This window comes from Kiritimatiellia bacterium, assembly GCA_026417735.1.
Lineage (GTDB): Bacteria > Verrucomicrobiota > Kiritimatiellia > PWTM01 > PWTM01 > CAACVY01.
In genome coordinates this window covers 115,343-230,685 of record JAOACR010000003.1, presented here as the reverse complement: position 1 = coordinate 230,685, position 115,343 = coordinate 115,343, and the positions used below count along the sequence as shown (strand labels likewise).

100 protein-coding genes, 4 tRNA genes, 1 other RNA gene and 2 riboswitches (2 of these 107 running past the window's edge) are annotated in these 115,343 nt (G+C 65.7%); of the genes, 55 read left to right on the top strand and 50 right to left on the bottom strand.

What is annotated here, in order from left to right; all coding sequences use genetic code 11:
• From tilS to N2652_01115, 6 genes are all read left to right on the top strand, one after another.
• On the top strand, window positions 1-300 hold the 3' end of the coding sequence (gene tilS / locus N2652_01140; protein ID MCX7817814.1) for a tRNA lysidine(34) synthetase TilS. 1,185 nt of this gene lie to the left of the window's left edge; 300 of the gene's 1,485 nt are visible here — the last part of the coding sequence; its start codon lies off the left edge, out of view; it ends in the stop codon at window positions 298-300.
• Window positions 297-1,238: an SH3 domain-containing protein gene (locus N2652_01135; GenBank protein MCX7817813.1), complete on the top strand. Its 942-nt coding sequence runs from the start codon at window positions 297-299 to the stop codon at window positions 1,236-1,238. Before tilS ends, N2652_01135 begins: the two co-directional genes overlap by 4 nt.
• Window positions 1,239-1,304: 66 nt before the next feature.
• Complete coding sequence (locus tag N2652_01130; GenBank protein ID MCX7817812.1) at window positions 1,305-2,528, top strand: argininosuccinate synthase; 1,224 nt, start codon at window positions 1,305-1,307, stop codon at window positions 2,526-2,528.
• Between the two features lie 236 nt (window positions 2,529-2,764).
• Window positions 2,765-4,354, top strand: coding sequence for an NAD(P)-binding domain-containing protein (locus N2652_01125; GenBank protein MCX7817811.1), 1,590 nt, complete (start codon window positions 2,765-2,767; stop codon window positions 4,352-4,354).
• Between the two features lie 88 nt (window positions 4,355-4,442).
• Window positions 4,443-5,855: a nucleotide sugar dehydrogenase gene (locus N2652_01120; protein MCX7817810.1), complete on the top strand. Its 1,413-nt coding sequence runs from the start codon at window positions 4,443-4,445 to the stop codon at window positions 5,853-5,855.
• Window positions 5,852-6,745 carry an AsmA family protein gene (locus N2652_01115; protein ID MCX7817809.1) on the top strand — a complete coding sequence of 298 codons (894 nt, stop codon included), beginning with the start codon at window positions 5,852-5,854 and terminating at the stop codon, window positions 6,743-6,745. The genes N2652_01120 and N2652_01115 overlap by 4 nt, the downstream gene beginning before the upstream one ends.
• Before the next feature lie 159 nt (window positions 6,746-6,904).
• On the opposite strand, the gene N2652_01110 is transcribed toward N2652_01115, so the two are convergent.
• Window positions 6,905-8,224 (bottom strand): sulfatase, encoded by a 1,320-nt coding sequence (locus tag N2652_01110; GenBank protein ID MCX7817808.1) that lies wholly within the window; start codon window positions 8,222-8,224, stop codon window positions 6,905-6,907.
• A gap of 105 nt (window positions 8,225-8,329) precedes the next feature.
• On the opposite strand from N2652_01110, the gene msrA reads away from it, so the two are divergent.
• The 3 genes from msrA to N2652_01095 all read left to right on the top strand — a co-directional run bounded on the left by msrA (window position 8,330) and on the right by N2652_01095 (window position 11,307).
• Window positions 8,330-8,947 (top strand): peptide-methionine (S)-S-oxide reductase MsrA, encoded by a 618-nt coding sequence (gene msrA / locus N2652_01105; protein MCX7817807.1) that lies wholly within the window; start codon window positions 8,330-8,332, stop codon window positions 8,945-8,947.
• Window positions 8,948-8,990: 43 nt separating this feature from the next.
• On the top strand, window positions 8,991-10,253 hold the full coding sequence (locus N2652_01100) for a DUF4010 domain-containing protein (protein ID MCX7817806.1): 1,263 nt from the start codon (window positions 8,991-8,993) through the stop codon (window positions 10,251-10,253).
• A gap of 103 nt (window positions 10,254-10,356) precedes the next feature.
• A complete protein-coding gene (locus N2652_01095; protein MCX7817805.1) occupies window positions 10,357-11,307 on the top strand; it encodes an omptin family outer membrane protease in 951 nt (316 codons plus the stop codon).
• A gap of 12 nt (window positions 11,308-11,319) precedes the next feature.
• Here N2652_01095 and N2652_01090 read toward each other — a convergent pair whose 3' ends face one another.
• Both N2652_01090 and N2652_01085 read right to left on the bottom strand, forming a co-directional pair.
• A complete protein-coding gene (locus N2652_01090; GenBank protein ID MCX7817804.1) occupies window positions 11,320-12,210 on the bottom strand; it encodes a CPBP family intramembrane metalloprotease in 891 nt (296 codons plus the stop codon).
• A complete protein-coding gene (locus tag N2652_01085) occupies window positions 12,207-13,208 on the bottom strand; it encodes a glycosyltransferase family 2 protein (GenBank protein ID MCX7817803.1) in 1,002 nt (333 codons plus the stop codon). Before N2652_01085 ends, N2652_01090 begins: the two co-directional genes overlap by 4 nt.
• Before the next feature lie 132 nt (window positions 13,209-13,340).
• On the opposite strand from N2652_01085, the gene N2652_01080 reads away from it, so the two are divergent.
• On the top strand, window positions 13,341-13,856 hold the full coding sequence (locus tag N2652_01080) for a peroxiredoxin (protein MCX7817802.1): 516 nt from the start codon (window positions 13,341-13,343) through the stop codon (window positions 13,854-13,856).
• A gap of 13 nt (window positions 13,857-13,869) precedes the next feature.
• The gene (locus N2652_01075; GenBank protein ID MCX7817801.1) at window positions 13,870-14,259 is read left to right on the top strand and encodes a secondary thiamine-phosphate synthase enzyme YjbQ; all 390 of its coding nucleotides are present in this window, start codon (window positions 13,870-13,872) and stop codon (window positions 14,257-14,259) included.
• Here the strand turns inward: N2652_01075 and N2652_01070 are convergent.
• From N2652_01070 to N2652_01020, 11 genes are all read right to left on the bottom strand, one after another.
• A complete protein-coding gene (locus N2652_01070; protein MCX7817800.1) occupies window positions 14,256-16,289 on the bottom strand; it encodes an ATP-dependent helicase in 2,034 nt (677 codons plus the stop codon). The genes N2652_01075 and N2652_01070 overlap by 4 nt on opposite strands.
• Window positions 16,290-16,305: 16 nt before the next feature.
• The gene (locus N2652_01065) at window positions 16,306-17,568 is read right to left on the bottom strand and encodes a tetratricopeptide repeat protein (protein ID MCX7817799.1); all 1,263 of its coding nucleotides are present in this window, start codon (window positions 17,566-17,568) and stop codon (window positions 16,306-16,308) included.
• Window positions 17,565-18,248: an HAD family phosphatase gene (locus N2652_01060; GenBank protein MCX7817798.1), complete on the bottom strand. Its 684-nt coding sequence runs from the start codon at window positions 18,246-18,248 to the stop codon at window positions 17,565-17,567. The genes N2652_01065 and N2652_01060 overlap by 4 nt, the downstream gene beginning before the upstream one ends.
• Window positions 18,249-18,318: 70 nt before the next feature.
• Window positions 18,319-19,056 (bottom strand): RnfA-Nqr electron transport subunit, encoded by a 738-nt coding sequence (locus N2652_01055; protein MCX7817797.1) that lies wholly within the window; start codon window positions 19,054-19,056, stop codon window positions 18,319-18,321.
• Complete coding sequence (rsxE, locus tag N2652_01050; protein ID MCX7817796.1) at window positions 19,053-19,694, bottom strand: electron transport complex subunit RsxE; 642 nt, start codon at window positions 19,692-19,694, stop codon at window positions 19,053-19,055. Before rsxE ends, N2652_01055 begins: the two co-directional genes overlap by 4 nt.
• Before the next feature lie 9 nt (window positions 19,695-19,703).
• On the bottom strand, window positions 19,704-20,270 hold the full coding sequence (locus N2652_01045) for an FMN-binding protein (protein ID MCX7817795.1): 567 nt from the start codon (window positions 20,268-20,270) through the stop codon (window positions 19,704-19,706).
• A gap of 7 nt (window positions 20,271-20,277) precedes the next feature.
• Window positions 20,278-21,276 (bottom strand): RnfABCDGE type electron transport complex subunit D, encoded by a 999-nt coding sequence (locus tag N2652_01040; protein ID MCX7817794.1) that lies wholly within the window; start codon window positions 21,274-21,276, stop codon window positions 20,278-20,280.
• Between the two features lie 70 nt (window positions 21,277-21,346).
• Entirely contained in the window at window positions 21,347-22,705 is a 1,359-nt protein-coding gene (gene rsxC, locus N2652_01035) for an electron transport complex subunit RsxC (protein ID MCX7817793.1), read from the bottom strand.
• A complete protein-coding gene (locus N2652_01030; GenBank protein MCX7817792.1) occupies window positions 22,702-22,884 on the bottom strand; it encodes a hypothetical protein in 183 nt (60 codons plus the stop codon). The genes rsxC and N2652_01030 overlap by 4 nt, the downstream gene beginning before the upstream one ends.
• A 320-nt stretch (window positions 22,885-23,204) precedes the next feature.
• Window positions 23,205-25,385: a DUF4838 domain-containing protein gene (locus N2652_01025; protein MCX7817791.1), complete on the bottom strand. Its 2,181-nt coding sequence runs from the start codon at window positions 25,383-25,385 to the stop codon at window positions 23,205-23,207.
• 35 nt (window positions 25,386-25,420) lie between these two features.
• The gene (locus N2652_01020; GenBank protein ID MCX7817790.1) at window positions 25,421-28,876 is read right to left on the bottom strand and encodes a DUF2723 domain-containing protein; all 3,456 of its coding nucleotides are present in this window, start codon (window positions 28,874-28,876) and stop codon (window positions 25,421-25,423) included.
• Window positions 28,877-29,011: 135 nt separating this feature from the next.
• On the opposite strand from N2652_01020, the gene N2652_01015 reads away from it, so the two are divergent.
• The 9 genes from N2652_01015 (at window position 29,012) to N2652_00975 (ending at window position 38,414) form a co-directional block, all read left to right on the top strand.
• Window positions 29,012-29,911, top strand: a complete 900-nt coding sequence (locus N2652_01015) for a ParB/RepB/Spo0J family partition protein (GenBank protein MCX7817789.1) — start codon at window positions 29,012-29,014, stop codon at window positions 29,909-29,911.
• A gap of 7 nt (window positions 29,912-29,918) precedes the next feature.
• Window positions 29,919-30,593: a gamma-glutamyl-gamma-aminobutyrate hydrolase family protein gene (locus tag N2652_01010; GenBank protein ID MCX7817788.1), complete on the top strand. Its 675-nt coding sequence runs from the start codon at window positions 29,919-29,921 to the stop codon at window positions 30,591-30,593.
• A gap of 61 nt (window positions 30,594-30,654) precedes the next feature.
• The gene (gene rfbA, locus N2652_01005; protein MCX7817787.1) at window positions 30,655-31,527 is read left to right on the top strand and encodes a glucose-1-phosphate thymidylyltransferase RfbA; all 873 of its coding nucleotides are present in this window, start codon (window positions 30,655-30,657) and stop codon (window positions 31,525-31,527) included.
• A gap of 38 nt (window positions 31,528-31,565) precedes the next feature.
• Window positions 31,566-32,090, top strand: a complete 525-nt coding sequence (rfbC, locus tag N2652_01000) for a dTDP-4-dehydrorhamnose 3,5-epimerase (GenBank protein ID MCX7817786.1) — start codon at window positions 31,566-31,568, stop codon at window positions 32,088-32,090.
• A 274-nt stretch (window positions 32,091-32,364) separates the two neighbouring features.
• Window positions 32,365-32,811, top strand: a complete 447-nt coding sequence (fabZ, locus tag N2652_00995; GenBank protein MCX7817785.1) for a 3-hydroxyacyl-ACP dehydratase FabZ — start codon at window positions 32,365-32,367, stop codon at window positions 32,809-32,811.
• The gene (gene lpxA / locus N2652_00990; protein MCX7817784.1) at window positions 32,808-33,578 is read left to right on the top strand and encodes an acyl-ACP--UDP-N-acetylglucosamine O-acyltransferase; all 771 of its coding nucleotides are present in this window, start codon (window positions 32,808-32,810) and stop codon (window positions 33,576-33,578) included. Before fabZ ends, lpxA begins: the two co-directional genes overlap by 4 nt.
• 15 nt (window positions 33,579-33,593) lie before the next feature.
• The gene (gspD, locus tag N2652_00985) at window positions 33,594-35,528 is read left to right on the top strand and encodes a type II secretion system secretin GspD (protein ID MCX7817783.1); all 1,935 of its coding nucleotides are present in this window, start codon (window positions 33,594-33,596) and stop codon (window positions 35,526-35,528) included.
• Window positions 35,529-35,532: 4 nt separating this feature from the next.
• Window positions 35,533-37,221, top strand: a complete 1,689-nt coding sequence (locus tag N2652_00980) for a GspE/PulE family protein (protein ID MCX7817782.1) — start codon at window positions 35,533-35,535, stop codon at window positions 37,219-37,221.
• Window positions 37,218-38,414 (top strand): type II secretion system F family protein, encoded by a 1,197-nt coding sequence (locus tag N2652_00975; protein ID MCX7817781.1) that lies wholly within the window; start codon window positions 37,218-37,220, stop codon window positions 38,412-38,414. The genes N2652_00980 and N2652_00975 overlap by 4 nt, the downstream gene beginning before the upstream one ends.
• Here N2652_00975 and N2652_00970 read toward each other — a convergent pair.
• From N2652_00970 to N2652_00960, 3 genes are all read right to left on the bottom strand, one after another.
• A complete protein-coding gene (locus tag N2652_00970) occupies window positions 38,402-39,424 on the bottom strand; it encodes a carbohydrate kinase (GenBank protein ID MCX7817780.1) in 1,023 nt (340 codons plus the stop codon). The genes N2652_00975 and N2652_00970 overlap by 13 nt on opposite strands.
• A tRNA-Gly gene (locus tag N2652_00965) sits at window positions 39,392-39,466 on the bottom strand. The genes N2652_00970 and N2652_00965 overlap by 33 nt, the downstream gene beginning before the upstream one ends.
• 99 nt (window positions 39,467-39,565) lie before the next feature.
• A complete protein-coding gene (locus N2652_00960; GenBank protein MCX7817779.1) occupies window positions 39,566-40,774 on the bottom strand; it encodes an alpha/beta hydrolase fold domain-containing protein in 1,209 nt (402 codons plus the stop codon).
• Window positions 40,775-40,950: 176 nt separating this feature from the next.
• Between N2652_00960 and N2652_00955 the strand changes: the two genes are divergently transcribed.
• From N2652_00955 to N2652_00920, 8 genes are all read left to right on the top strand, one after another.
• Complete coding sequence (locus tag N2652_00955) at window positions 40,951-41,826, top strand: sugar phosphate isomerase/epimerase (GenBank protein MCX7817778.1); 876 nt, start codon at window positions 40,951-40,953, stop codon at window positions 41,824-41,826.
• A 16-nt stretch (window positions 41,827-41,842) separates the two neighbouring features.
• Entirely contained in the window at window positions 41,843-42,655 is an 813-nt protein-coding gene (locus tag N2652_00950) for a VIT1/CCC1 transporter family protein (GenBank protein MCX7817777.1), read from the top strand.
• A gap of 77 nt (window positions 42,656-42,732) precedes the next feature.
• Complete coding sequence (locus tag N2652_00945) at window positions 42,733-43,167, top strand: response regulator (GenBank protein MCX7817776.1); 435 nt, start codon at window positions 42,733-42,735, stop codon at window positions 43,165-43,167.
• A 119-nt stretch (window positions 43,168-43,286) separates the two neighbouring features.
• Window positions 43,287-44,228, top strand: a complete 942-nt coding sequence (locus N2652_00940) for a YchF family ATPase (protein MCX7817775.1) — start codon at window positions 43,287-43,289, stop codon at window positions 44,226-44,228.
• A gap of 37 nt (window positions 44,229-44,265) precedes the next feature.
• A complete protein-coding gene (locus tag N2652_00935; protein MCX7817774.1) occupies window positions 44,266-46,077 on the top strand; it encodes a sulfatase in 1,812 nt (603 codons plus the stop codon).
• 267 nt (window positions 46,078-46,344) lie between these two features.
• The gene (gene lepB, locus N2652_00930; protein ID MCX7817773.1) at window positions 46,345-46,875 is read left to right on the top strand and encodes a signal peptidase I; all 531 of its coding nucleotides are present in this window, start codon (window positions 46,345-46,347) and stop codon (window positions 46,873-46,875) included.
• Window positions 46,872-47,363, top strand: coding sequence for a DUF4440 domain-containing protein (locus N2652_00925; GenBank protein MCX7817772.1), 492 nt, complete (start codon window positions 46,872-46,874; stop codon window positions 47,361-47,363). The genes lepB and N2652_00925 overlap by 4 nt, the downstream gene beginning before the upstream one ends.
• Before the next feature lie 43 nt (window positions 47,364-47,406).
• The gene (locus tag N2652_00920; GenBank protein ID MCX7817771.1) at window positions 47,407-48,657 is read left to right on the top strand and encodes an alkaline phosphatase; all 1,251 of its coding nucleotides are present in this window, start codon (window positions 47,407-47,409) and stop codon (window positions 48,655-48,657) included.
• 93 nt (window positions 48,658-48,750) lie between these two features.
• Here N2652_00920 and N2652_00915 read toward each other — a convergent pair whose 3' ends face one another.
• From N2652_00915 to N2652_00905, 3 genes are all read right to left on the bottom strand, one after another.
• On the bottom strand, window positions 48,751-50,046 hold the full coding sequence (locus N2652_00915) for a PhoH family protein (protein MCX7817770.1): 1,296 nt from the start codon (window positions 50,044-50,046) through the stop codon (window positions 48,751-48,753).
• A 52-nt stretch (window positions 50,047-50,098) separates the two neighbouring features.
• Window positions 50,099-50,172, bottom strand: a tRNA-Gly gene (locus N2652_00910).
• A gap of 182 nt (window positions 50,173-50,354) precedes the next feature.
• Complete coding sequence (locus N2652_00905) at window positions 50,355-52,883, bottom strand: hypothetical protein (GenBank protein MCX7817769.1); 2,529 nt, start codon at window positions 52,881-52,883, stop codon at window positions 50,355-50,357.
• Between the two features lie 104 nt (window positions 52,884-52,987).
• Here N2652_00905 and N2652_00900 point away from each other — a divergent pair, with 104 nt between their 5' ends.
• Genes N2652_00900 through N2652_00885 form a run of 4 tightly spaced genes read left to right on the top strand, consistent with a single transcriptional unit; the run spans window position 52,988 to window position 55,420 of the window.
• Entirely contained in the window at window positions 52,988-53,746 is a 759-nt protein-coding gene (locus N2652_00900) for a MotA/TolQ/ExbB proton channel family protein (protein MCX7817768.1), read from the top strand.
• A gap of 2 nt (window positions 53,747-53,748) precedes the next feature.
• Window positions 53,749-54,162: a biopolymer transporter ExbD gene (locus N2652_00895; GenBank protein ID MCX7817767.1), complete on the top strand. Its 414-nt coding sequence runs from the start codon at window positions 53,749-53,751 to the stop codon at window positions 54,160-54,162.
• Entirely contained in the window at window positions 54,162-54,836 is a 675-nt protein-coding gene (locus tag N2652_00890; GenBank protein MCX7817766.1) for a TonB C-terminal domain-containing protein, read from the top strand. Before N2652_00895 ends, N2652_00890 begins: the two co-directional genes overlap by 1 nt.
• Before the next feature lie 26 nt (window positions 54,837-54,862).
• On the top strand, window positions 54,863-55,420 hold the full coding sequence (locus N2652_00885) for an isochorismatase family protein (protein MCX7817765.1): 558 nt from the start codon (window positions 54,863-54,865) through the stop codon (window positions 55,418-55,420).
• A gap of 38 nt (window positions 55,421-55,458) precedes the next feature.
• On the opposite strand, the gene N2652_00880 is transcribed toward N2652_00885, so the two are convergent.
• The 5 genes from N2652_00880 to bioD form a co-directional block, all read right to left on the bottom strand.
• A tRNA-Lys gene (locus tag N2652_00880) sits at window positions 55,459-55,534 on the bottom strand.
• 61 nt (window positions 55,535-55,595) lie between these two features.
• Window positions 55,596-56,375, bottom strand: coding sequence for a hypothetical protein (locus tag N2652_00875; GenBank protein MCX7817764.1), 780 nt, complete (start codon window positions 56,373-56,375; stop codon window positions 55,596-55,598).
• Entirely contained in the window at window positions 56,353-57,192 is an 840-nt protein-coding gene (locus N2652_00870) for a DUF4465 domain-containing protein (protein MCX7817763.1), read from the bottom strand. The genes N2652_00875 and N2652_00870 overlap by 23 nt, the downstream gene beginning before the upstream one ends.
• A 136-nt stretch (window positions 57,193-57,328) precedes the next feature.
• Window positions 57,329-57,467: riboswitch (cobalamin riboswitch) on the bottom strand.
• Window positions 57,468-57,547: 80 nt separating this feature from the next.
• The gene (gene purU, locus N2652_00865; GenBank protein MCX7817762.1) at window positions 57,548-58,438 is read right to left on the bottom strand and encodes a formyltetrahydrofolate deformylase; all 891 of its coding nucleotides are present in this window, start codon (window positions 58,436-58,438) and stop codon (window positions 57,548-57,550) included.
• A 31-nt stretch (window positions 58,439-58,469) separates the two neighbouring features.
• On the bottom strand, window positions 58,470-59,216 hold the full coding sequence (gene bioD, locus N2652_00860; GenBank protein MCX7817761.1) for a dethiobiotin synthase: 747 nt from the start codon (window positions 59,214-59,216) through the stop codon (window positions 58,470-58,472).
• Between the two features lie 30 nt (window positions 59,217-59,246).
• On the opposite strand from bioD, the gene N2652_00855 reads away from it, so the two are divergent.
• Genes N2652_00855 through N2652_00835 form a run of 5 tightly spaced genes read left to right on the top strand, consistent with a single transcriptional unit; the run spans window position 59,247 to window position 63,334 of the window.
• Window positions 59,247-59,711, top strand: coding sequence for an isoprenylcysteine carboxylmethyltransferase family protein (locus N2652_00855; GenBank protein ID MCX7817760.1), 465 nt, complete (start codon window positions 59,247-59,249; stop codon window positions 59,709-59,711).
• 7 nt (window positions 59,712-59,718) lie between these two features.
• Window positions 59,719-60,576, top strand: a complete 858-nt coding sequence (locus tag N2652_00850) for an SAM-dependent chlorinase/fluorinase (protein ID MCX7817759.1) — start codon at window positions 59,719-59,721, stop codon at window positions 60,574-60,576.
• Window positions 60,577-60,602: 26 nt separating this feature from the next.
• The gene (gene pgi, locus N2652_00845; protein ID MCX7817758.1) at window positions 60,603-62,252 is read left to right on the top strand and encodes a glucose-6-phosphate isomerase; all 1,650 of its coding nucleotides are present in this window, start codon (window positions 60,603-60,605) and stop codon (window positions 62,250-62,252) included.
• A complete protein-coding gene (locus N2652_00840; GenBank protein ID MCX7817757.1) occupies window positions 62,249-62,527 on the top strand; it encodes a hypothetical protein in 279 nt (92 codons plus the stop codon). Before pgi ends, N2652_00840 begins: the two co-directional genes overlap by 4 nt.
• Before the next feature lie 3 nt (window positions 62,528-62,530).
• Window positions 62,531-63,334 (top strand): prepilin-type N-terminal cleavage/methylation domain-containing protein, encoded by an 804-nt coding sequence (locus N2652_00835; GenBank protein ID MCX7817756.1) that lies wholly within the window; start codon window positions 62,531-62,533, stop codon window positions 63,332-63,334.
• Between the two features lie 136 nt (window positions 63,335-63,470).
• Here N2652_00835 and N2652_00830 read toward each other — a convergent pair whose 3' ends face one another.
• Both N2652_00830 and N2652_00825 read right to left on the bottom strand, forming a co-directional pair.
• Window positions 63,471-65,261 carry a SurA N-terminal domain-containing protein gene (locus N2652_00830; GenBank protein ID MCX7817755.1) on the bottom strand — a complete coding sequence of 597 codons (1,791 nt, stop codon included), beginning with the start codon at window positions 65,259-65,261 and terminating at the stop codon, window positions 63,471-63,473.
• A gap of 13 nt (window positions 65,262-65,274) precedes the next feature.
• Window positions 65,275-66,876 (bottom strand): glycosyltransferase family 39 protein, encoded by a 1,602-nt coding sequence (locus N2652_00825; protein ID MCX7817754.1) that lies wholly within the window; start codon window positions 66,874-66,876, stop codon window positions 65,275-65,277.
• 92 nt (window positions 66,877-66,968) lie between these two features.
• Here N2652_00825 and N2652_00820 point away from each other — a divergent pair, with 92 nt between their 5' ends.
• From N2652_00820 to N2652_00775, 10 genes are all read left to right on the top strand, one after another.
• The gene (locus N2652_00820; protein MCX7817753.1) at window positions 66,969-67,997 is read left to right on the top strand and encodes a MoxR family ATPase; all 1,029 of its coding nucleotides are present in this window, start codon (window positions 66,969-66,971) and stop codon (window positions 67,995-67,997) included.
• Window positions 67,994-68,905, top strand: coding sequence for a DUF58 domain-containing protein (locus N2652_00815; GenBank protein MCX7817752.1), 912 nt, complete (start codon window positions 67,994-67,996; stop codon window positions 68,903-68,905). Before N2652_00820 ends, N2652_00815 begins: the two co-directional genes overlap by 4 nt.
• A complete protein-coding gene (locus N2652_00810) occupies window positions 68,902-70,869 on the top strand; it encodes a BatA domain-containing protein (protein MCX7817751.1) in 1,968 nt (655 codons plus the stop codon). The genes N2652_00815 and N2652_00810 overlap by 4 nt, the downstream gene beginning before the upstream one ends.
• Window positions 70,866-73,061, top strand: coding sequence for a hypothetical protein (locus N2652_00805; protein MCX7817750.1), 2,196 nt, complete (start codon window positions 70,866-70,868; stop codon window positions 73,059-73,061). Before N2652_00810 ends, N2652_00805 begins: the two co-directional genes overlap by 4 nt.
• A gap of 2 nt (window positions 73,062-73,063) precedes the next feature.
• Window positions 73,064-76,147 (top strand): hypothetical protein, encoded by a 3,084-nt coding sequence (locus N2652_00800; protein ID MCX7817749.1) that lies wholly within the window; start codon window positions 73,064-73,066, stop codon window positions 76,145-76,147.
• A 22-nt stretch (window positions 76,148-76,169) separates the two neighbouring features.
• Window positions 76,170-77,153: a terpene cyclase/mutase family protein gene (locus N2652_00795; protein MCX7817748.1), complete on the top strand. Its 984-nt coding sequence runs from the start codon at window positions 76,170-76,172 to the stop codon at window positions 77,151-77,153.
• Window positions 77,143-78,615 (top strand): hypothetical protein, encoded by a 1,473-nt coding sequence (locus N2652_00790; GenBank protein ID MCX7817747.1) that lies wholly within the window; start codon window positions 77,143-77,145, stop codon window positions 78,613-78,615. The genes N2652_00795 and N2652_00790 overlap by 11 nt, the downstream gene beginning before the upstream one ends.
• Before the next feature lie 7 nt (window positions 78,616-78,622).
• Window positions 78,623-79,393: a hypothetical protein gene (locus tag N2652_00785; protein MCX7817746.1), complete on the top strand. Its 771-nt coding sequence runs from the start codon at window positions 78,623-78,625 to the stop codon at window positions 79,391-79,393.
• Window positions 79,394-79,527: 134 nt separating this feature from the next.
• Entirely contained in the window at window positions 79,528-80,769 is a 1,242-nt protein-coding gene (locus N2652_00780) for a hypothetical protein (GenBank protein MCX7817745.1), read from the top strand.
• 54 nt (window positions 80,770-80,823) lie between these two features.
• Window positions 80,824-81,279 (top strand): hypothetical protein, encoded by a 456-nt coding sequence (locus N2652_00775; protein ID MCX7817744.1) that lies wholly within the window; start codon window positions 80,824-80,826, stop codon window positions 81,277-81,279.
• 69 nt (window positions 81,280-81,348) lie between these two features.
• Here the strand turns inward: N2652_00775 and N2652_00770 are convergent, their stop codons facing one another.
• Together N2652_00770 and glgA are read right to left on the bottom strand one after the other, a co-directional pair.
• Window positions 81,349-82,350 carry a uroporphyrinogen decarboxylase family protein gene (locus N2652_00770; GenBank protein MCX7817743.1) on the bottom strand — a complete coding sequence of 334 codons (1,002 nt, stop codon included), beginning with the start codon at window positions 82,348-82,350 and terminating at the stop codon, window positions 81,349-81,351.
• A 579-nt stretch (window positions 82,351-82,929) separates the two neighbouring features.
• A complete protein-coding gene (glgA, locus tag N2652_00765) occupies window positions 82,930-84,366 on the bottom strand; it encodes a glycogen synthase GlgA (protein ID MCX7817742.1) in 1,437 nt (478 codons plus the stop codon).
• A gap of 76 nt (window positions 84,367-84,442) precedes the next feature.
• On the opposite strand from glgA, the gene N2652_00760 reads away from it, so the two are divergent.
• The gene (locus tag N2652_00760; protein MCX7817741.1) at window positions 84,443-86,581 is read left to right on the top strand and encodes an RNB domain-containing ribonuclease; all 2,139 of its coding nucleotides are present in this window, start codon (window positions 84,443-84,445) and stop codon (window positions 86,579-86,581) included.
• Here N2652_00760 and N2652_00755 read toward each other — a convergent pair.
• The 9 genes from N2652_00755 to N2652_00715 all read right to left on the bottom strand — a co-directional run bounded on the left by N2652_00755 (window position 86,566) and on the right by N2652_00715 (window position 93,650).
• A complete protein-coding gene (locus N2652_00755; GenBank protein ID MCX7817740.1) occupies window positions 86,566-87,339 on the bottom strand; it encodes a hypothetical protein in 774 nt (257 codons plus the stop codon). The two genes, N2652_00760 and N2652_00755, sit on opposite strands and share 16 nt — an antisense overlap.
• Before the next feature lie 191 nt (window positions 87,340-87,530).
• Window positions 87,531-87,885, bottom strand: an RNA gene (rnpB, locus tag N2652_00750) — RNase P RNA component class A.
• Window positions 87,886-87,889: 4 nt separating this feature from the next.
• Window positions 87,890-88,627: a C4-type zinc ribbon domain-containing protein gene (locus N2652_00745; protein ID MCX7817739.1), complete on the bottom strand. Its 738-nt coding sequence runs from the start codon at window positions 88,625-88,627 to the stop codon at window positions 87,890-87,892.
• A 113-nt stretch (window positions 88,628-88,740) separates the two neighbouring features.
• Window positions 88,741-89,418: a riboflavin synthase gene (locus tag N2652_00740; GenBank protein ID MCX7817738.1), complete on the bottom strand. Its 678-nt coding sequence runs from the start codon at window positions 89,416-89,418 to the stop codon at window positions 88,741-88,743.
• Entirely contained in the window at window positions 89,415-90,524 is a 1,110-nt protein-coding gene (ribD, locus tag N2652_00735) for a bifunctional diaminohydroxyphosphoribosylaminopyrimidine deaminase/5-amino-6-(5-phosphoribosylamino)uracil reductase RibD (protein ID MCX7817737.1), read from the bottom strand. The genes N2652_00740 and ribD overlap by 4 nt, the downstream gene beginning before the upstream one ends.
• Entirely contained in the window at window positions 90,514-91,410 is an 897-nt protein-coding gene (locus N2652_00730) for a signal recognition particle-docking protein FtsY (GenBank protein ID MCX7817736.1), read from the bottom strand. The genes ribD and N2652_00730 overlap by 11 nt, the downstream gene beginning before the upstream one ends.
• A 7-nt stretch (window positions 91,411-91,417) precedes the next feature.
• On the bottom strand, window positions 91,418-91,885 hold the full coding sequence (gene nusB, locus N2652_00725; GenBank protein ID MCX7817735.1) for a transcription antitermination factor NusB: 468 nt from the start codon (window positions 91,883-91,885) through the stop codon (window positions 91,418-91,420).
• Entirely contained in the window at window positions 91,882-92,418 is a 537-nt protein-coding gene (ribH, locus tag N2652_00720) for a 6,7-dimethyl-8-ribityllumazine synthase (protein ID MCX7817734.1), read from the bottom strand. The genes nusB and ribH overlap by 4 nt, the downstream gene beginning before the upstream one ends.
• Window positions 92,419-92,426: 8 nt before the next feature.
• Window positions 92,427-93,650 carry a bifunctional 3,4-dihydroxy-2-butanone-4-phosphate synthase/GTP cyclohydrolase II gene (locus N2652_00715; protein MCX7817733.1) on the bottom strand — a complete coding sequence of 408 codons (1,224 nt, stop codon included), beginning with the start codon at window positions 93,648-93,650 and terminating at the stop codon, window positions 92,427-92,429.
• 50 nt (window positions 93,651-93,700) lie between these two features.
• Window positions 93,701-93,862, bottom strand: a riboswitch (FMN riboswitch).
• A gap of 126 nt (window positions 93,863-93,988) precedes the next feature.
• Here N2652_00715 and N2652_00710 point away from each other — a divergent pair.
• Window positions 93,989-94,065, top strand: a tRNA-Arg gene (locus N2652_00710).
• 82 nt (window positions 94,066-94,147) lie between these two features.
• Here the strand turns inward: N2652_00710 and N2652_00705 are convergent.
• The 6 genes from N2652_00705 to gatC all read right to left on the bottom strand — a co-directional run bounded on the left by N2652_00705 (window position 94,148) and on the right by gatC (window position 99,850).
• Window positions 94,148-94,996 carry a sugar phosphate isomerase/epimerase gene (locus N2652_00705; GenBank protein ID MCX7817732.1) on the bottom strand — a complete coding sequence of 283 codons (849 nt, stop codon included), beginning with the start codon at window positions 94,994-94,996 and terminating at the stop codon, window positions 94,148-94,150.
• Window positions 94,993-95,118 (bottom strand): hypothetical protein, encoded by a 126-nt coding sequence (locus N2652_00700; GenBank protein MCX7817731.1) that lies wholly within the window; start codon window positions 95,116-95,118, stop codon window positions 94,993-94,995. The genes N2652_00705 and N2652_00700 overlap by 4 nt, the downstream gene beginning before the upstream one ends.
• Window positions 95,119-95,154: 36 nt before the next feature.
• Window positions 95,155-96,573: an adenosylhomocysteinase gene (gene ahcY / locus N2652_00695; GenBank protein MCX7817730.1), complete on the bottom strand. Its 1,419-nt coding sequence runs from the start codon at window positions 96,571-96,573 to the stop codon at window positions 95,155-95,157.
• An 81-nt stretch (window positions 96,574-96,654) separates the two neighbouring features.
• Window positions 96,655-98,082: an Asp-tRNA(Asn)/Glu-tRNA(Gln) amidotransferase subunit GatB gene (gatB, locus tag N2652_00690; GenBank protein ID MCX7817729.1), complete on the bottom strand. Its 1,428-nt coding sequence runs from the start codon at window positions 98,080-98,082 to the stop codon at window positions 96,655-96,657.
• Window positions 98,079-99,530: an Asp-tRNA(Asn)/Glu-tRNA(Gln) amidotransferase subunit GatA gene (gene gatA, locus N2652_00685; protein ID MCX7817728.1), complete on the bottom strand. Its 1,452-nt coding sequence runs from the start codon at window positions 99,528-99,530 to the stop codon at window positions 98,079-98,081. Before gatA ends, gatB begins: the two co-directional genes overlap by 4 nt.
• Window positions 99,531-99,535: 5 nt before the next feature.
• Window positions 99,536-99,850 (bottom strand): Asp-tRNA(Asn)/Glu-tRNA(Gln) amidotransferase subunit GatC, encoded by a 315-nt coding sequence (gene gatC, locus N2652_00680; protein MCX7817727.1) that lies wholly within the window; start codon window positions 99,848-99,850, stop codon window positions 99,536-99,538.
• A gap of 244 nt (window positions 99,851-100,094) precedes the next feature.
• Here gatC and N2652_00675 point away from each other — a divergent pair, with 244 nt between their 5' ends.
• On the top strand, window positions 100,095-100,766 hold the full coding sequence (locus N2652_00675; protein ID MCX7817726.1) for a DUF1080 domain-containing protein: 672 nt from the start codon (window positions 100,095-100,097) through the stop codon (window positions 100,764-100,766).
• Between the two features lie 46 nt (window positions 100,767-100,812).
• On the opposite strand, the gene N2652_00670 is transcribed toward N2652_00675, so the two are convergent.
• A complete protein-coding gene (locus N2652_00670; protein ID MCX7817725.1) occupies window positions 100,813-102,141 on the bottom strand; it encodes a Gfo/Idh/MocA family oxidoreductase in 1,329 nt (442 codons plus the stop codon).
• A gap of 123 nt (window positions 102,142-102,264) precedes the next feature.
• Window positions 102,265-102,729, bottom strand: a complete 465-nt coding sequence (bcp, locus tag N2652_00665) for a thioredoxin-dependent thiol peroxidase (GenBank protein ID MCX7817724.1) — start codon at window positions 102,727-102,729, stop codon at window positions 102,265-102,267.
• Between the two features lie 133 nt (window positions 102,730-102,862).
• On the opposite strand from bcp, the gene N2652_00660 reads away from it, so the two are divergent.
• Entirely contained in the window at window positions 102,863-103,651 is a 789-nt protein-coding gene (locus N2652_00660; protein MCX7817723.1) for an NIPSNAP family protein, read from the top strand.
• 67 nt (window positions 103,652-103,718) lie between these two features.
• On the opposite strand, the gene xylA is transcribed toward N2652_00660, so the two are convergent.
• Window positions 103,719-105,047, bottom strand: coding sequence for a xylose isomerase (gene xylA / locus N2652_00655; protein MCX7817722.1), 1,329 nt, complete (start codon window positions 105,045-105,047; stop codon window positions 103,719-103,721).
• 222 nt (window positions 105,048-105,269) lie between these two features.
• On the opposite strand from xylA, the gene N2652_00650 reads away from it, so the two are divergent.
• The 3 genes from N2652_00650 to N2652_00640 are packed head-to-tail and all read left to right on the top strand — an operon-like array spanning window position 105,270 to window position 109,966.
• Window positions 105,270-106,484 (top strand): alpha-L-fucosidase, encoded by a 1,215-nt coding sequence (locus N2652_00650; protein MCX7817721.1) that lies wholly within the window; start codon window positions 105,270-105,272, stop codon window positions 106,482-106,484.
• 17 nt (window positions 106,485-106,501) lie between these two features.
• Entirely contained in the window at window positions 106,502-107,866 is a 1,365-nt protein-coding gene (locus N2652_00645) for a Gfo/Idh/MocA family oxidoreductase (protein MCX7817720.1), read from the top strand.
• A 21-nt stretch (window positions 107,867-107,887) separates the two neighbouring features.
• On the top strand, window positions 107,888-109,966 hold the full coding sequence (locus N2652_00640) for a HEAT repeat domain-containing protein (protein ID MCX7817719.1): 2,079 nt from the start codon (window positions 107,888-107,890) through the stop codon (window positions 109,964-109,966).
• A gap of 106 nt (window positions 109,967-110,072) precedes the next feature.
• On the opposite strand, the gene N2652_00635 is transcribed toward N2652_00640, so the two are convergent.
• On the bottom strand, window positions 110,073-111,389 hold the full coding sequence (locus N2652_00635; protein ID MCX7817718.1) for an ATP cone domain-containing protein: 1,317 nt from the start codon (window positions 111,387-111,389) through the stop codon (window positions 110,073-110,075).
• Between the two features lie 38 nt (window positions 111,390-111,427).
• Window positions 111,428-113,158, bottom strand: a complete 1,731-nt coding sequence (rpoD, locus tag N2652_00630) for an RNA polymerase sigma factor RpoD (GenBank protein ID MCX7817717.1) — start codon at window positions 113,156-113,158, stop codon at window positions 111,428-111,430.
• A 306-nt stretch (window positions 113,159-113,464) separates the two neighbouring features.
• Between rpoD and mnmA the strand changes: the two genes are divergently transcribed.
• Complete coding sequence (mnmA, locus tag N2652_00625; protein ID MCX7817716.1) at window positions 113,465-114,634, top strand: tRNA 2-thiouridine(34) synthase MnmA; 1,170 nt, start codon at window positions 113,465-113,467, stop codon at window positions 114,632-114,634.
• Here mnmA and larE read toward each other — a convergent pair.
• Window positions 114,565-115,343 carry the 3' portion of an ATP-dependent sacrificial sulfur transferase LarE gene (gene larE, locus N2652_00620; GenBank protein MCX7817715.1) on the bottom strand. Its footprint extends 97 nt past the window's final position, so the window shows 779 of its 876 coding nt (coding positions 98-876); its start codon lies beyond the right edge, outside the window; the stop codon is at window positions 114,565-114,567. The genes mnmA and larE overlap by 70 nt on opposite strands.

Below are 115,343 nucleotides of genomic sequence, written 5' to 3'. Positions count from 1 at the left end.
GTCCGGCGGTGGCGGCCGGGCGATGCCTATCGGCCGCTGGGTGCGCCGGGCACCGCAAAACTCTCCGATGTGTTTACGAACGAAAAGACGCCTCGCGAGGTGCGGGCCCGATGGCCGGTGGTGCTTCAGGGGCGCGAAATCATCTGGCTACCGGGTTACCGCGTAGCGGAAGCGGCGAAAGTGAAGCATCCGCGCGCGCCGAGCTGGCGTCTCACGCTGCGTCGCCGCTTGGAAAGGCAGGGTGAGGCGACTATAGTTGGCGATTGCGGGCGAAAGTCCGGCCGCGAGAGGAACTCATGAAACGCTGGTGGGTGGTCGCCGGGGTGCTGGCCGGCGGTAGTGTGGTCGCCGGTGCGGAGCCCACGAACGCGACGGTGCGGGGCGAGCGCGTCAACGTGCGGGCGCGACCACATCCTCAGGCGGAGGTGGTCGGGCAGCTGAGCGAGCCGGCGGTGGTGCAGGTGCGCGGCATCAGCAACGATTGGGTCGAGATTGTGCCACCAGCCGAGTTTGATCTGTGGGTGCACCGGGAATTTGTCGAGCAGGGGACGGTCAACGCCTCCAAACTGGTGGTTCGGGCAGGCCCGGGCATCAACTATCCGAAGGTTGGCGAGCTGAAACGGGGTGATACGGTGCAGGTGCGCGGGGAATTCGGGGACTGGCTGAAGATCGCGCCTCCTCCCGGCTCCTCGTTATGGATTGCGAAATCGCTGGTGCGGTTTCCCGAGCCCCCGAAGCCGGCACCGGCGGTGGTGGCACGGACGGAGTCTCCGCCGTCAGGCGCGGGGGCGCCGGCGGTGCCGGCCGATCGGCCGGCGGCGGTGCCGGCAGCTTCGCCGCCACTGGCGAGCAGTCCGAGCGGCTCGACGCCCGTTGCGAGCCGGCCGCCCCCGCCCCCCGTTCCTCCGCCGGCGGTCGCGGTGCCTCCCCCTCCGCCGGTCGCTCCGCAGTACGTGCCCACGGATTTGCGGCTGGCGCCGGTGGATAACCAGGGCGCCGTCGTACAGCGGGAGGGACGGGTGAGGGCGACGATGCTCACACTCGGCCGACCCTCGCGATATCAGCTGGTGGACGAGACTGGTGGCGCCGCGGAGACCAGTTGTTATCTGAGGGGTAACGATGCGCAGTTGCAGTCCTTCCTCGAGCGGCGGCTGCGGATCCGCGGCCGGCAGTACTGGGTGCAGGGCAGCCGCTATCCGGTGGTGGTGGTGGATCAAATTTCGGTGCTGCCCGATTGAAGGCAGACGTAACGCGACGGCGGTCGCCATCGCGCGATCATATTCAAACCAGAGGGATGATCCAGAATGAAAATCGTGCTCGCGTATTCGGGTGGGCTGGACACGTCAGTGCTGCTGAAGTGGCTGCAAACCACCTACCGTGCGGAGGTAATTGCGTTTTGTGCGGACATCGGGCAGGAGGAGGAACTCGGGGGGCTGGAGGAGAAGGCGCGACGCACCGGTGCTGCCGAGGTCGTGATTGAAGATCTTCGCGCCGAGTTTGCGCGGGACTATGTCTTTCCGATGCTTCGCGCCGCGGCGGTGTACGAGTCGGGGTATTTGCTGGGCACCTCGATTGCGCGGCCGCTGATCGCCCGCCGGTTGGTGGAGCTGGCGGAGAAGTACCGCGCCGACGCGATCGCGCACGGCGCGACGGGGAAGGGGAACGACCAGGTACGTTTCGAGCTGACCGCGATGGCGCTGAAGCCCGACATTCGGATCATTGCGCCGTGGCGGGAAGAACGATTTCGCCGGCAGTTTCGGGGGCGGCAGGACATGATCGCGTACTGCCGCCGGCAGCGGATTCCGGTGGAGGCGTCGGTGGAGAAGCCCTACTCGATGGACCGGAATTTGCTCCACATCAGTTACGAGGGGGGCATTCTCGAGGATCCGTGGGCGGAGCCGCCGGCGGACATGTTCAAACTCACGTGTTCGCCGGAAGCCGCTCCAGACGAACCGGAGTATGTGGAGGTGGAGTTCCGACGTGGTGACGCGGTGGCGGTGAACGGTCGGCGAATGAGTCCGATGCAGGTGCTGCAGTGTCTAAACAGGATTGCGGGCCGGCACGGGGTAGGCCGCGTGGACCTTGTGGAGAACCGTTTTGTGGGGATGAAAAGCCGCGGAGTGTACGAGACGCCGGGCGGGACGGTGCTACATCGCGCCCGGGAGGCGGTCGAACAGATCACCATGGATCGCGAAGTCCTTCATTTGCGCAACAGTCTCGTGCCCCGATATGCGGAGATGGTGTACTACGGGTTCTGGTTTTCTCCCGAGCGGGAGATGCTTCAGGCGGCCATGGATGCGGCGGCAGCCGCGGTGACGGGGACTGCGCGCGTGAAGTTGTTCAAGGGCAGTTGTATGGTTGTGGGTCGGAGATCTCCTCAATCGCTGTACAACCCTGGAATCGCGTCCTTTGAGCAGGCCGGGGGCTATGACCAGTCGGACGCGACGGGCTTTATTCGGCTGCAGGCGCTTCGGCTGCGGATGCGGGCGGCGGTGCGCGCGGCGGTTGGGGAGCCGGAAGCCCGTTAGACGCTGGGCCCAACGCCAACGATGGTGCGTGCCGAGAGGGGGTCCAACATACTTGTGTGGAGGGGGTTCGGTGGCTCCGGGATTCGTTCCATATTGTGAATGCATGCGCTCTTCTTGTGATTGTCGTAGCGTATCTTTGCTTGCATGGAACATGTTGTTGTTGATACAACGGTGTCGGTGTGGTGATTGGCAGAAGTGAGTGACCAGGGCAGTTGGTGAAGGAACGGGGGTCGCCGATGAAGAAGGTGTTGATTCCGACGAAGCTCGACAAGATTGCGGCGGAGATTTTGCGCCGGCACGGGAACTATACAGTTGTTCAGGACGATTCCATTGCGTCTGACGAGGCGTTGCTGGCCTTTGCGAAATCGCATCCGGATGCGTATGCGATGATTGTGCGCAGTGAGAAAGTGACCCCCGCAGTGATGGATGCGATACCGGCGTTGAAGGTTATCGTTCGTGCAGGCGCTGGGGTGAACACGATCGATACCCGCTATGCGCGGCGAAAAGGAATCGACGTGATGAACACCCCTGGTGCCAACGCGAACGCGGTGGCGGAGGAAGTGATTGCGATGGTGTTGGCGGACATGCGGCACATCGTGAAGGCCGATGCGTCCTGCCGCGCCGGGCAATGGGAGAAGAAGGCCTTCATGGGCCGGGAGCTGTCGGGCAAAACGGTGGGGATCGTCGGTCTGGGGGCGATCGGCCGCCTGCTGGCTCGCCGGTTGAGCGGCTTCGAGTGCCGGCTGCTCGGCCACGATCCGTTTGTGTCGCCCGATTTGGCCTCCGAGTACGGCGTAACGCTGGTGGATCTGCCGGAGCTGTTCGCGGAGTCGGACGTGATCTCGCTTCATGTGCCGGAGAATGAGAAGACGCGGGGAATGGTGAACCGGGAGCTGCTGTCGCGGATGAAGCCGGGCGCGATCCTAGTGAACTGCGCGCGGGCCGGCATCGTCGTGGAGGAGGACCTTCGGGCAGTGAAGGCGGAACGGCAGATCCGGTTTTTGAACGATGTGTATCCGAAGGACGCAGAAGGGCCGAAGTCCGTTGCGGACATTGCGGATCTGATGCTGCCCCATCTGGGGGCGAGCACCCGGGAGGCGAACGCGAACGCCGCGCGGAGGGCCGCGGAGCAGTTGATCGAGTTCGACGAGAAGGGCATCACCTCTTACATTGTGAACCGCGACATTCCGGAGGGGCTCGACCGCGCGTACGCGGATCTCGCGTTCCGGCTCACGCGGTTTTGCCGCGCGCTGGCCGGTTCGGAGCGGCCGCTGAAGATGATCGAAACCAGCTTTTACGGTGCGCTGAAGCCGTTTGCGAACTACTTGCTGGTGCCGATCGTTGCCGCGCTGGACGAGACCTTCGACCGCTCGATGGATCCGTCCGCGGCGCTGAAGGTGTTGCAAAATCGCGGCATTGAATACACCGATCGGGTCACGGATGACAGCAAGGGGTATCGGAACTCGATCACGATTGATCTGACGGTCGATCACGGGGGCGGCGTGATGCGCCGCACCAGTGTGCGCGGCACGGTCGCGGAGGGGGCGCTGATGGTGTCGCGCGTGGACGATTACCACAAACTGTACATCGAACCGGCGGGGCATTTGGTCGCGTTTTCCTATCGCGACCGGCCCGGGGTCTTGGGACAAATCGGCGCGATGCTCGCCGGCGCCGGCATCAACATTGACGATGTTCGCAATCCGCACGATTCGAAGGGGGAGATGTCGCTGGCGATTCTGCGGGTGAACCAGCCGGTCGCCGCGGACGTCGTGGAGCGGATTGCGCGGCAGATTACCGCCGACATCGCCTGTTCCGTGACGCTGTAGATGCGCCGCGTCATTTGCGCGGCGCGGGCGGCCGGGAGATACTGGCCGGACGGGGGCCGAAGGGCCGGCCACGAGTGAGGTGCACCAAATGGCGATCCGGACAGTCGCGTGCATCGGCGCCGGTTACGTCGGCGGGCCGACGATGGCGGTGATGGCGGACCGGTGTCCCGACATCCACTTTGTGGTGGCGGACCGAGACGAGGGACGGGTGCGGGCATGGAACTCGGGCGTGCCGCCGATCCACGAGCCGGGGCTTGAGCCGCTGTTGCGTTCCCGGCTAGGGCGAAATCTGGAATTCACCACGGACGTGGGCGCAGCGGTGCGACGGGGAGAACTGATCTTCGTCAGCGTGAACACGCCGACGAAGACGTTTGGTGAGGGGGCCGGAATGGCGGCGGACCTGCAGTTTTGGGAGGCGAGCGCGCGCGCGATCCGGTCGCACGCGGACGGACCCCGAATCGTCGTTGAGAAGAGCACGGTGCCGGTGCGTACCGCGGAGGCGATGGAACGGATTCTGAACGACGGGATCGGCCCGCGACGTTTTGAGGTGCTGTCGAATCCGGAGTTTCTGGCGGAAGGCACGGCGGTTCGCGACCTGTTGGAGCCGGATCGGGTGCTGATTGGCGGTCGGGACACGCCGGAGGGTCGGGCGGCGGTGGCCGAGCTGGTGGAGATTTATGCGCGGTGGGTACCGCGCGATCGGATCCTCACCATGAGCGTATGGTCGGCGGAGCTCGCGAAGCTGGCCGCGAACGCGTTTCTCGCGCAGCGGATCAGTTCGATCAACTCGATCGCGGAGCTGTGCGAAGCGACCGGCGCGGACATTCGCGAGGTGGCGCGCGCGATCGGGTTGGACCGCCGCATTGGGCCGCGGTTTCTGGAGGCGGGCATCGGCTTTGGCGGATCCTGCTTTCGAAAGGATTTGCTGAATCTTGCATATCTTTGCCGCGCGGCCGGTCTGGACGCGGTGGCGGACTATTGGATCGGCGTGGTCCGGATGAACGAGCGGCAACAGGGCCGGTTTGTTGCGGGCATGGTGCGGCGAATGTTCAACACGCTGGCGGAAAAACGGATCGCGCTGTTCGGGTTTGCGTTCAAGGCGGACACCGGCGATACGCGCGACAGTCCCGCAATCGCTGTTGCGCGGGCACTGCTGGCGGAGCGCGCCCATCTTGCGGTGACCGACCCGCAGGCGTTGGAGAATGCACGGCGGGACCTCGCGGACGTCGCGGATCGGGTGGAGTTCTATGAGGACCCGTATGCGGCGGCTCGCGGCGCGCACGCGATCGCGGTGCTCACTGCCTGGCGGGAATACCGCGAGCTGGACTGGGCCCGGCTGTACGCGCAGATGGAACGGCCGGCGTTCGTATTTGATGGGCGGAACCTGCTCGACGCGGACGCGCTGCATCGCATTGGGTTCAACGTTGTGCCGGTTGGTTCGCCGCCGCGAATCCACGGCGGGGACCCGGCGGTGTGGACGTCGGGGGTGGGGGTCGCGTGAGAGGCGCGAGCGCACGAGGGATCGCGATCGCGGCGAGCCTGCTGATCGCGCTGTTGATTGCGGGCGGGATCGTTGCGCCGCGGTTGGCGCGAGCTGGAATGGAGGGTGCGCTGCGGGCAGCGACCGGCGCAGACGTCCGGGTGGGGCGAGTCAGCGGCGGACTGTGGCCGCTGCGGGTTCGCCTGGAAGAGGTGCGGGTCGAAAATCCGGATGGTTTTGGCCCCGGTGAGGCGCTGGAAATCCGGGAACTGTTGATCGTTGCGTCGTGGTCAGCTCTCTGGAGACGCGAGCCGCGTCTCGAGCTGGTGCGGCTCGATGTCCCGAGGGTGGTCGTGGTGCGGAGAGCGGACGGGCAAATGAACTGGCAGCGAATCGGTGAGATGGCCGCGTCCAGAGCGTCGGTGCCGGCCGAGCGGCGGCGTCCACCGGTGGAACCCGTCGAGCCATCCGCAGAGCCCGCCGGGTCGGGGCGGCGCGATTCGGAGGGGTCTTCGGGTGCTCCCCCCGCCCCCGTTTCGAAGGCGGCGCCCGCGATGCGGATCGGGCAGCTCAACCTGAAAGTGGGCACCGTTGAGTTGCGAGAGTTTTCTTCGAAGGAACGCGCGCCTCGGATCCGGCGGTTGGACGTCCGGGTGGACCATACTCTGACGAACGTGTGTGACCTGGGGGCGGCCGGGAGTGAACTGGCCGGTGTGATCGCGGTTCGTGCCGCACCGATTTTGATCGCAGAGGCGCTCACCGAGACGGCGACGGAAGCGGCGGGCCGGGCGATGGAGAAGCTTGAACGTGGCGCGATGCGATTGTTGCAGCAGCTTGGCGGGGAGGTGGCGACCAATCTTCCGGGTGTTGGAGGGAACGGCCTGCGCCGCGCGCTGCCGGGTGTCTTCTAGCGTGGTGTCGAGGTTTCTCCCATTCCCAAACAGGAAGAGGCCGAAGGTCGCGCGCGGTTCGGAACAGTGGCTGGCCGGCAATCGGAGATAAAACGCTTGCGCCCTGTGCGGATCGAGTGATGGTGCAGCGCGGCGAAAAACGGGAAAGGGCCCCGTTGGTCAGGGGGTGGGCGGCGCCCACCAAGCGTCCAGAAGGGCCCGCAGTTCCCGGACCCGATCCGGTTCTTGAGCTGCGAGGTTTTGAGTTTCCCGTGGATCGGTTCGAATGCGGTACAGCTCGATTGGCTCCCGCGGCGGATTGCTGTTTTCGCCCGTCGGCATCGTCGCGGCGGGCTGGGCCACCAGCAGCTTCCATTCACCGGCGATCACCCCGCGGCTCAGAAGACTGCGCTCGGGGCGCGCGATGTCGATGATGTCAACCGTGTAGTTTTCGAGGAAGATGGCGCGTCGACGGGCGAGCGCTTCGGCGTCGAGCAGATTGATGCCCGGCAGGCCGGCGGGCGTCGGGATACCACAGGCGTGTGCGATGGTGGGCAGCACATCAACAATGGAGACGAGTGAGTCGTCGTCCCGACGCGGACGGACGCGTGCCGGCCAGCGGACCATCACCGGAGTACGGACGCCGAGGTCGTAGGGCGAGCGCTTCGCGACGCGGCTGTTGTCGCCGAGCTCTGCGTCCCAACCGTTGTCGGCGAGATAGATCACCAGCGTGGACTCGAAGACGCCGTTGGTCTTCAGGATCTCGTCCAGCGCGCCGCACGTTTCGTCCAGCCATTCGACCATCGCATAGTATTTTTGCGCGGCCGGTGGAAGACCGCGTCCGGTGTAGCGTTGCAGCAGTCGCGGGGGGGGATTGTGTGGCGTGTGGGGGAGGAACGGCGCATACCACACGAAGAAGGGGCGCTGTTCTGAGATCGCGGACTGCACGAAACGGGCGATCGGCTCGAGTCCCTCACGGCCGATGGAGAGCCCTTCGCCGCCGTGCCGTCCGCCGGGGCGGGTCATGCCATCGGTAAAGCCGATTTCCGCGTAACCGACATTCCACAGTTTGCCGGTCTGCATGGTGCGGTAGCCGGCAGCGGAGAGAGCCCGGGGCAGAAGAAAGGTGTTTGCGAGCAGTCGGTCGATGAGGGGACGACGGTCGCCGCGCATGCCACCGGCCTCGGGGCGATCCGGAGGCGCACGGAGGTCGTTACCGGTGATACCGTGCTGGTGGGGGTAGAGGCCGGTGAGCAGGCTGGTGAGCGATGGCGCACACAGCGCGGTGGTCACGTAACCGCGCGTGAAGGTCAGCCCGCCGGCGGCGAGACGATCGAGGTTCGGGGTGGAGACGTGCGGATGACCCATGAAGCCGTAATCGGGCCAGCCGTGATCATCCGAGATGATCAGTACCACGTTCGGGCGCGGCTCGGCGGCGATCGAGCACACCGCGCCCAGAGCCCAACCGAGCCATTGCACACACGAAAATCGGGAGCGCATTCGGCACACCTCCATTTCGAGCCGGGGGCATGATAGGTGGGGGGGCGATCGCAAGCAAGCGCGACGACAGCTTGCAACCCGACGGGGGGATCGTAGGGTGGATACATGAACGCAGCCAAGGCGGTTGGGTTGGGGCTGTGGGTCGCCGTGGCGCAGGCGGCGGAGGAGCGTCCGATGAGCGCAGCATCGTCCACGGGGGCGACGGCACGTGCGGAAGTGGCGACATTCGCTGGCGGTTGTTTCTGGTGCATCGAAGAAATTTTCCGTCAGACGCCGGGAGTGTTGCGGGTCGTGTCGGGGTACACTGGCGGGACGACGACGAATCCGACCTATCGGGAGGTCTGCAGTGGCCGCACGGGTCATGCGGAGGCGGTCCAGATCACGTACGATCCGGCGAAAGTGCGATACGAAGATTTGCTGGAGGTTTTCTGGCGTGCACACGATCCCACGCAATTGAATCGCCAGGGCAACGATGTTGGTACGCAGTACCGTTCGGCGATTTTTGTGCATGACGAGCGGCAGCGGGCCGCCGCCGAGGCGTCGAAGGCGGCGCTGCAGGCGTCGGGGCGGTTCGATCGGCCGGTGGTGACGACGATCGAGCCGGCGGGGCCGTTCTATCCGGCAGAGGAGTATCATCAGCAGTACTACCGGCGAAACCGGGATGCGCCCTACTGCCGGTTTGTGATTCGCCCGAAGCTGAACAAGCTGGGTTTGCAAGAATGAGCGAGGGCGGTTGAACGGAGGCCAGGAGGAGGGGCGCGCGGTGATGACTTTTGAACTGATCCGGGATCTGGCGATCGCGATCTTCATTGGAGCGCTGCTTGGTGTCGAGCGGGAGAAGCGGATCGCGGAGAAGGGATACGGGATTGGTGGGATCCGGACGTTCATACTGGTGGCCGAGTCGGGCGGCGTGGCGATGTGGCTGGCTCGTGCGCTGGAGTGGCCCTGGCTGTTTGCGGCGGGGCTCCTGGCGGTGGCGGGGCTGGTGCTGACCGCGATGAGTGCGCAGGCGCGCACTCACGGCGATCACGCGGGTTTGACGACGTCGGCGGCCGCGCTGAGCGCGTATCTGCTCGGCGGGCTAGCAGTGGCGGGTGAAGCGTCGCTGGCGGTCGCGCTGGCGATTCTGAACTCCGCAGTGATGGCGTATCGGACGCCCTTGCACGAGCTGGTGGGCCGGTTGGACCGGGCCGACCTGTACGCGGGGCTGAAACTGCTGATCGCGACGTTCATCGTGCTGCCCTTGCTGCCGAACCGCGCGGTGGATCCGTGGGGGGTGCTGAATCCCTATCGGGCCTGGTGGCTGGTGGTGTTGATTTCGGGGCTGTCGATGGTGGGCTATGTGGCGGCTCGGTGGTTCGGGCCGCAGCGGGGGGTGATGGCGACGGGAGTGTTTGGGGGGTTGGTATCGTCCACTGCTGTCACGCTGTCTCTGGCCCGGCAGAGTCGGGCGGATGGGGAGGCGCTGGCGCCGGCTGCGGCCGCTGGCATTGCGTGGTCTTGGGCGGTGATGTTCGTGCGCATCGGGGTGATTCTGGCGGTGACGGCCCCGGCGTTGTTTCGTTCGCTGTGGGCGGGTTTGGTAGGGGCGGTCGTGGTGTGTGCGCTGGGAGGTGCGGTGCTAGGACGGCGGGCCGCCGCTCGACCCTCTCAGGAAGTGCCGCTGCGCAGCCCGTTCAGTCTCGGTTCGGCGATCAAGTTTGCGGCGATGTTTGTTGGGATTGCGGCGGTGGTGCGGCTTGCGCGGGCGGTGCTGCCGGGTGCGGGGCTGTTGCTGGCGGCCGCGCTGGCCGGATTGACGGATGTGGATGCGATCACGCTCTCCTTGGCGGAAAGCGCACGGCGGGCTGCGGATCCGTGGCTGGCGCCGGCGGTGCTCACTGCGGCTGGCGCGAATACGCTGGTGAAATGCGGCATGGTCGCGGCCGGTGGCGCGCCGGCGGTGCGGCGGGCGATCGGATGGCTGGGGGTGGGGCTGCTGTCGCTGCTGGCCCTCGCGGCGCTGACGACTGCGCCGACGGGAGGCTGAGGCGGACCGCGATGTAACGGTGGGACGAGCGGCGGTGTGGGTCGTCACGGGTCGGAGGCAGGACGGTGTCGGGGTTCATCGGACAAGGGGTGCAAGTGGCGCCATGACACAGAGGAAACTGAAGGCATCGCTCGCGGCCGGGATGATGGCCGCGACGGTGGCGGCGGAAGCCATCGGTGTGGATGCGGGAGTTGGCGCGGCCCACCGAGAGGGAGCGATGCGGTATGAGATTGGCCGGCGGGTTTGGTTCGAGGGGGGCGGCGAGCTGTTGCCGTTTCCGATAAGCCGGCTCGAATTTCCGATTCGCGCGCTTGTGGCAGAGGGCTGGCTGCGCGTGCATGCGGGAGACCATTGGGAGGGGTGGGTGCGGGCCGGCCACACGCTCACAGACGACGCCGGGACGGTGAAGGACTCGGATTGGGAGTATCCTAGCGGGCAACAGATGCTCGCAGTCTATTCGGAGAGCGACGCGCGGTACGAGGGGTGGACGATCGAAGGTGGCGTGCGCTGGTGGCCGTTGCGCCGGGTTCGGCCGGGTGAGCAGGAGTGGGCGCTAGGGGTGGGGGCGGGCTGGGCCCGGCACTCGCATTCATGGGAGGCCCGAGACGGGGTGCAGGTGTACCCGGCGACGCCGGACGTGCCGCCCGACACCTGGTCGGGCGTCGCAATCGAATATGACGTGGAGGCCGACCTGCCGTACGCGGAGCTTGCGCTGAGGCTTCGTCAGCTGAAGGTGGGCCTGGAGATTCGGGGCTATGTTTCGCCGCTCGCCCGCCTACGGGATCGGGACGATCACGTATTGCGGGCAGTGGTCGCGGAGATGGATGCGGAGGGGATAGCGTTGGGCGCGGAGGCCTTGCTTCGCTATGAAGTTTCGAAGCGTTGGTATCTTACGGCCTCGCTGCGATGGTGGGCGTTGAGCGCGGATGGCTATTCGAAGAACCGAGTGTATGCGACTACGGAGGAAATGACGGCCGGCGAGCAATGGACGATCGAGGAGGAGCTGCGGGGCGAGGAGATGTCGCTTGGCTTCGGCGCCGGCTTTACGTGGTGAGCGGCGCGCCGCTCAGCGGGCGAGCCACGACGCGAGCGCCAACGAGACCGCATTGACCGCGGAGTGCATCGCGATCGGGACGGTGAGCGAACCCGTGTAGAGGTAAGCCAGACCGAAGGCAAGGCTCAACACGAAGAGTGGCGCGGCCGCGGCCAGGTTGCAGTGAATGGCCGCGAAGATCAGCGAGGTCGCGCCGAGCGCGGCGACCGGACCGAGCCGTCGGGCGAGCACGGGCAGGCCGATGCCGCGAAAAAGAATTTCCTCCGCCACTGGAGCAATGACGACCGCTAGAAACACCAGATAGGCCCGCAGAGTTCCGCTGCCGTCGTCGATTGTCGCCTCGAGCACCGGCTGCAGAGCAGGCTCCACACCGAGCCAGCGCATCACCGTTTTCGCACCCCAGGTGGTCGCCGAGACGATCGGCAGAGCGGCCAAATAGAGGACGCCTGCCAATAGCACATCGCGCGGCAGCGAACGCCGACACATTCCGAACGCGTCACTGGAGCGGACGCCCAACCGTCGCATGCGCGCCGCCGCAAACGCGAGGATCGGCCAGTGGAACGTGACGCTCTGCATCGACAGGTTCAGTGCGCGCCATTCCTCGGTTGTCCAGCGGTTGCTCCAACGGTGTTCGGCCCAGCAGGTCGCGATTCCGGCCAGCGAGGCGAGCGCCAGCACGATGGAGACCAGACGCAGCAGGTCGCAGTCGGTCCAGGGACGGGCCAGAAGCTCCTTCGCCCGGGGCCGGCGGACCGCGAGCGTCGCGACAACGAGAACGCTCGCCACGAGAGAGGCGACGAAAACCACGTGCAGCGCAAGCGCGCTGAGCGGCCGTTCCAGCAGCCGTCCAAGCGCCCCGATCTCTTCTGCTCCGTCTCGCAACGCGGCCGCGTGGGCGATCATGGGGGGGACTCGATGGTCTCGCGGATGGTGTAGATCGGGCGGTCCTGCGACTCGTGGTAGGTGCGGTTCAACACCTCCGCCAGCAGCCCGATGGCGATGAACTCGACGCCCGTCAGCACCAGTCCACCTGCGGTGAACAGCCAGAATGGCCGCTTGATCAGCTCCGCTCCGAACGTGGTGCCGAACAGACGGTAGGAGAGATGGGCCGCCACCATTCCCGCAAAGAGCAGCAGGCCGGGCACGCCCAGCAGCAGCGCGATCTTGCCGAACATCTGCATCGGCCGGTGGCTGTAGCGGAGTAGGTACTTCACCGTGATCAGGTCCAGCACGACGCGGAGCGTACGGGAAAGGCCGTACTTGGAGCGGCCAAAACGCCGCGGGTGATGACGGACCGGCACTTCGACCACCCGCGCGCCGACCCAGCTGACCAGCGCCGGAATGAAGCGATGCATTTCGCCGTAGAGCCGGACGCCGCGGAGCACCTCCGCGCGATAGGCCTTCAGCGTGCACCCGTAATCGTGCAGCGCGACGCCGGTGATGCGGCTGATCAGGCCATTCGCGATCATGGACGGTAGACGGCGCGTCCAGAAGGGGTCTTTGCGTTCTCGACGCCAGCCGCTGACCACGTCCACGTCGGGGGTCATCGCGGCCAGGAGAGTGGGAATGTCGGCCGGCTCGTTCTGGAGGTCGGCATCCAGCGTGACGATCACCGCGCCGCGGGCGGCATCGATGCCGGCGCTCATCGCGGCGGTCTGGCCGAAGTTGCGGCGCAGCCGAATGCCGCGAAGGTGGGGAAGCTCCGCGATCATGCGGCGAAGCACCTCCCAGGAGCCATCGGTGCTGCCGTCGTCGACGAGGATCACCTCGTAGGGGCGACCGTGTCGCTGCAGCACCTCATGCAGGGCGCGACAGAGCGGCTCCACACTTTCCCGTTCGTTGAACACCGGCACGACGATCGAGACATCGGGTGCCGGTGCAGGGGGTCCCGGCCAGTCCATGCCGACATCCTAGGGACCGGCCGAGCGGCCCACAAGTCCCGGCCCACGACGCTCGAGGCACCATGTGTGTTCGGTGGTACGGACTTGCGGGACGCGAAAAAGTGGGTAGCGTCACAGTCAGGAGGTGTCGCGATGAAACGGATCGTCGCCGCCGTGCTCGCGGTGATGGCGGCCGCTATGGCACGCGGGCAGAGGGCGGGTGAGGAAGCGCCGCCGTTTGAAGCGGAGTCGACGGGCGGGCCGGTGAAGCTCGAGCAGCTGCGGGGAAAGTGGGTGATTCTGATGTTTTACCCGAAGTCGTTCACGCCGGGCTGCACGAAGGAGATGTGTTCGGCGCGGGACGCGTATGCGAAGCTGGTGGCCAGAAACGCGGTCGTGTATGGCGTGAGCCTCGACGATCTTGAGACGCAGAAGAAATTCAAGGCCGCTCATCAACTTCCGTACGAACTGATCTCGGACTCGAAGAAAACGCTTGCCCAGTTGTATGGGGTGTTGGCGCCGATGGGGCTCTTTGCGATGCGGCGCACGTTCATCATTTCGCCGGAGGGCAAGATCGCCGAGGTGATCACGTCCGTCTCCGTCGCGACCCACGGGGACGATCTGGTCGCCGCGCTCGACCGGCTGGGGGCGAAACCATCTGCGCCCTGAGGGCGAAAAAGCGATGCGCGCGTATCCGGTGGTCACGTCGCGGCGGTCGGAATTGGTGCCGGTGACGGATTTGGTACAGGCGGCGGTGCGCGAGCTCGGCGTAAGGGACGGCGTGGTGACCGTCTTCGTGCCGCACACGACGGCGGGGATCACGATCAACGAGAACGCGGATCCGGACGTTGTGAGGGACCTGCTCACCGCGCTCGAGCGGCTGGTGCCGTGGCGCAGCGACTGGGCTCACGAGGAGGGCAACGCGGCCGCACACGTGAAGGCATCGCTGATGGGCTCGTCCGTCCGGGTCCTGGTCGAAGGCGGGCGTCTTCGGCTGGGCACATGGCAGGGAATCTTTTTGTGCGAGTTTGATGGTCCGCGCACCCGCCAGATCTGGGTATCCGCCGGTTAGGTGGCCAGTCGGCTCCAGCGCTGGCGCAAGCGTTCTTGGAGCCCGGGTACAAGGGGGAGGGGGGCGCATTCGGGCGGAGGTTCGCAGGCCGGGGGGTAGGGGGTTTCATCCATGGTGGCGCGAACCGCGGCGGTGAGAAAGCGTGACGGAGGTGCCGTCACGGTGCGCGCATCGCGGGAGGGGCTGCGAACGCGGAACTGGAGGGGCCAACTGATGTACAACACGTCCCGCGCGCGGGTGACGGCCACGTAAAAGAGCCGTCGTTCCTCTTCCAGTTCGCAGGCGGAGCCCGCAGCGAGGTCGGAAGGAAGGCAGCCATCCGCGGCGTGAATCAGAAAGACGACGTCCCACTCGCCCCCTTTCGCGGAGTGAATTGTCGAGAGGACGAGCCAGTCGTCGTTTTTGACCGGCGATCCGGCCTCATCGCCCGCAGCGGCGGGCGGGTCCAGCGCGAGATCGGCGAGGAAATCGGCCAGCCGGTGGTAACCGGCGGCGATGCGCTCGAGGTTTTCGAGATCGCGCATGCGGGCGTCCGCGCGGTCGTGAATCCGTTCACAGATGGGCCGGTAGAACTCGCGAGCGGCGGCGACTGCGGCCGCCGGCGTGGGAGGGCTGCGCCACAGTGCTTCGAGCAGATCGGCGAGCGCGTTGAGTTCGGCGCGGGACGCGGGAGGGACCTGTGCGGCGCGCAGGGCGTCCGGCAGGTGGCCGGCGGCTGCCCAGGAGGCCCAGATCGCTGCGGCGGTGGCCGGGCCGACACCCGCCAGCAGCTGGAAAGTCCGAAATGCCGCAATTTCCGCCCCGGGATTTTGAGCGATCCGCAGGATGGCCAGCACGTCTTTCACGTGCGCGATTTCAAGGAAGCGTAGCCCGCCGTACTTTCGAAATGGAATTTGGCGCCGTGCGAGCTCGATCTCGAGATCGGCGGAGTGGTCTGCCGCGCGCATCAACACCGCGATCCGATGAAGGGGGATGCCCTCTTCTGCGTGGCGCAGAACCGCTTCGGCGACGAACCGCGCCTCAAACCCCTCGCTTCGGCATGGCACCAGTCGCGGGCGGGTGCCGCCGCGGCGCACGGCGCGCAGTTCACGCGGGTAACCCGCTGCGGCGGGGCGTTCTCGGAGGAGGCGGTTGGCGGTGTCGAGAATCGGCTGGACGGAGCGGTAGTTGAGGTCCAGATGGAGAACCGCGGCGTCTGGAAACCGTTGCGGAAAACGGAGCATCTGGTCTGGGACAGCTCCGCGGAACCGATAAATGCTTTGCGCGTCGTCGCCGACGACGGTGAGATTGCGGTGGCGGCGTCGCATCGCCTCCAGCAAGGCAAACTGGATCGCGTTGGTGTCCTGGAACTCGTCGACGAGGATGTGCTCGAAACGCTCGTCGAGTCGGGGGCCGATCTCCTCGCTGCGAGCCAGCTCCAGCCAGTACAGGAGGAGGTCGTCGAAATCCAGTAGATGTCGACGCTGTTTTTCAGCCACATACGCGGCGAAGAGGCGTCGGAGGTCGTCGGCCCGGTCGGCGCACCAGGGATGGTCGGCGGCGAGCACGTCCGTAAGGGGGGAATCGGCGTTCACACATCGGGAGTAGATCGCCCAGCAAAGCGTTTTACGGGGAAATCGCCCGGCACCTCCGCCAAGACCGAGACGCTGCCGGAGCACGTCGAGCAGGTCAGCAGAATCGGAAGGGTCGAGCACCATGAAGTCGGGCGAGAGACCGGCGGCGGGCGCATAGATGCGCAGCAGCCGGTGTGCAATGGAGTGGAAAGTGCCGCCCCACACCGTTTCGGCGGGGTCGGCACCGCCGACGGCCGCGCTGGCGCGGGCGAGCATCTCGGCGGCGGCGCGGCGGGTGAAGGTGAGCAACAGGATACGTTCGGGGGGCACACCGCTGGCGATCAGATGGGCGACACGTGCGGCGAGCGTGCGGGTTTTTCCGGTTCCCGCACCGGCGACGATCAGCAGCGGCCCGCCGGGATGGGTGGCGGCAAGGCGTTGCGCGTCGTTCAGGCCTTCGAGCCAAGGGGCGCTCATCGCGGGAGCGGCAGCATCATTCCAGCTCCGGTGGGATGTCGAGCCGGCGCATGATCGCCCCCTTGTTCGGCATGCGGTCGAGCGCCGCCTCGAAGACGGCGTCGGACTCGAGCCAGCGGCGGAAGTCGGCCGGGCGACGGGAGACCAGCTGTACGTAAACCGGATGCGCCTCGGCCGTGCGACCGGAGAGCGCGAGCGCGCTGGCGAGGAGAAAGTCGACGACCGGTTCGCGGGGCAGAAGCTCCTTCGCACGACGGATTGCGTCCAGTGACTCCTCAAAGCGGCCGTTGCGCAGAAAGACGTGCGCGGCGCTCACCCACGCCTGAGAGGTGTCGGGTTGTTCTGCGAGAATCTGGCGCCACGCAGCGAGCGCACCGGCGCGGTCGCCCGTTTGCTCGAGCAGCTCGGCCAGCAGGGCGGCGACGCCGTAGGCGCGCACTCCCATGGCGTCCACCTCGCGCGCGGCTTGCAAGGCGGCCGTGAGCTTGCCCTGTTCGCGGGCGCGGAGCAGACGGGCGAGCGTTGCGTGCAGGCGGGGCAGCTCGGCGGCGGCGCGCGGTCCGAGAATTAGCTCGCAGAGCCGGACATATCCCGTAGCGCCGAGCACGCGAGAAAGGGCGTCCCGGTCGTCGTGCAGCCACTGCACCAGCTGCACGATGTCTTCGATGGGCCGCTGTTGCCAGAAAGGATCCGCGGCGATGGTGCGATCGGCGATCAGATCTAGGCACAGCCGGTGGAACCGGAACGGCATCAGATGGCCGACCACCGGCGTATAGCGCTGCATCACGGCCTCCGCTTCGGCGATGCGGGACAGCCGGACCAACAGGCCGACGTAGGTCGCGGCGGCACGCACATTGTCGGGTTCAACGTCAAGCCAGCGTCGGTAAAAGCCGGCCGCATCCTCCAGTTTACCCATTTGGATGGACACCGACCCGGCCAGCTCGAGGAGACGGGGGTTGTCGGGGGTGTAAGTTAGGCCGTCGCGCAGTTCGAGCATCGCTTTCCCCACTTCCCCCTGTCGAAGGTACTCCGAGGCGCGCTGGTAGTGTTGGCGCGCCTGCTCGATTTCGGGCGGGGTCGGCGGGGGCGATTGGAGCAACCGGTAGACATATCGGGAAAGGTCTTCGCCGACATTGATTTTCAATGGTGGAGGCACAAAGTTCGTCGCCGCCGCCGGTTGGAGCGGATCGGCATGCCAAACGTCCACCTGAATCGGTTCAACCTTCGCCGACAGCGCGGCGACGATCGTGGCCGCCAACTGAGGAGTCCACAGACTCATGGGAGCTGAGCCAAGGAAGCAAGATATTCGCAATCGATCTCTTCCAGCGAACGCACGACGCAGACCGCCCCGCTCAAGGCGGACGGCGGATGGGTGGTGGCGACCGCCACGACGGGGAGGTCCGCATCACAGGCAGCACGGATCCCCGCCGGTGTGTCTTCGATCGCGACGCCGGGCAGGGCGGACACGCCAGCCAGCTCCGCCGCCCGGCGCTGCGCGAGGCGATATCCTTCGGGGTCGGGCTTGCCGGCGCGCACATCGGCGGCGGTGACGACCACGTCGAAACTATTCAGCAGTCCGGTGCCATCGAGAATCGCATGGAGGTCCGAGGGCATCGCGCCAGTGCAGAGCCCGACGATCGCGCTCGGCCGAAGGCTGTCCAGCAGAGGCCGCACCCCGGGGTAGAGGGGCGGCGGCGCCTCGCGAACGAGACGCTCAAACACGGTGGCTTTTTCTGCAACCCACCGGCGCACTTCGGACTCTTGCACTGGGCGGCCCGCCCGTGCGAAGGCGTGACGGAACACATCCCGGTCGTCGCACCCGATGTAGTCGGTCTGATACTGCGCCCAGCTGAAACCCGCGCCGACGGGTTCCAGAACGCGTTGAAACGCGCGGTAGTGGACGGGTTCGCTGTCGGCGATCACGCCGTCAAAGTCGAAGAAGACCGCGAACTCCGCCATAGCCTCAAACTATCACTGCCGGCGCAGAGCCACAAGGGACCTTTGCAAAAGCAACCCGTTGCTGCGGGCTTCAGGAAGATGGCGTAGTGGTAGCTGACGGCGGCGAGGGGGGGGGCGACAGGAGGCGGGCGAGGTTCGCGTCCATGCCGGTGAAACCGAGAAACGCGAGCGCGAGGATGCCTGCGATCGCCAGCGTTATGCCCGGGCCGCGGAGCGGTGCGGGTACGTCGCAGTGTTCGAGCTCTTCGCGTAGGCCCGCCATGATCACGATGGCGATCATGAAGCCGAGGCCCGCGAAGAATGCATAGATCAGGGCCCTGTCCAGCCCCCAGGGCTCCGGCACCGAACCCGGCAGCGGGCCGACGTGTTTCATGATTTCGAGGCAGGTAAACAGAATCACGCAGTTGGTCGTGATCAGGGGCAAGAAGACGCCGAATGCCTGATACAGCCCGGGGAAAAACTTGCGGACGTACATCTCGACGAGTTGGACCGCCCACGCGATGACGAAGATGTAGACGAGATAGTTGAGGATGCTGAGGTCCACCATCGCGGTGGACCCCGGCCGGGCGAGCCGCCAGATCCAAGTGGTGAGCGGCGCGCCGGGCGCGAGGACGAAGTAAGTGATGGTCCAGCTCAGCATCGCGGCGATGCTGACCACAAAGGTGACGGCGGCGCCCATGCCGAAGGCCATGTCCACCTTGCGGGACACGCCGATGAACGGGCAGCATCCGACGAAGAAATGGAACACCATGTTGTTGATCAGCGCGGTCGCGATCGCGAGCATCAACACGGACGAGAGATAACTCATCGGGGAACCTCCGGCCGCTTCGTGCGTGACGCGGCCCAGTTCACCGCGCCGAGCAGCAGAGCGAGCGTGAGAAACGCGCCGGGCGGGAGGATCATCACCGTCCACGGCGCCCAGATGCGGTCCGACAGACCCGGCGGGATCACTCGAAGGCCGAACCAGGTGCCGAAGCCGAGCGTTTCGCGGACTGTGGCGATTGCGCCCAGCGCCAGCGCGAAGCCAAGGGACTGGCCCACCGCATCGAGAAATGCGGCCGCCACCGACTGTTTGGATCCGCAGACTTCGCATCGGGCGATGATGATGCAGTTCACGATGATGAGGGGGACGTAAGGGCCGAGCTGTTTGCTCATGTCGTACATGAAGGCGGCAAGGAACCGATCCGCGATTGTGACGAACGTCGCAATGGTGAGGGTGAAGACGAGGATGCGCAGGTGGGGTTTCAGCAGTGGCCTCAGGAGGCTTACCAGTACGTTCGCGCAGGTGAGCACGAACAGCACCGCGCCGGCCATCGTCATCGCGCCCTTCATCGTGTTGGTCACCGCGAGCGTCGGGCAGATGCCGAGCACCTGACGAAGCACGGGGTTTTCGGGGAGGATGCCCCGGAGGAAGCGTTCGGCGGGGGTGGGAAGTTCGGCGCTCATCGGACGATCCTAACGAAGGGCACCCGATGCCAGGTGCTCGCGAAGACGACGCACGGCGGCGTTGACGATGGCGGTGACGCTTTCGGAGGAAATTGTCGCGCCCGTGATGGCCTCAATTTCATGTGGAGCGGCCGCTTTGCCTTTGCGGACCTGCAGCGGCAGGTCGGTGGGCTTGCCCACGAACTGCCGGCGCCACGGCTCCGAGGTGACATTGTCACCGAGGCCGGGGGTTTCTTTTTGCTCCAGCACATAGAGCCCGGTGATGCGCGAGGCGGTCGCATCCAGACCGACGAGCAGCTCGATCCGGTCCGCGAAGCCCTGGCCGCTGGCTGGCAGCACCCACCCCACCGGCATGCCGGCGGCGTCCACCGCCCGGTAAAGGGGAGTGTCGCCGAGGAGCTGTCGCTCGCCGCGCGTGGCGCCGGGCACCAGCAGGGGGACCTGGCTCATTGTGTCGCCGAGTTTGTTTGCGTCGATGCGGGGCTTCAGCGCGGCCTGCACCGCGGCGAGCGATGCGCCGAAGACCATTGCCAGCACCAGCACCAGCCAGGCATCTGCGAGCGGATGCGTTTTCATGGTGGTTTCAAGTTCGCGTACCAGGGGTTGGCCCCCCGACGGGCACCGGAATCGTTGCACGGTTGATGAGCGGCACCAGCGCGTTCATGATCAGAATCGCGAACATCACGCCCTCGGGGTAGCCGCTCAGACGGCGGATCAGCACCACCAGCAGGCCGAACCCGATACCGAAGATCCATTTGCCGCGGGGCGTGAGGGGGGTCGTCACCGGGTCCGTCGCGATGAAAAATGCGCCATACAGAAAAGCGCCCGCACACAGTTCGTGTAGCGGTGTCCACGCGGCCAGGCCGCGCCACAGCACCGGCAGACCGGTCGCGGCCAGCAGCGCGATGATCGCGCCCGCCGGGATCTCCCACGAGGCGGTGCGGCGGGCACAGAGGTACGCGCCGCCGAGCAGGGCCGCCAGCGCGCTAGTCTCGCCGATGGAGCCGTTCGTGAGGCCGAGGAAGAGGGGCAGAACCGGGGTCACAGTGCCGCTCATTTTTAGCGCGGTTAGCGGCGTCGCGCCGGAGACCGCATCCAGTTGCACCGCGGGACTCACATAGGCGGAGGCGCCCAGCGCGGCGGGAAACGCGATCATTGCGAAGGCGCGACCGACCATCGCAGGGTTGAACAGATTTTGTCCGAGGCCCCCGAAAATTGCCTTGCCGATGCCGATCGCGACGACGGCGCCCACTGCGCCCGCGTACCACGGCGCGGTCGCCGGCAGCGAAAGCGCGAGGATCAGGCCGGTGACCACTGCTGAAGCGTCCCACAAGGTGGCGGGGCGGCTGCGCATCCGTGCGAACAGCCATTCCGCGATCACCGAGGCGCTGACCGTCACCGCGATCTGAAAGAGGGCGTGGTGCCGGAACTGGGCGAGCGCGACCGCGACCAGCGGCAACAGGCCGAGCAGCACATCCACCATCATGCGTTGGGTGGTCAGGGAGCGGTCGGCGAGGTGAGGACCAGGTGCGACGGTCAGCCCAGCCGTGGGGGCCGGCGAGACGCTGCCAGTGGTGTTCATCGGGACCAGTTCCGCGCCGAAGCTTGGGCGGCGACACCGGGTCGGGCAATGGCGCCCGGGCGGGCCGACTTCACGGCGCGGTCTCCTTCTGCATCTGCACCTTGCCGGTGCGGATCAGTTGCACCAGCGGGATGGCCGCCGGACAGACGTACGCGCAGCAACCGCACTCCATGCAGGCTGTGATATGGAACCGGCGCGCCATCGGCCAGTCCTTGTGGCGCGCCGCCAGTGCGAGGCGAGTCGGGACGAGATTGAGCGGGCACACGTCCACGCAGCGTCCGCAGCGCAGGCACGGCGTTTCCGGAGCCCGCCGGGTCTCGGCGGTCAGGACCACGATGCCGCTGGTGCCCTTCGTGATTGGCGTTTGGAAACTGCCGAGCGAAAATCCCATCATCGGACCACCCGCGATCACTCGCGCGGCCGCCGGCTTCAATCCGCCGCAGGCCGCGATCAGGTCCGCATACAGTGCGCCAATGGGCACGAGAAGGTTTTTGGGCTCCACGATGCCCGGCCCCGTGACCGTGACGACGCGGTGGGTCAGGGGTTTGCCCCTCAACACCGCGCGCGCGATCGCCGCGGCGGTGGAGACGTTGATGACGACCACTCCTACGTCGAGCGGCAGCCCGCCGGTGGGGATCGTTCGGCCCAATGCGGCGCGGACGGTCTGTTTCTCGCCGCCCATCGGGTATTTCGTCTCGAGGGTGAGGATTTCGATGTTGAGCCCGGAGGCTGCGGTAGACAGTGCCCGCGCCGCTTCCGGCTTGTTGTCCTCCAATGCAACGACGATCCGGCTGGCACCGGCCGCCCGGGCGGCCAGTTGGGCACCGAGGAGAATTGGGCGCGGGGCTTCGATCATCAGACGCTCGTCCGCGGTGAGGTACGGCTCGCATTCGCAGCCGTTGACGAGGACCGTGTCGACCGGCTTTTTGGGGTTGCGGGCCAGCTTCACGTGGGTGGGGAAGGCGGCGCCACCCTGGCCGACGATGCCGGCGGCGCGAACGGCGCGGACGATGTCTTCGGGCGTATGGCGATCCAGCGCGTCGGCAGGCCAGTCGCCGCCGAACATATCGTTCCAGATGTCGGCGGCAGCGGGCGGGTTTGGTGCCGTCTGCACGGGGACGACGCGCACGTGGCGGCCGTTCGGCAGCGTCGCGACCGTTTCCCGCTGTACGGTGCCGGCAACGGGCGTGTGCACGGGGGCGGAGACGGGGGCGTCGGAATCGCCGATCCGATCGCCGGCGGCAACCTGTTGGCGGGGCTGAACGACCGCGGTGCAGGGCGTACCGGTGTGCTGGTGCAGCGCGATCTGGACGATCGCGGGGGGCGCCATCACCTCGATGGGCCGCTGGCGGCTCCAATGTTTTTCCTCGGGCGGGTGAACACCGCGCGGGAATCGGCGGGGAGCGTTATGGGCAAGGAGCGGGCTCATCGCTCTGCAAGCCCCGCGCGGATGTGCCGGCCGAGCCGGCGGATCAGCGGGCGCACGGCGGTTGCACCTAGGAGGAGTCCGAGCACCGCGGCGACGAGCTGGCGGCCCGGTTGCGGCCCGGCGCTGCGCGCCGCGACGGCCGCCGCAACCATCGGGAGCAGAAACGCCAGCGCGCTCATGCCGACAAAGGCCCATCCGCCACCCGTCGTTGCGGAGGTGGCGGGAGAACTCTCAGTGCAGCAGGAGCAGCCGGCGCCACACCCGGATACGGCCCTGCCAGCATCCGTTGGGGAAACACGCATGGCGTTCGATAGTGCCAGAATTTCGGTGGCGCTTCAATCCGGAACCTGTCCCCCATGACCGTGTCAGGAGGCGAGGGGTGGAGTCGGCGGGAAGCCGCTCGGGCCGCAGAGAGGGATGGGACTGCTCACCGCGATGCTCGCGAATGTAATCGAGACCGACCGATGGCCCGGTCAGGGCCAGCGCGCCGAGGCCGCCCTCACTGAGAGGGGCCGGCGACCAGATCGAAACGGTCGAGCCAGACCGCGCGGACGGCGTTGGTGTCGCCGGAGGGGGCAAGCCACAAATAGGCGCCGCCTGACCAGCTCACGGGCGCCAGCTCGATCTCGCCGTACGTCTCGGTGCCGAGCTCGTTGGCGCGCCAGACGCGATTGGCGAGCACGCGGCGGGCGGAGGGGTCGTACACACCAAACGACAATGCGGCATTGGTGGGAGTACCGCCGCCTTCGATGCGGACGCGGGCGCGGGCGCGATACGTTTGGCCGGTGACTGCGGCGCGCGGCCTCCACTGGAACAACCATTCTCGGGTTTCGCCCACCGCGCGCACGGCGATGTGGTCATCGGCCGCGGGATCGTGCAGCCGCTGTGCGTACCGATCGAGGAACGCAACTTGAATGAGGTGGTCCTCCCCGCGGAGCACGCCGGGGGGCGGCGCGACGACACGACGAGAGGCTTCGAACTCGATGCGCTCGAGCTCGGACCGAATGTCGCGGGTTTGCTCATGCAGGTGAGTGACACGCTGTCGGCGCGCGGCCTGAGCGAGCCGGCGCGCCGCTTCGGCGCGCCGGTCGGCGCTGGCCATCGAAAGGACCAGCGCATACCAGACCGGCATGCGGAGTCGTTCGATACGCAGCGTCAGTGCCGGGTCGTTCGTGGCGGCACGTTCGGCGCGTTCGAGGGTGGTGTCCCACTCGAGCAGTGCGTCGGGATGCAGATCGGCCCGGTCCGGGCCGTCGAAGATGCGGACATGTTCGCCCGAATCCCGCGCGATGCGGCGTCTGGATTCGAGATAGGCGGCTACTTCGGTCGCGGCGGCGCCGTAGACGCCGTTCACAAACTCGCGCAGCAACGACTCCATGTCCTGGTTCGGGTCCCACAGCAGCTGTGCGAGCAGCCACGAACGGAGTTCAGCGAGCTCTCCCCCGCCGCCGGGGGAATAGTTGCCCTGCTCGAACACGCCTCGCACGCCGTGCGTCGCAAACGTACGGACGTTCGGCGCGAGCACGTCGAGGTTTGGAAACGGCAGCAGGTAATGCGCGAAGTCGGTGGTGTAGTCCCAGATGTACAACCGGGGCGCGACGCGCTGCCATCCGCGGAGGTCTTCCATGAACGAGACGTTGGACGGTTCGCTGCAGCCGTCGAGCGGATGCGAGAAGCAGCACTCGATGCTGCAGAGCCGCACGATCACGTTTGGGCGAGGTCGAATCGTGCGGGGTGGCCGGCGCGAGTACTGATAGGCGAGTGTCTCGAGCCACACCGTGGGATGGTCCTGCGCGATTGCGTCGGCGATGTGGTTGACGAACTGGAGCAACGAGGCGGCGGGGCTGCCCTCGGCGGTGTCCAACGCGGCGCACTCGGGGCACTGGCAGGGGTTGAGCCAGTCATTTTGCGAGACCGAGAAGATCGTCGCGTCCGGTCGCTCGCGGATCCAGCGGCGGACGGTTTCGACCGCGATGCGGCGGACGTCGGGATTGGCGAGACACAGTTGGGTGTGATCGCGAAGGCGCCGTCCATTCACCATCGAGAACCATTCGGGGTGCGCGTCGAAATGTTCAGCGGGGTTCAGGATCTGCGCAAAGGTATGGACAAACCGGCCCCACACGACGCGGCCACCGTGCTCATCACGAAGCGGCGCGCCAGAGGAATTGAGGCGATTGCGCATCGCCCAGTCGGGATCGAGCGCCTCGGTCCAATAGACTTCGCGGTACTCAAAGGCCGGCCGCCCGTGGCGGTTGAGACCGGAGGGCAGCATGGGAGCGGGGTTGGGGGGGATCCGGGCGACCTCGCGGGTATACCATCGGCAACCGAGCTCATGGAGGAGGCCGATCGCGCCGTAGAGGATCCCGCGGGGGCGGCCGCCATCAATCCTCAGCGCATTGCCGGCAGGTGCCCAGCTGAGGCGGTACTCCTCCGGTCCCAGTGCCGGGTCGTGCCGCAACTCGACTGTGCCCAAGCTGTCGTCGTCATGTTCGAGAATTCGAGCTGCTCGACCGGTGAGACTGGACAGTGCGGCGACGAGTTCCGCGGCGGCGCGGCGTTCCGCGGGGATGGGAGCCGAGGGCAGTCGAATGGCGACCGGCAGATCCCCGGGCGGAAGGAGTGGGCGGAGCTCTTCCGCGCCGGCGTGCAACATCAACACCCCGGCGCAGGTGCTCAACATTACTGCAGCGGACCGCTGGTGTGCGCGCGCGGGGCTCATCGCACGAGCGGCGCGAGCGTGCCGGGCAGCACAACCGGCGGCCCGGCCGCAGGGGGAGCGAGCAGCTGTTCGACATCGGATCGCAGCCGGAGCTGCTCGAACCGGGGGTCCTGTCGCACCTGCGCGCGGACCGCCTCCCCGCCGATCTGCACCGCGTTGCGCAGCGCGATGACGGCGTTGTCCGAACGGCCCAGCAGCAGCTGCACCGCGGCCAGTTCGATCCATCCGTTCGGATCGGACGGCTGGGCGGCGACGTAGCGTTGCAGCGCCAGATCCAGCAATATCGGACGCTGTGCCTCGTAGGCCATGCGGCCGAGTTCGAGGTAGACCTGGAACGGCAGACCGGTCTGCGACAGCAGGTTTGCGCAAAGCTGCTCGAACTGCTGCATCCGCCCGTGGCGGCGGTACAGGCCGACGAGCTCCACCGCCTCGCGGATCTCCAGTTTCCCGCTCTGCGCGCGCTGTTCGATTTCGGCGATCCGCTTTACGCCGCTCTCGACCTGGTCAATGAAGCCGAGAAACTCGCGGATCTTGTCATTCTGCGGGTCTCCTTTCAGGAACTCTTGGATAATCGTGCGAGCTTCGGCGAACCGTCCTCGGGCGAGATAGACGTCGGCCATGCGGAAGTTCGCTTCCGGGCTGAGGGGGTAGAGCGCGATGGCCTGGCGGAAGGCGTATTCGGCCTCATCGTAGAGGCCGCGCGCCGCATACAGACCGGCGATTGCGCCACGGAGCTTGGAGAACGTTTTGCGGGCGACCGCGTCGCGGAGGAATCGACGATCACTCAGCAGGCGTTTGCAGTACCAGTCCCAGAACGCACGGTCTTTTGCGACGAGCGAGGGCTCCAGGCGGGACGGCTGCCGGCAGATCTTCATGATCAGACCGTGGGGTTCGAGAAACTCGTACATCCACGGGATCACGTAGCTTTCCTCAACATAAAACTCGTGATGGGGATTGTTGTCGTAAATCTGGCGGGCGAGGATGCCATTGATCTGCATCACGCCCTGAACGCCCTGCACGCTGATGCGGCCGTCTTTCACCGCGATGTCGGCGCCGGCGGGGACCTGGCCGGAGCGCACTTGGTCGAAGTACTGCTGGAAGGCCATGTTGCTGTCGAGGATGGAGGGAATCCAGATGGTATCGCCGTACAGGTCGCGCATCACGTTCAGGTAGGTATTGTCCGCGAGCGCGTTTTGCGTGATCAGGTATACGTCCGGCCGGACCTTCGCGGAGTAGATCATGTAGGTGGGCACAAAGCGGCCCGGATCTGTGCCCCCGAAGAAGATCGCGTTGGTCGCCATGGGCGGGGGCCAGTTGGGGTCAGGGTACTCGGCCCAGACGCGCTGAAACTCTTCCGGCGGCAGTGTCTTCTGCAAGTATTCGCGGATGGCGTCTGCGCCGCGGAGCTGCCAGTCGCCGAACTGCCAGCCGTAATCGTGCCCGTTCTGCTCCGCGCCGCCGACAATGCGGACGAGCTCTTCGTCGAAGTAGTTCTGCCAGAGCATCAGACCCGGCGGTGCGACCAGCGCGGCGGCAATCGCGGCCCAGCGCAGAAGCGGGATCGCACCAACGAACAGCTCGATCATCGCCAGTGCGAGCACCAGCCCGTAGCCGAGCCAAAGCGCGTACAGCGTGTGCGACTGGATGAACTGCACGCGGCCGATAAAGAGGGTCTGGATGTCGAGCGACGGGTTCCAGAGCATGATGAACACGACGCTGACCATCACGAAACCGACCGCGGTGGTCAGCAGCCAGCCGCGAGCCTCCGGCGGCCACTCGTGTCCGAACCGGACGTTCGGCACCCAACCCTGCTGCGCGGCGAGCAGGACGGCCCCGAGGACCGGGATCAGCATCAGGGCGAGGATGATCAGCCGGGCGAGCGCGCCCATCCGCTCCGGGGAAAACAGCATTCGTGCCAGTTGGAGTTCCGCGAACAGCAGCGCGACGGTGATCAGGCCCAGCAGGACCGCGTAGACGCTCGCCGTGTAGGCGCTGCGAGCGCGACATTGCGCGGCGACGTGTACGACCAGTTCCGCCGCCTTGGCGAGCGCGCCGACGCCGCCGATCGCCAGCGCGGCGAGCGTGACCGCCCGGTAGATGGCGACCACCGCCGTCGGGACGGGCTGCCCGAGCAACGTCAGGACGAGTTCCAGCGTCACCAGCACGCCGGTGACGGCCGCCAGCAGGAACGCGACGCTGAACATTCGCACCCGCCGGCCGGCGACCGTGACTTCCCACAGCGTGAACGGGAGCACGCCACCAACCACCAGCGGCAGCGAGAACTGCCGGCGCAGGTCCGACAGGAACGCGGCAACCTGGTGGAAGAACTTGATGGAGAACACGTCGGTCGGGGTGATCCGTTCGTATTGGCCGCGGCTGATCGCGTGCAGAAAGCCTTCCCACGTGCGCGGGTAGCCCCAGTTCATCGGCGGATTCTGGTCGGACGCGATCGGAAGATAGAGGTAGAACGAGAGCCCCAGCTCCATCAGCAGGATCGTGATCGCCACCTCGCGTCCGTGCGGCAGCAGTAGCCAGCCGGCGACGGGAATGGCGACCGCGAGCAGCAGGTGCACCCAGAAGGCGAAGCCGGCGGGCCCCGACGGCGCAGTCCAGGCCAGCTCGGGGTGACCAAATTTGACCGCTGCGACGTTGAACGCGAGCAACGCGACCAGCGCGGCGCCGACGACCGCAAAATCGCGGAAGAGCTCGGGGTCGCGAATCAGGATGGCGATCGCAAACGCGAATACGAAGAACAGCAGCGTCTGGTGATTGGTGAGGCCCAGCCCGAACAGAAAACCGATGGCGTAGAGAATGTGGCGGTCGGCGGGGCGGGCGACCCAGCGGTACAGCAGCAGCGCGATAAACAGTTGGAAAAAGGCGTTGAGCGCGTAGACCTCGGCGATGACCGATTGGGACCACATCACGGGACTGAACGCGAGTACGAGGCCGGCGGACACTCCGCACGCGGCGCAGAACAGCCGTTCGATTGCCGGATCGAGTACGTCGCTGAACCGCAACACACCGCGCAACAGGTCCGAACTGGACCGGCTGACGAGCATCGCGAGCAGGCCGCAGGCGAACGCACCGAAGAACGCGGAGGCGAAGTTGACTCCCCACGCGGGGTTGGGGTGACCCAAAAACGTCTTGAAGTGAAACACCCACTGGAAGAACCAGGTGACCAGCGTCCAGATCGGGTAGCCAGGCGGATGCGGCACCCCAAGGTAATCGGAGGCGACGACGAGTTCACCGGAGTCCTCGAGGGTGACTGTCGGCGCGAGCGTCGCGGTGTAGCCGATGAGGGAGAGGACGAAGGCGGCCGCGAACGCGATCCAGTCCGCGCGGCGGAAAAAGGGGGCCGGGGATGCGGTGTCGGCCGGGGGGGAGGGCGAGCGAGGGGAGCCGTCGTCGGCATCCGGTAGAAGGACGGGATTCGAGGGGATGTTGTTGCTCATTTGTTCGGATTGACTAGGCTAGGTACGCAGTGACGAGGAATCAAGCCGGGCGGGTGCGAGGCCTTCATTTGCGGGATGGGTTGGGGGCCGCTCGGCGCGCAAGCGGTGAAACGGCAGCATCGGAAAGGGCGTGGGATGACGACGCGACCGGGTGGTTTGGGGCGCGGTCTGGGTGCGCTGATTCCGCGGGCGGAGAGGGAACCAGCGGCGGCGGAGAGCGGCGGTCACACGAAAATGGTGCCGTTGGGGGCGATTCGGAGCGGCCGGTGGCAGCCCCGGCGTGAGTTTTCGCCGGCGCAGATGGACGAGCTGGCGGCTTCCATCCGGGCGCACGGCGTGCTGCAGCCGCTGCTGGTGCGCCCGGCGGGGGAGGGATACGAGTTGATTGCGGGCGAGCGCCGGTATCGTGCAGCGGTCGCGGCGGGGTTGTCGGAGGTGCCCGTACGGGTGATGGAGGTTTCGGATGTCGAGGCGTTAGAGCTGGCGCTGATCGAGAACCTACAGCGAGAGGATTTGGATCCGATCGAGGAGGCGGAGGGCTACCGGGCGCTGGGAGAAAGGTTTCAACTCACTCAGGAGCAAATCGCGGTGCGCGTGGGCCGCTCGCGCGCAGCGGTGGCCAATGCGCTGCGACTGTTGACGCTGCCGGAGGGGGTGCGGGAAATGCTGCGCTCTGGGGCGTTGAGTGTGGGACACGCGAAGGTGCTGCTCGGGTTGCCGATCGCCGCCGAGCAGGAACAGCTTGCAGGCGAGTGTGTCCGGCGGGGCTGGTCGGTGCGGGAACTTGAGCGAGAGGTGGCGCGCCGGCAACGGGGACCACGGAGGCGGCGCGCGGCGTCGCCGGACGTGCCGGAGGTGCATTTGCGGGATGTGGAGGAGCGGCTGAAACAGAAGCTGGGCAGTCCGGTGAGGATTACGCCCTCGCGGACGCTGGCGGGGGGCCGAAAAGCGCCCGGCCGGATCGAGGGGGAGTTTTACTCGGCGGACGATCTCGACCGCCTGATGTTGATTCTGGGATTGTCGGAGGATTTTTGAGGGGGCCATGCGTTGGCGCGTGACAGCGGGAAGTGCGCGAGCGGCGGAGCAGCTGGCCGCTTGGATCGCTCGACGAGGTGTGACGGCGGTGCGATGCAGCGGGTACTGGCCGTCTCCGGAAGAGGTGGTGGCCGATGCCGATGCGCTGCTGCTGGGGGGAGGTGGTGACCTCGCCGAGGTGGAGGGGCGGTATCTGTCGGGGACGGGGGAGGTGCGAGGTTGTCGGCCCGCGCGGGATGCGGCGGAGTTCGCGTGGCTTCGGGCCTTTGCGGCGGCTGGCCGTCCGGTGTTCGGCGTGTGCCGGGGGCTGCAACTGATCGCGGTGGCGTTGGGCGGCCGCCTGATTCGCGATCTGCCGAGCGCGATGCCGCAGCTGCGTGAGCGGCACGAGCTGGTGCGCGGGGATGCCCGGCACGGGCTGCGGGTGACGGGAGATGGTGCATTTGCAGCGGCGTTGCGAGAGGTCACGGAAGTCAACAGTTCGCATCACCAGGCGGTGGGGGCGCTGGGGTCGTTTCGGGTTCTGGCGTTGAGCCCCGGGGGGGTGGTGGAGGCGATTGAGGCGTTGCCGGCGGCGGGGGTGAGGGCATGGGCGGTTCAGTGGCATCCGGAACGTCTGGTTGCGGGGCATCCGGCCGCCGAGCGCGTATTGGACCTGTGGGTGGCGGAGGCCGATCGGTGAACGATTGGGGCGGCCAGGGGCTGGGCGCGGCTGATCCAACAGGGCGGAGGAGGGGGGTGGCATGAAGGGCATAGTGCTGGCCGGCGGCGCCGGGACTCGGCTTCACCCGATCACGCGAGCGGTGAGCAAGCAGTTGTTGCCGGTCTACGATAAGCCGATGATCTACTATCCGTTATCGGTGCTGATGCTGGCGGGTCTTCGGGAGATTTTGGTGATCAGCACACCGGAGGATCTGCCCCGCTTTCGTCAATTGCTGGGCGATGGCGCTGCGTGGGGGATTCGGCTGAGCTACGCGGAACAGCCGCGGCCGGAAGGGCTGGCGCAAGCGCTCACGATCGGGCGGGACTTCCTCGAGGGCGAACCCGCCGCGCTCATCCTTGGCGACAACATTTTTTTTGGCCAGGGCCTTCGTGAAGAGCTTGAGTGGGCGGCGACGCTGCGCGAGGGCGCGTGTATCTTCGGGTACGCGGTGCGCGATCCCGAGCGATATGGGGTGCTGGTGTTCAACGAGCGAGGCGAGGTGGTGGAGATCGAGGAGAAGCCGGCCCGGCCGAGGTCCCGATTTGCGGTGCCCGGCCTCTACTTTTACGGGCCGGACGCACCTGCGCGGGCCGCCGCGCTGAAGCCCTCCGCGCGGGGCGAGCTGGAGATCACCGATTTGAACCGCAGCTATCTGCAGGAGGGGCGGCTGCAGGTGCGTCTGCTGGGGCGGGGTATCGCGTGGCTCGACACCGGCACGCCGACGTCGCTGCTGCAGGCCGCCAATTTCGTCCAAACGATTGAGGACCGGCAGGGACTCAAGATCGCGTGTCTCGAAGAGATTGCATGGCGGCAGGGTTGGATCGGCGACGACGATCTGCGCCGCCTCGCAGACGCGCTGGGCCGCAGTGAATACGCGATGTACCTGCGACGGCTGCTCGAGGTGGGGCCATGAGCTGCATGCCGCGCGTGGAGCCGGGTGGATTGCCCGGCATGTGGCTGATCACGCCCCCGCGACACGACGATGCGCGCGGCTATTTTGCGGAATTGTATCGGGCCGACCTGTACCGGCGGGCCGGCGTCCCCGTCGAGTTTGTACAGGCGAATCAGTCGTCGTCGCGACCCGGTGTGCTGCGCGGCTTGCACTACCAGCTTCGACATCCGCAAGACAAATTGATCGCGGTCTCACGCGGGTGCATCTGGGACGTCGCGGTGGATCTGCGCTGGGGCTCGCCGACGTTCGGCCAGTGGGCCGCACACGAGCTCAGCGCGGAAAACCGCCGGCAGGTGTTCGTACCGGCGGGGTTCGCGCATGGCTTTTGTGTACTCGGGGAGGAGCCGGCCGACGTGATCTACTTTTGTAGCCGGTTTTACGATCCCACCGATGAATACGGTGTGCGGTGGGACGATCCCCGGCTACGGATTCCATGGCCGGTTGCGCGGCCGCTGGTTTCTCCGAAGGACGCTCATTTGCCCAGTCTGGCGGATCTGCCGGCCGATGATTTGCCGGCGTTGTGACCGCGCCTTTGTCGCCGCAGCCGGGGCGGGCGGGAAACGCGCCACCGGAAGAGGGCATGGTGCAGCTCCACATCCGACGATTGGAGAAGGAGGTTGCGAGAGTATCCAAGGGATGCAGCACGATCGCGGCGGGGACGCACGCGCGAGGGCAGGGTTTTCAGACGGCGGAAAACTGCCTAGAATGAGGTCTGTGTGAAGGTCGGACACCGCGGGGCCGGCGTGGTCGGGAGGCGGGCGCCGGCCGTCGCTGTACAGGAGACAACGCGTGAGCATCATGGGGATTGAACAGATACAGGCGCTGCTGCCGCATCGGTATCCGTTCCTGATGGTGGATCGAATTCTCGAGTGCGACGACCGTGAACGGATTGTCGGAATCAAAAATCTCACCATCAACGAGCCGTTTTTTCAGGGCCACTTCCCCGGCCAGCCCGTGATGCCTGGGGTGCTGCAGCTGGAGGCAATGGCGCAGGTGGGGGGCATCCTGCTGAACAAGATCACCGGGCGCGTGCAGGTGATGTATTTTCTGGCGATTGACCGGGCTCGCTTTCGGCGGCTGCTCACGCCGGGCGACCAAATGGTGGTGGAGGTGCGGTTTCTGAAAATGCGGCTCAACATGGCGAAGTTTGCGGGGCGCGTCACGTGCAACGGCGAGCTGGCCTCGGAGGCGGAACTGATGTTCGGCACGGGGCGGAACTCGTCTACCGCGGAATCAGCGGAATGAGGCACATCCATCCGAGCGCGGTGGTGGATCCGGCCGCGGAGCTGGCCGACGAGGTCGAGATCGGGCCGTACTGCGTGGTGGGGCCGCATGTGCGCATCGGCGAGGGCACGCGACTGCTGTCGCATGTGGTCGTCGACGGGCACACGACGATCGGGCGGCGCTGCGTGATCTATCCGTTTGCGTCGGTCGGGACGCGGACGCAGGACCTGAAGTACCGGGGCGGTGCGCCGCGGGCGGAGATCGGGGACGAGACGACCATTCGCGAATATGTGACGGTGAGCTGCGCGACCGCGGATGGCGACGTGACGCGGGTGGGCTCGCGGTGTCTCTTGATGGCCTGTTGCCATGTCGCGCATGACTGCACGCTGGGCGACGAGGTAATTGTGGCCAACTGCGCGGGACTTTCGGGACATGTGGTGGTGGAGGCGCGGGCGGTGATCGGCGGGCTGGCCGGCGTGCATCAGTTCGTCCGAATCGGTACGCTCGCGATGGTGGGGGGGCTGGCAAAGATCACGCAGGATGTACCGCCGTACATGCTGGCGGATGGACATCCGGCGACGGTGCCGACGATCAACCGGGTTGGCCTGGAGCGCCGGGGAGTGCCCCCGGAGACGATCGAGCAGCTGAAACGGGCGCATCGGCTGTTGTACCGGGAGGGGCTGAACGTGCGGCAGGCGCTCGAGCGGATCCGGGCGGAGCTGAGCGGACCGGAGATCGCGCGGCTGGTGGAGTTCATCGAGCGGTCCGAGCGTGGCATTCTGCGTTGATGCGGAGGCGTTGAGGTGAGCCGGTCACGGGCGGTGTGGTTCGGGCTGGGCGCGCTCGCCGTCGCGGCGGCCGTCGCGGCCGCGGAACCGACGGGCGGTGGTTCGGCTTCGCCACGGGAGGCGGCGACCCCGGCCAAAACGGTGCGCTTCAGCTTTGATCAGGCGGACATCCGCGTGCTGGCGGGGGTGGTGGGTGAAATCACTGGCCGGCGGTACGTGGTGACCGACAAGGTGAGCGGCACCATCACGGTCGTTGCGCCGGCGCCACTGACCGCGGAGGAGGTGGAACGGCTGTTTCTTTCGCTGTTGGAGTCTCGGGGGTTCGGTGTGGTGGAGCGGGAGGGCACGTTTTTCATCGTGCCGCTACCGGAGGCGCAGGGGGCGGTGATGACCCCGCCACTCGACCGGCCCGGCGTGGCCGGGGAGGGGCTCGTGACGCGGATTTTTGCGCTGCAGCATGTGGAGGCGGCGGAGGTGGCGCGGACGCTGGAACCGCTGGTGCGCGGCGCGAAGGCCGGTGGGCTCGCGGTGTTTGCGCCCGGCAACCGCGTGGTGGTGACGGAGACGCGATCGAATCTTGAGCGGATTGCCGGCATTTTGGCGGAGCTGGATCGGCCCGGCTCGACGCGGACAGTCGAGGTCGTTCGGTTGCAGCGGGGCTCGGCGGAAGAGCTCGCGCAGCAGATCAACGCGGCGATCGCGGGCGCGGAGCCTGCGGCCGCGAGCGTGGGCCGGCATATCCGGCAGGTGGTGGAGGGGGGCGGCGCATTGCCGGCGGGCGCGACGGTGATCGCATCGCCGGCGGCGAACAGCCTGGTGCTGGTCGGCACCGCGGTGCAGATCGCGGAGCTGAAACGCATCATCGCGCTGCTCGACGTCGAGCCCGCCGCCGGAGTTGGACGGCTCAATGCGATTCGCCTTCGCTATCTTTCGGCGGAGGAAGCGGCGAAAAGCCTCACGGCGTTGTTGCAGAAGAGCGTCGAGAAGGACGCGCGGCAGCGGATCTCGATCGAGCCGAGCAGCGCGAACAACGCGTTGTTGGTGCATGCGTCGCCGGCGGACTTCCAGTGGGTCCGAGAGCTGGTCGAATCGCTCGACACGATGCCCTGCCAGGTGTTGATCGAGATCCTGATTGCGGAGACCGACGCGAACCGGCAGCTCGATCTCGGCGTGAACTGGTCGACCGTGGAACTGCCGGGGCGGGGCGAGACGGTGGTGGCCGGGCGCAGCCGGCCCGGGCCGAGCGATCCAGTTCAGGAGATCCTGCAGAGGAACGTGTTTCCGCAGGGGTTGTCCGTCGGCGTCGCCTACGGGGCGCAGCAGGGGATGGTGATTCCTTTCCTGCTGCAGGCGCTGAAGCAGGACCGGGACACGCGGATCCTGTCGAGCGTACCGTTGCTGGTGCAGAACAACACCGAGGCGAGCGTGAGCGTGGTGGAGAACATTCCGGTGCTGCGGTCCACGATCGAGGGCGGTGCGGGCACGTCGCGGGACGTGATTCAGAACATTGACCGAATGGATGTGGGCATCAAGTTGAAGGTCACTCCGCATGTGAATCCGAATCGTGAGATTTCGCTGGTGCTGAATCCGACCATCGAAGCTGTAGTGGACACCGCGCCGGGACGCGAGTTCGCACCGACGATTGCGAAGCGCGAGGTGAAGACGACCATCACCGTGCCGGACCGCTCGACGGTGGTCATCAGCGGCCTGATCCGGGAGGACAAAGGGCGCCGGGAACACAAGATACCACTGCTGGGCGACATTCCCTGGATCGGTGCGCTGTTTCGCTATGCGAGCGATGTGAACCGTCGGAACAATTTGCTGGTGTTCGTGACGCCGCGGATCGTGGAGCAAGGGGCAGAAGCGGAGGCGGTGGGCAACGCGATGGAGCGGCGCGCCGGCATGCCGGGAGTGTCGGACACGATCCGCGCGCCGGCAGCGCGGGACTAGTGTGATGGAGCTGGATGCCCTGCTTCAGGGCCGCGGTGTGTCGGCCGAAGCGATCGCGGAGGCGCGCCGGCGTGGCGCAGCGAGCGGGCGATCGGTCGCGGCGGTGCTGGTGGAGATGGGGCTGCTGGGCGAAGCCGAAGCGGTGCAGGCGGAAGCCGCCGCGCTCGGCATCGAGTTCGTGGAGTCCATCGCCGACGACCAGCTCGACCCCGAACTGGTGGCGCGGCTGCCAGTGGAATGGGCACGAGCGCACTGTGCGCTGCCGATCCGCTGGCGGGGGGGACTGGCGGCATTGATCGGGCGGGTCTCCGCGGCGGCCGCCGCAGGTGACCTTTCGGTGTTGCTGGGCTGCGATCTGCCACCGGTGTGCACGACGGAGGCGGAGCTGAACCGGGCGATCGAGCGCTGTTACTTTCGGCGCCGGCCCGCGGGCGGCGCGGCGGCGCTGGAGGTCGCCGTTGCGCCGGCGGCCGGGGGGGGCGGGAGTCCGGCCGCCGAGGATCTGCTGCGGATCGCCGACGGCGCGCCGGTGACGCAATACGTGAACTACTTGCTGCTCGAAGCCCTTCGCGCAGGGGCCTCGGACGTGCACATCGAGCCGGGCGAGGAGCGGGTCCGGATTCGTTTTCGTGTGGATGGACTGCTGCGGGAGCAGCCCTCGCCGCCGGCCGGTATGGCGGCGGCGCTGATCTCGCGTCTGAAGGTGATGGCACGGATGGACATTGCGGAGCGTCGTCTTCCGCAGGATGGCATGGCGCGGGTTCAGGTGGGCACGCGAGAGATAGATATTCGAGTTTCGTCGGTGCCGATCGCCGATGGCGAGCGGCTGGTGTTGCGCCTGCTGAACCGCGACGCCGCGCTGCTGCCGCTCTCGGAGCTCGGCATCGCTCCGGCGGACCTGGCGGCCTTTCGACGTTTGCTGAGCGAGCCACAGGGACTGGTGCTGGTGACCGGACCGACGGGCAGCGGGAAGACGACGACGCTCTACGCGGCGCTGCAGGAACTCGACACCCGGCGCCTGAACGTGCTGACGATCGAAGACCCGATCGAATATCGGCTCGATTCGATCAGCCAGATCCAGGTGCATCCGCGGATTGGGCTTACCTTCGCGCGGTTGTTGCGGCATGTGTTACGGCAGGACCCGGACGTGGTGCTGGTGGGCGAGACGCGCGACCTTGAGACCGCGGAAATCGCGGTGCGGGCGTCGCTGACGGGGCATCTCGTGTTCACCACGTTGCACACGAACGACGCAGTCTCCGCGGCGATGCGACTGGCCGACATGGGCGTGGAGCCCTATCTGCTGGCCGCTTCGCTCAAAGGGGTGCTCGCCCAGCGGTTGGTACGGCGACTATGCCCCTCATGTCGACGGCCAGCGACCATCGGCGCCGCCGACATTGAAGAATGGGGGGCGCAGATTGAAGGTGCCCTGCCGGCGGGGCGGCACTGGACCGCGGTGGGGTGTGACCGGTGCGATGAGGGCTATCGCGGACGGGTGGGTGTGTTCGAACTGCTCCGCACGACGCCGGCACTGCTCGACGCGCTGCGGCGCCGCGCGCCGCCGGCGGAACTGCGGGCGGTGGCCGTTGCCTCCGGCATGCGTCCGCTGCGCGAGGCCGGGCTGGCGCTCGTTGCGGAGGGGCGTACGAGCCTGGCCGAACTGCGCCGGGTGCTCGGGCACGACGACGGCGCATGACGACTTGGACATACCGCGGCTTTCGGGCGGAGGATGGCCGCCGCATTGCCGGTCGCATCGAGGCGGACAGCGCGAAGCAGGCCCGCGAACGGCTCGCGGCCCGGGGAATTTTACCGGCAAAGGTGGAACCGCTGGCGGCGGATGCGCGCGCCTCGCATCACTGGCGCCGGCGCGATGAGCGGGCGGGCGTCTATCGCGAGCTTGCCGCGCTGCTGGGGGCGGGGCTGCCGATGACTGCTGCGCTCGAGGCGCTGATCGAGTCGCCGGAGTGGACCGCGGTTGCGGCCGCGCTGACCGGCGTCCGCGACCGAATTCGGGAAGGGGCCGGAGCGGCGGAGGCGTTCGAGGCGTCGGGCGTGACCGTGTTGGAGAGCTCGCTGTTGCATGCGGGACAGCGGGCAGGGGAGATCGCCACGACCTTCACAAAGCTGGCGGACCTGCTCGACGAGGAGTCAATGATCCGCGATCGGGTTCGCTCGGCGCTGCTTTACCCCGCGATGGTCTCGGGGGTGGCGCTGTTCATTGCCGCAGGGGTATTTCTCTTCTTGTTGCCCGCGTTTGCGCGGATGTTCGAAGAATCGCGAGTGGCGTTGCCTCCGCTGACGCGCGCGGTGATCGCAGCCGGCCGTTTTTCCACGGTGGGGGCAGTCCCCGCGTTTCTCGTGCTTGGGGGAACGGTGTGGTGGATCCGCCAGCGGTGCCGGCGCTCCGTCGGATGCCGGCTGGCGATCGAACGCTTGATGTCGCGACTGCCGCTGATGGGGCCGGCGCGCGAGGCGCTTGTGGCGTTGCGATTTGCACGGACGCTCGGGCTGCTGTTGCGCGGTGGTATTCCGATGATCGAAGCGCTCGGCCTTGCCGCGGCGGTATGTGGCAGCGCGCGGGTCGTGGCGGAGATGCCCGCCCAAGTGGAGCGGGTTCGGCATGGAGGCCGCCTGAGCGAAGCGATTCGGAGCATCGAACCTCTGCGCCGAATGCTGGCGGCGTGGGTGGAGGCCGGTGAGCAGAGCGGCGACCTGCCGGCGATGCTCGAGATTGCCGCGGCGCGGTGCGAGCAGGCTTGGCACCGCCGGCTGAGCCGCGGGCTGACCCTGATTGAGCCGGCGTTGATCCTCGTGCTCGGATCGCTCGTTTTCCTGCTGGCGCTGGCGATTTTACAGCCGATTCTCGCCCTGCACCGTCAGATTGTTTGACGTGATCGGTCTCGCACCGATCCGGTCGGCCGGAGGCCGAGCCGCTGGAGAAGCCCGGCGGGATAGGGTGGTGTTGCGCCAGGCCGGGAGGCAACAAACGCGCCGAGCCGGTTGGCGACGCGAAGTGTCCAGCTGATTTCGCCAGTTTGCAGGTACGCGACCGTGAACGCGGCGGTGAACGCGTCGCCCGCACCGACCGTGTCCGCCAGCCTGATGCGCAGGCCGGTGACGTCGATGCGACCTTCGGCCGACCAGGCGGTAGCGCCGTTTGCACCGCGAGTGACAATTACGATCCGGATCGCGAACTCCTCTCTCCAGCGGGCCGCGGCTTTTTCTTCGCCCGGCCATCGTCCCCAAAGTCGGCGTGAAACTTCCGTCGCCTCGTCTTCGTTGAGCTTGAGCACGTCGGTGCGGCAGAGTCGGGCGCGAAGCAGTTCGGGTGGCGCAAAGCCACGGCGGAGGTTCACATCGTACACTCGAAGCGCGCCGCCGCAGCGATCCAGCAGCGCGCCCAAAGCCTGCCGCGTCGCTTCGCCGCGCTGAGCGAGTGTGCCAAAGACGATCGCGTGCGGGCGCCAGCGGACAATCGCGCGCAGCCGAGTGGGCGTGGCTCGCAGCCACTCGTAGGCGGGACGTGGTGCAAAGGAGTAGGAGGCCCGGCCCTGCTCGTCCAGCCGTACCTGGGCCCATCCGGTGGGGTGGTGCGAAACCCGATCGATCCATCGCCACCGGACACCGAGCTTGCGCAGTTCCTCAATCGCGCGGCGACCACGGGCGTCCCGGCCGACGGCGGACCACATTGCCGCGCGTGCGCCCAGTCGTGCGGCATGCACGGCGACGTTGCACGGAGCGCCGCCCAAATGCTCCCGGTGGCCGATGATGTCCCAGATGATCTCACCGACACACAGTATGCGGGGCGATTCGACGCGGGCGTTGAGGGGTGGTCGAAGCGTCTTCACAAGGGGAAGAAACGACGATGGAGCGAGCGATGGGATTTGAACCCACGACATCCACCTTGGCAAGGTGGAGCTCTACCACTGAGCTACGCTCGCCCCGGTTTGTGGGCACAGTTTATCCGCGGGCGCGAACCTGTCAAGTGATGACCCGTCGATGGCCCGCGACCTCACGTGCACAGAGCCGCGCGTGCGCGCCTACGGCGCACTCCGCGGTGCCTCCGGTGCGACCGCCTCGCTGGGCGCAGCCGGTCGGGCGGTGGGGGGCGGAAAATCCTCGGCGGTCAGCACGTCGTCTCGGTTGCGATCGAGGCGCCGGAACAGCGCGGCGGGGCCCTGGAATTCCGTGCGCGTCACGCGGCCGTCCCGGTCGGCGTCTGAACGGTCGTGAATGACCGGCCAGCGCGGCATCGCAGTGTCCCGCGCGGGTGGTTCGGCGCCTTGCCGACCGATGTCGAGCGCCGGTGCAGCGGTTCGCACGGCGCCGGTCGGTGCGCCGACGGACAGGTCACCCTTCAGCCAGCGGTCGAAAAAACGATGGATGATGCGGTCAAACTCCGGTCCGCCGAATCCCTGCCCGTGCCCGCCACCAACGACGGTGTGAAAGTGCACGTGGACGCCCGCCTGTTTCAGCGCTTCGAACAGTGCCTCGCTCTGGTCGTAGGGCACCACCGGGTCGCGGTCGCCGTGTACAATGAGGAAGGGGGGATCGTCGGGTGTCGCGTACACGGCAGGGCTGGCCGCGATGGCCCGTTCGAGGTTCGCGGGGACGGGGCCGCCGAGCAGGTTGGACTCCGGCGCGTCTGCGCGGCCGAACGCGCTGGGGAGGTTCGAGGCCAAATACAGCGGAATGCGGCGGAAATCCGCTGGTCCGAAGAAGTCACAAACGGCCTGGACCCGGCTAGACACGTTGGTGAACAGGCCCACGTCGAATTCGCGAACATCCGCGGCGGTGCCGACCAGCGCAGCGAGGTGGCCGCCGGCGGAGCTGCCCCAGACGCCGAACCGCTCGGGATCCAGGCCGTACTGATCGGCGTGCGCACGCAGCCAGCGAACGGCGGCCTTGCAGTCTTCGATCTGCGCTGGAAAGATCGCATCGGAACTGAGCCGGTAGCCGATACTGGCGACCGCGTAGCCACGTTCAGGATACCCGCGGGCGGGCCGCGCGGCGTCCTTGCTGCCGCCCAGCCATGCGCCGCCGTGGATCCAAATAATGAGGGGCAACGGACGGGGTGCGCGCCGCGGCAGATAGAGGTCGACACGTTGTCGGGGATGTCCGTTTGTCACATAGGGGATGTCGCGGAGCACCTCCACTTCCGCGGAGGGCAAAGCGGCGGGGCGTTGTGCAGGGCTGAGAGCGGCCATGGCGGTCAGCCACGTCGCCATCATCGCCGGGCGTCGTTTCATGCGGTGGTTCTCCTTGTGTCGTGAGACGGAGGAGGGAGGAGGGTTATTGCATGAGGGTGCGGTCTGTCCCGTCCGACGGCGGTGCCGGCCCCCGCTACTTGACCGGGCGGAGGTAGGCTCTTACCGTTGGTGCGCGTGTCTGTGGGGAGTCTGGCCGGGCACGCGGAGTGAAGCCGATGGACACGACCCGGAGAGAGTTTCTTCGCTCGGCAGTCATGGGGGGAATGTGGATGGCGCGCGGTGGAGGTGCGGCGCCAACGGCGAAGGAATCGCCGCTGTTTGGCGCGTGTCGGGGGCCGGATCAGCAGGCGCTGCTGAAGGAAGTCGGCTACGACTTCTGGGAGGGGAGCGTGGGACCGCTGCTGATGCCCGGCGATCCGGACGATGCGTTCGAGGCCAAGACCGGCCCTCTGTTGCCGTTGGCACTGCCGATACGTTCTTGCACGGGATTCATCCCCGCGAGCCTGCCTCTGGTGGGCCCGAACGTGGATGCTGCGGCGATTGAGCGGCATGCGCGCACAACCTTCCGCCGCGCGCAACGGCTCGGGATTCAACTGATCGTGCTGGGCAGCGGAGGTGCGCGAAAAATCCCAGCCGGTTTCGATCCGGCGCGTGCGCGTGAGCAGTTTCTGGACATTTGCCGCCGGATGGGTCCCCTGGCGGCGGAACACGGCGTGACGGTGGTGCTCGAGCCGCTGAACCGATCGGAGACGAACTTCTTTCACACGGTGGCCGAGGGCATCGAGATGGTGGACGCGGTCGGGCACCCGAACATTCAGCTGTTGGCGGACATCTATCACATGTTGCGGGAGGAGGAAGGACCGGATTCGATCCGAAAAGCAGGTGCTCGGCTGCGTCACTGTCACATCGCAGAGAAAGTCAACCGGGCACCGCCGGGCACGTCGGGCGAGGACTTCCGGCCGTACTTTCGCGCGCTGAAAGAGATCGGTTACCGCGGCGGGATCTCGATTGAAGGGCGGTGGGGGCGCGACATTGAGGCCGATCTGCGTCGGGCGCTGGAGGTGATGCGCCGGCAGTGGTCTGAGGCGTGAGCGTGGTATCTTCGTGGTGAGCTGGGTGCGGCGTCTGGAAGAGGCGCGCGAAGCGTTTCGGCGGCGGGACACGGCCGCATCCGCTCGGGCGCACGAGCCGGAGCGCATCCGCACGGCGGCAGAGCGGCACGCGGGCGCCTCCGGTCGCTATCTCGGCGAGATGGTCTACGGGTCGCTGGACGGCGTGATCACCACCTTTGCGGTCGTCAGCGGCGTTGCGGGGGCACAGTTAGGGCCGGGCGTGGTGTTGGTGCTGGGACTGGCGAACCTGCTCGGCGACGGGCTCTCGATGGCTGCCGGCGCGTATCTTTCGGTGCGTAGCGATCAAGACTACTACCGGCGGGAGCGGGAACGCGAAGAGTGGGAGGTCGAACATTTTCCGGATGGTGAACGGGAGGAGCTGCGGGCGATTTACCGTGCGATGGGGTTTTCTGAGGCCGACGCGGAGGAACTGGTGCGCATTCAAACCAAGGATCGCGCATTGTGGGTGGACATGATGATGGTCCATGAGCTGGGGCTGCATCGCGAAACGGTGCGGCCGCTTCGTGCCGCTTTTGCGACGTTTGCGGCGTTCGTCGCTGCCGGTACGGTACCGCTGGTCGCCTACGTGACGGGCCTCGCGAGGCCGATGTCGTCCGCCGCAATGTTTGCGTGGTCCGTGGCGGCGACCGCGGCAACGCTCTTCGGGTTGGGTGCTGCCCGCACTTTTGTGACGGGAGTCGGGTGGTTGAGAGGAGGAATGGAGATGCTCGCGGTGGGTGGTGCCGCGGCGACGGTCGCGTACGCGGTGGGCGCCGTGCTGCGACTTTTGGGCATTGCGGGCGCCTGACGGGTGGCGCACGGCAGGGGACAACGTCAGTGTGATTCAGGCGAGGGGATCTGGTATAGTCGCGGCGCGGGGTGTTCATGTTGAGGGTTTTGATCATTGATGACGATCGCACGATCGTTCGAACACTGCAGATGGCCTTTAGCGAACACGGTGCACGGGTATTCGCGGCGTCCGACCCGATCCAAGGTGTGCGGCTGGCGATCGACGAGCGGCCGGACGTGATCTTGCTGGATCTGCAGATGCCGGCCGGTGGCGGGGCAGCCGTATTGCAGTCGTTGAGTCGCAATGTGCTGACGCACCTGATCCCCGTGATCTGCATCACCGCGCTGCAGGGTGACGATGTGCGCGATGCGTGTCTGGCCGCGGGCAGCCGCGCGTTCATTACGAAGCCGTTTTCGCCCGCCGCGGTGGTCGCGAAGGCCTACGAGGTGGCCGGGCTTCGGCCACCCCCCAGGCTGAGCGACGAATCGCCAGCACCGAGAGGTGGCGACTCCCAGTCGACCTGCACGTGAGTGTCGCCCTCTATTTGATCGGCGCTGCCCGTTGCGGCAAGTCATCCGTTTTTAATGCGTTGACGAACACCCCCGACGGGCCGCACTTCACAGTCCGAGGGGGGCATCGATGGGGCGTGGTGAAGGTGCCGGACGCTCGACTGGACGCGCTGCGAGATCTCTTCCGGCCCCGCAAGTTCACGCCCGCTGAAATCACTTTCGCGGACATTATGCTCCCCGGGGCCGAGGGGGCGGCGTTCCGTGAGTCGGTCCCCACACTTGCCCAGGCCGACGCGTTTGTGCTGGTCGTGCAGGCATTTGGCGAGACGGACGGCGACGGTCGCCCGCTGGATCCCGCCGCGCAAATGGAAACGGTATTGCTGGAAATGACGATCGCTGATTTCGAGCAGCTCGGGCGCCGTTTGGAGCGGATACGGACCGATCGCCGCCACGGGGCGAAAGTCTCGGCCGCGGAGCTCGCGCTGCTAGAGCGCTGTCATCAGCACCTAGCGACGGACCAGCCTTTGCGAAGCCTTGCGCTGCGGCCCGATGAGGAGAAGCTGATCCGCACTTATCAGTTTCTTTCCCGCAAGCCGCTGTTTGTGGTGGCGAACGTGGATGAACGGTCGCTTCGCGGCACCGACGCCCAGACGCTCGAGGCCGCGGCTCGTGCACGCGGACTGGACCTCGTCAAGTTCTGCGCGCCGATCGAGGCGGACATTGCGCTGATGGAACCGGAGACACAGCGCGAATTTTTGCGCGAGTACGAACTCGACGAGCCTGCACGCGTACGTCTGATACGGACCGCATACCATGCGCTGAACCTCATCAGTTTCTTCACTGTTGGTGAGGACGAGGTTCGCGCCTGGACAGTCGCCAGAGGCACGACCGCGCAGGTGGCGGCCGGAAAGATTCACTCCGACATGGAACGTGGCTTCATCCGCGCGGAGGTGGTCCCCGCCGAAACGCTGCTGGCGGCGGGCAGCCTCGCTCGGTGCCGAGAGGCGGGAACGCTGCGGATCGAGGGAAAGGACTACGTGGTGCAGGATGGCGATGTCATCCACGTGCGGTTCAGTGTGTGAGGGGAAGAGGGGCCCATCGACGAAGCGGAGGCGTCGGGTGACGCGCCATCAGCTGTTTGCCGCCGCGTTGGCTAGCCTGACCGCTGCAGGCGCAGGTAGCGCGGCGCCCCCGAACGTGCTTTTTGCGATTGCCGACGATTGGTCGTGGCCGCACGCGGGGGCCTATGGCTGCCGGTGGGTACGAACCCCTGCCTTTGACCGGGTGGCCGCGCAGGGACTGCTCTTTGAACGAGCCTACACGCCGAACGCCAAGTGCGCACCCTCCCGCGCATGTATTCTGACAGGGCGTAACCCCTGGCAGCTGGGGGCGGCCGCAAACCATGTGTGTGTGTTTCCCCGCGAGTATGCGTCCATCATGGAGGTGCTCGGTGCCCGGGGATGGCACGTGGGGTGTGTTGGGAAAGGATGGGCGCCGGGCGATCCGCAGGGGCGTGCGCTGACCGGCCGGGCGTACAACCGCTACAGCACGACTCCGCCCACGCCGGCGATCAGCCGCAACGACTACGCGGCGAACTTCGAGGAGTTTCTTCGGGCTCGGCCCGCGGGAGCGCCGTTCTTTTTCTGGTATGGGGCCAGTGAACCGCACCGGGAGTACGAGTACCGGGCCGCCATCGAGCGGGGTGGTCGGCGTCTGGAGGAGGTGGACCGCGTGCCGGCGTTCTGGCCGGACCACGAGGTGATTCGCACGGATTTGCTAGACTATGCCTTCGAGGTGGAGCACTTCGACCGTCATCTCGGTCGAATGCTCGAGATTCTGGAGCAAAGTGGAGAGCTTTCCAACACGGTGGTGATCGTCACCGCCGACAATGGCATGCCGTTCCCACGGTGCAAGGGCAACTGCTACGAGGCCGCCAATCATCTGCCTCTGGCGGTGATGTGGCTGGCGGGCATTCGCAACCCGGGACGTCGCGTATCGGACCTAGTGAGTTTTATTGACCTTGCGCCGACCTGGCTGGAACTGGCGGGCCTGACGCCAGAAACCGCGGGCATGCCACCGATGGCCGGCCGCAGCCTGAGCGATATTTTCGCAGATCAAGCGGGCCGTGCCCCGCGGGACTACGTGCTGATCGGTACGGAACGTCACGACATGGGGCGTCCTCACGACTGGGGGTATCCCATGCGCGGGCTCGTGGAGCGGGACTGGCTGTACATCCGAAACTATGAACCGATGCGGTGGCCGGTTGGCAATCCCGAAACGGGCTACATGAACACCGATGGTAGCCCAACGAAAACGCTGTTATTGGAAATGCGGCGCCGACAGCCTGACTCGGCCGAGGCTCGACGCTGGTGGGAGCTATCGTTTGGGCGCCGCCCGGCTGAGGAACTGTACGACCTGCGGAGCGATCCCGACTGCGTCACCAATTTGGCGGGGCGCGCAGAAATGGCCAACCGCGTTCGCGCGATGCGGGCAAAGCTGGACGCACAGCTCGCGGCCGAGGGGGATTTGCGGGCGGTTGGCCGTGGCCGCGAATACGAGGCCCATCCGTATGCGAACCCGGCGCATGCTCGTTTCTATGAACGATTTCGCGCGGGAGAAGCGGTGCGCGCAGACTGGATTGAACCGACCGATATCGAGACCAACTTTTACGCCGCTCCTCCAGTGATCCGGGCGTTCCGCGCCGAGGCGGGAGCGCAGGGAGTGAGGTTGACTTGGGACGTCAGTGGCAATCCCCTTGCGCAGACGCCGACGGAGCTGATCATCGAGCCGCATGTCGGATGGCTCGCCGAGGACGCAGGTTCGTTGTTGGTGACCGCTCACACCGAGCGCGTGTGGACTCTGATCGCTCTGAATCCAGCCGGCACCAACCGCATGCGCGCGGAGATTCCGACGACCCGCGAAGCACGGTGAAAACGGCGTTGCGTGGCGGCGCGAGATGCAGCGCCAGTCGTATGGGGTAACGTGCTTTTCCAGCGGCGACGTTGAAAGGTGCTGCTTCGGCCGGCGTGTGGGCGGCAGATCACGCCGGCTGCGGGGTCGGTGACCGATGGCGTCGGGCCGGCGGAAGTTTCCGGCGCGGTTGTGTCTAACCGGCAGCGGCACGCGCCGGCAAAGGGGAAGCCGACTCCTCGCTTCATCGGTTGCGAAGGCGCTGCGACTGTCGGATTCTGTGGCTGGATGAACTGGCGGCGGTGGGTGATCGGACATCGGCCCACATGGACGATGGTGCGCGCGGCGGTGTTGGCGTTGGTGACCGCATGGATTGTCCGCCATGTCGTTCGCCCATTCCGAGTTGCGGGAACTAGCATGGAACCCACGGTCCGGGATCGCGCGTGGGGCCTCGGATGGCTGGCGGCCTATTGGAGCGGAGAACCTCGGCGCGGTGACATCGTGATGATTCGGCTGGCAGGCGATTCAGTCATGTATCTGAAACGGGTGCTGGCACTGCCGGGCGAGACCGCCGAGTTCCGCGGCGGCCAGCTCTGGGTGAACGGAAAACGGTGTGCCGAGCCCTATCTACGCACCACCTGCGACTGGAACAGCGCACCGGTGACGCTGGGGCCCGGCGAATACCTCGTTGCGGGTGACCGCCGTGATGTTCGCCAATCGGCGCATCTGGCGGGGGTTGTTCGGCGCGAGCGGATTGTGGGAAAACTCTGGAAATGGACCGGCGGTGGAGAACAGCTGCAGTCACCTTCATCGCGGTGACGGCGGTCGTGGCCGCCGCGGGGTGGTGGTGGCGACGGCCCCGTGAAGAGCGGTGGCTGAAGCGGGAACTGTTCCGATTGTGCCACCTTGCAGAAAAACACGGCGAGGAGCCGTTGGTGGAGGCGGCGCGGCGCGCGGAGCGAATTGCCGCGCTCATGAGTGAAGACGTACGGCTCAGCTCGGAACATCCATGGAGCGTTTCGCTGAACTCTCGCCGGGAGGCAGGGCGGGCGATTCTGGAGGCGCGCGCGGCACTGGACTGGCTAAGTGTCGCGATTGAGGATCTGCAGACGCGGCTGGCGCCGGACCGCGCAACCGCGGAGCAGCGCTGTACAGTGCGAGTGTGCGTACGAGGAGCGGACTGGTCGGACGTACAGGCGCGCGAGCTCTCGCTGCGGTGGCGGCGGGAGTCGGATGGCTGGCGGATAGCGGAAGTTCGGGTGGTGGAGGTGATCCGGCCTCTGCCGGCGGCATCACAAGGCGGCTAAGACGTTTGTGCGGCCTTTTGTCCGAAGGATCGCGGCATGGGCGGTGGCGGCCGCATGGCTTGTGCGGGCCGATGGTCTGCCCCGGCACATTCTTTTGTTTATTGGTGACGGCATGGGCGAGGGCCAGATCGCGGCGGCGCGCGCGTGGCTAGGTCGCCCGCTCGTGTTCGAGACGTACCCGTGGGGTGTGCTGGTCGCAACGGAGTCGGCCTCCGGCCTCACCGACTCGGCCGCTTCTTCGACCGCGATCTCTACCGGTCGCCGGGTGGGGAACGGAGTGATCAGCCGAGCGTTGCCGGGTACTGGCGAGGACCTGCGAACGCTGGGCGAGCGGATGATCGCGGCGGGGCGGCGCGTGGGTCTGGTGACAACGTCGTACCTATTGGACGCGACTCCGGCAGCATTTATTGCCCATGCGAATCATCGTTCCGACTGGTCGGCGATTGTGACCGCATATCTGGCCACAAACGGCCCCCATTTGTTGCTCGGAGGCGGGGCGGGTCTTTCGACGGGTGAGTTGGCGACGGCAGGGTACCGCGTCGCCGTCAACTCGCACGAGATGTGGAGCGCAGTCACCGGCGGGGTGGGGCGGCTGGCGGGGGTGTTCGGCGCAGTGTTGCCCTATGAAATCGACGGTCTCGGAGAGCTGCCGGGTCTGGAAGAGATGACCCGGGCGGCGCTCGAGTGGGTCGTGCGCCAGAACGCGCCGAGTTTTCTGGTGATTGAAGCCGGGCGGATTGACCATGCCTGCCACGCGAACGATTTGATGCGGTGTGTGGGTGAAATGTGGGCGTTGGATCAGGCGGTGGCGGCGGCGAGCGCCTGGGCAGAGAGTCGCGGCGATGTTTTGATCGTTGTGGCAGCGGATCATGAAACTGGTGGGCTTCGGGTCATCGAGAACCGTGGAGCCGGCCAGCTGCCGGTGGTGAGCTGGAGCACAACCGGTCACACCTCGGCGCCGATTCGCGCGTTCGCGAGCGGGAGCGGTGCGGACCGTTTGCTTGGCGTCCGTCACCTTGTGGATTTCTGCGCTTTTCTGAGCGATCCGGTGTTTCCTGCACCGGAGATTCACCATTTCGATTTCGGCGCCGAGGGTGGTCGTTTGCGCTGGCTGGCGGTCAGCGGCCGTGTCTACGAGGTGGAGTGGACAACCAGCTTCTTGTCGTCCGCATGGGTTGCGGGCCCAACGATCACCGCGGCGTGGTCGGGGGTCGCCGCCGCGCCGTTCGGCACGCCGCACACATCGCGCGTGTTCTATCGTATTCGACAACTCTGGCCACTACCCCAGCCCTGACGCACGGAGCGGATCATTGGCCGGCCAGAGAAGTAGGTGGGACGCCGCATTTTCAAGGCTCGGCGTCGACGGCGAGCGGGGAACCGTAGGGTGTCAAAGAATGTTCGCGGCTAGCTCGGCCAGCTCGGAGCGTACGCCTTTGCGCAGGCTGATGTGCGCGGCAATACCGTGCCATCGGAACTGATTCACCGCCCGCGATAAGCCGTTCGAGGTGCTGTCCACGTACGGGTTGTCGATTTGATAAATGTCGCCCGTCAAAATGATTTTGGTGCCGTGGCCGACGCGGGTGATGATGGTCTTCACCTCCAGCGGCGTGAGGTTTTGCGCCTCGTCCACGATCATGAACTGATGATGAATGCTGCGGCCGCGGATGAACGTGAGCGGCTCGATCGCGACGCGCGGATCGTCACCATTGAGAAGATCGGCCGGGCGTCGCCCGTCCCGTGCTTCACCGAGGAGTAAGTCGAGCGCGTCAAAAATCGGCTGCATCCACGGGTTGAGTTTTTCCTCGACGCTGCCGGGCAAGTACCCGATGTCCTTGCCCATGGGCAGGGTGGGGCGGGAAACGAGCAGTTTCCGGTACTGTTTTCGCTCGAGCGTTACGTAGAGTCCCGCCGCGACCGCCAGCAGTGTTTTGCCGGTGCCGGCCTTTCCAATGATCGTCACGAGCCGGATGCGTTCGTCCAGCAACGCGTCGAGCGCGAAGTGTTGTTCCTTGTTCCGGGGTTTCACTGCCGCGAGCTCGCGGGGCGCGGGAATCAGCGGGAGTATGTTTTGTGCATCGGGATCGAGACGGCCCAGAAGGGTGTGGTTCGGGTCGGTAAGGTCGCGCAGCAGCAGATATTCGTTCGGTGGGCGCCGGTCGCCGCGATAGGGGACCATCGCCCCTGCGGCGATTTGCGCCATCTCCTCGGTCGTCAGCTCCAGTTCGGAATGACCGAGATAGAGCTCGTTGATGTCCACGCGGTCACTTTCGTAGTCTTGCGCATCGATCCCCATCGCATCGGCGAGGATCCGAAGGTTGATGTCTTTGCTGACCACGATACACGGCCCTTGCGCGGTGGCGCGCAGGCGCAACGCAACGTCGAGGATCTCCTGATCTACCGAGCCGTCGCGGCCGTTCATATGGCCGTCGGGAGGGGTGACGACCTGAAGGATACCGCCGCCGTCAAGCCGAATACCGTCGGACAGTTTGCCTCTCGCGCGCAATTCATCGAGCGCCCGGCTGACGCGCCGAGCACTGCGGCCCAGCTCGGAAAGATCGCGTTTGAAACGATCAATCTCTCGGATCACGCCGATCGGGAGGAGGACGGTGTTGTCCTCGAATCGGAACAACGCCTCGGGATCGTGCAGCAGAACGTTCGTGTCGAGGATGTAATTTTTTTTCATTCGGGAACGCTGTCCCCGCACAGCATTGCAGCCCGCGGTGCCGAAGGGGAGGTGGAGCGGGTGAACGGAATCGAACCGTCACCACCAGCTTGGAAGGCTGGAGCTCTACCGTTGAGCTACACCCGCCCGGTCCGCTGACCATCACCGATCAGAATAGCCAGCCCGAGTGCGGCCGTCAAAGTTTCTTTGGGGCGCTAGAGTGAGACGAACGCGTTCCAGGGTGCCGCCGTTCCGGCTTGACGGTCCAACACGGGGACGGTCGGGTACGCGCCGCTCATCTAGCCCTGGAAAGCGAGACGTTCGGAACGCTATCGACGTGGCGGGATCGCGGCCACGGTTGCGATCTCCGCGTGACCAGGCCGCGCGAGGATCGCCCGGGCGCTGCCACCTTTACTTTGCCCGGCGATATCGGTGACCAGCACGATGCGTTCGCCCGCCGGCACCGACACCGGCCAGCGGCATTGCGCCGCCGACAGACCGGCGGGCAGTTCGAGGTGCACTTCGCCAACAAGGGGTGAATTGGTCGGCGCCGACACGACGATGCGGACGCTGTTTCCTTTCGCGGTCACCGTCAGATTTACGTTCGGAGCCTGGCGTTCGAGATCGAACGGCAAACCCGCAGCCAGCGTGTAGCCCATCGAGGCCATCGCGACATCCAGCCGGTAGAGCGGATTCAGCATGAGCGCCAGGCGGCGGTCGAATGCGGGCACTGAAGTGGAGTACACCCGCAGCCATCCCGGCTCGCTGACAATGATTTCTTCTCGCCAATCACCGAGGATGTCCGCGATCATCACTTCCTCCCCTTGCCACGAGACGGCGTACATGGTGCCGTCATGATCCTGGACGCTTCGGCCGACGACCAGTTCGCGCTGCAGGTCCGCGTCCCACCACACAGGATCTTTGCCGAAGTTGAGGTTCACGTTGGTCGCGATCAGTGTGCCATCGGCCGCAAAAAACCAGCGATCGCCGGTGGGCTTGTGATCCACCGAATCCGCGCCGTATCCCTCCGCGCCGGGCCAGCGAGCGTCGACATCCGCTCCCAGCCCGATCGAATGAACGTGCCGCGTGGGGCGGTCCAGCCCCCACAGGATTCGACCGGTGCGGGCGTCGGCCATACACAGACCGTTCCGCGGCTGCCGGGTTTCGACGACGTAAAAAATCTCCGCACCGGGTCGGGAGGGCCATAAATCGCCGAGGTAGAACGCGTCGGGATGTCCCAGACCGGTGCACCACAGGGGGACGCCGGTGTCATCGAGCGCAACGCTGCCCAGAATGACTTCGTCACGGCCGTCGTCGTCGAGGTCAAAGACACGGGTGAAGTGCCCGCCCTGGCCGCGGTAACGCTGCCCGTGATGGTCGCTGTGATAGGACCACAGCAGCCGGAGACCGCGTCCGTCGAAATCGTACGCGTCGGCCTTCATGAGAGTGTAGGTGCCGCGCAAGGCGAGCACGCACGGTGTGCGGCCATCCAAAAATGCGATCGCTATCTGGTTGCGGCTGGCGTAGTTGTAACCGCGAAGGTCGTCGCCGAATCCGGAACGGTCGGGCCAGGGCGCGCGGGCACGTTCTCGCCCGGTAAGTCCGTCGAGCACCACCAGCCATTCCGGCCCGCTTCGGACTCGGCCGTCCGGCCCGCGCGGGTCCCCTTCGCCGGCTTTTGTGACCACTTCTGCGCGGCCGTCGCCATCGAGGTCGAAGGCGACGAACGGCGAATACCAGATGCCCTGCTCGATCGACCATCCCAGGTCATGGCTCCACAGGTGACGGCCGTTCGCGAGGTAGGCTTCGAGGGAATACGTGCCCGGCGAAGGTTTCCAGTAGCTTTCATAGGGATCAATGCTTTGGGCCGGAATTTTCACCACAAAGTCATAGGTTCCATCGCCGTCGAGATCCGCCACCGCGCACCGGTGGAAGGTCGCGTTCGTCGCACGCAGCGGGATGGACAGGGCGACGTGGTGCGGAGCGTCCGGGGCGACGGTGATCTCCGCGAGCGCGCGGTCGGTGCCAGCGACCCGGAGGCGATATTGGAGGACGGGGGAGGTCGGTGCGGTTGAGTCGAGCCAACCGGTCGTCCACCGCACTGGATGTGGGGTCAGGCGCCGAAACGGCCCCCCACCATCCCCACGGTCGAGTTCAAACTCGAGATCCGGGGGGTCCGCGGCCAGTAAACGCCAGCTCACATAGATCCCCTCCGCGGTGCGAACCGCGGTCAGCCCACGTCCAAATGGCTCGATTGGTCGCCGTCGCGCCCATCCCTCCACACGGACCGGTGCGGGTGGATCGGGCATGCGGACCAGCGTCACCGTATCGTAATAGGCGGCGCCGGGGTTTGCGGGATCCGCAAAACGGTCGTCCACCCAGAATTCGATCACGCCGTTGGTCGCCGGAAGGCGATCAAACACAACTCCGCCGGTCGTCTTCCGCCACTCACGGCCATCCAGGGAAACCGCCAGCGGGCGGGTCGGCCGCAGCACCACGTCATAGCGACCGGGCGGGAGGTGCTCGATCCGCGTATGCAGCGGAGGTGCGCCCTCGTCGGCGGATGCGCGGTCTTTGCGAACGGGCGGGCTCTGAAGCACAACACCGCCGGACCATTTGCGCTGTGCGTCGCTGTCGGTGGACCACAGGTTCCAACGATCGGGCCGCGAGCGATTGGTGGTCCATGCGGTGGTTGGGCTGCTCACCGTTTCGGCTTCAAACACGAGCGTGGTGAGGGAACCGGGCTCCCCCGAGGACGAACTCGATGCGGCGCCCGCGATGTGCAGCAGTCCGGTGAGTACCCAACGGCCGCCCGATGGCCGGAGGAGTAGACGCCGTCGGCAACGTCGCTTGTTCATTCGTTCTCCTTGGCGATGGCTCAGCCCCACCCGGTGGCGGGGCGCTCACAGCTACTGTATCATGCAACTTCGGTCTGCGCGCGGCGGACCACGGGGAGATGCGGATGTTGTGGTGGAGCGAGTGGCTGGTCCGACCTGTCACGGCGGACATTCGGCAGGCGTTCATCGATAGCAACTGGCTGTCGGGCAAACTCATTGTCCTGGTCCTCATAGTCGCCTCGATCGGCGCCTGGTCGGTGATGTACTCAAAGTGGCGCGATCTGCGGCGCGCGAGGCGGGCCTCGGAGGACTTTCTTGCGGCGTTCCGGCAGGAATCGAATCCGCTGGCAATCTTTCTGCAGAACCGCTCGGCAGCCTTTCGGGACAGTCCGGTGTTTCAGGTCTACCAGGCGGGGTGTGTCGCGATCGGCGTGGAGATTGGCGAGTCCGAAATGCGCACCCTGGGCGCGGTCGCGTCAGGAGGCGCCACGAGGCGGCAAGCGATGCTGTCACCGCTACAGATTGAAGTTGTTCGGCGGGTGACCGAGCGCACTGTTGCGGATCAGGCGCTCCAGCTGGAGAGCGGGATGGGCTGGCTGATGATCGCGGTGAGTGCCAGTCCGATGTTGGGGCTGCTGGGAACGGTTTGGGGGGTGCTCGACGCGTTCGGTGCGATGGCACACCGGGGAGCCGCCAATCTCTCCGCGGTGGCGCCCGGCATCTCGGGCGCGCTGCTCACGACGGTTGTCGGTCTGCTGGTCGCGCTGCCGTCCTCCGTGGGGTACAACGTGCTTGCCGGCCACATCCGCACGCTCGCGGTTCAGATGGACAACTTCTCCCAAGAGTTCGTCGCGGAGGTCCAGCGTGCCTTCAGCCGGGAGTGACCATGCCGCGCCGCACGACCATCGTCGCGCTGAGTGAGATCAAGGAAATCAACCTCACGCCGCTGATTGATCTCACGTTTTTGTTGTTGATCACGTTCATCATCACGTTTCCCCTGATCGAACAGGGTGTTCCGGTGAACCTCCCGCGGGGCAAGGCGGAGGACCTGCCCCAGCGGAATACCCGCTCGATTACGATCCGCCGGGACGGCATGATCCACCTGGACCAGCGGTCAGTGACGCTGGATGTTCTCGCCGAGGAAATGCGACAGCTCGGCGCCGCGGATCCGGACCTGGTGGTGATGGTTCGCGCGGATGAGAACGTGCCCTACGGGCGTGTCGCCGAAGTACTGCGAGTCCTGCACCAGGCGAAGATCTCGAAGCTCGCTCTGGTTCACCGGGCGGAGGAATCGCGGTGATGGCGTTGGCCGACTGGCGCGTCGTTGCGCGAAGCGCCGCGGTGCATGCCGCGTTGATCCTGATGGTGGCGGTGTCCGGCATGGTGCGCAGTTGTTTCTATCGGCCGCGGCGATTCGACTCGATCACCGTGTACAATGTGCCGGACGTGGCGCTGGTGACGCCCGCCCCGCCGGCGGCCTCGCCGACGCCCTCCGCACCCCCGCCCAAAGTAAGCGAGGACATTCCCGAAGCGGCTCCGCGCCCCAAGGTGCAGGTGAGCCGGGTGAAGATCACCCGCCCCGCGCCCACATCTCCCCGTCTGGCGCCGACGGCGGAAGAACTCAAGCGGCTGCTCGCCCCGAGCCGGCCGCTTGCCCCGTCATCGGCCGGCGATGCGCGGAGTGCATCGCCACCCGACTGGTATCTGGCGCTGGTGCGGAAGGTGTTTTATGACGCGTGGGACCAGCCTGGCGGCCTTCGACCGGGCCCGGGGCTGCGCGTGATCGCACAGATCCGCGTCGCGCGCGATGGTTCGATCCTGCGCGCCGAGCCCGTTCGCCTCTCCGGTCACGCCACGCTCGACGCATCGGTGGAGCGTGCGCTCCGCGCGGTGACGAAGCTGCCGCCACTGCCCGAAGCGTTCCCGGGAGCGCATCGCGACCTTCAAATTGCATTTGAGCTGGGCCAAGAGTGATCCCCTTCACCTAGGAGGTGGCGCCGATGACAAGCACCCGACACGATCGACTGATTGTGGCGGAAACCGCCGTTGTGGTTGTGGACATGCAGGAGCGATTGATGGCAGTGATGCCGGAATCGGCGCGACTGGCGGACCGCGCCCGACGGCTCGTGGACGGTGCTCGGCTGCTGGGGTTGCCGGTCGTGTTCACCGAGCAGGCGCCCGCGAAGCTGGGGCCGACGGTGTCGCCGCTGCGCGAACGGATTGAGCGCCCTCCCGTGGAGAAGGTCTCGTTCAGCTGCTGTGACGTCGCGCCGTTTCGGGAGATGATCCGGTCGTTGGGACGTCCGACGCTGATTCTGGCGGGGATCGAAGCGCACGTCTGTATTTGGCAGACGGCGCGGGATTTGCTGCAGGAGGGATACCGCGTTGAAGTGGTGGCGGACGCGGTCGCGTCGCGCGATCCGTCACATCGGGATCTTGCCCTCGTACGGTTGCGCGACGCAGGCGCCGGCATCGCCTGCGTGGAGATGGTGCTCTTCGATTTGCTGCGCGCCGCCGAGGGGACAGTGTTCCGCGAGATCTCGAAACTGGTTCGCTAAACCGTAATGGTGGGCCGCTTCGGTGGCCCTCTTCGTCTTGGTAGATGCGGGGGGACTCGAACCCCCGACCCGCTGATTAAGAGTCAGCTGCTCTGCCAACTGAGCTACGCATCCGTGCGGCGTCAGTGTGCCGCAGTGGGCTGTTTCTTGCAAGTCGAGAGGAAAGGGCACGCATTCACTTTCGCGTAGCGAACCATCGGTCCGACCGCGGCTCGTCGATGTAACCCGCCAGTCCGTCGCAGCGGGGATCCAGCTGAGCGGGTTCGAACGCGCGCAGACTTCCGTCCACCAGCGTCAGGTTGGCCAGGCGGCCGTGCCGGAAGTGCGTATGGGGCGGCGGCAGGCTGTCGAGCACGTACCACTCTTCCAACATCGGGCGCTCAGGGGAGGCCGGCGCCTGCCAGGTGTTGATCTGGATGCAGTCGCCCCACGCGACCGTTTCTCCGGGCCGCTGGACGTCATTCAGCACGAATACGCCCATGCGTTGGGTGCCGGGCAGGTCGGCCAGGAGATATCCATTGATCCCATATCCATAACTGGCGACGATAAACTTGCGTTTGAAGTAGGGTGCACGGATCGGAAGGGTGGGGCAGAGCTCGACGGCGCCGTGCGGCAGATAAGGAGCCAGTCGTGCGCGGCTCTTGTCCAGTGGTCGCTGCCCCTCCGGCCCTCCGCCGCCGGGTTCGAAGCCCCAGTACCAGAGGACGCCGTCCGGCCGGTCCTCCCGGAAGGGGAAAAAACGGCCGCCATGATCTGCGAGGTACTGAATCCATGCGGTGTGCATCTGCCGCAGGTTGGCGGCACAGGCGGCCCGAAGCGCGTACCGCCGGGTCTGTGCGATGGCGGGGATGATCACCAACGCCAGCAGCGCCGTAAACAGCGCGGCGGCCACGAGTGCCTCGAGCAGCGTGAGGCCTTCGCGACCGTGCCGATCACGGCGACGCATCCGGTGCATTCGCCGCCACCTTCGCGCGACATGGCCGGAAGACCGCAGCGACAGTCAGCGCCACCGCGAGCAGTCCGAACGTTGCCGGCTCGGGGATCACCGTGTACTTGATCTGGTCCATCGCCACGTACGTAGGCGTATTGATGCCCCACAACCCCACATCGGAAGAGTTCAACGTAAACTCCAGCTTGCGCACGGTCGGGCCGAAGCCGGTGAGGTCCATCCAGGTCCAGGTGGAGATCACGTAGTCGTTGGTGGAATTCGAAAATCGGTAGTCCGCCAGATAGAACTCGTTGGTGCCGATCAGTGTTGAAGAGGCGTCATAAGCGGCAACATAGAGCACGTACCAGTCCGGATCGGTGCCGCTCGGCCCGCCGAACTTTTTCACCGCACCAAACCCTCCGTCGTCCCCATCGCGGATTGCCAGGCCGGTGTAGGTGGTGTTGTTGAGATACAGGCCGTGCACCAGCACATCCGTCGCGAAGGTCATCACCATGTCGGGTCCGAGCGAAAACCCATCGTCATAGCCGATCAGATAGTGAGAGGTACCCTCCGCGCCACCCCCCGACCACGCGGAAAACTGGTTCAGGTAGCCGGGCGTGACGGTGTTCGTTCCGGTCGAGATGGCGAACCCGTTCCAGCTCGTGAACGCGCCCCAGGTTGTCCAGGAATTTGCGAATGCAATGCCGCCGGCGGTGAACCCGCCCGTGTAAGGCAGCGCGGCGTGGGGGGGCAGCCCGAAACTTTCGAAGTCCACCGAGATGATCGCCGCCCGGCAGAGTGTTGCCAACGCGATCGTGCCAGCGGCAAGACGAACTGCATGCATGCGGTCGACTCCTCTCGCGTGAGGCCGTTCCCCTCGCACTGGGAGCCGACGCACCAGTCGCCTGGCACGGTCATGCCGCCCGGCACGACGATTCCACACTACATCCCGCGCGACGGGAACCGCTGCGCCCGAGCTCGTCTTCTGGCTTCCGGCTTCCTACTCTTCCGCCTTCCCATCGAACCGCCCGCGTGTTCGCGAACCGCATCCGACAGTGGCACGTGGAATTTCGCATCCGGTCACAGCGGCGCGACCGCGTCCGATTTTCACGGACTTCCGTTCGCTCGGGCGCTGTGCCACCTCAACGGCGGCGAAGTCTAGACAGCGATGTGCGGACCGTCAAGGTGCGAGATTCGGCTTAGCCGAACACGACGGTGCGGTTCCGGTACACCAGGATCCGATGTTCGAGATGCGCACGGATCGCCCGGGCAAGGACGACCTTTTCGTTGTCGCGCCCTTTCCGGATCATGTCCGCGACCGAGTCTTTGTGCGAGATGCGGATCACGTCCTGTTCAATGATCGGCCCACGATCGAGCTCGTCCGTCACATAGTGACTGGTCGCACCGACGATTTTCACGCCTCGTTCGTACGCGGCGTGATAGGGACGCGCGCCCGCAAACGCGGGCAGAAAGGAGTGATGAATGTTCAGGATGCGGTTGGGAAACCGGGCGACGAAGGCCGGGCTCAGGATCTGCATGTAGCGGGCCAGCACGATGAAGTCCACGCGGTGCGCCTCGAGGAGCTCCAGTTCCCGCCGTTCCTGCGCCTCTCGGGTTTCGGGCGTTTTCGGGAACACATGGAGCGGAATGCCGAACTGCTCCACTACCGGCCGCAGATCGTCGCGGTTCGAAAACACCAGCGGAATGTCGACCGCCCACTCTCCCGACTGCCATCGGGCGAGAATGTCATAGAGGCAGTGGGGCTCGCGGGTGACCGCGATCGCCATTCGTTGCCGAAGGCTGGCATCCCGGAGCTGCCAGGTCATCGCGAAGGTCTGCGCGACCGGCGCGAACGCCGCGGCGAACTCGTCTGCCGAAAGCTGAAAGCCCGCGTGCGCGATCTCGACGCGCATGAAGAACATCTGGTCCTCGGCGGCAACATGCTGTTCGAGGTCGAGGATGTTGCCGCCGTGACGGGCGATGAAGGTGGTCACCGCGGCAACGATGCCGGGGCGGTCCGGACAGGACGCCAGCAACACGAAGGAATCCGAACACCCTGCGCCATCGCAGGTGCAAGGCAGCCGATTCATGATCGCATTTTCGGCGGCTGCGCGACGGAATTCAATGACGATCCCGAAGGCGTTCCAACAGCGTCCAGACCCAACAAAGCGAAGGGGAGCGGAGCGCCCGAAGCACAGCCGTGCGGGGCGCCCGGGCGAAGTTCGGCAGGAAGGGAAGCCGTCCCAGTACCGGCACCCCTCGCCGGCGCAGCGTGTCGAGGTTATGTCGCATGAGCGAAGTCCAGTGTCCCGCCGAGGACTGCACCGCGACGCAACCCAGCAGTGGAATGCCATGCGCGCGCAAGGCCGCACAGCTCAGCAGCGTGTGGTTCAGTGTGCCCAGGCCGGGCCGGATCGCCAGGAGCACGGGTAACTCGAGATGGGCGATCAGGTCCAGCATCGTCTCCCGATTGTTCAGCGGAACGTAGAGGCCCCCCGCGCCCTCCACGAGCAGACCGTCGGCCCCCCGCGCGCTCCGCCGCAAACGACGGGCGATCACCGCCGCAGACAGTCGTCGGCCCGCAAGCTCAGCGGCGCGGTGGGGCGAGCAGGGTGGCGTGAACACATGCTGCAGGAGGCCGGTCAGTACCGCCGGCGATGGGCGCCACGCAGCGGCGCGGGCCACACGCGCGAGGTCACCGACAGGACGGCGCAGTTTTCCGCTGGGCGGCCGCACGCCGGTCTGCACCGGCTTGGCGGCGACCCAGTTCTGCCCCGCCAGCCGCGCCGCGGCGAGCAACACTGCGGTAAGGGTTGTTTTGCCGACACCGGTGTCGGTGCCACTGACGAAGATGCCACGCCACTTCACAACGCCACCATGTTAGGTATTGTGAAGGCGATGTGCGACCCTGGCGTTCGCGAAGCGATCCGCGGCATGGCGGGCCGTGCGCTGACCGTGGCGCAGTTTGCGCTGTTGGCGGCCCTCGCGCTGAGCGTGCCCGCCCGGCGGCCTCCGTGGCCGGCGGTCGGTCTGCTGACGGTAGCGATTGCGCTCGGCGTGTGGGCGCTGCGGACCATGCACTGGAAGCGCCTGTCCGTGTGGCCGGAACCCAAGCGAAATACTGCGCTGGTGTGCAGCGGTCCCTACCGGTGGATCCGCCATCCGATGTATACGGCAGCCGCACTCGCGGCGGCAGGACTGGCACTCCACGCGGGAGGACTGGCGCGGTGGCTCACGTGGCTGGTGCTGGTGACAGTTCTGGCGGCCAAAAGTCGGCTCGAGGAGCGGCACCTTGCGGAGCGGTTTCCGGAGTACCGCGAGTACGCCGCCCGAACCTGGCGATGGCTGCCCGGTATTTGGTGATCGGGTGATGGCGAGACCTTCTGTGCGGCGTCCCGACGACCGGTGTCCCGTGGGACCTTGGATCACCTTGCTGACGGACTTCGGAGATTCGGACAGCTATGTCGCAGCGATGAAGGGAGTGCTGGCGGCGCGAGCGCCGCTAGCGCGAGTGGCGGATGCCGCTCACGAGATTCCGCGCGGCGACATTCGAGCGGGTGCCTGGGTGCTCTCTCAGTACTGGCGCTGGTGGCCGGAGGGTACCGTCCATGTGGCGGTCGTGGACCCCGGTGTCGGCACGTCCCGCGCCGCGGTGCTTGCGCGGGCCGACCGCCGCTGGTTAATCGCACCGGACAACGGACTGCTCAGCGGTGTGGCGGCGGCGGCGGACCGATTCGAAGCATGGCGGCTGCGGCCGACCGCCGGTGCGGAGATCATCTCATCAACGTTTCACGGACGCGATCTGTTCGCAGTGGTCGCGGCGCGGCTCGTGGCCGGAGAGTCCTGGAGGCGGCTGGTGGAACGGCGATGGGAGATCACGCGACTGCGGGAGTGGGGCCGGCCGGAACGTGATTCCGCTGGCAAGGTGCGGGGCTGGGTGCTGCACGTGGATCGCTTCGGGAACGCGATCACCAGCCTCGAGATACGGGATCTCCCTGCTGGCCGCTGGCGACTCCGGGCGGGGACGTTTCGCGCCTGCCGGCTGCATCGGACATATGGCGATGTCGCCCCCGGCCGCCCGCTGGTGTATCTTGGCTCCGCCGGACGGCTCGAGCTGGCGGTGCGCGATGCGTCGGCCGCCGAGCGATATGGGCTTCGGCCCGGAATGTGGGTTGTAGTCAGGCCGGCCGGGCAGCTGAAGCCGCGAGCAACGGAGCGGAAACAGTGAAGAATCGCCGGTCTTTCTTGCGAGATATGCGGGCGCTGTTGGCGCACGGCCGTCAGATGCGTCGCGAAAAGGTCCATCTGCGGGAGCTGTTCGCGGCAGATCCGGATCGCGCTCGTCGGTTCACCGTTGAAGCCGGCGATCTGTTGTTGGACTACTCGAAGAACCTGATCACGCAGGAAACAATGTCCTTGTTGTTCGCGTTGGCCGACGCGGCGGACGTGAAGGGGGCGGCGCAGGAGATGTTCAACGGCCGTCCGATCAATTTGACGGAAGGGCGTGCGGTGTTGCACGTCGCGCTGCGCGCACCTCCGGAAGCGGTGATCCGGGTTCGGGGGCACAACGTTGTACCGGAGGTCCACGCAGTGCTTGCGCGCATGGCGGCGTTTGCGGAAGCGGTGCGCGACGGGAGTTGGCGAGGCTGTACGGGCCGGCGGATTCGAAACGTAATCAATATCGGCATCGGCGGTTCGGACCTTGGGCCCGCAATGGCGTGTGCGGCGCTGCGTCCGTTCGCGGCAAGGCACTTGAACGTCGCGTTCGTGTCCAACGTGGATGGCACGCACCTGGCCGAGACGGTGCGAGACCTAGATCCTGAGGAGACCCTGTTCATCGTCGCCTCGAAGACGTTTACGACCGAGGAGACGATGACGAATGCTCGGAGCGCAAGATCGTGGCTGCTGGGGCGACTCGGGCAGGCCGACGGCGCGGTCGCACGGCATTTCGTGGCGGTATCCACCCAGCGCGACAGGGTCGTCGAGTTTGGAATCCATCCGGAGAACATGTTTCCGTTTTGGGACTGGGTGGGTGGGCGGTATTCGCTCTGCAGCGCGATTGGTCTACCGCTGATGATTGCAATCGGCGCGGCACGCTTCCGCGAGATGCTGGACGGATTTCACCGCATGGATCGGCACTTTCTCGAGACGCCGTACGAGCGGAATCTTCCCGTCATCCTCGCGCTGCTGGGCGTTTGGTACAACAACGTATGGGGGGCGGAGACGCACGCGATCCTGCCCTACGATCAGTATCTGGCGCGGCTGCCTGCTTATCTGCAGCAGGCCGACATGGAGAGCAATGGCAAACGAGTGGATCGGCGCGGACGGCCGGTGCGCTGGCAGACGGGGCCGATTGTTTGGGGAGAACCCGGCACCAACGGCCAGCATGCTTTCTATCAGCTGATCCACCAGGGTACCAAGCTTGTGCCGTGCGACTTCATCGGCTTTTGTCGCACCCAAAATCCGATCGGTGATCATCACGACCGCTTGATGGCCAACTTCTTCGCACAAACGGAGGCGCTTGCGTTTGGCAAAACGGCGGAGGAGGTTGCGGCAGAAGGGGTGCCTCCGAAGCTTGTGCCGCATCGGGTCTTCCCCGGAAACCGACCCACCAACACGATTCTGGCGGATGAGCTCAATCCGTCCGTGCTGGGCCAACTGATCGCCGCATACGAGCACAAGATTTTCACGCAAGGTGTGATCTGGAACATTTGCTCCTTCGACCAGTGGGGGGTTGAGCTCGGCAAGCAACTGGCCCGCCGAATCCTCCCTGAGCTGCAGAGCGCGGCCGAGCCGGACCTCCGGCACGACAGCTCCACCAACGCGCTGATCCGACGTTACCGCGAGCGGCGGCTTCGCCCCGCACGGCCGTTGTCCGCCGACGAGAGAGGGAAGACAGAATGACAAAACTGAAATGTTGGCCGCAGTTCGCCGCCGCACTGCTCATCGTCGGCTTGTTCGGAAGCGGCTGCGGTGCGTCCACGCCCCAGGGTCTTCCGAAGGGGCAGCGTTATGTGATGCAATGCCGCAAGGATGGTCACGAGTTTGAGATGTCGCCTCAGGAGATGAACGCTGCTTTTGAGCGGGGCGAAGTTCGGGGGTCGGGCGATGGCGTCGACCTTTTCCGCTGCCCAAAGTGTGGCGAGTTTGCGGCGCAGCAGATCATCCGGGAGAAGTGAGCCATGAACCGCAGGGGCGGATTTACGCTGGTGGAGCTGCTCGCGGTCATCGGTATCATCGGGGTGCTGATGATGCTGATCTCTCCGCAGATCGGGCAGGCGATTGCCCGCGCGCGGGAAACGGCCTGCCGCAACAACATGTCGGGGCTCCTGAAGGCGGCGATGGCGTTCGCGGCGGACAACAATGGTCTGATGGCGTCAGCGTGGAGCCGCGGATCTCAGTCGACGAACGATTGGGAAATGTGCTTCATTGGGCAGGAGCTGCTTCCCCCCGGCCTGACCGTGAGTTCGGAATGGCCCCAGGGCAAACTCGGTACGCTGTTGAACTATCTTGGCGGTCGAGATGCGGCCCGCCGGCTGAGCCGCTGTCCGGGATTGCAACCGGGTCCCCTCCGCAGCGGGACGGGCAGCAACGGGTACTTCGATTATGCAATGTTTGAGATTTTTGCGGGGGCGAAACAGTCTCGCATGCCGTCCCGGGCGCGGGTGGATCTGGGCTCTGGCTTGGAGGAAACACCCTGCCCGTGGTTGGTTGAGGAGGACCCGGCGGAATTTTTGAACGCTGGCTACATCCAGCCGTTTCACAAATCCACGGATCGGCTGGGTGCGTGGCATCGGGGGCGCGGGAACATTGGGACGCCGGAGGGAGCGGTCGTTTCGATCGGGCCGGCGCGCAAAACCGGCGGTATTTTCAAAAATCCGCGCTCGCAGGACTGGCGGGCGCGGGCACCGTCCGGGACCGAGATCCCGCTGTACAACGCGGCAGTGGCCGCGCCGAACGGCTGGGGCTGGTGGAATCGCCAGTAAGTTGGGCGTGATTTTTGCCGCGCCGGCCGGCCGACGATCACTCAGAAAGCAGTCTGCCGCCATTGGTTGGGGCGAGAAAGACTCCCCCGGGCTCGGTCACCGGTGCGGGCGGGCCAGCGGGCACATCGCACGCCGTTCAGGAGTCGGATGAGTCCCCTTCGCTGGCGCGATCTTCTCGCGCGTCGGCACCGGACTCGGAGCGGCCCATGCGATCCTGTAGTTGCCCGCGTTTCAATAGTTCGGCTTCAAACGCGCGGTGGTAGGCGGCTTCGCGCTCCCGCAGGATCAGATCGGCGATGTTCCGGCTCATGTCCATCAGACGGCCAGGGGGGGCAGGCTTGCGCTGGATGACGTGTGCGACCAGGCGCGTTGTTCCGTCAGGGCCCCCGCGGACAACCGGCGTGTACTCCCCCGCATTGCAGGTGGCCAGCTCGCCCATCAGTCGTTCGACCGCCGGATGGTTGGTGGGCATCCGCGTCGCCGTGAATTCTGGCGGCTGCTGGAGCGGAAGATTCCACCGGGCGGCCGCCTGGGCGAGTGTCGTCTTTCCGGCGCGAAGGTCGTGCAGCAGTGACTCCGCGCACGTGTCGAGTGCCGCCGAAATCGCTTCCTCGCGGGCGTCACGTTCGACCTCTACCCTCACGTCCGCTAGCTCGGGGATACGCGAGGGGAGCCGTTCCTTCAGCCACAGTACGAAGTAGCCACTTTCACCGCGAACGGGCAGGCTGAAGCGTTCGTCCGGCGCTTCCCTCAGCTCGAATGCGGCCCGGTTGAAACGAAGACCTGCGTCCACTGTCGCGAGGGGGACGTCCCGAAGCAGCGGCGGGGTCTCACGAACCTCCACGCCGAACTCGCGGGCCGCTTGCTCGAACGAGAGGGGGCGAGTCGGACGGTCCGGCGAAATGCGGCCAACGAACTCGAGCGCGCGCTGTTCAGCGCGGTCCATCGCTCGGCGTTGCCGGAGTGCCTCTACGATGGCGGGGCGAACTTCGTCCAGCGGTCGTACCCGACGGACGGTCTGGGTCGCCAGTTGCGCCGTTGCCGGCGTGTTGGTGGAAGAGGTCCCCGGCGGGGTCGGTGCCTCGACGAGGTTGGTCACAATTTCCTGTGTTTCAATGGTGTACTGCTGACGATGCTCGTCGTAGTAGTCCTCGATGTCGTTGGCTTCGGGGGGCGGCACCTCGGAAAGATGGTCGGCTGCTCGAAAATGGACATACTGGACGACCACCCGCGGCGGAATCGCGTAGTTGGTCATGTGGCGGGAGAAATAGTCCGCAATCTGTGCCTCGCTAAGGGCGATGTTGGTCTCGACGATGGAGGGGGGCAGCTCGAGGTACTCAATCTGGAACACGTCCTCGAGCACGGAGAAGACCCGGGCGATGTCGGCGGGCGGCGCGAGGACCGCCTGCGCCGTGATCATGCGGAGCCGCTGCAGTGCCAACTCCTGTGCGACGTGCTCCTCAAAGAACGGTTCTCCGAGTCCCGTCTCACCGAGCAGGCGATTTACAAATCCGCGATAGGCCTCGAGGCGAAAGCGGCCCTCGTGTTGAAACATCGGCTGGGATCGAATCGCGTCCTGGACTTCATCGGGTCGAATCACGATGCCGAGCCGCGCGGCTTCGCGCAGCGACGCCAAACGCTGCCATGCGAGTCGGCGCAAGGTGGGCTCGGTCCGCTCGTCCAGCGAAGGCATTTGTCCCGTTGCGGCCAGCGCGATGGCCAGCCGCACGTGTTGGAGAGCGTCCCAGTATTCGGCCCGCGTCACCGGTCGCCCATTCAGCACGCCGGCCGCACCGCGTTCCCGTTCTTCACGGCTCGCAAACAGGAAGGGGGTGCCCCAGATCACAAAGGAAAACACGATCACGACCAGAAAGATGATCCAGGTGATCCGGGACTGGATCATCGCGTGAAATTTCCCGATCCACATCGGCATGGCGCTGTTACCTTCCTTCCGCCGCCGGGCGGAAGCCCCGCATCGTGTCCGAAACCGCGGAGCGGGTCAAATCCGTTCGACCGCCCCTCCGCCCTTTGACTGACGCGCTCGGGTCTGGGTCAGATGCGGCACCGTGGCGCCGGCGTTCGAGCACGGTGAGATGGTGGGGCCGCATCGTCCGGCCACGATAGACCGGGTGTACCCAGCCCAGTGCGCGGACCGATTCGAAGTCCCGTCGCAGCGGATCGGGAAGATGCTCCGTTTTAGCGACGTAGAGCACTCGCTGAATGTCCGGCCGGTCGCGGTAGCCGGGCCAGAAGGCAAACTGGTGGGCGGGCGGATTGGAGGGAGGCGTATAGACCCAGGGGTGGCCTGGCGTGTAGTAGATGAGCAGTGAGGCAAGCTGATAGCCGCCGGCGATCACTGCGTCGCAGCGCTCCGTGGCACGAGCCCGCGCGACCTCCATCGCCAAGCTGCGGGCGCCGCCAATGCGCCGGAAACGATCATTCCCGAATATCCACGGTCCCAGCAGCAGAAGGTGCGCGGTGACCGCGAGAACCGCGTGCGCGGCAACCAGCTGGTGGGCTCGGCGACGGACCACGGGGTTGCAATCCATCGCCGGGCTCCACAAACCCGCCAGCAGCACGGGCGTCATCGCGAGGGCCGGGGCGGTCCAGTTTGGTTCCCATTCGCCGTTCAGGCTCACGAGCGCATAGGTCAGCGGCAGGGGCAGTACGAACGCGGCCAGAAAACGCAACGGCGCCCGCGCTTCTTCTCCACCTTGGCGGCGAAGGCCAGCGATAAGGGCCGCGGCGTACGCCGGCGACAGCACTGCGGCCTGACTGGCCAAGAAGCCGATCATCGCCAGTAAATCGCCGCGAAACGGTTGGTCCAGCGCTCCACGGGCTCGGAGATGCTGCAGCGTGGCCCAGCCATGGTTCCAGTTCCACACCAACGGGGGCACGAGACCCAGCAGGCCGATCCCGACGGCCAGCCAGAGCCCGGGCCGGCGCAGCCGGCGGCCGTCGGGGCATATCGCCGCCGCAATTGCATAGCTGGGCAGCTGGGCGAGGTTCGTGAATTTCGCGAGAGTGCCAGCGGCCACCGCCAGCCCCGCGCCGATCCAGTGGCGGCGTGCGTTTGTGCGCAAGGCGTCGTGCAGCGCGACGGCGCCGATCAGCCAGGCCGCAACGCTGAGGGGGTCGATCGTCATCAATAGACTGCCCACCAGCAGCAGTGGCATCGTCGCCGCGACGACCAGCGCGCGCAACGCCACGCGCGGCGAGTAGAGACGGCGTGCCAGACCGTACAGCGCCCAGCTGGAAATCGCGGAGGCGAGCACTGCCGGCAGCCGCACCGCCCATTCGGCGTCGCCGAACAGCCGGGTAGCGGCCGCAATCACCCACGCGATCGCTGGCCCCTTGCTGTAGTAACCAATGTCTAAATGTCGCGACCACACCCAGTAGTACGCTTCGTCGCCCGCCAGCTCCAGCGTGGCTGAGTACAGCAGCCGCAATATCGTCAGCGTCGCCACAAGGGCCGCGGCGCGCCGCGCCGTGATGGAGGTGTCGGTGTGTGTCTTCGCGGCCGGCTGGACCGTCGTCGCCATATCCGCCAGGATGGTAGGCAGCCGGCCGTGCGGGGCCAAGCCGCGGTTCGCGCGGCAGCTTTCTGGCCGCAGGACGGTTGAGGTGCAGGTCCATGAGCGAGCTCTCCGCGCCCTCGGCGACGATGAACGACGCCGACGTCCAAGCGATTGATCGGATTCGGGAGATGTGCGACCGCCTCCGCCGTGAGATCGCTCGTGTGATCATCGGCCAGGACGAGGTGGTCAGCCAGTTGCTGATCTGCCTGTTCTGCCGGGGGCATGCGCTGTTGATGGGCGTCCCCGGCCTCGCGAAGACCCTTCTCGTGCACACGATCAGTGACCTCATGCGGCTTCGTTTCAGCCGAATCCAGTTCACGCCGGACTTGATGCCCTCCGACATCACCGGCACCGAAATTCTGCAGGAAACCGACACGCCCGGCCGCCGCGCATTTGAATTTGTGCGGGGGCCGATCTTCGCGAACGTGGTGCTCGCCGACGAGATCAACCGAACGCCTCCCAAGACGCAGGCCGCGCTGCTGCAGGCCATGCAGGAGCAGGCCGTGAACTACGGATCGCAGCGCTATCCGCTGGATCCGCCCTTCTTCGTGCTGGCGACTCAGAACCCCATCGAACAAGAGGGGACCTACCCGTTGCCCGAAGCGCAACTGGACCGCTTCATGTTTTTCATTCGGGTGGACTATCCCACGGAGGAGCAGGAGCGACGGATTGCGCGGGAAACCACCGGTGATTCGCGCCCGGCGCTTTCGCCGATTCTTTCTGGTCCCGAAATCATCGAAGGCCAGCAACTCATCCGCCGCGTGCCGGTGCCGGATCACGTGATCGAGTACATTGTCCGGCTGGTTCGACGTTCGCGGCCTTCCTTGCCCGAGTCGCCGGCGTGGGTCCGTCGCTGGGTACAGTGGGGAGCCGGCCCGCGCGCGGTGCAGTTCCTCGTGCTCGGCGCTCGTGCGCACGCGGTGCTCCGAGGCAGCTATCTCGTGCAGGTGGACGACGTGCACGCCGTCGCGATGCCGGTGTTGGAGCATCGCATTCTGACGAACTTTCACGCCGAATCAGAGGGAATCGACAGCCGCGAAATCATCCGCCGACTGATCGCGGAGCTCTCGTCGGACGGCCGATGACGTCGCCGTCTCATCGCGAGTTGCTCGATCCGGCCATGCTTGCCCGGCTTTCACGGCTGACGCTGCAGGCGCGTTCGCCGATGCTCGGGACTGTGTCCGGACTGCATCGCAGTGCGACGCGGGGCTCCAGCGTGGAGTTTGCGGAGTACCGCAAGTATGTGCAGGGGGATGACATCCGGCATCTCGACTGGCGCGTTATCGCCCGGACCGACCGCTACTACATGAAAGAGTTCGAGGCGGATACCAACCTGCGCGCCTGGTTGTTGCTTGATGCGAGCGGTTCGATGGGCTTCCGCGGAACGCACGTGCGCCGGTTCGACTTTGCGCGACGTCTCGCCGCATCGCTCGCATGGCTGCTGGCACAGCAGGGCGATGCGGTGGGGTTGATGCTGTGCGCGCAGCCGGCGGCATTCGAACTGCCGCCGCGGCGTTCACCGGCCCACCTGAAACTGATCCTCGACGCGCTGCGGGACGCGGAGCCGGCCGGCGACACCGCGCTCGTGGAGGCGTTGCATCGCCTTGCCGAGCGCGCGCGCCGGCGTGCGATGATCGTGGTCATTTCCGACTGCTTTGCGGATGCCGCCGCAGTGCTGGATGGTTTCCAGCACATGCGCTTCCGACACCATGACCTGGTCGTTTTTCAATTGCTCGATCCGCTCGAGATTGGTTTCGCGTTTGACCGGCCGATGCGGTTCGATGATCTCGAGGGCGGCGGCGCCGTCGTCACGGACCCAGCGGTGATCGGCGACGACTATCGGGCGGCGGTCACCGCCCACCTCGCCGCGCTTGAACACGGCTGTCGTGAGTTCGGCGTGGACTACCGCCGAGTGTTGCTGGACGCGGATCTGGAGAATGTGCTCGCCGCATTCGTGCTGAGCCGATCACGGGCCGGCGGGGGGGCGCGGTGATCTTTCTGCAGCCCGAGCTGCTTTGGGGATTGCTCGCCGCGCCGTTGCCGATCGTGATTCACTGGTTGAACCGGCTCCGCTACCGACGGATGCCATGGGCGGCGACTGCCTTTTTGCGTATCGCGACCCGTACATCCACGCGTCGTTCGCGTATTCGGCAGTGGCTGATTCTTGCCTGTCGCGTCACAGCGTTGACCGCACTGCTGTTGTTGCTGACCAGGCCGCTGGCGGGGGGACGATTCGGCGCCATGCTGGCCGGCCCCCCCGACCTGGTGGTGATCGCGCTGGATCGCTCCGCCAGCATGGAGCTGTCCATGGGAGACAGCGGGCGGACGCGACGCGTGGCCGCGCTGGAAACGATTGCGCGGTCGCCGCGCGAGCTATGGCGCCAGACCAGATTTGTGCTGTTGGACAGTGCGACCCTCCTGCCTCAGACCATCGCCGAGCCGGCTGTGCTTCCGGAGCTGGCGGCCGCGGCGCCGACCGATGCTGGTGCGGACCTGCCGGCACTGCTCGGCGCCGCGGCGAAGGCGCTGGCGCTGGAGCGACCCGGACGCGCCGAACTTTGGGTCCTCAGCGACCTGCAGGCCTCTTCGTGGCGGCTAGAGGATCCGCGCTGGCGGGTTGTCGCCGCTTCGCTCGCGGCGCTCCCGCAGGATGTGACTGTGCGACTCTTCGCCAGCCGCGGTGCGCCGTCTGCCAACCGTACGCTGCGGTGGGTGGGGGTGCGACGCGTAGCGGTGAGCGGGCGATGGCGAGTGGATGTCGTCGTGGCGATCCGGGCGGAAGGTGCAGCCGCAAATCAGCCCGTGATGCTCTCGTGGAATGCGATGGGTGTGCGATCCGCCGCCGAAGTGAGACCCGGCCCTTCCTTCAGCACCATTCAACGCTCATTTGAGTGGCCGGTGGATCAACCTGTCTTTTGGGGGACGGTGGAGTTGCCGCCCGACGCAGCGCCTGTGGATGACCAAGTTTATTTCGCGGTGGCGAAACCGGCTGAAAGCCGGGCGGTGATCGTCGCGGAACATGACGAATGCGAACGCCGGCTGCGCTGGGCGCTGGCGCCGTTGGAAACGGGACATGTCGAGGTGGTCCGAGCTCGAGCCGGCTCGGTCGCTGCGGCTCTCACTGGCCGTGTCGCTTTGGTCGTGATTCAAGGCACGGAATTGTCGGAGGCGGACATCGCCGCAATTCGCCGCGTGGTCGCGGAGGGATCGAGCGCGCTCTGGATGCCCGGAACTGAAGCAGGGCACCGTCGCGGCGACTGGACATGGGGCACCTTGGAGTCGGCGCCAGAACATCCCTGGCGTGTTGCAGCATGGAACCGCCGGGACGGCCCGCTCCGCGATGGCTCGGATGGCCAGCCGATTCCGGTGGAGCGGCTCGCTGTGAGTCACCGCCGGGTGCCGACGACACAACCGCTGGAAGACGCCATTCATGCCGTGATGGGGGATGGCGTTCCGCTGCTTGTGGGCCGGGTGTGCGAAGCGGGCCGAACCTACGCGCTCGGCACGCTTCCGCTAACGGAATGGTCAACCCTGGCCGAAGGGTGGGTTTGGGTCCCGATGCTGCAGCGGATGCTCGAGGAAGGTGCGCGCCGGTGGGAGGCCGCCGACACGCTGCAGTGCGGCCAGTGGCCGGCCTTCGCGGACGGCGACTGGCGACCGATTGAGGGAAGCAGTTCGAGCCGGCCCGGTTACGGAGCGGGGATCTTCCGGCGAGGTGGCCGAATGATTGCGCTAAATCGCCCGCCGGAGGAGGATGAGGCGGAGGAGGTGCGGCCCGACTCGATTCGGCAGAAACTATCGCCCGTGCGGACCGTGTTTGCGGGCGACACAACGGCGCACGCTGGGGAGGAAACCGCGCGAGCGGAGATATCCGCCGCACTTGCAGTGCTCGCGATGTTGGCGCTTCTTGCAGAGAGCTGGTTGCTGGGCAGCGAGCACCGACCGGCCCTTCCGTGAACGGGGTGCTCCATTGGTCGCTGCAGGCGTCGCCCGCCCGGCTGGCGTTGTTGGCGGTGCTGCTGTTTGCCGCCGCGGCGCTGATGGTGCGTCACATCCGTCGCGCCGGCGATCGGACGACGCGCCGATTGGAGGCTCTGCGAGCAATCATTGTGCTCATGCTCGGACTCACCCTGTTACAGCCCGAAGTTGTGCGGCGGCTCGAGTCCCCGAGACAAACGCGGGTGGCGGTGCTGTGCGATGTGTCCGCGAGCATGGACACCGCCGACGTGGACGATGGCCGGGGAGGATGGGTACGGCGGTCGGAGTGGGTCCGGCAGGCGGTGACGAACCAGATCCGGACGGTGCTCGGCGGCCGGTACGAGACGGACGTGAAGGAAGTGTGCGCCCCGCCGGTTGGCGGCGGCACTGACCAGGGACAGACGGATCTGCACGCTGCGCTCGAGTCGGCACTCAGCGAGGCAAGATCGTTGCGCGCGGTTGTGCTGCTGTCGGATGGAGACTGGAACGCGGGACCGCCTCCGGCGCTGGCTGCGGCGCGGCTGCGCGCCGCCGGCGTACCCGTCTATGCCATTTGCGTCGGACGGGCGCAGCCACTACCGGATGTCGCCGTAGAGCGGGTGCTTGCGCCCGCGTACGGTTTGGCCGACGAGCGCCTGGACGTGCCGGTTGAGGTCCGCAACCGACTGGATCGTGAGCTGCAAACGGAAATTCGACTAATGCGGGACGGGCGTGTGGTCGACCGTCAGCCGGTGCGCCTTGCACCCCAGTCCAGCGCCCGCGCCCGTCTGACGGTGCGGCCGTCGGAGCCGGGTGAGGCCCTTTGGTCAGTGGAAGTGCCCGCTGAGCCGGAGGAAACTGATCGCCAGAACAATCGTCGCGACGTGCGAATTCCGATTCGCCGCGCGGTGTTGCGAGTGCTGCTGGCCGACACGCTGCCTCGCTGGGAATATCGATATCTGCGGAACGCGCTGATTCGGGACCCGGGCACAGAGGTCAAGTGCTGGCTGGCGCATCCGCAACTCCCACCGGGCGGTGGCCGGGATTATCTGCCGGCGTTTCCATCTGCGCGCGCGGAGTTTGCCTCGTTCGATGTGGTCGTGCTCGGGGACATTGGTGCCGGCGAGGGCGGGCTTACGGCGGCGCAGGCAGAGGAAATCCGTGGCCTGGTGGAGTATCAGGGAGGAGGTCTGATCTTGATTGCGGGGCGGCAGGGCCGGCAAGTCACCCTTGCCCAAACGCCGTTGCGTGATTTGCTACCGGTCGAACTGGATCCCACACATTCGCGGGGAGAAGCCTCCGCACTGGAGGCGCGATTCGAGTTGACGCCGGACAGTCGCGAGCACCCGCTCGTGCAGCTGGCGGACGATCCTGCGTCGAACGATTTGCTTTGGCGCGCGTTGCCTGGCTTTTTCTGGTATGCGCGTGTACTGCGCACACGGCCGGGCACCGAAGTGCTGGCTGTTCACGCATTGGCCCGTAACGAGGAGGGGCGCATCCCGCTGATTGCAGTGCGTGCAGCCGGCTTGGGGCGGGTGCTGTACATGGGCACGGACGCGGTGTGGCGATGGCGGCACGGAGTGGAGGACACCTATCATTACCGCTTCTGGGGACAGGTGATCCGCTGGATGGCGCACCGCCGGCATCTCGGACATGCCGAAGGGCTGCGGTGGTTTACAATGCCCGAACGTCCGCAGGTGGGACAACGCAGCCGGATACAGGTGATTGCAGCCTCAGGGGCCGCAGAGGCCGCCAACATCGGCACGATACATGCCCGGATCACGAGTCCGGACGGACGCGAAACGCAGATGCTTCTTGCTCCGGTGGAGCCCTCGTGGGGCCTCCACGAAGGGGTCTGGACAGCCGACCAGGCCGGCCCTCACCAGGTCGTCATTCGCGACGTCAGCTCGGGCGCCACAGTCGCCGGCATGATCGAAGTGTCCCCCCTGGTTCGGGAACGAGTTGGCGAGCCGGCGAGACCGGATGTGATGAGGGAAATCGCACTCGTCGGCGGCGGCCGCTGGGCCGACACCGCCGGCATCGCTGAAGCGCTTGCGGCGATTCACATGCTACCGGAAACGCAGCCGGTGGAGTTGCGGTTTCGTTTGTGGTGTCACCCGGTGTGGGGTGGGGCGATCGGGCTGGCCCTCACCGCGTATTGGTGCGCGAGGAAACTGGCAGGTAAGCTGTAACTGTGAGACCGGCGAACCCTGACCGCAGCGTCGCAATTGAACTACCGCTGGCGCTGCAGAGCCGAATCAGCGCGGTCCGAAAACGGCTGCGCCGGCTGGAGTCTGCACTGGCGGCCGGCCTGGCGGCGACGGGGGCGACGTCAAGCTTTCTTGTGCTCTACGTCTGCGACCGTCTCTGCGAAACGCCGTCGCCGGTACGATGGCTGTGCTCGATTGCCGGCGCCCTGAGCGTGGCACTGCCGTTTGCGCGCTGGTGGTGGCGGTGGATGTGGGCTCCGGCCGACCTCCGGCAGATCGCCCGGCGGATCCAGCGAAGGATTCCGGCGCTGGGCGACCGGCTGTTGGGGGCGGTCGAGCTCGCCGATCCGCAGAGCGGTTGCGCGGCCAATGCGTCGGCGCCTTTGCGCAGAGCCGCGATCGAACAGGTCGCGCGTGAGGCTGATTTGATCGACGTCCGGGCAGCAGCTCCGGCCGGGATGGTCCAGCGGATCGCGGTGATCGCGGTCGGCCTGTTTGCCGCTGTAACCCTTCTGGCTGTTCGACACCCCGAGCCCGCCCGGAACGCCCTGCATCGCTGGCTGCGGCCGATGGCCTCCATTGCGCGGTTTACCTTTGTGAGGATCGGCGAGCTGCCGGCTGAGATGATTGTTCCGCTCGGCGAACCGTTCGAGCTGGAATGCTCCGTGCAGGGGGGGAAGAGGCGGCGCCCCTTGAATGCTTCCTGCCGGGTCGGACGAATGCGTTGGAAACGTTTTGTCGGTGAGGAGGGCCGCGTCCGGTTCCAGCTTCCTGGCCAGAACCACCCGGCCTGGTTGACGCTGCGCGTCGGGGATGCGATTCGTCATCTCCGATTGCGGCCCGAACAGCGGCCGGCGCTCGTGGAACTGACTGCGACCATTCGCTCGCCGCCTTGGCACGGACGTGGCGACGAGACGCGCCTGGTCGAGGCCGGCTGGTTGACGGTCCCTGAGGCCGGGGCGGTGATGCTGCGTGGACGAACAACCCGGGACCTCGTGGCAGCCACCCTGAATGGCGCAGAGGGGCCGCCGATGAAGGTCGCCGATCAACGTTTTGAGACGCCCTGGCTGCTGGCAACAACCACCTCCCCACTCGGCGGGTCGCACCGATTGCCGGATGAGCTTGTGATCAACTGGCGTGACGTCCTCGGCCTCACGCCGGCCGTCCCGCTCCGCCTTCGCGTTCAGCGCGTGCCCGATGCCCCGCCCCGCGTGCGATGCGAGGGGCTCGAGGGTGCGGTCGCGATTCTCGAGGACGAGACGCTTCAGTTCGATGTGGTTGCGACTGATGACGTCGGGGTGCGTCGGATCTGGGTGGAATGGCGAGCCGCACCGCAGGGCACGTCAGCAGGCGGCGCCGGTCAGATGCGCATGGTCGCGGAGGGGGCGGCAGACCAGTCGCTTTTGCGGGGCACGGTGGCGATGTCCCCCGACGCGCTCCGGTGGCCGCCGGATACAACGATCGAGCTTTGGGCTGCGGCGCTGGATTACGCTCCCGATCGTGGACCGTCCTACACGCCGGTGTACCGGATTCTCGTTGTGAGTCGGGCGCGTCACGCACAGTTGCTGGAGCAGCAGGCACGCGCGATTCAGGCCGTCGTCGAGGAGCTTCGCCGTCGTGAAGAGGCGAGGCGCCATCTCTCGGACGAACTGGCGGCTCTGGGAGATCGCGAACTCACTGGCGCGATCAACGACGAGCGATTGCGCGGCTCCGAGAGCGGCGAGCAGCGCGACGCAGAACGCGCCTCGAAGCTGGCAGAAGAAGCAGCACGTCTGGCGCTCGAAGCGTTGCGCAATCCGGCGATCGCCGAGGCATCGGTGCTCGAGTGGGCAATGATTGCGGAACGCCTGCAGGCGGTGGCGGCCGGCGCAATGAGATCGGCGGCGGAGACGCTGGGGGCCGCCGGCCGCAGTACCACGGCCGGTCGCCGCCGGGAGCAGGTGCGGCAGGCCTCCATGCACCAGCGCACGGCAACAGACCAGCTGGCCTCTATCCTGCGCGATGCGGCCAGCGCCGGCGACGAATGGGCGAGCCGGTCATTTCTGGAACGCCTGCGTGAGCTTTCACAGCACCATGCAAGTTTAGCGGTCACGCTGCAAAAGCAGGTCTCCACACTTGCCGGGCTGTACCCTTCGGAGCTGGATCCAGAGCGGCGCGCGGAGTTGGCGCGGTGGGCGGAACTGCAGGCGCGCCGTCGCGACGATGCGCGCAACCTCCGTGACGACCTCGCGGGGTTCTATGAGCGCTCCCGTCGGCGGGTGTATGGTGAAATCCGAGAGGCGATGAGCAATCCGGATGTGGTGGAGCGCCACGACGAAAGCCGGCATGCGATCTTGGAGAATCACGTGATGGCCGCGATGGCTCTCAGCCGGCAGCTGGCGGAGGATTTCGCGCGGTGGGCGGAACTGCTTGCGCCCAACTCGTCAGGTTCCAGCGCTGGCGGTATTGGCGGGCAAACCCCTTCGCTGCCGCCGGAGGTGCTGATGGGATTGCTACGGGCTCGTGCGCGGCAGGAAAGCCTGCGCGAGGCGACCCGTCAGCTCGACCGTGAACGCAGCGAGCGCGAGGACTATCGCGCCGCAGCCAATACCCTCGCCGACCGGCAAGAGCAGATCGAGACGGACCTGCGGAAGCTCAACGATCTTGTCGGAGGGCGTGTCCTTCAGTGGATGGAGACGATCGAACAAACCATGCTCGTTTCGGCGGCGACGTTACGAGAACCTCAGACGGACGCCGCGGCGATTGCGATTCAGACCGAGATCATCGAGTCGATCGCGGCAGCATTGAGTGCGGCGACCGGCAGTCCTTCGGAAGGTCAGCCGGCTCCGTCGGCCGAGGCGATGTCCGCCGTGACGAGGATGTTGGAGGCGCTGGCGCGGGCCGGGGGCGGAAGCCTTGCGGGCGGCAACACTTCGCGGGCGTCGAGCGGACCTGATGGGGCGGGGGAGGGGACATCGCCCTCCGCGCGGCCGTCTCAGCGAGCCGCCGGCACCGTGGACGAGGCGGTCCCCGCGGAGTTTCGGGAGGTGCTGGAGGGATATTTCCGTGCGATTGAACGCCAACCCTAGGACCCACCGCCGATCGTGCGCAGTGCACATCCTGCTGGCTGCAGTTCTGGTCACGCAGGTCACGGCGAATGCCCAGGGCTGGGGAGCGATTCACGGCGACCCGGTGCCACCCGAGATGGACGTTGCGTACGTGCGGGGGCTGCAGTTTCTGGCCCGCACGCAGTCGCCGGAGGGCTTCTGGCCGGGCGAGGGAGAGACAGGGCCGGGTGTGGTCGGCCTGGCAGTGTTGGCGATGCTTGCGCGCGGTGACGATCCGGAAGCCGGTCCGTGGGCGGTGAACATACGCCGCGGCCTGGAGTTCATTCTGCGTCAACAGCGGTCGGACAACGGATACATCGGCCCCTCGATGTATCATCACGGGTTTGCGACGCTCGCGCTGGCGGAAGCATACGGCGCGGTGGATGATCCGCGTCTGGGGCCGGCACTGAAGCGCGCCGCCGACCTGATTCTCGCCTCTCAGGCACTGAACCCGACCGGCGGCTGGCGCTATTCGCCCGACGCACGCGATGCGGATACCACCGTCAGTGGTGCACAGATAGTCGCGCTGCTGGCGGTCCGTAACGCGGGCATTGCGGTACCGGACGCAGCAATCTGGCGTGCGCTGCAATTCTATGAACAGTGCCAAACCTCCGATGGACAGATCGGCTATACGGGCAACGATGGCGGAGGGAGTGGGGCGCGGAACGCGATCGCGGTGACCGTGGCCTTACTGGCGCGGGAACGTAGCTCACCACTGTTCCGGCGCACCTTTGAAGTGTTGCGCACGCGGGGCGATCAGGACGGTGGAGGCTATTTCTTTTACTACCTGTATTACGCGGCCCAGGCGTTCTTCCATGCCGATCCCGCCGCGTGGCGCGAGTGGAACGCGAAGAACATCCGCCGCCTGCTCGATACCCAGGGAGCCGATGGTAGCTGGAGCGGCCCCCACGGGCGGGTGTTCTGTACGAGTGCCGCGCTACTTTCTCTTGCAGTAAACTATCGCTACCTCCCCATCTATGAACGCTGATCAACGGCATAGCAAGCACTGTTCAAAGTCCGCGGGCCCGCTGGTGTTCGCGCTGTGGCTAGCGACGACACCGTTTGGTGCCGGCATTCGCGCGGCGATCGTCGTGGGGCCATCGTCCGGGGTACCGCCCGGCGTTACCAACGCCAGTTCGATTTCGGCAGAGCGCAGTGCCGACCGACCTCCGGAGCGCCCCCCCAACGATCGCCTCACGTTGACGGGAGGTGAATGGTTGTCCGGCAGCCTGGTCAGTGCTCGCAACGATACCGGCGAACTCGTCTGGCGGCATGGCGCGATCCGAGAGCTCCTGTCGGTGCGGCTGCAGGCGGTGACCGAGGTACAGCTTGCAGTGCCCGGCGCGGCGCGACGGCGATCCTCGGCAGACAGCGTCGTCCGATTGACGAACGGCGATGAACTGTTCGGACGGATCCTCTCGCTCGATTCGAACTCACTGGTGATTGCTGACACCGCTGCGGGTACGCTGCGGCTGGTCCGTGCGATGGTCGCAGAGTTCTCGCCCGCCGGCGGAGCCGGCGAGGTGTTGTACGAGGGACCGTCGTCGCTCGAGGAGTGGGCGTTACGTGGCGATCGAAGCCGTCAATGGGCGCTGAGCGAAGGGGGGCTGATCCCGCTCAACCCCTCGCCGATCGGCCGTGTGATCGAGGGGATGGGTGACCGGGTGCGAATCGATTTTTCAATCGACTGGAAGTTCTTCCCCGGCTTTCTGAGTTTTTGGTTCTTCCACGAGAAGCCCGAAGAACCGCAGGGGGACGCGTACATGCTGAACATTGTCGCAGCGCAACGCCTGGAGCTGAACCGCATGCGCGCCGGCGGCGGCAGCCAAGGCCTCGGCGGCGTTGAAATCGGTGAATGGACCGGCGGTGCGGCGACCATGCGCGTGACAATTTTTGCGGATCGCCGGCGGGGGGAAATTGCGGTGTCGGTCAACGACCGCGTGGTGCGACAATGGAAAGACACCCGAGATTTTCGGGGAACGGGGAATGCGATCACGTTCATGCCTCAGGGAGGTCGCGAGCTCCGACTCAGCGAAATTCGCGTGGTTCGCTGGACGGGGCGCCTCGCGCCACCGTCAGAGTCGGCAGAACGGGTCGACAGCGACGTGGTGGTTTTGGCGAACGGCGACACGATGTCCGGCCGAGTGCTCACCGTGGGGGAGGGACGGCTGCGCCTCGAGACGCCGTTCGCGCCGTTGGAGGTGCCGGTGGAGCGGGTTGCTCAAGTCATTTTCGCTGCGGAGTCACAGCTGCGGGCCCGGCGCCGGCCAAGCGATGTGCGGTTGCGCCTTGTGAGAGGTGGCCAGATCACGATGACACTGCGTGAGATCGACAGTCGGGTCATTCGCGGTGAGAGCGAAAACTTCGGCATCGCGGAAGTGCCGTTGGAGGCAGTGCAGCGTATCCAGTTCAACCTCTATGGCCCGGCGGTTCAACGGCTCGTCCCGTAACAGTCGCATGATCGCACGGTTTTTGTTGTTGGCGGTGGCAGCGGTGGGCAGCTCCGCGGAAATGTCGGTCCCCGTCCGGCAGTTTCAGCAGCGGCCGGCGATTCGGCTGATTGCGGCCTCAGGGCAATTCCGCTTCGACGGTGGAGATGCCGTTGACTTGTGGCTGGATGCTGCAACCTTGGGCGCAGTCGCGATGGCGGACGCCGTGACGGAACTGCCGGCATCGGTGGCCGCTGCGCGCCTTCCCTTGCCGGAAGTGGGCAGCGTCGGCGAACCTGGGACTTTGAGGGCCGATTGGTCGCCCTCGGAGAGAAAGATTGCGTTCTACGTTGGCACCATTCCGCTGGTGACCAACGAGGTGCCTGAGGGAATCGCGTCAGGGAGACTTCTGTTGTGGCATTTGGACCGCCTGGCGCTGCTCGCGTTGCCCAAGACTGGTGGCCGTGCGATCTGGATTTGGTCCGGGGGTGTACGCTTCCTCCTGCAGCTGCCCGACGCGGAGCAGTATTTCCTGTGCAGCCTCCAAGAGGCGATGCTTGGGGGCCGCCCCGTGGAAAAAACGGACTTGCTGGGCGGCATTTCGCTTGAGAGGCTCGATGCGGCAGGTGACGTGACGGTGAGTGGGATCTCACCGAAAGGGCAGCCGTTCCGGCACCGACATCTCATTGACAGCAGAGATCTTGAGGCGCGCGTGCAACGGGCGCTGATTGCATTGAATCGCGGTCTGAAGGTGAGAGTGCCTGCGCCGGCCCGTCTCTCGGAAGGCAACGTTCGATGAAGCGAGCGAAGGAGTCGCGGCCGCGATGCGCGGGCATCATCGTTCTCGGGGCCGTCCTCAGCGCCGGAATGCTCCTGGCCGCTGCGGCCCCGCCGGTAGGCGGGCGGGTAGGGGAGGGAGCCGATCCTGCGGCGATGGCGAAGGCGGCGCTCGAGCGGGGATGGGAAGGAATAGCGGAGTTGCGCCGGCTGGCGGTGAATGGTCCCGCGGAGGTCGCACCCGTCGCGATGCGTGCGTGGGCGGATGTGCGCTGGCAGGTTTTGGGCACGCCGGCCACGGGGGCGCTCTTCGCTGCGGAGGAATCGGCGGCGCTCACCGCGTGGGAGACATTGGTAGCTGAGCGCGGTGCCTCGGCGATGGCGGTCGCACTCAGATTGAGCGAGACCGCGGGTTTTACCGCCCGCGCGATGCGATTGTTGCCGGTGTTGCTCACGGCGGTGTCCCCGGCGGACGCGGCGGGCTGGATCGCCTCGCAAAAGGATCCGGACCTGGCGGGGCGACTCATTCGTTTCATGGTGGAGAGTGTGGAGCGTTCGACCGATGCCGTGGTGTTGAGCCGGGTTGTCGAGATCCTGTTGCTTCTCTGGCAGTACGACGAGGCGCTTCGAGTCGCCGAACGGGCTTACGCAACAAGCGGATCCGACGAGTTTGTGCGCCTGGCCGCCACCGCCCTGCGGCGGAGCGATGACGGGGCAGCTTTAGCGAGCGCATTCGACCGTCTGTATCGTGGTCGCTCCGATCGCGCCGGTCGCGAACGGGAGCTGGTTTTCTGGATACGCGTGGCGGCGGAGGCCGGGCGCGCAGAGCCGATCCGGGGGCGATTGCGGCCAGCCGATCTATTGCGTCTACCGTCCAGCGAGGCCGCGACGGTGGTGCGGGATTTGACGCGCCTCGGGCTGGCGCAGGATGCCCAGGAGCTGCTTTCAGGAGCGCAAAGCCCCTTTCAGATCTACCTGCGGGCGTGGGTTGCGCGCGTTGCTGGCGATCCATTGGCTGGAGATGCTGAAGCGGCGCTGGAGGCGGCCCTTGTCGATCGGGGGGAATTGAAAGAAGACGAGGCCCTCGCTACTGCCGATGTGATGGACCGGTTGGGCGACTCTTCCGCTGCCGCCCGTCTGTGGAGCCGAATCGTCGAGTCCGCGCCACGGGACACGATTCATGATGTGAATGCACACCTGCGGCTCGCGCGTTTGGCGGAGGCCACCGGTGATCTCAGGGCGGCCCTGTCGCACTGCGAAGAAGCGCTGCGGGTCAGCCGGAAACTCGATGCGCCATCGCTGACTGGTCCTGGCGGCCAGCGTGGGACGGAATGGTTGATGCGCGCGATCCTGGAGCTGCGGCGGCGGCTGGGGCGGCCGTCCGAGGGATCGGAATGAGCGAGGGAACGACAGAAGCTGTGGAGATGGCATCGGTTGTGCTAACCTGTGGCCATGGCGCGGCGACGGTACGACCTTGAAGGCAGCAACGATTTTCTGATCGCGGCGATTGTGCTGTTGGGTCTGGGCCTCTGGGCCATTAAGGATGGCTGGTTTCCATCGGCCCGCGTGCTGGAACGTCACCCACGAGAACTCCACGTGAGGGCACCAGCAACCGGCGCGGTGGTGGAGGTCCGAGTAATTGCGGGGCAAACGGTGCTATCGAACCAGCCAGTCGCTGTCTTCCAGATCGCGAAGGGTGGTGGTGCCTCAGAGCGTGTGGATTTGCGATCTCCGACGGCGGGGACGGTGTTGCGAGTGGACTCGATACGGCGCGAAGAGCTGCTGCCGGGCGATATCATTCTCTCCGTGGCGCCCGATGATATCTTTTACTCGTTTAACAAGAGCCTGGCGGTCATCTCGCTTGTGCTCGCGGTGGCCTGTTTGTTCGTCCATCGGGCGGTGAGATAAACCGCACACAGGGGTTTGTGCCCACAGCACGCGGACGAGCCGGTTTCAAGCCGGCGGCCATTCAGACCTTCAGCGCCACGCAAGGGGTTCGCAAAGTGCTTTTAGATTTTCGATCGGTGTTCGAGGAGGGATTTCGCAGCCGGCGCAGACCATGAAGGGAAGCCCGGCCTCGTCTCGGCAGCTCTGAATGCCAATGCGAATCGCCGCGGGGTTGCCACGAAGAATGGCCTCAGCGGGGTCCAGATTGCCGGCGATCACCACGCGCGGCCCCACTGCTGCCCGCACGGCGGAGAGGCTCACCATGTGATCCACATCCAAGATGTCGACGCCCAGGTCAGCGATTCCAGGTAGCAGATGGGAGATATCGCCACAAATGTGCAGGCGAACACGACCGCCTGCTGCCTGGATTGCTCGCACCAGCTTTTTTTCTCGCGGCTGGACAAGCGACTCGTAGAGGTCGGGCGATAACTGGCTTACGATGGCGTCGCCAATCCCAATGGTATCGGCGCCAGCCTGAAGCTGTGCTTTCGCAAATGCAATAGCCACCTCAAGGCACCGGTCCATTAGCTCGGCCGCATACACCGGGTCATCCATCAGGTCGTAAAGAAAGTTGATCGTATCACGCAGATCGGCGGCCTCGGCGGCGGGGCCTTCCACCCACCCGAGTATGGAGTAGCGATCCGAGGCAAGCTGGCGGTACAAGCGGCAGGCATCCACTCTGTCGCGCATTCGTTCCGACAGGTGGGGGTCCGGTCGCGCGAGACGGTCGAGCGAACGATCCTCGGCCAAGGGATGGGTGCAACGGGGAACGCCATCCGTGACATATTCCACAACGCCGCCGAACCCCTGTGTTTCCCGATATGGGTCGGAAATGCAACTGACCTGATCGAAATCAAAGGCCTCTGCGCAGGCGAGATTCGAGCGAACGAGTACCTCGTGGTTGGACGCGAACTCTGCGTAATTCGATCCAATGAACTCCGCCGCGAACTGCATGAGGATGGGAATCCGGGGCACAAAGTCCGGTTGCTGGCCTTCCAGGACCGCAAAATATCTTTCACGCCCTGTCATCATCTGGGCACCTCCGCCAGCGGGGAAGTTACCTAATCTTGGTGTCAGAGGCCAGCCGAAGCTCCGCAAGGAGCAGCCGTCGACCTCCAGCGCGCTCAACGGCACCGCATCGCTGAGTCCGGGCTGGCTGAAAACTCTTCGTGATTCGTCGGGGCCAGAAGTAATGGGGCTCAAACTGACGCACCTTCGGACGCGGATGCCCCTGAGAAATCGGGCCCTGGCGCGTCCCAGCCTGCGCCCTCAGCTCGGATACTGGGCGAAACTGAACGGGCACTGGGTTCCACTTTCGGTGGGCGAACGATCCACAGACTGTCGGCGCTCGCGTAATGCGGCACGCCGTTAGGCCAACGGCTGTGAAGGCTTAGCCGGACAATTGCGTCGCATAATATATGTTATGTCCAGTATTGACGGTTTCACAACCCCACATCTTGTTGTGAGCCCTTATCCACAGGCGGGCGGACGACCGTTGCACAACGCGATCGATCCGCTATCACGCGGTAGCCTGTGAAAAGAAGGGACTACGCCCTAGACAGATGCCATGGCGAAGGATCGCGCCTGTACGCTTTCGAATCCCAGGCAGACTCAGCCTCGGGGTCGGAGTATCTGCTCGTAGAGTCCCAGGTAACGACGCGCAGGCTCGCTCCATCCGTGATCTTCCCGCATTACCCTTTGCATTAGCGTGTGCCAGGAGCGTTCCTGTCTCCACAGCGCGATCGCGTGTCGAAGCGCACTCAGGAGAGCGCCGGCGCTATATTCGGTGAAAACGATACCGTTACCTTCCGCGCCGTCCGCCGAAAGGCCGCGAATCGTGTCTTTGAGGCCCCCCACACTGTGAACGACGGGGATGGTGCCATACCGCAATGCGTAAAGCTGGCTCAAGCCGCATGGCTCATTCCGCGACGGCATCAGAAACAAATCAGCGCCCGCCTGAATACGGTGCGCCAGTCCCTCGTCATATCCGACCCGCACCGCAACGCGGTCGGGCCACTGTCTTGCCCACCCGATTGCCGCCTGTTGGTGAGCCGCCGTGCCCTTTCCTAACACGACCAACTTCAGAGGCAACTGCACAATGTCAGCCATGGCGCTCTCGAGGAGGTCAAACCCCTTCTCATCCACCATCCGTGACACCATACCTACAACGGGCATTGTTGGCTCCAGGGGAAGACCCACCTCAGAAAGCAGAGCAGATCGACAGACCTGCTTTCCGGCGAGATTTTCCGCTGTGAACGTCTGCGCAATGTGCGGATCCGTCCCAGGGTTCCAGATCTCATTGTCGACCCCGTTCAGAATGCCTAAAAAACGATTGCCCAGCGAGCGAAGTACCCCATCCAATCCGAACCCGTGCTCCGGAGTACGAATCTCATCGGCGTAGCTCGGACTGACCGTGGTTGAGACATCGCTCGATGTCAGACCGGCTTTCAGACAGTTGATGTTGCCAAAAAACTCGACACCCTCGATCGAAAAGCAGCTAAAAGGAAGGTTCGTCAGTCCAAACTCTGAGCCCGGGTAGATTCCCTGATATCGGAGATTATGGACGGTAAAGACCGTCCGCTCCCGGCCCGAACGGCCCAGACCGAATATGCCGTGCCGCAGATACAGCGGAATGAGTCCGCAAGTCCAGTCATGGCCGTGTACGATGTCCGAAGCGTACTCCGCCAAATCCAATAGAGCGGCGACCGCCTTCTGGAAGAACACAAATCGCTCGAAGTTGTCCGTGTACTCCCGCTCGGGCAACGCGTAAATTTCGCGCCGGTCAAAGTATTCGTCACGCCGCACGAAAAGCGTCGTTACCTCGCCGTCGTGGCGCCAGATTTCCGCGGTGTGTACACGGTATCCCACCGGCACCCGCAGACGAGTGCCCGTATCGCTCAAATCATGTTCGCCCTCCCACACGCAGCGATGCAGGGGCATGATCCGAACCACGTCGACGCCGGCACGCCGCAACGCTCGCGGCAGCGACCTCATGACCTCGCCGAGGCCACCGGTCGAAGCGAACGGCGCGATTTCGCTGCTGGCCATCAGAACTTTCACGCGATCTTCCCCGTCTGGCGGCCCGTGGCGCACAACGATTTGGCATGCTAACCTGCAAGGCCGAATGGATCAGTGGATACCATCCCTTGAACAGGCGTTCAAACGCTTTGTGCAGTCCGCGGAGTACCGTCCCATGACGGCGCGCGAGATCGGCAGCCGGATGGGACTGTCGCCGGACATGCGGGCCGCGCTCCGCGCACTGCTGCGTCAGATGGAACGCGATGGCCAGATAGTGCGACTTCGCGGTCAGCGCTGGGCACGTCCCCAAAACTTGGACCAATGCGTTGGCCTACTACAAGTCAACCGTCGGGGCGACGCGAACGTGGTCGACGAGCTGCGGCCGGACCGGATTGTGCGAATCCCACCGGAGGCGCTGTCCGGGGCAGTTCATGGAGACCGAGTGCTCGTCCAGGTGCGGCCGAAGGGAGCCCTGCTCGCCTCGCGGGAGGGCGGGCGCCGATTCGTCCGGCCCACGCTGGTTGGACGCATCGTGCGGGTTGTCGAGCGTTCCCGGCCAGTGACCACGGGGGTTCTCCGCAAAGGACCGCACTACTGGTATGCGGTGCCGCTCGACCCTCGATTCCCGACTAACGTCTGGATTGCAAACTGGGAGCAGCGTCTGCACGAACCTCCCGCTGAGGGCGCAGTGGTGGCCATCGAGCTGGAGCCGTGGCGTGCGGGCGACACGCGGTGCCGGGGCCGGATCACGGAAGTGCTCGGCCCGAAGGCCGATCTGGGGGTTCGGTTGCGAGCGCTGATCCGCGACGCCGGCTTTCCCGAACGTCACTCCGGGGAGGCGATTCGCGAGGGGCGGCGCCATCTGAGGAGTTCTTCCTTCTCCTTCGACGGCCGACGAGACCATCGGGACTGGCCCGCAGTGACGATCGACCCTCCGGATGCCCGTGATTTTGACGACGCCGTGTCGATCCGCCGACTTGACGCGCATCACTGGGAAGTCGGAGTGCATATTGCAGATGTCTCCAGCTACGTCGCGCCGGATTCGGCGATGGACCGCGAAGCCCGAGAGCGAGGTACCAGCGTGTACTTGCCAGGCCGCGCGCTGACGATGCTACCGCCAGAGCTGACGACCGAAGTATGCAGTCTGTCCCCCGAAACCGACCGGCCCTGTCTCACCGTGCGCGCGGTGCTCGATGACCAGGCGCATTTGCTCAGTGCCGACATCTATCCCTCGGTGATTCGATCGCGAGCGCGACTGGACTACGAATCGGTTCAGGCGTGGTTGGTGGACGAGCGGGCGGATGCGGTGCCCGGCCACATTCGTCAACTGCTTTGCGAGCTAGAACAGGTCGCAGCGGCGCTGCGACGCCGCCGGGCGGCGGCGGGGGCATTGCTGTTCACGCTTCCCGAAGTGTGGTGCCAGACCGATGACGCCGGCCGCGCGCTTGCCTTCCACCGACGGGAAGCACATCTCGCTTATGCTCTGATTGAGGAGCTGATGCTGCTGGCCAACATGGTGGTCGCGAGACGTCTCGCCTCCGCGCGGGTACCGGCGATCTACCGCATACACGCACCACCCGATGTCGAACAATGGGAACGGATGGAAGCTGCGCTGCTGGAGCTCGGCGTGCGAATGCCCTCAGCGGATCGACAGGGCGCCATCGCGGTACTCCGTGCAGTGGAAGGCACCGTGCGCGAATATCCCGTCGCGATGACGGTGCTGCGTCACCTCAAGCGGGCGGAGTACTCCACGCGGTGTGGCGTGCACTTCGGCCTTGCCGCGCGACCGTACACCCACTTCACCTCCCCCATTCGCCGATATCCCGATCTTGTAGTGCACCGCATCGTGCGAGCCCTCGCCTCCGGCGAGCCGCCGCCGCACTCACATTCGGCCACCGCCGAGATCGCGCGTCACGCGACTCGACAAGAACAGTTGGCGGAAGAAGTGGAGCGCGACAGCCTCGAGCTCCTGCGCCTGGATTACTACCAGCGATGTCTGCAGCGCGGCGAAACTGGACCCTGGCCGGCGGTGGTCGTTCAGCAGCTTTCCACGGGATGGATCGTCGAGCTTACGGACACCCTGCAGAGCGCACTCATCCGAGAAGAAGTCACAGGTCGGGCACTCCACCCCGGCATGCGGTTGGACGTGGAATTGCTCCGCGTGGACGAGCGCCGCCGCCTACTCGAGGTACGCCCTGCTGCTGCCGCCCCCCTCCGTCCGCGGCAGGGTCAGCGGATCAGATAAACCAGCTTCTGGGGCTGCCGGTTGCGTTCGATATCCAAAACAATCGCATTCAGGTTCTCTTTAAGAAACTCCGCGATGAAAAATTCCGCACGCGACTGACTGGTCATGGGCATCGAGTTCACCGCACGCACTACGTCGCCCTGCTGCAGTCCGACCGCACGAAGAAACTCTTCCTCCCCGAGAATGTTCAGCTCGTAGCCCGTGATGTGGCCATCGGGCCCTTCGCGCACCGGCCGAAACGATTCGTACAGCCGCGCGACCCGCACTGGATCGTCACGCAGCTCGCGGTAGTACTCCAAAACGGCCTCCCGCTCGATCAACCAGCGGTCCGGTTGCACCTTTCGGCCAAACCGGCTCACCTCGAGGGGAGCTGCGGAGGCGGCGGCCGCGATCACTCCACCCGGTTCGGAAGGCGGAGCCACATTTCCGGCAAAACGCATGCTCAGCGTATAGACCTGGCCCGCGATCTCGACTGTGGCGCGATTCCAGTCGATGCGCAGTACACGCAAATCGCCGGAGGTCTCCTGTTCTGCCAAGACCAGCTGCCGTTTTTCCTCCGTATCGTCAATAATCGCGCGCCCGTAACGGACCGTCCCGTCGTCGGTCCGCAGTAAAAGGGTGCCCGCCAACCGGTACCGTGCCGGCGCCCGGGTCTCGTCTGCACCTGAACCCGGAGGACCGCCAGCGCGCGCTCGCAAAGGCAGCCAGTCCGCCGGCGCAATTACCGGCGCGGCTGGCCAGCGGATACTGTCCGCCACCGGTTCGGTCGTCGGCGGCCCAGCATATTGCCCGGATCCTCGGGAGATGCCCGCGGCGCGGTCGAGCGGTCGGAGCGCGAGAACACAGGCCAGCGTCGCCATCGCGAGAGCCCCAGCCCCCGCTGCGTCAACTGGCCCACCCCCCACCCCCCCGCGTTTGACCACAGACCACACAAATCCACGTCCGCCGATGGCCGGCTGAAGCCGTAAGCCGGATTCTGTTTCGACGGCCATTTATCTCAGCGGCCAACCCGGAACCGCGCCCTTTCGGGCTTGAGACGGGCCGCCTCCAGTTCCCTATTTGGCCTTGCTCCGGACGGGGTTTGCCCAGCACCCGGCGTTGAACCGGGCCGGTGGTCTCTTACACCACCTTTTCACCCTTACCCCGCCACTCTGCGGGGCGGTTTGTTTTCTGTGGCACTATCCGTCCCTTCCGATCTCGCAGAAGGTCTCCCGCCTTTCAGCGGGACGTCCTGCCCTGTGGAGTCCGGACTTTCCTCCCGCGACCACCTGCGACGGTGCGCGAGCGGCCGTCCGCTCCAGCCGGCCATCAGCTTTCCTGAGGAGAATATAGCATGCGCCCGCAAAAGTCGCACGCTACGATCTGGTCACTCCGGCGAACATTGTGGATCGTCTGCGGCGGCAACCGCATGTGACAGCCGGCGCACGTCCCATGGTCAACCGGCACGATCGCCAGATCGCCGACGTGCCGCCGGATGCGCTCGTATTGCAGCACCCGCGAGGGCTCCAGGTCCGCCGCCGCCTCCGCACGCTCCCGCTCGAGCCGTTCAGCCTCCGCCGCCAGCGCGATTCCCTTCCCGTCCAGTTCTTCGCATTCTCTGGCTACACGCCGGGCTTCGTCATCGAGGTCCCGTCGTGTTGAGGCCAGCGCCTGCTGGTATTGCTCAGTGCGCTCCATGCGCTCCAACGCCTCGTCTTCCATCCGGCGAATCGAGGCCCGGATCGCTTCAATCTCGTGGAGGAGCGTCCGGTATGCTTCATTGCTCTTTACCTCAAACTGCTGTTGCAATTGGCGGTTCAGTGTTGCGCGGAGGGACTCGATCTCCTTTTCCAGATTTCGGACCGCGAGCGCTTCCTCCTTCCACGCCGCTTCCGCACGCCGGAACGCCTCCTCTCGGTCCTGCAGACGCAGGCGGAGGCGGTCCTTCCGAGCCGGAAGATCCGCCAGATCGCTTCGGATCTGAGACAGACGGCGGTCAAACTCCTGAAGACGCAGCAGCCGCTGAATCAAACTTTTCGTGACCGCCGCTGGGGTCTGCTCGGACATCCCAACCAGCCTAAATGCCGGCTTAGCCCGCGTCAAACTCCGCCTGTCCGCGACGCGGGTGGACAACGACGCTTTGGCTCCCATGAAGAGAATCGCTCGCGCATGCTTCGCTTTCAGTGCTCCCCTTCTGCATCTGTCAACAGCCCCTGTCGCCGCAGCTCTTCCCACGTTAGCGAAGGGAACGCCACCCCTCGCTCCACAAATCGCCGCACAAACTTGCCGAGGACGTCCACTTCGATGTTGACCAGATCGCCGACCTGGTAGAGGCCGAAACAAGTCACCTCGTACGTGTGGGGAATGATGTGCACCGCGATCGACGTGTCGGTGAGCTCGGCAATGGTCAGGCTCACGCCGTCCACTGCGACCGATCCCTTGAACACCATACCATCCATCAGTTCGGGCGCACACGCGATTTCAAATCGCCAGTCGCGGCCCACTGGTTCGATCGAGCCGACACGGCCAACGCCATCAACATGGCCGGTCACGATGTGACCGCCCAGCGGATCTCCCCACCGGAGAGCTCGTTCGATGTTGACCCGGCCCTGCGCGGTATCAACGGCGAGGTTGGTCCGACGGCACGTCTCCGCCAGAACATCAAAGCCCAAGAGAGTTCCGTCCACCGTTTTCACGGTGAGACAGACCCCCGAGATCGCCACGCTTTCACCGATCTCGACGGGACGATCCCACTCGCCTGCGTCTACCACGATCCGTCCCCACGCCGAATCCAGCTTTCGTTCCACGATCCGACCGCGCCGCTGTACGATGCCGGTGAACATGACTGTCTCCGTCAAGTTGGTCGCCGGAGCCTCACCCAACAGTCGCGGCCCCAAACGCCGTGCGCGATGAGATCGTAACGGGGACAGCTGCGCAATGGCCAGCCGACATTCCCAAGGGCCGGAATGCCGCCGGCACCAAGTGCGCAAGGGGCATAAATCAGGAGCAGCTCGTCCACGAGTCCATCCTTGACCAGTGCGCCCGCGAGAGTGGATCCCCCCTCGCACAGCACGCGCAAAACGCCACGGCGTCCCAGTGCTGCAAACACCTCCCGCAGATCCAGCCGCCCGTTCGTGGGATCGACGCGCACCCGTTCCACACTCGCTCCTCCGCGTGTCAGAGCCCGACACCGGGCAGCGTCACAGTTCTCCCCCACCATGACCACCGTTTGTCTGGCTGCCGCATCGTTGAGGAGCGTCGCGTCGCGCGGCGTCCGAGCGGTGGTGTCCAAAACGACCCGCCACGGAGCGCGCCCCAGAGCCGGGCGCGGCAGCAGACGGGGATCATCCGCAAGCACGGTGCCGACCCCGACCAGAATCGCGTCTGCTCGTCGTCGTTCCGCTTGAACCCACCGACGGCTCTCGCGTGAGCTGATCCATCGCGAACGGCCGTTGGCATCGGCAAGACGACCGTCGAACGACATCGCCAGCTTCAGCGTCACCCACGGACGGCCCGTCGTGATCCACTTCGCGAAGCCTGCAATGAGCTCCCTCGCGGTCGCTCGTTCCGGCCCGACGGTAACCTGCACGCCACGCTGGCGCAGCAGCCGCAATCCCCGCCCACGGTGCCTCGGGTTCGGATCCGCGCAGGCCGCAACCACTCGGCTGACGCCGGCAGCGAGGATCGCATCGGTACATGGCGGAGTCCGTCCCCACGTGCTACAGGGTTCCAGCGTGACAAACAACGTTGCGCCGCGCGCCCGGGGTCCTGCCTTCGCCAGCGCGATCCGTTCCGCGTGCGGCCCACCGGCGAGCCGATGCCACCCCTCGCCAACGACCCGTTCATCTCGAACCACGACCGCGCCGACGGGCGGATTCGGTCGGGTCAGTCCCTCGCCGCGCACCGCAAGCGCGAGCGCATGACGCATCCAGAAACGGTCCCGCTCCGTCGTCTCAGTCGCCATTACGAAGTCCCAGCAAGCCCAGCACAAATTGGCGACGGTCAAAGACGGCCAGGTCATCCTCGCCTTCGCCGAGACCGGCAAAGAGCACAGGGATCCCCAGTTCGTCTCCCAGCGAGAACACGAAGCCCGCTTTCGCAGAGCCGTCGAGCTTTGTGATGACCACTCCGGTAAGGGGCACGGCGGTGCGGAATGCGGACGCTTGAGAGAGCGCATTTCGGCCGAGCGATGCATCCAGCACCAACCAACAATCGTCCGGCGCCCCCTCGCGAGCCTTCCCGATGCTGCGGACGAGTTTCTGTAGTTCCTGCATCAGCGGCAGACGGGTGTGCATGCGACCTGCCGTGTCAACGATCAGCTCGTCCACTTCCCGCCTCACCGCTGCAGTGACTGCGTCGAACGCGACAGCGGCCGGATCCGCACCTGTCGCACCAGCCACGATCTCACAGCCGAGGCGGTCCGCCCAAAGCTGCAGCTGCGCACTCCCCGCTGCCCGGAACGTGTCCGCCGCGCACAACAACGGGCGCCCGCCAGAGCGGAGAACCCGCCGGGCGAGCTTTGCGCATGTGGTCGTTTTACCGGATCCGTTCGTGCCGACCAGCACCCGCACACGGGGGCGGATCGCCGGCCGCACCGCCGGTGGTTCCGGCAGCAGCATCGTCAGGTGCTCCGCGAGCGCAGCCGGTGAGGCACCGCCGTTGCGGTGAGCGCCGAGATGTTTGAGCACGTCCGCAACAACAGCGGGTGCTACGTCGGCGGTGTACAGCGCCTCTTCAATTTTTGCGGTGGGCCACAACTCGGCCGCAGGTGCCTTGTGCGCGCCCAGCCCTACTGCGCGCAAAACTGCGTCCCGAGTCCGCGCCAGCGCCGACCACCAGCTTGTCGCCATCGCCCTGCTACCCCTTCAGCACCCTTCTGCGCCGCCTGCTAGAACGGCCGGCCATCGGCTCCCGAACCGGTCGAGACAGCTCTTTCACCGCGCGGTCAAGCACTCCATTCACGAAGCGCGGAGAGTCCGGGTCGCCGAACTCCTTGGCCAGATCGATCGCTTCATTCAACGACACGACGGGCGGAATGTCCGGCCGGTGAAGCATCTCGTATAGGGCGAGGCGCAGAATGTTGCGGTCCACCGCCGCCAACCGCGACAGCTCCCAGTTCACCAGGTAGCCCCGAAGCCGCTCGTCGAGCGAGGGACGCATCTGCTCCACGCCGCGAATCAGCGATTCGGCAAATTCACGGAGCTTCGGCCGAACCGGTCGCGCGCCCCAGAACTCCCGCAGCGCTTCGTCCAGATCTTCAACATTGAAGTCGCGCTGGAACAGGAACTGCAGCGCGAGTATCCGTCCTTCGTGCCGTCGGCTCATGGACGGCCCGCCCGAAGCCGCTCGAACAGTCGAGCCATCTCGACCGCGACCCGCGCTGCGTAGCTTCCGCGATTGTCTGGCCCGGGCGCGCAGCGCGCACGCGCCTGTTCTTCGCTGAGCACGGGCACCACTGCGTCCACAATGGGCAAGCGATGCCGCTGGGACAGCTCGCTCAGCCGCAGCGCAACCGTGCGGTTGATGAGCGAAGCGTGCGGAGTCTCGCCTTGAATCACACAGCCGAGCGCGATGATCGCCTCCACCGGATGATGTTGAGCGAGCTCTGCCGCCGCCGACGGGATTTCAAAGGCACCGGGCACCTCGACGACGGTGATGTCGCCGGCGCGAACGCCCAGACGCCCCAGTTCCCGCACTGCGGAGCGGAGAAGTTCCGCGGTGTAACGCGCGTTGTAGCGGCTGACCACCACGCCGATGCGCACCCCCGCCCCACTCAGTCTTCCCGCGATCCGGCGAACGCCGGCCGGCAATTTCGGCGCCCCACGGCTGCTCGTCCATGTGCGATCTGCGCGTTGCATCCCTTCCCTCACAGCCAGTGACCGAGCTTACGCTTCTTCGTCTCCAAATATCGGACATTGTGCTCAACCGGCGGAATCACGAGCGGCACGCGTTCGATGACTACGATGCCGTATTTCTGCAGGCCGGCCACCTTCAAGGGATTGTTCGTCAGCAATCGAACCTGCTCAACGCCCAGATCGCGGAGGATCTGCGCCGCGGCGGAATAATCGCGCATGTCCGGCTCAAACCCGAGCCGCTGATTGGCCTCGACAGTGTCAAGACCGGTTTCCTGGAGCGCGTACGCATGGATCTTGTGCTCGAGGCCGATGCCCCGCCCTTCCTGTCGCAAATACACCACCGCGCCGCGCTGCTCGGCTGCGATCCGACGCATGGCGCGGTCGAGCTGGCTGCCGCAGTCGCAACGCAGTGAGCCGAACACATCGCCGGTGAGACACTCGCTGTGCACCCGCACCAGCGGTGGCGGGCTGCCAGCAACTTCACCCATGCACAATGCCAGATGCAACTCGCCATCCGGCAGCGAACGATACATATGCAGCTGAAATACCCCCATCTCGGTCGGCAATCTCACCGTCTGCTCCAGTCGAATCAGCCGCTCGGTTCTGCGGCGATACGCCACCAGATCGCCGATGCTGATCAGCTGCAGGTGGTGCCGCCGCGCAAATTCCTCCAGCTGGGGCCGCCGCGCCATCTCGCCATCGGGGCCGACGATCTCGCATATCACTCCAGCCGGCGTCAGGCCGGCCAGCCGCGCCAGATCCACCGCCGCCTCCGTATGGCCGGGTCGCTCCAACACGCCGCCCGGTGCGGCCTCCAGCGGAAACATGTGACCGGGTCGCACCAGATCATCGGCCCGAGAATCGGGCGCGATGAGCACCTGGATGGTGCGGGCGCGATCAAAGGCGCTGATGCCAGTGGTCACGCCCTCGCGCGCATCCACGCTCTCCATGAACGCGGTGCGATACCGATCTTCCGACCCGCTCGGCGCCATTCGCGACAACCCCAACCGCCGCAGACGGTCCCGCGTCATCGCAATGCAGATCAGACCGCCGCCCTCGCGGATCATGAACTGGATCGCGGCCGGCGTCGCATGTTCTGCTGCCACCACGAGGTCGCCCTCGTTTTCGCGCCGCTCATCGTCCACCACCACGAGCATCTCCCCGCGCGCATACGCGGCAATCGCCTCGCGAATTCGCTGTAGTGCGGAGTCTTCGGCTGTCGCATCGTTCCGCATCGCGGCCCTCGATTCTGTGCGAATCTTCAGGGCCGGCGCGGCGGCGCCGTCGCGATCTTCTCCCATCCAGACTCTACTGTCGGCTGCGGATATCCGGGCCGTGTCCCAGACGACCACATCAATCCCCTGCAGGGGACTCGCGGGCTCTCACCGCCGGTCAGGAATTGCATCGTGGCAGCCGCCGCGACGCTCACCTTGCCCTGAAGATCGCAGCTGAGACTACACCACGGCGCCACGTCGCTCAAGCATCTGCCGGCAACCGACGCACCCGGCGGCCTCGCCAGCGCGGCCATGATGCTCTAGGATCAGATCGGCGGATGTCGACCGCGTATTTTCTGGCTCCCGTAGCTCAGCAGGACAGAGCATCGGATTTCTAATCCGACGGTCGCAGGTTCGAATCCTGCCGGGAGCGCCACGCTCCGGCCGGACAACGTCAGCGCCTCTCCCGACTCCGTCACCGCATGCGGTCCGGCAGTGGCGTGAACAGCTCGCCGCGTTCACTTCAGCAGCGAACGCACAAACTCCACACAGTGGCGCACATCCTCCTCAACCCGCTCACTGAGATTCTCGTACTCGATCACTACGTAGCCGCGGTAGCCCAGCGCCCTCAGCTCGGCGATAACTTCCCGAATGCGCCCAATGCCCTCTCCAAAGCGGACATCGCGCGCTTTCGGCTCCGCCGCGACGACATCCTTCAGATGTACCGATCGAATGCGGTTTTTCATGCGCCGAATCGCGGCGACGGGGTCAAGGCCAGACCGTACCAAATGGCCCGTATCCACGCAAAGCCCCATCCGGTGATCCCTGCCCTCGAGTAGTGTCATCAGGTACTCCGGATCCCAGTTGCGGTACTCCGGACGATTGGGATCGCGTGGATGGTTGTGGAAGCACACTGCAAGGTCATACTCTTTCGCGAGTCGTTCGAAAACGTCCAGCAGGCCGGGCGGGGGCTCGCCGGTGAGTCCCTCCAGTCCAAGCCGCTTCGCCAGCTCGAAAAGTGATCGGACGCCTGCCTCGGCGCTGCTCGGATCACGGAACGCCGCGTTGTTGAAATACGCGTTGGAGGCCCGCAGTTCGTTGGCCCGCAACACGCGAAGTAGCTCCTCCGCCCTCTCCGGCGGCAACCGGTGGTCGAGCACAAGGGACGGGGCATCCCCGCCAAATTTTTGCCAAAGGAAGAACTCGATCGCGTCCGCTCCCACCGCGCGGGTCTTTGGGATCGCTTCCAGCGCGGTCGCGTTCCGGAACGAATAAGCGGCCACCGCGACGCGGATCGGAGGTTCATCCGCGGAAACGCTGAGCACCAGCACCATTGCGGACAGAACTGCGCGCGTGTTGCTCTTCATTCAGCACCTCCCCGCACTTGGGCGGCCTCGCGGTCCCACCGTCGGCCATCCAGCCGCTGGATCGCCACATGGACAATCCGACTGCCGCAAAGCGCACGATCGCGGCACACTGTCGCGAACATTGCGCGCACCGCCGGAGCTTCAGCCGATCCGCGGCTCTAATACCGATAGTGGTCCGGCTTGAAGGGGCCGTCCACCGGAACACCAAGATAACGCGCCTGCCGCGGCGTCAGACGGTCGATTTCGGCGCCCAAATGGGCCAGATGCAAGCGCGCCACCTCCTCGTCCAGCTTCTTCGGCAGGCAGTACACGCCCACTGGATACTTGCCGGGGTTCGTGTACAGCTCCATCTGTGCGAGCACCTGGTTCGTAAAGCTGTTCGACATCACAAAGCTCGGATGGCCGGTCGCACAGCCCAGGTTCACCAGCCGGCCTTCGGCCAGCAGCAAAATGCACTTACCGTCCGGGAACGTGATCTTGTGGACCTGCGGTTTGATCTCTTCCCACTTGTACTTCCGCAGTGCGTCCACCTGAATTTCACTGTCAAAGTGACCGATGTTGCAGACGATCGCCTGATGTTTCATCCGGCGCATGTGCTTTTCGGTGATGACGTCGCAGCAGCCCGTCGCGGTGACAAAGATGTCGCCGATCTCGCAGGCGCGATCCATCGGCATCACCTCGTAACCCTCCATCGCGGCCTGCAGCGCACAGATGGGGTCAATCTCGGTGACGATCACGCGCGCGCACTGGCCCCGGAGGCTCTGGGCTGATCCCTTGCCCACATCGCCGTATCCCGCGACCACCGCAACTTTGCCGGAGATCATGACGTCGGTCGCCCGCATGATGCCGTCCACCAGGGAGTGGCGGCAGCCGTAAATGTTGTCGAACTTCGACTTCGTCACGGAGTCGTTCACATTGAAGGCGGGAAACAGCAGGCGCCCCTCCTGATGCATGCGGTAAAGCCGCCGGACACCTGTCGTGGTCTCTTCGGTCACACCTCGGATCTCCCGCACGATCCGGTGAAACCGGCCGGGGTCACGCTTGAGTGAAAGCTTCAGGCGCTCCTTCAACGCCCGCTCTTCTTCGTTCTCGTAGGGGCCATCGAGCACGGACGGGTCTTCCTCGGCCTGGTAACCAAGATGCACGAAAAGGGTCGCGTCACCGCCATCATCGAGAATCATGTTCGGCCCACGGCCGTCGCCCCAGTCGAGCGCCCGGTCGGTGAACTCCCAGTACTCACGCAAGCTCTCGCCCTTGTACGCGAACACCGGCGTGCCCGCCGCCGCGAGCGCCGCGGCGGCGTGATCCTGGGTCGAGAAAATGTTGCAGCTGGCCCACCGCACTTTCGCGCCCAACTGCTGCAACGTTTCAATCAGCATCGCCGTCTGAATCGTCATGTGCAGCGAGCCCGTGATGCGGGCGCCCCGCAGTGGCTTCGAGGGACCGTACTTGCGGCGTATCGTCATCAGGCCGGGCATCTCGTGTTCGGCGAGCTTCATCTCCCGCCGGCCGAAATCCGCCAGCGACAGATCCGCGACGCGATAGTCGCCTTTGTGCGTCGAGCGTTTACGCGTCATAGGTGATGGCTCCTAGCTGCTCAAAAGGTCCAACACTATATTGACGGACTGCGGTCTTCGCAAACCCTCCCGCTCGGCCTGTTACCCGCTCTCGAGCTGCCGGCGCAGCGCGGCCGCCACCAGTTTTGGATTCGCCTTGCCTCCGCTCAGCTTCATCACCTGGCCGATCAAAAACTGCAGCGCGGCCGCCTTGCCGCCGCGGTAGTCAGCGGCCGGGCCGGGATGCTTTGCGATCGCCTCCTGCGCCCAGGCCGCGATCGCCATCTCGTCGCTCACCTGCGCAAGGCCTTTCGCGCGGATCACCTCATCCGGCATGCCTCCCCGTTCCATCAGCTCACTGAGGACATCCTTCGCGGCGAGCATGCTGATCTGGCCCTGTTCGACCGCGAGGATCAGCTCGGACAGTGCGCGCGGCGTCAGCGGAAGCGCCGCAATCCCCACGCCCTGCTCCCCGAGCGCCCTCAGCACTTCCGTCATGATCCAATTCGAGACCGCTTTCGGCCGCCCGCACAGTCGGACAGTTTCTTCAAAAAAGTCCGCAACACCGCGGTCCGCGGTCAACACGCCGGCGTCATATTCCGGGAGCCCGTACTGGATGACGAAGCGCGCCCGGCGCGCGGCCGGTAGTTCGGGCAGAGTTGCCCGCCACGCCTCGATCTGCTCAGCGGTCAGCTCCACCGGCATCAAATCCGGCTCAGGAAAGTAGCGATAGTCGTGCTCCTCCTCCTTCGTCCGCATCGCCTCGGTCATACCAGTCTCATCGTTCCACCGCCGAGTTTCCTGCACCACGCGTCCGCCCGACTCCAGCACGGCAATCTGACGCCGAATTTCCGCCGCCAGCGCCCGCTGCACACCTCGGAAGGTGTTCAGGTTCTTCAGCTCCGTCTTCGTCCCGAACGCCGCCTCCCCCGCGCGGCGGACACTGACGTTCACGTCGCATCGGACGTTGCCCTCTTCCAAATTGCAATCGCTGATTCGAGCATAGTCGAGCACCCGCCGGAGCTCGCTCAGAAACGCATGTGCCTCCTCCGGCGTGCGCAGGTCCGGTTCGGTCACGATCTCCATCAGTGGGGTCCCTGCCCGGTTGAAATCAATCCCGCTGACCTGCTCGTAGTGCAGGCTTTTGGCGACGTCCTCCTCCAGATGAATCCGCCGGATCCGAATGAAGCGCCGCTCGTCCGCGGTGCTGATGTCCAGCCCGCCTCCCTGGCACAGCGGCTGGTCATACTGCGAAATCTGATAATTCTTCGGCATGTCGGGATAGAAATAGTTCTTCCGGTCAAACCGGCTGCGCGGCGCAATCCGACATCCCAGCAACAGCCCCGCCTGGACCGTCAGGCGGATCGCCTCCAGGTTGATGACCGGCATCGCGCCCGGCAGCCCGAGACATACAGGGCAAACCTGGGTATTCGGCGGCGCCCCGAACGACGTCGCGCAGCCGCAAAACATTTTCGACGCGGTCCGCAACTGCACGTGGACCTCGAGGCCGATCGCTGCAACCCAGCTCATGGAGGCGTTTCTCGTTCCCGCTCGAGCGCTCGTGCGACACGCAACAGTGACGCCTCGCCCATCGCCGGTCCGATCAACTGCAGGCCCACCGGCAGCCCGGCCGAGGTGCGCCCTGCCGGCACTGACACCGCGCAAACGCCGGCCAGATTGACCGGCACGGTGTAGACGTCACTGAGGTACATTTTCAGCGGGTCGTCCAGGTTTTCGCCGAGCCGAAACGCCGGCGTCGGCGCGACCGGACCGGCGATCACATCGCACCGCTCAAACGCGGCCGCGAAGTCGCGCCGAATCAGCGTGCGGACCTTCTGGGCGCGCAGGTAATACTGGTCGTAGTAGCCGGCCGACAGCGCATGCGTGCCCAAGATGATCCGGCGCCGCACCTCCAGTCCAAACCCCGCCCCTCGGGTACGCGCGTACATCTCGGTCACGCCCTCGGCGGAGACCCGCAGACCGTAGCGAACGCCGTCATATCGCGCCAGGTTTGCCGAAGCCTCCGCGGTTGCAATCAGGTAGTACGACGCGATCGCATGGCGTGTGTGCGGAAGGCTCACCGCGACGATCTCCGCGCCGAGCGCGCCGGCCCGCGTAATCGCACCACGCACCAGCCGCTCGACCTCCGCGTCCAGGCCACCAATAAAGTACTCGCCCGGGATCCCGATCCGCACCCCCCGGAGATCTTGCGATGCCGTCTCGAGCGCCCGCTCACAACCGGGAGGGGGCACCTCCAGCGTTGTTGAATCCCGAGGATCTCGGCCCGCGATCGCATCCAATAGAATGGCCGCATCGAGCACCGTTTTCGTGATCGGACCGATTTGATCCAGCGACGACGCGTACGCAACCAGACCGTATCTCGACACACGCCCGTAGGTGGGTTTCAGACCAACACAACCACAGAACGAGGCGGGTTGGCGGATCGATCCGCCCGTGTCGCTGCCGAGCGCCGCAATCGCCAGGTTCGCCGCAACGGCCGCCGCGGAACCACCACTGGAGCCCCCGGCGACGCGCTCCGGATCCCATGGATTTCGAACGGGCCCGAACGCGGACGTCTCCGTGCTCGATCCCATCGCGAACTCGTCGAGGTTGAGCCGTCCCAGCAGGATCGCTCCCGTGGCGCGCAGACGCGCGGCAACGGTCGAATCGTAGGGCGAGCGGTAATTCGCCAGCATCCGGGACGCGCACGTGCACGGCGCGTCGCGCACCGCAATGTTGTCCTTCACGCCGATCGGCACACCCAGCAGGGGTGCCGAATCGCCACGGGAGCGCCGCTCGTCAGCCTCGTGCGCTGCGGCGAGCGCCGCGTCCGCATCCACCGAAATGTAGGCGTTCAACTCCCCGTTTCGACGCTCAATGGCCTCAAGAACCGATTCGACCACCTCCCTCGCGGAAACATCCCGCGCCGCTAGCCGAGCGCGTGTTTCCGCGAGCGTCCAGGCGGCGGGCGCGTTCATCGCCATCACTCGAGGATCCGCGGAACTAAAAACAGACCGTCCCGCGCCGCGGGCGCGTTGCGCAGGGCCATCTCAGGGGAAAGCCCGGCTTCGATCTCGTCCGGCCGGAAGACGTTGCTGACGGGCATCGCATGAGCGGTCGGCTCAACCCCCTCCAAATCAAGTTCGTCGAGCTGCCGGACATATTCGAGGATCCGTCCAAGGTCCCGCGCAATTCGCTCCGCGACCTCTTCCTCCAGATAGAGCCGCGCGAGGGCTGCCACACGGCGAACCTCCGCGCGCATCGCTTCCGGTGCAGATGAAGAACTCGACGTTGTCATCACCGCGGCGCCGCAGTGTACGGAGCCTGCGCCGCTGCCGCAAGCGGACAACCGGCTCGTCCACCCGCCCCACCCTCCCCCGCCGTCGTAATGACCGTCCTCCTCCGGATTTGTGAAGACCTCGTGCGCGAAAGAATCCCACGTTTCGTACTTCCGAGCGCGCGCTGCCGCTCGACGGAACGACGGCGTTCGCGCTACAAAATGTGCACCGGCACGTCGCCGTGGAGGTACAAGCGAAATGACCATGAGCATCCGGAGCGGCATCGCCATCGTCGTGATGGGCGTCGCCAGTTCGAGGGCGGCAGACGGATGGACAAACCTCTTTGACGGGGCCACGCTCAACGGTTGGACACAGCTCAACGGGACCGCGACATACCGTGTGGAGGACGGCGCAATTGTCGGCCGGACCACCGAAGGCAGTCCGAACTCGTTTCTGTGCACCCTGCGCGAGTTCGCGGACTTTGAACTCGAGTTCGAGGTCAAGCTTGACTGTGGTCTGAACTCGGGCGTCCAGATCCGCTCCAAGACAAAGACCCTGCCCGGTGACAGTGGCCGCAAGGGCGTTGCCGGTCGAGTGTACGGTCCGCAGGTGGAGATCGAGTGCAGCGGGCAAAACGGCGCAGAGGCTGGCTATGTCTACGGCGAGGCGACCGGCCGTGGGTGGTTGACGCCGAGAGAACGGCTGATCCCGCACAGAAAGTTCCGAGACGGCGAATGGAATCGCTATCGAATTGTCGCGCGCGGCCCGCGAATTCAAACTTGGATCAATGGGGAACCGGTGGAAGACCTGGTGGACGAGGCGATCTACCAGACACATCCGACCGGCTTCATCGGGCTGCAGGTCCACAGCGTGCCCAAGGGCGCCGGCCCCTACGAGGTGCGCTGGCGCAACCTGCGCCTGCGCGAGCTGCGGTAACACTCACGAGCGCTCGCCCCGACCGCGTGGGGCCGACCATCGGCGGCTACACCCGCCAGGGGGAACGGTAGTTGCGCGTCAACCAGGTGGGATCGCCGGTGCTGCCGGCGAACTCGAGCTTGCCGGGATCCCACCGAATCACCTGCCGGTGGTAGTAAGCGAGATTCATCAGGTGGCAACAAATGGCGGTGCGAGCCCCGACCACCTCGCTGGCAATCGGCTTGCCACGGTCCCTCATCCGCGCGAGGAAGTCATCGCTGTGCGACTTGCTCTCGTAGAGGCGCACCTTCGCATTGGCAAGGAACATCCTTTCGGCCTTCGCCACTTCGGCCGCGCACGAGGTCTTTTCGCGGTTGGAGGAGGCGACCGTCTCCCCCTTGATGATCAGCTCAAACTTTCCGCGGTTGACCTTCACTTCGCCCTCCGACCCGAAAAAGTGCACTCCAAATCCATCCTTGTGGATCACGCGCACCCCATTCGCGTAGATGAGCGTCGCGCCTCGCTTCGCGTTGGGGTCGGTCGGCGGGCGCACCTCCACCGGTCCGCTCTCGTCCATCCCGAGCCCCCACTGCGCAATGTCGAGGTGATGTGCGCCCCAATCCGTCACCATACCGCCGCCGTATTCGCGGTATCGCCGCCAGTGTGGAAAGTGATCGTGGAGACCCCGTGGACTCAGCACCGAATTGTAGGGTCGCATCGGCGCCGGCCCCAACCACAGGTTCCAATCCAGCCCCGGCTCTTCCGGCTCCGCCGGCAGATCACAAGGGACAGCGGGGTCGCCGAAACTGCACTCCACCCGCTCGATCTTGCCGATCACCCCGTTGCGAACCAACTCGCAGGCGATCCGGAACTCCTTGGAGGAACGTTGCATCGAGCCGGTCTGCAGCACCCGCCGATGCTGCGCCACCGCCTTCATCACCTCGATCGCCTCGTGGATGTTGTGCGTGAGCGGCTTTTCGCAATAGACGTCGCGGCCCGACTTCACCGACGCAATCGTCTGGATCGCATGCCAGTGGTCCGGCGTCGCAATACAGATCGCGTCGAGGTCCTTTCGCGCCAGCAGATCGCGGAAATCGTTGTAGCCCGTAACATCCGGCACACCGAGGTCTCGGTGCTCTTCATAGAATCGTTTCGCCTTTGCGACCGCATCTTCCCGCCGGGTGGTGTCGACGTCGCAGACCGCCAACACCTGAGTGCGCCACAGGAAAGTGCCCAGCAGCGAGCGGGACTGTTTTCCCATCCCGATGAACCCCATCGTGATGCGTCCGCTCGGCGCCTGAGCCGAAAACAGACGGGCCGGCAGCACCATGGGCGCGCTCGTAGCGATCGCACCCCGAAGAAACGAACGACGAGTCAGATCACCACGCCCCGTCATCGAAACCTCCATGGAGTTGGATGCGGCGCATTCTAACCCTCCGCAACCAAAAGTCCAACCACGGTGGCGGATCGGCAGGGCGCCGTCCGTCCCACGAGGCGCCAACCGCACCCCGGCGCGGGGTCAGCACCGCGTCAGCGCGGCAAGCACGTTGGGCACCGTTTCCTCTGGCCGGATAGGAACCCAGGCCGCGATCACGCGCCCCTCCTCATCTAGCAAAAATGCGGACCGGATCATGCCCATGGAGGTCTTCCCGTACATGGTCTTTTCGCCCCATGCACCGTACTTGGCGGCAACCTGGTGGTCCTCGTCCGACAACAACGGGAAGCCGAGGCGGTATTTCACGTCGAAACGCTCTTGCGCAGCGGGCGGATCCGGGCTGATTCCGACGACCGCCACACCTGCACGACCGAGCTCGTCCAGCGCGTCGCGAAGCGCACACGCCTGTTTCGTACAACCGGGTGTGTCGGCCTTCGGATAGAAGTAGATCAGCGTCTTGTGGCCGCGCAGGCTAGAGAGTGACACCTTGCGGCCGTGCTGGTCTGGAAGTTCAAATGCGGGCGCCGGCTGACCGATCTCCAGACTCATGGTGTTTCTCCGACCTTGCTGGCACAACCTACGCCAGTTGTCCTGATGCGCAAGGCTGGGGGGCACTGATGGCAACGCGAGTTGCGGTTCGTCCTCAAAGATCGTACAAGGCCGACCACTGACGGAGGTGAACATGCGAACGAGGCGTTTCGTCGTTTTTCTTGCGGCCATGACGCTGTCCGGCGGCCTTGCACCGGCGGAGGAGCGCCAGCCCGTCGAACTTCGGACCTATTTCTTTGCGTCACGCGACCGCCGCGAAAGGTTTGCCGCGTTTGCCGCAGAAGCGCTCGCGCCAGCGCTCCGGCGTCTCCGCTGCGAGCCCGTCGGCCTGTTTCATGCGGCGGCCACCGACAACCCCCACCTCGCCAGCGATACGAACCTCGAACTGCGCCTCTACGTCGTCATTCCCCATCCCGATGCGCAGTCCGTGATGAACCTCGATGAACGTCTCGCCGCCGACCCCACCTACCTCGCCGCGGAAACCAACGCGCTCGCCACACCCATGAGGGACCCGCTCTATCTGCGGCGCGACACGCAGCTGCTCCGAAGCTTTCGCATGTGCCCGCGCGTTCGCGTCCCGGCGAAAGGGCCGGACCGCATCGTTCAACTGCGCATCTACGAAAGCCACAATGAAGACCGCGCACGCTGGAAGGTCCACATGTTCGATGACGGCGGCGAAATCGCGATCTTCGATCGCGTGGGCCTCCGGCCAGTCTTGTTTGGCGCTTCCGTCGCCGGCGTCCGCCTTCCCAGCCTCATCTATCTGCTTGCGTTTGAAAATCGCCAGCAGCTGGAAACCGCGTGGGCCGCCTTCCGAGCGGATCCCGCATGGCTGAAGCTGAAGGACGATCCGCGCTACACCGACACCGTCTCACAAATCGTGAACCTCATCCTGCGCCCTCTGCCAGGTTCAGACATTTGATCGCGCGGTGCCACCACCGCGCGCGACGTGTGGCATGCGCGCGCGCGATCGCTCACCGCCGGTCGGCTCAGAGGTACTGGCTCAGGATGAGTTCGTAGAGTTCTTGTTTGCCACTGATCTGCTTGGGCTCGCCCTGGCTCATCGCGATCCGGTGGAGATCTTCGAGCGTCAGCTTGCCCTTTTCAAACTTGGCCCCGTCGCCGGAGTCAAACGAGGCATACCGCTCACGTCGCAGCTTCAGATATGGCGAGCTCCGCAGGATCTCGTCCGCGACGATCAGCGCGCGCGCAAAGGCATCCATGCCAGTAATGTGCGCGATCACCATGTCCTCCAGGTCGGTCGAGTTCCGACGAACCTTCGCATCAAAGTTGATGCCGCCGGTCTTGAACCCCCCCGCCGGCAGGATCACCAACATCGCCTCCACCAGTTCGTAGAGGTTCACCGGGAATTGGTCGGTGTCCCACCCGTTCTGGTAGTCGCCGCGGTTCGCATCAATGCTCCCTAGCATGCCCGCGTCTGCCGCCACCTGGAGTTCGTGCTGGAAGGAGTGGTTTGCCAGCGTGGAGTGGTTCACCTCGATGTTGAGTTTGAAGTCCTTGTCGAGACCATGGTGCCGGAGAAAACCGATCACGGTCGCCGCATCGAAGTCGTACTGGTGCTTCGAGGGTTCCATCGGCTTCGGCTCAATGAGCAGTGTTCCTTTCCACCCTTGGGCACGCGCGTAGTCGCGCGCCATCGCGAGGAAACGCGCCATGTGCTCGAGTTCGCGCTTCATGTCGGTGTTCAGCAGCGACAAATAGCCCTCGCGGCCGCCCCAGAAGACGTAGTTGGCTCCACCCAGCTCGATCGTGATGTCCAGCGCCATCTTCACCTGCGCGCCCGCACGCGCAACGACCGCGAAGTCGGGGTTTGTCGCCGCACCGTTCATGTATCGGGGATGACTGAACAGGTTCGCGGTGCCCCAGAGCAGCTTCACACCGGAGGCCTTCTGCTTCGCCTTTGCATACTCCACCATCACCTGCAACCGGCGCTCGCTCTCCGCGAGCGTGTCGCCCTCTTCGACGAGGTCATAGTCGTGGAAACAGTAGAACGGAATGCCCAGTTTCGTCGCGAACTCGAAGCAGGCATCCATCTTGTCTTTCGCGCGCTGAATCGGATCGGTCGCGCTGAGCCAGGGAAGCCGCCGTGTCGGCGCACCAAAGGGATCACTGCCCGTGCCACAAAACGAGTGCCAATAGGCAACCGCAAAGCGGAGATGATCTCGCAGCTTCTTGCCGGCCACGACCCGGTTCTCATCGTACCAGCGAAATGCGAGAGGATTTCGCGACTCGGGCCCTTCATACGCGATCTTCCCAATGCCCTTGAAGAACTCCCGATCTCCGATCAGCACTTTCATTGCGCACTCCTTCTGCCCTGTGTCACTCCATTCCTGCGCCGCTGGGCTGCGCTGGAGTCTACACTCACGGGGTGCGTGGCGCAACCGGTGGAGAGCACCCGCGCTGCGCCCCCCCCGACCTCCCCGCTCGCCGAGGGACTCCGCTCACCCTCTTGACGTGGCCGAGGTCGTCTGGCAGTGTGCAGGTTGCGTGTATGCCGGACCCGCAAGGAGATGGTGCCGATGAACCGCATGAACCGCCGCGAGTTCTTCCGGTGCGGCATGTTGACGATGGCGGTGGCGGGTGCACCGGCGGGGGCCACGGGCTGCGTCCCTCCGCATCTCGAGTCTTATGCGGACCTTTTCCGTCGTGATCCGCGGGCGGCCTCGCTGGCCTGGTTTCGCAACGCGAAGTTCGGACTGTTCCTTCACTACGGCCTATACTCGATTCTGGGCCGCGGTGAGTGGGTGATGCTGCACGAAAAAATTCCGGTCGCGGAGTACGAACGTTTGAAAGAGCAGTTCACCGCGCGCCGGTTTGACGCGGATTTCATTACCGATCTGGCCTGCGAAGCCGGGATGCGCTACGTGAACCTGACCTCGCGCCACCACGACAGCTTCTGTCTGTTCGAAACGGCGCAGAATGACTTCCACTCGAAGGCTTCGCCGGCCCGCCGCGACCTGGTCGCGGAGCTCGCCGATGCGTGCCGAAAGAAGAAACTGGGGCTCTTTCTGTACTACTCCTACGCGCTGGACTGGCGACACCCCTACTTCTACAGCAATGAGGTGTCGAAATGGAAATCCGCCCGTCCCGCCTACCCCGTCCCGGAGCCGTCGTACCGTTTTCGGCGCGACGAGGATTTCCGCCACTACATCGAGTTCGTGCACGCCCAGCTCCGCGAACTGCTCACTCAGTACGGACCACTGGCGGGAGTATGGTTCGATCCTATCATGGGCTACTACGCGCGGCCGGATTTGTTCCCGATCGAGGAGACCTACGCGCTGGTCCGCCGACTGCAGCCGCACTGTCTGATTTCGTTCAAGCAGGGCGCGACCGGCACCGAGGACTTCGCCGCGCCGGAGCGCGCCGGTCAGTCCCTCGAGCAACGGGTGCGCAAGATGATCGGGGAAGAGAACGCCCGGATTGCTGCTCGCGCGTGGGCCGCAAACCGCAACAAGTGGAACGAAATTTGCGACACGCTGCAGCCCCACGTCTGGGGCTACCGAAAGGACGATGACGGCAAGCACCTCGATGCGACCGAAACCTTGAACCGTCTTGCCGCCGCGCTCGGTCAGCAATGCAACCTGCTGATGAACACAGGTCCTCTGCCGGAGGGCGAGATTCACCCCGATGACGTCGCGACGTTGCGGGAGTGCGGCCGCCGCATTCGTGCACAGGGTTGGCTCCAGCCGCGGTCGCCCGCCGCATCCTCGGCGCCCTCACCGGGCATCAGCTAATGGAAGGGGTTCAAACGATGCGCTCAGCTCGCGATCCGAAGATCTTCGCCGGTCGTGCCGTTTCACGCCGGACGTTTCTTCGAGCCTCCGCGCTCGCCGCCGCTCCGCTGATTGTGCCGGCCAGCGCGCTCGGACGCGGCGGCGCGGTCGCTCCCAGCGAACGCATCACGATCGGTTGCATCGGTGTCGGCGGCCAGGGGCAGGGCAACATGCGCAACTTCATCGCCCAGCCGGACGCCCAGATCGTTGCGTTGTGCGACGTGGAGCGCGAGGCGGCCGGCAAGGGACTTGTTCCCGCCGCTGCGGCCGCTCGCGCCGAGGCCGAAAAAGTCGGCCGCGCTCTTCGGGAACAGGACCTGGCAACCTACCACGATTTTCGCGAGCTGCTCGCACGGGACGACATTGATGCGGTCTCCATCGCCACACCGGACCACTGGCACGGCCTGATCGCTCTGGCCGCGGCGCGGGCGGGCAAAGACATCTACTGCGAGAAGCCGCTCACGAACTCGATCCCCGAGGGACGCGCCGTCTGCACGGCGGTCGAGCGATACGGTCGCGTTCTTCAGACGGGCAGCCACGAACGGTCGAACGACACCTGCCGGTTCGCGTGGGAGCTTGTCAACAACGGCCGGATCGGCCATCTGCGAGAGGTCGAGGTGCGGCTGCCCACGACGGAGCCACACCACCAGCGCATCCGCGGCGCGACCGGCCCATTTGCGCCCCAATCGCCGCCGGAGACGCTGGACTATGACTTCTGGCTGGGCCCGGCGCCGTGGCGGCCCTACTTTCCTGAGGCCACCCACTTCGGTTGGCGATTCTGGCTGGCCACGGGCGGCGGCGAAATGACCGATCGCGGCGCGCATGTGCTCGATCTGGTGCAGTTGATCACCAACCACGACCGCAGCGGCCCGGTCTGGCTGAGGGCCTCCGGGCGCCGCACCTCCAGCCCGATTTTTGACGCGTTCATGGATTTCGAGTTTGAATACCGCTACGCGAACGGCCTGCGGGTCCACGGCCGCAGCGAAGGAAACCGCGGACTGAAGCTGATCGGCAGCGAGGGTTGGATCTTCATTCACATCCATGGCGGCCGTTTGGAGGCCGACCCGCCGTCACTGCTCCGGGAGAAAATTCTTCCCCATGAGCGACGGACCGAGCGCAGTGGGGGTCATCACCGGAATTTTCTGGACGCGGTACGCTCCCGGCGCCGTCCGGTGGCCGACCATGAAATTGGTCACCGGAGCGCGACCATTTGCCACCTATTGAATGCGTCGATGGAGCTGGAACGCCCGATCCGGTGGGACCCGGTCGCGGAACGGGTGATTGGCGACCCGGAGGCGCAGCGTTGGCTGGAACGGCCGATGCGCCCCCCGTGGCACATCTAGCTGAGCAACGAGGTCCATGCGATGAATCGAACGGTCTTTGAGGGTGGTGCGGTGAGGGGCGGCGTGATCGCGTCGGCGATCGCGCTGCTTTGCGGCGGTTGTGCGACCCCAACCGGAAAGACCCCGCAGGTACCGCCAGTTGAACACGCGCTCGAGACCGCGGCGCGTTGGGATTTTGGACAGGACCGCTCGGTCCTCGATGCGGCGGAGCGCGCTTTGAACGCCTGCAGCTCCCGCGCGCATCGGTCCGTCGCTGAAGCAGCCCTGCTGACTCTGGCGCGCCGCGCGGATGCCCCTCGAGGCGCCCGCCAATTTGCGCTGCAGCAGCTGGGCCGTTTTGGATCTGCGGAAGCCGTTGAGCCGCTGCTTGAGCTGCTCCGCGATCCTACCTTCGCGCCGGATGTGAGCAGCACGCTGGAGAGAATGCGAGACCCCGGCGTTGATGAGCGCCTGCGGGCGGCGCTGCCGCGCCTGCCGCCTCCGCTGCAGGCGCAGGTGTTGCGAGTGCTGGGCACACACGCGGATCCGGCGTCGGTGCCGGCAATCGAGCCGTTCCTGACTTCCGACGATCCGGCGCTAGCCGCGCTGGCCATCCGTGCACTGGGCCGGATCGCGACGCCGGCCGCCACCGAGCTGGTGGCACGGCACGCGGCGGTCGCGGGACGCGCCGCACGGGAGGGGGGATGGGATGCGCTCCTGTCGTGCTTGCAAGCCGCGGTGTCGCGCGGCGACCGCGTGATGGCGGAGCGCTGCGTGATGGCGATTGATGGCGCTGGCGCGCCCGAATATGTCAGGGCGGCCGCCGCGCTGGCCACGGCCCCCATGGCGACTTCGAACGAGCGCCTCGTTCGGGCACTGACCATGCTCGGTTCGACGAACGGCGCGATGCAGGTCGCCGGCGCCGAAATTCTGCGGCGGCATGTGGATGCCGCTGGCGTCGTGCGCGCCGCGGGGGCGATCGCGCTGATGCCGGCCGCCGCGCAGATCGCACTACTCGGGGTGCTGGAGGATCGGGGCATTACGGCGGCGGAGCCCGCGGTACTGTCGCTGGCCGCAGCCCGAGATCCTGCAGTGCGCGCAGCGGCCCTGCGCACGCTGGGCGCCATGGGGAGCGGTCGGGCGGTCGCAGTTCTCGCACAGAACGCCCTCGAGGGGCCGGAGGCAGTAAAGGTCGCGGCACGGAGGGCGTTGCGCCGAATCAGCGGTGCCGGCGTGGACAGCCAGTTCCATCTGCTGCTCCGTACCGCCGAGCAGCCCCTCCGGCTGGAACTGGTACGTGCGGCCGGTGAGCGCGGCGACCCATCGCTGGTGCGAACACTGCTGGAGTTGACCACCACAGCGGATCACGCGCTCCGGCGGGAAGCGATCAAACAGGCCGGCGCTCTCGCTGGGCGGGATGAATGGCCACGGCTGCTGGACGGCCTGCTGAATGCCACCGACGAGGCGGACGCCGACGCCTGGCTCGGCGCGACCGAGGCCGTGGCGCTGCGCGTTCCGCAGGTGGCAACCGAGCTGCCCAACCGATGGGAAAGCGTGACCGCGCCGGCGGCGCGGGCCGCACTGCTTACGCTGGCCGGCCGTCTGCGTCTGGCTGAGATGCTGCCGCTGGTCGCGACCGCGGCCGGCTCGGATCAAATGACAGTGCGCAACGCTGCGATTCGAGCTCTCGGCGGCTGGGCGGATCCCGCGGCGCTGCCGCCGCTCATCGCGGCAGCCCGTCATCCCGATGCCGCCTCCCGGCGTCTTGCGCAGCGCAGCCTGGTACAGCTCTTGCGCCAGTGCACGGGCGTGGCGCCCGCCGACCGCGCCGCACGTGCGGCCGAGATTGCGCCGCTCCTTGAACACGCCGATGAGCAAAAGGCCTTGCTGGCGATCCTGGGCGAGCTCGGCACTGCCGCCGCCGCGGAGATCGCCGCGCAGCACCTGGACCACACATCCGTCCGCACGGAGGCCGAGCTGGCCGTGTTGCGAGCTGCCCGCGCGCCAGGCGCAGTCGCCTCGCCGGCCGTGCGGGCGGCCTTGGAACGTATCGCAAAAGAGAGCGACGCGCCGGATCGCCGCGACGAGGCGGCCAAATTGCTGGCCCCGCCGCCACCGTAAAGTTCCGGCTAGGTTTTCCCAAACGCCGGATCAATCGCCAGGACGCACGGAGAAGCTTTGCGCCACACGTCGGACGACGAAGGCCGTTCTCCAGCTCCGGAACGCCTCAGTAGTCGTACGAACTGCCGCCGATAAATTCGCGCAGCAGCGAGCGGGACGGAATCGCCTCGTCCGACTCGATCGGCGTTAAGGGCTCCAACCACTCGTACAGGCGCTTCGCCCGCAGATACGCGTCCTGTCGGCGTGGCTCGTCTCGACAGACGCGGATCGCTTCCGGCAGCACATGCCATACCCGCGGTTTCAGAATCGGCAGCTCATGCGGCAATGCGCTGTTCACGATGAAGTCCACCTCACTGATGAACGGGATGATGTACTTCAGCTCGCTCGCCCGCACGTAGTGCCAATGCGTAATGGTTTCCAGCGGGCGGTGGTTCCGATGCCACGCGTCGCGCACCATGCGACGCATCATGCGGAGATCCGCCCAACGCAGAAACTCTCCGTGCGCGTTGCGGATCTGCTCGAGCGTTTCGATGTAGACCCGAAACTTCCGTTCCGCCGGCACGGAGCTGGTCATCGGCCCGTACAAACCATGCAGGCTGTCCAACAGCAGCAGCTCATCCGGTTCGAGCCGCATCGACGAAACGTTCAGGGTTCGCCGGCCCGTCTTGAAGTCGTACCGCGGGACCTGGATTTCACGGCCCGCAAGCAGTTCGGTCAAATGGCGGTTGATCAGCTCAATGTCGAGCGCCTGCGGCGTTTCATAGTCGTAATCGCCGAACTCGTCGCGCGGGTGCTGCTCCAGATCGAAAAAGTAGTTGTCCAGATTGAGCGCGCGCAGCTTTAGTCCCGCCGCCGCCAGATGCTCCGACAGCTTGATCGTGGTCGTTGTTTTGCCCGACGAGGAGGGCCCGGCGACGATAACCAACCGCACGTCGGCCCGCCGCTCGATGATGCGGCTGGCCGCAGTCCGCACTTCCGCCTCGTACCGCGCCTCCGCATCGCGAACCAGCTCCGCGTACCGCCCCTCTGCAATGCGGCGGTTCAAATCCGCGATGCTGGCGCATTCGTGGTCGAGATTCCAGCGGAGAACTTCGTAAATGACGCGGTACGGAATGTTGTCGGTCGCCTCGATCCGCCGCGCGCGTGCGTCGCGCAGCCGGGCGCGCTCGTGCCGATAAATGATGTACGCGCGGGCGGCCTCGGCGCGGCCGGACATCATCAGCACCCGTTCCACGATGTCCTGAATGTCCTCGACCGTCGGGGCGGCGGCCGGCCCGTACGCGGCGGCCAGCATCTCTTCCACCTGCTGCGCCAGCATGGCGGCGACGGATCGGTCGCCCTGTCCCAGCGACGCGAGCGCGCGCAGAATCGCGGTCTCGATCCGATCGCGGTCGTAGGGGACGACCTGACCGTCGCGTTTCACAACTCGCCGGGGCGGCGAGGCGGATGTCGGCACAGTGGTCAGGGCCGGCTCTCCAGGAAGCCCTCGAGCTTGCGGATGCGCGTTGGGTGCCGCATCTTGCGCAGCGCCTTCGCCTCGATCTGCCGGATTCGCTCGCGCGTGACGCGGAACTTGCGCCCCACCTCTTCTAGTGTGCGGGAATAACCGTCCACCAGGCCAAACCGGAGTTTCAACACCTCCTGCTCGCGCTCGGTGAGGGTCTGCATCACTTCCCGCAGCCGCTCCTTCAGCATCGCCTGCGCGGTGACGTTCGCAGGATCCTCCGCGCTGGTGTCCGCGATGAAGTCGCCGTAGCTGGTGTCGTCGCTGTCGCCAACGGGGCTGTGCAACGAGATCGGCTGTTGCGCAATCTTCAGAATGCCGCGCACGCGCTCCACCGGAAGGTTCATCTCCTCCGCCAGCTCCTCGGGGGTCGGCTCTCGGCCGTACTCCTGCAGCAACTGTTTTTGCACCCGCATCAGCTTGTTGATCGTTTCGATCATGTGCACGGGAATGCGGATCGTCCGCGCCTGGTCCGCGATCGAACGGGTGATCGCCTGCCGGATCCACCACGTCGCATAGGTGCTGAACTTGTAGCCCCGGCGGTATTCGAATTTTTCCACCGCCTTCATCAGGCCCATGTTCCCCTCCTGAATCAAATCCAGGAACGACAGGCCGCGATTTGTGTATTTCTTGGCGATGCTGATCACCAGCCGCAGGTTCGCTTCCACCATTTCCGATTTCGCGCGCTGCGCGTTTCGCATCCAGGTCTTGAACTCCTGATACCGCGCCTCAAACTCATCGGCGGGCACCAGCGCGTCCCGCGCAATCGCCTCCAGCCGCTCCATCGCCTCCGTGACCGCGGGCGGGGCGGACCGGCCGCGCGCGCGCTCACGCCAGGCCTCCACCGCGCGCGACGCTTCGCGAAACTGCGCGTGAACCTCGTCCGCAACGACGACACAGTCCTCTATTGCCTTTTGCTTGAAACAGAACTTCTCCAACAGCTCCTCGACCTGGCGCCGGACCCGCTCAAAGGCCTGCCGCCCCGCCGCGTCCGCAGATTTCGAACGCCTGCGCATTTGCATCCACCGATCGAAGCTTTGCAGCGCAGCCCGGTGGGCACGGGCGACCGCCTCCCGGAGCGCGGGGAGACGTTTCAGATAGCGCTCACGGCTTTTCGCGAGCTTATCGTTCACCACGCGGTCGAACCGTTCCCGACCCTGTTCGAGCCTCTCCGCAATCTCCAGGAACGCGCGAACCGCAAAGCCGAACTGGCAGAAAAGCTGGCGGCTCTTTAGCTCCGCCTCTTCGATGCGCTTGGAAATTTCGACTTCCTGTTCCCGGGTGAGGAGCTGCACCTGCCCCATCTGCTTCAAGTACATCCGTACCGGATCGTCGAGCACGTCCGCACGCTGTGCGTGGCGGGCGCGGCTCTCGGCCTCCTGCATCTTGTACTTGTCCACCTCGGATGCGCTGATGACATCAATGTCCATGCTCCGGAACATCATCAGCAGGCTGTCGAGCTCCGCGGCGCTCACGCAACTTTCCGGCAGCGCGTCGTTGATGTCCTCGTAGGTCAGATAGCCTCCCTGCTCGCTCGCCAGCGAGATTAGTTCCTTGATCTTCTGATTGCGGGTTTCGCGGTCCATCTTTCCCGCCGGCACAACATCGCTGCCGGCGGCCGTCCCCCTCACCTGCGCCGCCACCACTGGGGGGGTCTCGTTGACGGCGGGTGACGCCGTCCCGGACATGCTGTGGGCTCCCTCCTTCGCATCCGAAGTTGCCGGCCGAGTATCATGCGGACGAGCCGATTGTGAACGTTCCTTTCGATGGCTTGCCATGCTCTCCTCGTGCTGGGACACAATCGTCCCATTGTAACGCGGGCCCTACACCTTACTCATCCTTCCCCGTTCTGTCAAATGCCTGTGCCCGAACCTTCGGACAATCTGCAGCGCTCCCATTCGTCGTTCTACATCAGCGGCGGCCCACCGACCTCCGGCGGCGGACACCGCCCGACCCGCCTTGCGTGCGACCACCTGGGAGCCTATGTTCGCTCCATGCGGGTGACCATTGCGCTCCCCCTTGAGGTACAGCTCGAACTTGCGCGCGTCCGAGCCAGCGAACGGATCGCGGTGGGTCTGAGCGGCGGGGTGGACTCATCCGCGACCGCACTGTTGCTGGCGGCCGCTGGCTTCGAGGTGGTCGGTCTGACGATGCGGATCTGGGATGGCGCGGTGCAGATCCGCGAGAGCGGACGTTCGGGTTGCTACGGCCCGGGCGAGGTGCGTGACCTTCAGCGCCTCCGCGAATTCACCGCCCGTTTGGGCATTCCCTTGCACGAAGTCTCGCTCGCCTCGGATTACCAGCGAGATGTTCTCGAATATGTCCGCGCGGAGTACCGCCGGGGGCGCACTCCGAACCCATGCGTCTGGTGCAACCGGCGTGTGAAGCTCGGCCGACTGCTCGAGGCCGCGCGCCAGGCGGGAATTGCGTTCGACCGTTTTGCGACCGGCCACTACGCACGCCTTCGGCCGGACGGGACCACTGGCCGGATCCATTTGTTCCGCGCCGCGAACGAGGGAAAGGATCAATCGTACTTCCTCGCGCTCGCGACGCAGGAACAGCTCAGGGGGCTGTTGCTGCCGCTGGGCTCATTGGGGAAGGACCAGGTGCGTGAGATCGTCGCGGCAGCCGGCTTCGAAGCCCTCGCGCGTACGCCGGAGAGCCAGGATTTTCTGGAGTCCGCCAGGTATACCGACCTGTTCGATCCGACAGACTCGCGCCCCGGCGACATCGTGGACCTTCAGGGCCGAGTGGTGGGCCGTCACCGCGGCCTGGTCCACTACACAGTGGGGCAGCGGCGAGGCCTCGGCCTTGGTGGCACAGGAGAGCCGTGGTATGTGGTTCGGTTGGAGCCGGCGGAGAACCGAGTCGTGGTCGGCCGGCGCACCGACGTGCTCGCGGGGCGCCTCACGGCAGTTGGCGCCAACTGGATCGCGTGGGCAGAGCCCCCGAAAAGAGAGTTTCGCGCCGCCTGCCGGGTGCGGCAGCGGCACGCGCCGGCCGCGGCCCAGATCCGCGTGGTCTCACCCGACGAATTCCTCGTCGAATTCGATGAACCCCAGTTCGCCGTCACCCCCGGCCAGATCGCGGCGATTTACGACGGGGACGACCTCCTCGGCGCGGGAACCATCGACTCCGTTTCCCCGTCGGACGGCACAGGGTGAATGGCGGCATTCAGACTCCCCGTCCGATACCCATCGAGATCCAGCGCAACATAGCGGAACCCGCAGGCGCGCAACTTCGCCGCCACCGCGTGGCGGATGGTCGGTTCACACATTCTCGGGATTTCGTCAGTCGCCAGCTCGATCCGCGCAACATCGCCATGCGCGCGCACGCGCAACACGCGAAAGCCAAGCTCGAGCAGCACTGACTCCGCACGTTCGATGCGCGCCAGAAGCTCGGCCGTAACCGGCGTGCCATACGGCACCCGCGAGGCCAGACACGCCGATGCGGGCCGATCCGCGGTGGGCAGCCCCAGCCGACGCGATGCTTCCCGCACCTCCGCTTTGGTGAACCCCAGTTCCGCCAGCGGACTGCGGACTCCGAGACGCCGAGCCGCCTCCCGGCCGGGCCGGTAGTCATGAAGATCGTCAGCGTTCGAACCGTCCACCACCACCGCGTCGCCTTCTTCAGCCGCAATCGCCACGAGTTTTTCAAACAGGTCGGTTTTACAGTGGAAACAACGATCCGGTGAGTTCGCAGTGTACGCGGGATTTTCCAGTTCACCACCGCGGATGACCCGGTGCCGGAGGGAAAACCGCGCCGCGAGTTCCTTTGTCAGTGCGAGATCCGCCCGCTTCAATGAGGGCGAATCCGCCGTCACTGCGAGCGCTCGCGCCCCCAACGCCCTGGCCGCTGCCACCGCCAAAAACG

Coding starts and splice junctions, on each gene's coding strand:
- N2652_01135 (MCX7817813.1), top strand. CDS start 297: ATGAAACGCTGGTGGGTGGTCGCCGGGGTGCTGGCCGGCGGTAGTGTG.
- N2652_01130 (MCX7817812.1), top strand. CDS start 1,305: ATGAAAATCGTGCTCGCGTATTCGGGTGGGCTGGACACGTCAGTGCTG.
- N2652_01125 (MCX7817811.1), top strand. CDS start 2,765: ATGAAGAAGGTGTTGATTCCGACGAAGCTCGACAAGATTGCGGCGGAG.
- N2652_01120 (MCX7817810.1), top strand. CDS start 4,443: ATGGCGATCCGGACAGTCGCGTGCATCGGCGCCGGTTACGTCGGCGGG.
- N2652_01110 (MCX7817808.1), bottom strand. CDS start 8,224: ATGCGCTCCCGATTTTCGTGTGTGCAATGGCTCGGTTGGGCTCTGGGC.
- msrA (MCX7817807.1), top strand. CDS start 8,330: ATGAACGCAGCCAAGGCGGTTGGGTTGGGGCTGTGGGTCGCCGTGGCG.
- N2652_01100 (MCX7817806.1), top strand. CDS start 8,991: ATGACTTTTGAACTGATCCGGGATCTGGCGATCGCGATCTTCATTGGA.
- N2652_01095 (MCX7817805.1), top strand. CDS start 10,357: ATGACACAGAGGAAACTGAAGGCATCGCTCGCGGCCGGGATGATGGCC.
- N2652_01090 (MCX7817804.1), bottom strand. CDS start 12,210: ATGATCGCCCACGCGGCCGCGTTGCGAGACGGAGCAGAAGAGATCGGG.
- N2652_01085 (MCX7817803.1), bottom strand. CDS start 13,208: ATGGACTGGCCGGGACCCCCTGCACCGGCACCCGATGTCTCGATCGTC.
- N2652_01080 (MCX7817802.1), top strand. CDS start 13,341: ATGAAACGGATCGTCGCCGCCGTGCTCGCGGTGATGGCGGCCGCTATG.
- N2652_01075 (MCX7817801.1), top strand. CDS start 13,870: ATGCGCGCGTATCCGGTGGTCACGTCGCGGCGGTCGGAATTGGTGCCG.
- N2652_01070 (MCX7817800.1), bottom strand. CDS start 16,289: ATGAGCGCCCCTTGGCTCGAAGGCCTGAACGACGCGCAACGCCTTGCC.
- N2652_01065 (MCX7817799.1), bottom strand. CDS start 17,568: ATGAGTCTGTGGACTCCTCAGTTGGCGGCCACGATCGTCGCCGCGCTG.
- N2652_01060 (MCX7817798.1), bottom strand. CDS start 18,248: ATGGCGGAGTTCGCGGTCTTCTTCGACTTTGACGGCGTGATCGCCGAC.
- N2652_01055 (MCX7817797.1), bottom strand. CDS start 19,056: ATGAGTTATCTCTCGTCCGTGTTGATGCTCGCGATCGCGACCGCGCTG.
- rsxE (MCX7817796.1), bottom strand. CDS start 19,694: ATGAGCGCCGAACTTCCCACCCCCGCCGAACGCTTCCTCCGGGGCATC.
- N2652_01045 (MCX7817795.1), bottom strand. CDS start 20,270: ATGAAAACGCATCCGCTCGCAGATGCCTGGCTGGTGCTGGTGCTGGCA.
- N2652_01040 (MCX7817794.1), bottom strand. CDS start 21,276: ATGAACACCACTGGCAGCGTCTCGCCGGCCCCCACGGCTGGGCTGACC.
- rsxC (MCX7817793.1), bottom strand. CDS start 22,705: ATGAGCCCGCTCCTTGCCCATAACGCTCCCCGCCGATTCCCGCGCGGT.
- N2652_01030 (MCX7817792.1), bottom strand. CDS start 22,884: ATGAGCGCGCTGGCGTTTCTGCTCCCGATGGTTGCGGCGGCCGTCGCG.
- N2652_01025 (MCX7817791.1), bottom strand. CDS start 25,385: ATGTTGAGCACCTGCGCCGGGGTGTTGATGTTGCACGCCGGCGCGGAA.
- N2652_01020 (MCX7817790.1), bottom strand. CDS start 28,876: ATGAGCAACAACATCCCCTCGAATCCCGTCCTTCTACCGGATGCCGAC.
- N2652_01015 (MCX7817789.1), top strand. CDS start 29,012: ATGACGACGCGACCGGGTGGTTTGGGGCGCGGTCTGGGTGCGCTGATT.
- N2652_01010 (MCX7817788.1), top strand. CDS start 29,919: ATGCGTTGGCGCGTGACAGCGGGAAGTGCGCGAGCGGCGGAGCAGCTG.
- rfbA (MCX7817787.1), top strand. CDS start 30,655: ATGAAGGGCATAGTGCTGGCCGGCGGCGCCGGGACTCGGCTTCACCCG.
- rfbC (MCX7817786.1), top strand. CDS start 31,566: ATGTGGCTGATCACGCCCCCGCGACACGACGATGCGCGCGGCTATTTT.
- fabZ (MCX7817785.1), top strand. CDS start 32,365: ATGGGGATTGAACAGATACAGGCGCTGCTGCCGCATCGGTATCCGTTC.
- lpxA (MCX7817784.1), top strand. CDS start 32,808: ATGAGGCACATCCATCCGAGCGCGGTGGTGGATCCGGCCGCGGAGCTG.
- N2652_00980 (MCX7817782.1), top strand. CDS start 35,533: ATGGAGCTGGATGCCCTGCTTCAGGGCCGCGGTGTGTCGGCCGAAGCG.
- N2652_00975 (MCX7817781.1), top strand. CDS start 37,218: ATGACGACTTGGACATACCGCGGCTTTCGGGCGGAGGATGGCCGCCGC.
- N2652_00970 (MCX7817780.1), bottom strand. CDS start 39,424: ATGTCGTGGGTTCAAATCCCATCGCTCGCTCCATCGTCGTTTCTTCCC.
- N2652_00960 (MCX7817779.1), bottom strand. CDS start 40,774: ATGAAACGACGCCCGGCGATGATGGCGACGTGGCTGACCGCCATGGCC.
- N2652_00955 (MCX7817778.1), top strand. CDS start 40,951: ATGGACACGACCCGGAGAGAGTTTCTTCGCTCGGCAGTCATGGGGGGA.
- N2652_00945 (MCX7817776.1), top strand. CDS start 42,733: ATGTTGAGGGTTTTGATCATTGATGACGATCGCACGATCGTTCGAACA.
- lepB (MCX7817773.1), top strand. CDS start 46,345: ATGAACTGGCGGCGGTGGGTGATCGGACATCGGCCCACATGGACGATG.
- N2652_00915 (MCX7817770.1), bottom strand. CDS start 50,046: ATGAAAAAAAATTACATCCTCGACACGAACGTTCTGCTGCACGATCCC.
- N2652_00905 (MCX7817769.1), bottom strand. CDS start 52,883: ATGAACAAGCGACGTTGCCGACGGCGTCTACTCCTCCGGCCATCGGGC.
- N2652_00900 (MCX7817768.1), top strand. CDS start 52,988: ATGTTGTGGTGGAGCGAGTGGCTGGTCCGACCTGTCACGGCGGACATT.
- N2652_00895 (MCX7817767.1), top strand. CDS start 53,749: ATGCCGCGCCGCACGACCATCGTCGCGCTGAGTGAGATCAAGGAAATC.
- N2652_00890 (MCX7817766.1), top strand. CDS start 54,162: ATGGCGTTGGCCGACTGGCGCGTCGTTGCGCGAAGCGCCGCGGTGCAT.
- N2652_00885 (MCX7817765.1), top strand. CDS start 54,863: ATGACAAGCACCCGACACGATCGACTGATTGTGGCGGAAACCGCCGTT.
- N2652_00875 (MCX7817764.1), bottom strand. CDS start 56,375: ATGCACCGGATGCGTCGCCGTGATCGGCACGGTCGCGAAGGCCTCACG.
- N2652_00870 (MCX7817763.1), bottom strand. CDS start 57,192: ATGCATGCAGTTCGTCTTGCCGCTGGCACGATCGCGTTGGCAACACTC.
- purU (MCX7817762.1), bottom strand. CDS start 58,438: ATGAATCGGCTGCCTTGCACCTGCGATGGCGCAGGGTGTTCGGATTCC.
- N2652_00855 (MCX7817760.1), top strand. CDS start 59,247: ATGTGCGACCCTGGCGTTCGCGAAGCGATCCGCGGCATGGCGGGCCGT.
- N2652_00850 (MCX7817759.1), top strand. CDS start 59,719: ATGGCGAGACCTTCTGTGCGGCGTCCCGACGACCGGTGTCCCGTGGGA.
- pgi (MCX7817758.1), top strand. CDS start 60,603: ATGCGGGCGCTGTTGGCGCACGGCCGTCAGATGCGTCGCGAAAAGGTC.
- N2652_00840 (MCX7817757.1), top strand. CDS start 62,249: ATGACAAAACTGAAATGTTGGCCGCAGTTCGCCGCCGCACTGCTCATC.
- N2652_00835 (MCX7817756.1), top strand. CDS start 62,531: ATGAACCGCAGGGGCGGATTTACGCTGGTGGAGCTGCTCGCGGTCATC.
- N2652_00830 (MCX7817755.1), bottom strand. CDS start 65,261: ATGTGGATCGGGAAATTTCACGCGATGATCCAGTCCCGGATCACCTGG.
- N2652_00825 (MCX7817754.1), bottom strand. CDS start 66,876: ATGGCGACGACGGTCCAGCCGGCCGCGAAGACACACACCGACACCTCC.
- N2652_00820 (MCX7817753.1), top strand. CDS start 66,969: ATGAGCGAGCTCTCCGCGCCCTCGGCGACGATGAACGACGCCGACGTC.
- N2652_00815 (MCX7817752.1), top strand. CDS start 67,994: ATGACGTCGCCGTCTCATCGCGAGTTGCTCGATCCGGCCATGCTTGCC.
- N2652_00790 (MCX7817747.1), top strand. CDS start 77,143: ATGAACGCTGATCAACGGCATAGCAAGCACTGTTCAAAGTCCGCGGGC.
- N2652_00785 (MCX7817746.1), top strand. CDS start 78,623: ATGATCGCACGGTTTTTGTTGTTGGCGGTGGCAGCGGTGGGCAGCTCC.
- N2652_00780 (MCX7817745.1), top strand. CDS start 79,528: ATGGCGAAGGCGGCGCTCGAGCGGGGATGGGAAGGAATAGCGGAGTTG.
- N2652_00775 (MCX7817744.1), top strand. CDS start 80,824: ATGGCGCGGCGACGGTACGACCTTGAAGGCAGCAACGATTTTCTGATC.
- N2652_00770 (MCX7817743.1), bottom strand. CDS start 82,350: ATGATGACAGGGCGTGAAAGATATTTTGCGGTCCTGGAAGGCCAGCAA.
- glgA (MCX7817742.1), bottom strand. CDS start 84,366: ATGGCCAGCAGCGAAATCGCGCCGTTCGCTTCGACCGGTGGCCTCGGC.
- N2652_00760 (MCX7817741.1), top strand. CDS start 84,443: ATGGATCAGTGGATACCATCCCTTGAACAGGCGTTCAAACGCTTTGTG.
- N2652_00745 (MCX7817739.1), bottom strand. CDS start 88,627: ATGTCCGAGCAGACCCCAGCGGCGGTCACGAAAAGTTTGATTCAGCGG.
- ribD (MCX7817737.1), bottom strand. CDS start 90,524: ATGGCGACTGAGACGACGGAGCGGGACCGTTTCTGGATGCGTCATGCG.
- N2652_00730 (MCX7817736.1), bottom strand. CDS start 91,410: ATGGCGACAAGCTGGTGGTCGGCGCTGGCGCGGACTCGGGACGCAGTT.
- nusB (MCX7817735.1), bottom strand. CDS start 91,885: ATGAGCCGACGGCACGAAGGACGGATACTCGCGCTGCAGTTCCTGTTC.
- ribH (MCX7817734.1), bottom strand. CDS start 92,418: ATGCAACGCGCAGATCGCACATGGACGAGCAGCCGTGGGGCGCCGAAA.
- N2652_00715 (MCX7817733.1), bottom strand. CDS start 93,650: ATGCGGAACGATGCGACAGCCGAAGACTCCGCACTACAGCGAATTCGC.
- N2652_00705 (MCX7817732.1), bottom strand. CDS start 94,996: ATGAAGAGCAACACGCGCGCAGTTCTGTCCGCAATGGTGCTGGTGCTC.
- N2652_00700 (MCX7817731.1), bottom strand. CDS start 95,118: ATGTTCGCGACAGTGTGCCGCGATCGTGCGCTTTGCGGCAGTCGGATT.
- ahcY (MCX7817730.1), bottom strand. CDS start 96,573: ATGACGCGTAAACGCTCGACGCACAAAGGCGACTATCGCGTCGCGGAT.
- gatB (MCX7817729.1), bottom strand. CDS start 98,082: ATGAGCTGGGTTGCAGCGATCGGCCTCGAGGTCCACGTGCAGTTGCGG.
- gatA (MCX7817728.1), bottom strand. CDS start 99,530: ATGAACGCGCCCGCCGCCTGGACGCTCGCGGAAACACGCGCTCGGCTA.
- gatC (MCX7817727.1), bottom strand. CDS start 99,850: ATGACAACGTCGAGTTCTTCATCTGCACCGGAAGCGATGCGCGCGGAG.
- N2652_00675 (MCX7817726.1), top strand. CDS start 100,095: ATGAGCATCCGGAGCGGCATCGCCATCGTCGTGATGGGCGTCGCCAGT.
- N2652_00670 (MCX7817725.1), bottom strand. CDS start 102,141: ATGACGGGGCGTGGTGATCTGACTCGTCGTTCGTTTCTTCGGGGTGCG.
- bcp (MCX7817724.1), bottom strand. CDS start 102,729: ATGAGTCTGGAGATCGGTCAGCCGGCGCCCGCATTTGAACTTCCAGAC.
- N2652_00660 (MCX7817723.1), top strand. CDS start 102,863: ATGCGAACGAGGCGTTTCGTCGTTTTTCTTGCGGCCATGACGCTGTCC.
- xylA (MCX7817722.1), bottom strand. CDS start 105,047: ATGAAAGTGCTGATCGGAGATCGGGAGTTCTTCAAGGGCATTGGGAAG.
- N2652_00650 (MCX7817721.1), top strand. CDS start 105,270: ATGAACCGCATGAACCGCCGCGAGTTCTTCCGGTGCGGCATGTTGACG.
- N2652_00645 (MCX7817720.1), top strand. CDS start 106,502: ATGCGCTCAGCTCGCGATCCGAAGATCTTCGCCGGTCGTGCCGTTTCA.
- N2652_00640 (MCX7817719.1), top strand. CDS start 107,888: ATGAATCGAACGGTCTTTGAGGGTGGTGCGGTGAGGGGCGGCGTGATC.
- rpoD (MCX7817717.1), bottom strand. CDS start 113,158: ATGTCCGGGACGGCGTCACCCGCCGTCAACGAGACCCCCCCAGTGGTG.
- mnmA (MCX7817716.1), top strand. CDS start 113,465: ATGCGGGTGACCATTGCGCTCCCCCTTGAGGTACAGCTCGAACTTGCG.